Origin of the sequence: Micromonospora luteifusca, from assembly GCF_016907275.1 — a bacterium.
Classification (GTDB): Bacteria; Actinomycetota; Actinomycetes; order Mycobacteriales; family Micromonosporaceae; genus Micromonospora; species Micromonospora luteifusca.
Genome location: NZ_JAFBBP010000001.1, coordinates 1,850,001 through 1,960,292 on the forward strand (window position 1 = coordinate 1,850,001; position 110,292 = coordinate 1,960,292).

The 110,292-nt window shown below is 71.3% G+C and carries 114 protein-coding genes, 3 tRNA genes and 2 pseudogenes; 45 read left to right on the forward strand and 74 right to left on the reverse strand.

The genetic code is table 11. The features are described 5' to 3' along the window. Nucleotides 1-118: 118 nt before the first annotated feature. On the forward strand, nucleotides 119-343 hold the full coding sequence (locus JOD64_RS07930) for a hypothetical protein (protein WP_204941643.1): 225 nt from the start codon (nucleotides 119-121) through the stop codon (nucleotides 341-343). 213 nt (nucleotides 344-556) lie between these two features. On the opposite strand, the gene JOD64_RS07935 is transcribed toward JOD64_RS07930, so the two are convergent. Together JOD64_RS07935 and JOD64_RS07940 are read right to left on the reverse strand one after the other, a co-directional pair. Next, nucleotides 557-1,354 carry a carbon-nitrogen hydrolase family protein gene (locus JOD64_RS07935; protein ID WP_204941644.1) on the reverse strand — a complete coding sequence of 266 codons (798 nt, stop codon included), beginning with the start codon at nucleotides 1,352-1,354 and terminating at the stop codon, nucleotides 557-559. 55 nt (nucleotides 1,355-1,409) lie between these two features. Continuing rightward, complete coding sequence (locus JOD64_RS07940; RefSeq protein WP_204941645.1) at nucleotides 1,410-2,243, reverse strand: EamA family transporter; 834 nt, start codon at nucleotides 2,241-2,243, stop codon at nucleotides 1,410-1,412. 41 nt (nucleotides 2,244-2,284) lie between these two features. Between JOD64_RS07940 and JOD64_RS07945 the strand changes: the two genes are divergently transcribed. Continuing rightward, nucleotides 2,285-2,911 carry a helix-turn-helix domain-containing protein gene (locus tag JOD64_RS07945; RefSeq protein WP_204941646.1) on the forward strand — a complete coding sequence of 209 codons (627 nt, stop codon included), beginning with the start codon at nucleotides 2,285-2,287 and terminating at the stop codon, nucleotides 2,909-2,911. 24 nt (nucleotides 2,912-2,935) lie between these two features. Here JOD64_RS07945 and clpX read toward each other — a convergent pair whose 3' ends face one another. From clpX to JOD64_RS07970, 5 genes are all read right to left on the reverse strand, one after another. Next, the gene (gene clpX, locus JOD64_RS07950; RefSeq protein ID WP_204941647.1) at nucleotides 2,936-4,231 is read right to left on the reverse strand and encodes an ATP-dependent Clp protease ATP-binding subunit ClpX; all 1,296 of its coding nucleotides are present in this window, start codon (nucleotides 4,229-4,231) and stop codon (nucleotides 2,936-2,938) included. Between the two features lie 209 nt (nucleotides 4,232-4,440). Then, entirely contained in the window at nucleotides 4,441-5,103 is a 663-nt protein-coding gene (locus tag JOD64_RS07955; RefSeq protein WP_007464109.1) for an ATP-dependent Clp protease proteolytic subunit, read from the reverse strand. Nucleotides 5,104-5,113: 10 nt separating this feature from the next. After that, nucleotides 5,114-5,755: an ATP-dependent Clp protease proteolytic subunit gene (locus JOD64_RS07960; RefSeq protein WP_088988027.1), complete on the reverse strand. Its 642-nt coding sequence runs from the start codon at nucleotides 5,753-5,755 to the stop codon at nucleotides 5,114-5,116. A gap of 194 nt (nucleotides 5,756-5,949) precedes the next feature. Further along, a complete protein-coding gene (gene tig, locus JOD64_RS07965; RefSeq protein WP_204941648.1) occupies nucleotides 5,950-7,296 on the reverse strand; it encodes a trigger factor in 1,347 nt (448 codons plus the stop codon). Nucleotides 7,297-7,434: 138 nt separating this feature from the next. Next, a tRNA-Pro gene (locus JOD64_RS07970) sits at nucleotides 7,435-7,508 on the reverse strand. A gap of 349 nt (nucleotides 7,509-7,857) precedes the next feature. On the opposite strand from JOD64_RS07970, the gene JOD64_RS07975 reads away from it, so the two are divergent. Together JOD64_RS07975 and JOD64_RS07980 are read left to right on the forward strand one after the other, a co-directional pair. After that, a tRNA-Gly gene (locus JOD64_RS07975) sits at nucleotides 7,858-7,931 on the forward strand. A 135-nt stretch (nucleotides 7,932-8,066) separates the two neighbouring features. Beyond that, entirely contained in the window at nucleotides 8,067-8,402 is a 336-nt protein-coding gene (locus JOD64_RS07980) for a hypothetical protein (protein WP_204941649.1), read from the forward strand. 96 nt (nucleotides 8,403-8,498) lie between these two features. Here JOD64_RS07980 and JOD64_RS07985 read toward each other — a convergent pair whose 3' ends face one another. The 3 genes from JOD64_RS07985 to JOD64_RS07995 form a co-directional block, all read right to left on the reverse strand. Next, nucleotides 8,499-8,996: a GNAT family N-acetyltransferase gene (locus JOD64_RS07985; protein ID WP_204941650.1), complete on the reverse strand. Its 498-nt coding sequence runs from the start codon at nucleotides 8,994-8,996 to the stop codon at nucleotides 8,499-8,501. Nucleotides 8,997-9,177: 181 nt separating this feature from the next. After that, entirely contained in the window at nucleotides 9,178-10,017 is an 840-nt protein-coding gene (locus tag JOD64_RS07990) for a hypothetical protein (RefSeq protein WP_204941651.1), read from the reverse strand. Further along, nucleotides 10,014-10,523: a SigE family RNA polymerase sigma factor gene (locus JOD64_RS07995; protein ID WP_204941652.1), complete on the reverse strand. Its 510-nt coding sequence runs from the start codon at nucleotides 10,521-10,523 to the stop codon at nucleotides 10,014-10,016. Before JOD64_RS07995 ends, JOD64_RS07990 begins: the two co-directional genes overlap by 4 nt. Nucleotides 10,524-10,699: 176 nt before the next feature. Here JOD64_RS07995 and JOD64_RS08000 point away from each other — a divergent pair, with 176 nt between their 5' ends. Both JOD64_RS08000 and JOD64_RS08005 read left to right on the forward strand, forming a co-directional pair. Continuing rightward, on the forward strand, nucleotides 10,700-12,844 hold the full coding sequence (locus JOD64_RS08000) for a M14 family zinc carboxypeptidase (RefSeq protein ID WP_204941653.1): 2,145 nt from the start codon (nucleotides 10,700-10,702) through the stop codon (nucleotides 12,842-12,844). Between the two features lie 92 nt (nucleotides 12,845-12,936). Then, nucleotides 12,937-13,203 carry a hypothetical protein gene (locus JOD64_RS08005; protein ID WP_091405397.1) on the forward strand — a complete coding sequence of 89 codons (267 nt, stop codon included), beginning with the start codon at nucleotides 12,937-12,939 and terminating at the stop codon, nucleotides 13,201-13,203. Nucleotides 13,204-13,377: 174 nt separating this feature from the next. Here JOD64_RS08005 and JOD64_RS08010 read toward each other — a convergent pair whose 3' ends face one another. Continuing rightward, complete coding sequence (locus JOD64_RS08010; RefSeq protein ID WP_204941654.1) at nucleotides 13,378-13,923, reverse strand: hypothetical protein; 546 nt, start codon at nucleotides 13,921-13,923, stop codon at nucleotides 13,378-13,380. A 136-nt stretch (nucleotides 13,924-14,059) separates the two neighbouring features. On the opposite strand from JOD64_RS08010, the gene JOD64_RS08015 reads away from it, so the two are divergent. After that, the gene (locus JOD64_RS08015; RefSeq protein ID WP_204941655.1) at nucleotides 14,060-14,404 is read left to right on the forward strand and encodes a hypothetical protein; all 345 of its coding nucleotides are present in this window, start codon (nucleotides 14,060-14,062) and stop codon (nucleotides 14,402-14,404) included. Nucleotides 14,405-14,416: 12 nt separating this feature from the next. Here the strand turns inward: JOD64_RS08015 and JOD64_RS08020 are convergent, their stop codons facing one another. The 4 genes from JOD64_RS08020 to JOD64_RS08035 all read right to left on the reverse strand — a co-directional run bounded on the left by JOD64_RS08020 (nucleotide 14,417) and on the right by JOD64_RS08035 (nucleotide 17,649). Continuing rightward, entirely contained in the window at nucleotides 14,417-14,884 is a 468-nt protein-coding gene (locus tag JOD64_RS08020) for a ribose-5-phosphate isomerase (RefSeq protein ID WP_204941656.1), read from the reverse strand. Between the two features lie 88 nt (nucleotides 14,885-14,972). Further along, nucleotides 14,973-16,172, reverse strand: coding sequence for a DUF1015 family protein (locus JOD64_RS08025; RefSeq protein WP_204941657.1), 1,200 nt, complete (start codon nucleotides 16,170-16,172; stop codon nucleotides 14,973-14,975). A 79-nt stretch (nucleotides 16,173-16,251) separates the two neighbouring features. Beyond that, nucleotides 16,252-16,830: a hypothetical protein gene (locus JOD64_RS08030; RefSeq protein ID WP_204941658.1), complete on the reverse strand. Its 579-nt coding sequence runs from the start codon at nucleotides 16,828-16,830 to the stop codon at nucleotides 16,252-16,254. A gap of 192 nt (nucleotides 16,831-17,022) precedes the next feature. After that, nucleotides 17,023-17,649: a mycothiol-dependent nitroreductase Rv2466c family protein gene (locus JOD64_RS08035; protein ID WP_204941659.1), complete on the reverse strand. Its 627-nt coding sequence runs from the start codon at nucleotides 17,647-17,649 to the stop codon at nucleotides 17,023-17,025. Between the two features lie 222 nt (nucleotides 17,650-17,871). On the opposite strand from JOD64_RS08035, the gene pepN reads away from it, so the two are divergent. Continuing rightward, nucleotides 17,872-20,421, forward strand: coding sequence for an aminopeptidase N (gene pepN / locus JOD64_RS08040; protein ID WP_204941660.1), 2,550 nt, complete (start codon nucleotides 17,872-17,874; stop codon nucleotides 20,419-20,421). 529 nt (nucleotides 20,422-20,950) lie between these two features. Here the strand turns inward: pepN and JOD64_RS08045 are convergent. The 14 genes from JOD64_RS08045 to JOD64_RS08110 are packed head-to-tail and all read right to left on the reverse strand — an operon-like array spanning nucleotide 20,951 to nucleotide 33,925. Further along, complete coding sequence (locus JOD64_RS08045) at nucleotides 20,951-21,358, reverse strand: DUF5130 family protein (protein WP_204941661.1); 408 nt, start codon at nucleotides 21,356-21,358, stop codon at nucleotides 20,951-20,953. After that, the gene (gene ctaJ / locus JOD64_RS08050) at nucleotides 21,345-21,665 is read right to left on the reverse strand and encodes an aa3-type cytochrome oxidase subunit CtaJ (RefSeq protein ID WP_435795513.1); all 321 of its coding nucleotides are present in this window, start codon (nucleotides 21,663-21,665) and stop codon (nucleotides 21,345-21,347) included. Before ctaJ ends, JOD64_RS08045 begins: the two co-directional genes overlap by 14 nt. A gap of 51 nt (nucleotides 21,666-21,716) precedes the next feature. Continuing rightward, the gene (locus tag JOD64_RS08055) at nucleotides 21,717-23,180 is read right to left on the reverse strand and encodes an amidase (protein ID WP_204941662.1); all 1,464 of its coding nucleotides are present in this window, start codon (nucleotides 23,178-23,180) and stop codon (nucleotides 21,717-21,719) included. A gap of 55 nt (nucleotides 23,181-23,235) precedes the next feature. Then, nucleotides 23,236-24,249 carry an amidohydrolase family protein gene (locus JOD64_RS08060; RefSeq protein ID WP_204941663.1) on the reverse strand — a complete coding sequence of 338 codons (1,014 nt, stop codon included), beginning with the start codon at nucleotides 24,247-24,249 and terminating at the stop codon, nucleotides 23,236-23,238. Then, nucleotides 24,249-24,773, reverse strand: coding sequence for a 3-hydroxyanthranilate 3,4-dioxygenase (locus JOD64_RS08065; RefSeq protein ID WP_204941664.1), 525 nt, complete (start codon nucleotides 24,771-24,773; stop codon nucleotides 24,249-24,251). Before JOD64_RS08065 ends, JOD64_RS08060 begins: the two co-directional genes overlap by 1 nt. Continuing rightward, on the reverse strand, nucleotides 24,770-25,201 hold the full coding sequence (locus JOD64_RS08070; protein WP_372434235.1) for a RidA family protein: 432 nt from the start codon (nucleotides 25,199-25,201) through the stop codon (nucleotides 24,770-24,772). Before JOD64_RS08070 ends, JOD64_RS08065 begins: the two co-directional genes overlap by 4 nt. Further along, complete coding sequence (locus JOD64_RS08075) at nucleotides 25,195-25,968, reverse strand: 2-keto-4-pentenoate hydratase (protein WP_204941666.1); 774 nt, start codon at nucleotides 25,966-25,968, stop codon at nucleotides 25,195-25,197. The genes JOD64_RS08070 and JOD64_RS08075 overlap by 7 nt, the downstream gene beginning before the upstream one ends. Next, on the reverse strand, nucleotides 25,965-27,086 hold the full coding sequence (gene dmpG, locus JOD64_RS08080; RefSeq protein ID WP_204941667.1) for a 4-hydroxy-2-oxovalerate aldolase: 1,122 nt from the start codon (nucleotides 27,084-27,086) through the stop codon (nucleotides 25,965-25,967). Before dmpG ends, JOD64_RS08075 begins: the two co-directional genes overlap by 4 nt. Beyond that, complete coding sequence (locus JOD64_RS08085; protein ID WP_204941668.1) at nucleotides 27,083-28,012, reverse strand: acetaldehyde dehydrogenase (acetylating); 930 nt, start codon at nucleotides 28,010-28,012, stop codon at nucleotides 27,083-27,085. The genes dmpG and JOD64_RS08085 overlap by 4 nt, the downstream gene beginning before the upstream one ends. 58 nt (nucleotides 28,013-28,070) lie before the next feature. After that, nucleotides 28,071-28,868 (reverse strand): 2-keto-4-pentenoate hydratase, encoded by a 798-nt coding sequence (locus JOD64_RS08090; RefSeq protein WP_204941669.1) that lies wholly within the window; start codon nucleotides 28,866-28,868, stop codon nucleotides 28,071-28,073. Nucleotides 28,869-28,891: 23 nt separating this feature from the next. Further along, on the reverse strand, nucleotides 28,892-30,373 hold the full coding sequence (locus tag JOD64_RS08095; RefSeq protein WP_204945959.1) for a 2-hydroxymuconic semialdehyde dehydrogenase: 1,482 nt from the start codon (nucleotides 30,371-30,373) through the stop codon (nucleotides 28,892-28,894). 23 nt (nucleotides 30,374-30,396) lie between these two features. After that, nucleotides 30,397-31,734 (reverse strand): FAD-dependent oxidoreductase, encoded by a 1,338-nt coding sequence (locus JOD64_RS08100; protein WP_204941670.1) that lies wholly within the window; start codon nucleotides 31,732-31,734, stop codon nucleotides 30,397-30,399. Beyond that, nucleotides 31,731-33,008 carry a kynureninase gene (gene kynU / locus JOD64_RS08105; protein ID WP_204941671.1) on the reverse strand — a complete coding sequence of 426 codons (1,278 nt, stop codon included), beginning with the start codon at nucleotides 33,006-33,008 and terminating at the stop codon, nucleotides 31,731-31,733. Before kynU ends, JOD64_RS08100 begins: the two co-directional genes overlap by 4 nt. A gap of 14 nt (nucleotides 33,009-33,022) precedes the next feature. After that, a complete protein-coding gene (locus tag JOD64_RS08110) occupies nucleotides 33,023-33,925 on the reverse strand; it encodes a tryptophan 2,3-dioxygenase (RefSeq protein WP_204945960.1) in 903 nt (300 codons plus the stop codon). Nucleotides 33,926-34,072: 147 nt separating this feature from the next. Here JOD64_RS08110 and JOD64_RS08115 point away from each other — a divergent pair, with 147 nt between their 5' ends. The 3 genes from JOD64_RS08115 to JOD64_RS08125 all read left to right on the forward strand — a co-directional run bounded on the left by JOD64_RS08115 (nucleotide 34,073) and on the right by JOD64_RS08125 (nucleotide 36,044). Then, nucleotides 34,073-34,516: an Lrp/AsnC family transcriptional regulator gene (locus JOD64_RS08115; protein WP_204941672.1), complete on the forward strand. Its 444-nt coding sequence runs from the start codon at nucleotides 34,073-34,075 to the stop codon at nucleotides 34,514-34,516. Nucleotides 34,517-34,640: 124 nt separating this feature from the next. Continuing rightward, nucleotides 34,641-35,165, forward strand: coding sequence for a hypothetical protein (locus JOD64_RS08120; RefSeq protein ID WP_204941673.1), 525 nt, complete (start codon nucleotides 34,641-34,643; stop codon nucleotides 35,163-35,165). A gap of 12 nt (nucleotides 35,166-35,177) precedes the next feature. Continuing rightward, on the forward strand, nucleotides 35,178-36,044 hold the full coding sequence (locus tag JOD64_RS08125; protein WP_504740331.1) for a class F sortase: 867 nt from the start codon (nucleotides 35,178-35,180) through the stop codon (nucleotides 36,042-36,044). On the opposite strand, the gene JOD64_RS33445 is transcribed toward JOD64_RS08125, so the two are convergent. Beyond that, nucleotides 36,041-36,163, reverse strand: coding sequence for a hypothetical protein (locus tag JOD64_RS33445; RefSeq protein ID WP_275581417.1), 123 nt, complete (start codon nucleotides 36,161-36,163; stop codon nucleotides 36,041-36,043). The genes JOD64_RS08125 and JOD64_RS33445 overlap by 4 nt on opposite strands. A 316-nt stretch (nucleotides 36,164-36,479) precedes the next feature. Between JOD64_RS33445 and JOD64_RS08130 the strand changes: the two genes are divergently transcribed. Continuing rightward, nucleotides 36,480-38,066: a DUF6194 family protein gene (locus JOD64_RS08130; RefSeq protein WP_204941674.1), complete on the forward strand. Its 1,587-nt coding sequence runs from the start codon at nucleotides 36,480-36,482 to the stop codon at nucleotides 38,064-38,066. 80 nt (nucleotides 38,067-38,146) lie between these two features. Here JOD64_RS08130 and JOD64_RS08135 read toward each other — a convergent pair whose 3' ends face one another. Next, on the reverse strand, nucleotides 38,147-38,683 hold the full coding sequence (locus JOD64_RS08135; RefSeq protein WP_204941675.1) for an HNH endonuclease: 537 nt from the start codon (nucleotides 38,681-38,683) through the stop codon (nucleotides 38,147-38,149). Here JOD64_RS08135 and JOD64_RS33450 point away from each other — a divergent pair. The 4 genes from JOD64_RS33450 (at nucleotide 38,673) to JOD64_RS08150 (ending at nucleotide 42,198) form a co-directional block, all read left to right on the forward strand. Next, nucleotides 38,673-38,804, forward strand: a complete 132-nt coding sequence (locus tag JOD64_RS33450; protein WP_275581418.1) for a hypothetical protein — start codon at nucleotides 38,673-38,675, stop codon at nucleotides 38,802-38,804. The genes JOD64_RS08135 and JOD64_RS33450 overlap by 11 nt on opposite strands. A 146-nt stretch (nucleotides 38,805-38,950) precedes the next feature. Further along, nucleotides 38,951-40,009: a mechanosensitive ion channel family protein gene (locus JOD64_RS08140; RefSeq protein WP_204945962.1), complete on the forward strand. Its 1,059-nt coding sequence runs from the start codon at nucleotides 38,951-38,953 to the stop codon at nucleotides 40,007-40,009. A 234-nt stretch (nucleotides 40,010-40,243) separates the two neighbouring features. Next, entirely contained in the window at nucleotides 40,244-41,626 is a 1,383-nt protein-coding gene (locus JOD64_RS08145) for an MFS transporter (RefSeq protein ID WP_204941676.1), read from the forward strand. A 143-nt stretch (nucleotides 41,627-41,769) separates the two neighbouring features. Continuing rightward, nucleotides 41,770-42,198, forward strand: a complete 429-nt coding sequence (locus JOD64_RS08150) for a globin (RefSeq protein WP_204941677.1) — start codon at nucleotides 41,770-41,772, stop codon at nucleotides 42,196-42,198. A gap of 22 nt (nucleotides 42,199-42,220) precedes the next feature. Here JOD64_RS08150 and JOD64_RS08155 read toward each other — a convergent pair whose 3' ends face one another. The 4 genes from JOD64_RS08155 to ettA form a co-directional block, all read right to left on the reverse strand. Further along, nucleotides 42,221-42,805 (reverse strand): type III secretion system chaperone family protein, encoded by a 585-nt coding sequence (locus JOD64_RS08155; protein WP_204941678.1) that lies wholly within the window; start codon nucleotides 42,803-42,805, stop codon nucleotides 42,221-42,223. Nucleotides 42,806-42,936: 131 nt separating this feature from the next. Further along, nucleotides 42,937-43,680, reverse strand: a complete 744-nt coding sequence (locus JOD64_RS08160) for a DUF8185 domain-containing protein (protein ID WP_204941679.1) — start codon at nucleotides 43,678-43,680, stop codon at nucleotides 42,937-42,939. Then, nucleotides 43,677-44,123, reverse strand: coding sequence for an acyl-CoA thioesterase (locus JOD64_RS08165; protein WP_204941680.1), 447 nt, complete (start codon nucleotides 44,121-44,123; stop codon nucleotides 43,677-43,679). The genes JOD64_RS08160 and JOD64_RS08165 overlap by 4 nt, the downstream gene beginning before the upstream one ends. Before the next feature lie 12 nt (nucleotides 44,124-44,135). Continuing rightward, nucleotides 44,136-45,812 carry an energy-dependent translational throttle protein EttA gene (ettA, locus tag JOD64_RS08170; RefSeq protein WP_204945963.1) on the reverse strand — a complete coding sequence of 559 codons (1,677 nt, stop codon included), beginning with the start codon at nucleotides 45,810-45,812 and terminating at the stop codon, nucleotides 44,136-44,138. Between the two features lie 210 nt (nucleotides 45,813-46,022). On the opposite strand from ettA, the gene JOD64_RS08175 reads away from it, so the two are divergent. From JOD64_RS08175 to otsB, 3 genes are all read left to right on the forward strand, one after another. Further along, on the forward strand, nucleotides 46,023-46,685 hold the full coding sequence (locus tag JOD64_RS08175; protein WP_204941681.1) for a hypothetical protein: 663 nt from the start codon (nucleotides 46,023-46,025) through the stop codon (nucleotides 46,683-46,685). Nucleotides 46,686-46,826: 141 nt separating this feature from the next. After that, nucleotides 46,827-48,227, forward strand: coding sequence for an alpha,alpha-trehalose-phosphate synthase (UDP-forming) (locus tag JOD64_RS08180; RefSeq protein ID WP_110567725.1), 1,401 nt, complete (start codon nucleotides 46,827-46,829; stop codon nucleotides 48,225-48,227). 41 nt (nucleotides 48,228-48,268) lie between these two features. Further along, nucleotides 48,269-50,830: a trehalose-phosphatase gene (gene otsB / locus JOD64_RS08185; RefSeq protein WP_204945964.1), complete on the forward strand. Its 2,562-nt coding sequence runs from the start codon at nucleotides 48,269-48,271 to the stop codon at nucleotides 50,828-50,830. Nucleotides 50,831-50,980: 150 nt separating this feature from the next. Here the strand turns inward: otsB and cobA are convergent, their stop codons facing one another. The 3 genes from cobA to cobC are packed head-to-tail and all read right to left on the reverse strand — an operon-like array spanning nucleotide 50,981 to nucleotide 54,460. Next, nucleotides 50,981-52,249 (reverse strand): uroporphyrinogen-III C-methyltransferase, encoded by a 1,269-nt coding sequence (gene cobA / locus JOD64_RS08190; protein WP_204941682.1) that lies wholly within the window; start codon nucleotides 52,247-52,249, stop codon nucleotides 50,981-50,983. A gap of 40 nt (nucleotides 52,250-52,289) precedes the next feature. Beyond that, nucleotides 52,290-53,375 carry a nicotinate-nucleotide--dimethylbenzimidazole phosphoribosyltransferase gene (gene cobT / locus JOD64_RS08195; protein WP_204945965.1) on the reverse strand — a complete coding sequence of 362 codons (1,086 nt, stop codon included), beginning with the start codon at nucleotides 53,373-53,375 and terminating at the stop codon, nucleotides 52,290-52,292. After that, nucleotides 53,375-54,460: an Rv2231c family histidinol phosphate aminotransferase CobC gene (gene cobC, locus JOD64_RS08200; protein ID WP_204941683.1), complete on the reverse strand. Its 1,086-nt coding sequence runs from the start codon at nucleotides 54,458-54,460 to the stop codon at nucleotides 53,375-53,377. The genes cobT and cobC overlap by 1 nt, the downstream gene beginning before the upstream one ends. Before the next feature lie 121 nt (nucleotides 54,461-54,581). Here cobC and JOD64_RS08205 point away from each other — a divergent pair, with 121 nt between their 5' ends. Further along, a complete protein-coding gene (locus JOD64_RS08205; RefSeq protein ID WP_204941684.1) occupies nucleotides 54,582-56,714 on the forward strand; it encodes a transglycosylase domain-containing protein in 2,133 nt (710 codons plus the stop codon). A gap of 19 nt (nucleotides 56,715-56,733) precedes the next feature. Here JOD64_RS08205 and JOD64_RS08210 read toward each other — a convergent pair whose 3' ends face one another. Further along, a complete protein-coding gene (locus JOD64_RS08210) occupies nucleotides 56,734-58,137 on the reverse strand; it encodes a cobyrinic acid a,c-diamide synthase CobB (RefSeq protein ID WP_204941685.1) in 1,404 nt (467 codons plus the stop codon). Between the two features lie 184 nt (nucleotides 58,138-58,321). Here JOD64_RS08210 and JOD64_RS08215 point away from each other — a divergent pair, with 184 nt between their 5' ends. Beyond that, complete coding sequence (locus JOD64_RS08215) at nucleotides 58,322-59,143, forward strand: SURF1 family cytochrome oxidase biogenesis protein (protein ID WP_204941686.1); 822 nt, start codon at nucleotides 58,322-58,324, stop codon at nucleotides 59,141-59,143. A 101-nt stretch (nucleotides 59,144-59,244) separates the two neighbouring features. Beyond that, the gene (locus JOD64_RS33455; RefSeq protein ID WP_307813295.1) at nucleotides 59,245-59,808 is read left to right on the forward strand and encodes a hypothetical protein; all 564 of its coding nucleotides are present in this window, start codon (nucleotides 59,245-59,247) and stop codon (nucleotides 59,806-59,808) included. 20 nt (nucleotides 59,809-59,828) lie between these two features. On the opposite strand, the gene JOD64_RS08225 is transcribed toward JOD64_RS33455, so the two are convergent. From JOD64_RS08225 to JOD64_RS08245, 5 genes are all read right to left on the reverse strand, one after another. Beyond that, complete coding sequence (locus JOD64_RS08225) at nucleotides 59,829-61,421, reverse strand: ATP-dependent DNA ligase (RefSeq protein WP_239559453.1); 1,593 nt, start codon at nucleotides 61,419-61,421, stop codon at nucleotides 59,829-59,831. Between the two features lie 250 nt (nucleotides 61,422-61,671). Then, nucleotides 61,672-61,878, reverse strand: coding sequence for a hypothetical protein (locus JOD64_RS08230; RefSeq protein WP_204941687.1), 207 nt, complete (start codon nucleotides 61,876-61,878; stop codon nucleotides 61,672-61,674). 78 nt (nucleotides 61,879-61,956) lie between these two features. Further along, nucleotides 61,957-63,300: a dipeptidase gene (locus JOD64_RS08235; RefSeq protein ID WP_204945968.1), complete on the reverse strand. Its 1,344-nt coding sequence runs from the start codon at nucleotides 63,298-63,300 to the stop codon at nucleotides 61,957-61,959. Between the two features lie 36 nt (nucleotides 63,301-63,336). Beyond that, nucleotides 63,337-64,482 carry a M48 family metallopeptidase gene (locus JOD64_RS08240; RefSeq protein WP_204941688.1) on the reverse strand — a complete coding sequence of 382 codons (1,146 nt, stop codon included), beginning with the start codon at nucleotides 64,480-64,482 and terminating at the stop codon, nucleotides 63,337-63,339. A gap of 133 nt (nucleotides 64,483-64,615) precedes the next feature. Further along, nucleotides 64,616-65,230 carry a uridine kinase family protein gene (locus tag JOD64_RS08245; RefSeq protein ID WP_204945969.1) on the reverse strand — a complete coding sequence of 205 codons (615 nt, stop codon included), beginning with the start codon at nucleotides 65,228-65,230 and terminating at the stop codon, nucleotides 64,616-64,618. Nucleotides 65,231-65,851: 621 nt separating this feature from the next. On the opposite strand from JOD64_RS08245, the gene JOD64_RS08250 reads away from it, so the two are divergent. Continuing rightward, nucleotides 65,852-66,253: a rhodanese-like domain-containing protein gene (locus JOD64_RS08250; protein WP_204945970.1), complete on the forward strand. Its 402-nt coding sequence runs from the start codon at nucleotides 65,852-65,854 to the stop codon at nucleotides 66,251-66,253. 100 nt (nucleotides 66,254-66,353) lie between these two features. On the opposite strand, the gene JOD64_RS08255 is transcribed toward JOD64_RS08250, so the two are convergent. The 3 genes from JOD64_RS08255 to JOD64_RS08265 form a co-directional block, all read right to left on the reverse strand. Beyond that, complete coding sequence (locus JOD64_RS08255; protein WP_204941689.1) at nucleotides 66,354-67,898, reverse strand: cobyric acid synthase; 1,545 nt, start codon at nucleotides 67,896-67,898, stop codon at nucleotides 66,354-66,356. After that, a complete protein-coding gene (locus JOD64_RS08260; RefSeq protein ID WP_204941690.1) occupies nucleotides 67,895-68,944 on the reverse strand; it encodes a cobalamin biosynthesis protein in 1,050 nt (349 codons plus the stop codon). The genes JOD64_RS08255 and JOD64_RS08260 overlap by 4 nt, the downstream gene beginning before the upstream one ends. A gap of 308 nt (nucleotides 68,945-69,252) precedes the next feature. After that, nucleotides 69,253-70,017: a single-stranded DNA-binding protein gene (locus JOD64_RS08265; RefSeq protein WP_204941691.1), complete on the reverse strand. Its 765-nt coding sequence runs from the start codon at nucleotides 70,015-70,017 to the stop codon at nucleotides 69,253-69,255. Between the two features lie 303 nt (nucleotides 70,018-70,320). Between JOD64_RS08265 and JOD64_RS08270 the strand changes: the two genes are divergently transcribed. After that, nucleotides 70,321-70,761 (forward strand): HPF/RaiA family ribosome-associated protein, encoded by a 441-nt coding sequence (locus tag JOD64_RS08270; RefSeq protein ID WP_239559455.1) that lies wholly within the window; start codon nucleotides 70,321-70,323, stop codon nucleotides 70,759-70,761. Between the two features lie 127 nt (nucleotides 70,762-70,888). Further along, nucleotides 70,889-71,884 (forward strand): alpha/beta hydrolase, encoded by a 996-nt coding sequence (locus JOD64_RS08275; protein ID WP_204941692.1) that lies wholly within the window; start codon nucleotides 70,889-70,891, stop codon nucleotides 71,882-71,884. A 36-nt stretch (nucleotides 71,885-71,920) separates the two neighbouring features. Here JOD64_RS08275 and JOD64_RS08280 read toward each other — a convergent pair whose 3' ends face one another. Beyond that, nucleotides 71,921-72,628 carry a hypothetical protein gene (locus JOD64_RS08280; protein ID WP_204941693.1) on the reverse strand — a complete coding sequence of 236 codons (708 nt, stop codon included), beginning with the start codon at nucleotides 72,626-72,628 and terminating at the stop codon, nucleotides 71,921-71,923. Nucleotides 72,629-72,788: 160 nt separating this feature from the next. Here JOD64_RS08280 and JOD64_RS08285 point away from each other — a divergent pair. Then, nucleotides 72,789-72,864 (forward strand) — tRNA-Arg (locus JOD64_RS08285). A 266-nt stretch (nucleotides 72,865-73,130) separates the two neighbouring features. Here JOD64_RS08285 and JOD64_RS34080 read toward each other — a convergent pair. From JOD64_RS34080 to JOD64_RS08305, 5 genes and pseudogenes are all read right to left on the reverse strand, one after another. Next, nucleotides 73,131-73,298: pseudogene (locus JOD64_RS34080) on the reverse strand (hypothetical protein); the annotation flags it as partial. A gap of 463 nt (nucleotides 73,299-73,761) precedes the next feature. Beyond that, nucleotides 73,762-74,064, reverse strand: a complete 303-nt coding sequence (locus tag JOD64_RS08290; RefSeq protein ID WP_204941694.1) for a MerR family transcriptional regulator — start codon at nucleotides 74,062-74,064, stop codon at nucleotides 73,762-73,764. Between the two features lie 677 nt (nucleotides 74,065-74,741). Next, nucleotides 74,742-75,629, reverse strand: a complete 888-nt coding sequence (locus tag JOD64_RS08295; protein WP_204941695.1) for a discoidin domain-containing protein — start codon at nucleotides 75,627-75,629, stop codon at nucleotides 74,742-74,744. An 11-nt stretch (nucleotides 75,630-75,640) separates the two neighbouring features. After that, nucleotides 75,641-77,242 carry an alkaline phosphatase D family protein gene (locus JOD64_RS08300; RefSeq protein WP_204941696.1) on the reverse strand — a complete coding sequence of 534 codons (1,602 nt, stop codon included), beginning with the start codon at nucleotides 77,240-77,242 and terminating at the stop codon, nucleotides 75,641-75,643. A 216-nt stretch (nucleotides 77,243-77,458) separates the two neighbouring features. After that, nucleotides 77,459-78,457 carry a hypothetical protein gene (locus JOD64_RS08305; protein WP_204941697.1) on the reverse strand — a complete coding sequence of 333 codons (999 nt, stop codon included), beginning with the start codon at nucleotides 78,455-78,457 and terminating at the stop codon, nucleotides 77,459-77,461. Nucleotides 78,458-78,589: 132 nt separating this feature from the next. On the opposite strand from JOD64_RS08305, the gene JOD64_RS08310 reads away from it, so the two are divergent. From JOD64_RS08310 to JOD64_RS08335, 6 genes are all read left to right on the forward strand, one after another. Then, nucleotides 78,590-79,045: a DUF3558 domain-containing protein gene (locus tag JOD64_RS08310; protein WP_204941698.1), complete on the forward strand. Its 456-nt coding sequence runs from the start codon at nucleotides 78,590-78,592 to the stop codon at nucleotides 79,043-79,045. A gap of 78 nt (nucleotides 79,046-79,123) precedes the next feature. Then, nucleotides 79,124-79,513 carry a VOC family protein gene (locus JOD64_RS08315; RefSeq protein WP_204941699.1) on the forward strand — a complete coding sequence of 130 codons (390 nt, stop codon included), beginning with the start codon at nucleotides 79,124-79,126 and terminating at the stop codon, nucleotides 79,511-79,513. 123 nt (nucleotides 79,514-79,636) lie between these two features. Then, entirely contained in the window at nucleotides 79,637-80,818 is a 1,182-nt protein-coding gene (locus JOD64_RS08320; protein ID WP_204941700.1) for a sensor histidine kinase, read from the forward strand. 55 nt (nucleotides 80,819-80,873) lie between these two features. After that, entirely contained in the window at nucleotides 80,874-82,016 is a 1,143-nt protein-coding gene (locus tag JOD64_RS08325) for a hypothetical protein (RefSeq protein ID WP_307813914.1), read from the forward strand. Next, a complete protein-coding gene (locus JOD64_RS08330; RefSeq protein WP_204941702.1) occupies nucleotides 81,989-82,702 on the forward strand; it encodes a response regulator transcription factor in 714 nt (237 codons plus the stop codon). The genes JOD64_RS08325 and JOD64_RS08330 overlap by 28 nt, the downstream gene beginning before the upstream one ends. 72 nt (nucleotides 82,703-82,774) lie before the next feature. Then, nucleotides 82,775-83,497 (forward strand): hypothetical protein, encoded by a 723-nt coding sequence (locus JOD64_RS08335; RefSeq protein WP_204941703.1) that lies wholly within the window; start codon nucleotides 82,775-82,777, stop codon nucleotides 83,495-83,497. Here JOD64_RS08335 and JOD64_RS08340 read toward each other — a convergent pair. The 11 genes from JOD64_RS08340 to JOD64_RS08390 form a co-directional block, all read right to left on the reverse strand. Next, nucleotides 83,379-84,359: a GlxA family transcriptional regulator gene (locus JOD64_RS08340; protein WP_204941704.1), complete on the reverse strand. Its 981-nt coding sequence runs from the start codon at nucleotides 84,357-84,359 to the stop codon at nucleotides 83,379-83,381. The genes JOD64_RS08335 and JOD64_RS08340 overlap by 119 nt on opposite strands. 4 nt (nucleotides 84,360-84,363) lie before the next feature. Further along, entirely contained in the window at nucleotides 84,364-84,972 is a 609-nt protein-coding gene (locus tag JOD64_RS08345) for an isochorismatase family protein (RefSeq protein WP_204941705.1), read from the reverse strand. Between the two features lie 81 nt (nucleotides 84,973-85,053). Continuing rightward, complete coding sequence (locus JOD64_RS08350; RefSeq protein ID WP_204941706.1) at nucleotides 85,054-85,806, reverse strand: lysophospholipid acyltransferase family protein; 753 nt, start codon at nucleotides 85,804-85,806, stop codon at nucleotides 85,054-85,056. Between the two features lie 95 nt (nucleotides 85,807-85,901). After that, nucleotides 85,902-87,962 (reverse strand): amylo-alpha-1,6-glucosidase, encoded by a 2,061-nt coding sequence (locus JOD64_RS08355; protein WP_204941707.1) that lies wholly within the window; start codon nucleotides 87,960-87,962, stop codon nucleotides 85,902-85,904. After that, entirely contained in the window at nucleotides 87,962-88,333 is a 372-nt protein-coding gene (locus tag JOD64_RS08360; RefSeq protein ID WP_204941708.1) for an SCP2 sterol-binding domain-containing protein, read from the reverse strand. Before JOD64_RS08360 ends, JOD64_RS08355 begins: the two co-directional genes overlap by 1 nt. Before the next feature lie 211 nt (nucleotides 88,334-88,544). Further along, nucleotides 88,545-88,961, reverse strand: a complete 417-nt coding sequence (locus JOD64_RS08365; protein ID WP_204941709.1) for a CBS domain-containing protein — start codon at nucleotides 88,959-88,961, stop codon at nucleotides 88,545-88,547. Nucleotides 88,962-89,034: 73 nt separating this feature from the next. Beyond that, nucleotides 89,035-89,718 (reverse strand): TMEM175 family protein, encoded by a 684-nt coding sequence (locus JOD64_RS08370; protein WP_204941710.1) that lies wholly within the window; start codon nucleotides 89,716-89,718, stop codon nucleotides 89,035-89,037. A 139-nt stretch (nucleotides 89,719-89,857) separates the two neighbouring features. Then, complete coding sequence (locus JOD64_RS08375) at nucleotides 89,858-90,334, reverse strand: PPOX class F420-dependent oxidoreductase (RefSeq protein ID WP_204941711.1); 477 nt, start codon at nucleotides 90,332-90,334, stop codon at nucleotides 89,858-89,860. A gap of 99 nt (nucleotides 90,335-90,433) precedes the next feature. Then, nucleotides 90,434-91,459 (reverse strand): aspartate-semialdehyde dehydrogenase, encoded by a 1,026-nt coding sequence (locus JOD64_RS08380; protein ID WP_204941712.1) that lies wholly within the window; start codon nucleotides 91,457-91,459, stop codon nucleotides 90,434-90,436. A 222-nt stretch (nucleotides 91,460-91,681) separates the two neighbouring features. Next, nucleotides 91,682-93,019 carry a M16 family metallopeptidase gene (locus JOD64_RS08385; RefSeq protein WP_204941713.1) on the reverse strand — a complete coding sequence of 446 codons (1,338 nt, stop codon included), beginning with the start codon at nucleotides 93,017-93,019 and terminating at the stop codon, nucleotides 91,682-91,684. Then, a complete protein-coding gene (locus tag JOD64_RS08390; RefSeq protein WP_204941714.1) occupies nucleotides 93,016-94,305 on the reverse strand; it encodes a M16 family metallopeptidase in 1,290 nt (429 codons plus the stop codon). Before JOD64_RS08390 ends, JOD64_RS08385 begins: the two co-directional genes overlap by 4 nt. A 101-nt stretch (nucleotides 94,306-94,406) precedes the next feature. Between JOD64_RS08390 and JOD64_RS08395 the strand changes: the two genes are divergently transcribed. After that, a complete protein-coding gene (locus JOD64_RS08395; protein WP_204941715.1) occupies nucleotides 94,407-95,144 on the forward strand; it encodes a phosphodiesterase in 738 nt (245 codons plus the stop codon). Here JOD64_RS08395 and JOD64_RS08400 read toward each other — a convergent pair. Beyond that, nucleotides 95,111-95,326 (reverse strand): hypothetical protein, encoded by a 216-nt coding sequence (locus JOD64_RS08400; protein ID WP_204941716.1) that lies wholly within the window; start codon nucleotides 95,324-95,326, stop codon nucleotides 95,111-95,113. The two genes, JOD64_RS08395 and JOD64_RS08400, sit on opposite strands and share 34 nt — an antisense overlap. 301 nt (nucleotides 95,327-95,627) lie before the next feature. On the opposite strand from JOD64_RS08400, the gene JOD64_RS08405 reads away from it, so the two are divergent. The 3 genes from JOD64_RS08405 (at nucleotide 95,628) to JOD64_RS08415 (ending at nucleotide 97,515) form a co-directional block, all read left to right on the forward strand. Next, on the forward strand, nucleotides 95,628-96,722 hold the full coding sequence (locus JOD64_RS08405; protein ID WP_204941717.1) for a 3-deoxy-7-phosphoheptulonate synthase: 1,095 nt from the start codon (nucleotides 95,628-95,630) through the stop codon (nucleotides 96,720-96,722). A gap of 316 nt (nucleotides 96,723-97,038) precedes the next feature. Next, nucleotides 97,039-97,272, forward strand: a complete 234-nt coding sequence (locus JOD64_RS08410; protein WP_239560293.1) for a hypothetical protein — start codon at nucleotides 97,039-97,041, stop codon at nucleotides 97,270-97,272. 48 nt (nucleotides 97,273-97,320) lie between these two features. Then, entirely contained in the window at nucleotides 97,321-97,515 is a 195-nt protein-coding gene (locus JOD64_RS08415) for a hypothetical protein (RefSeq protein WP_204941719.1), read from the forward strand. 55 nt (nucleotides 97,516-97,570) lie between these two features. Here JOD64_RS08415 and JOD64_RS08420 read toward each other — a convergent pair whose 3' ends face one another. The 3 genes from JOD64_RS08420 to JOD64_RS08430 are packed head-to-tail and all read right to left on the reverse strand — an operon-like array spanning nucleotide 97,571 to nucleotide 98,842. Next, nucleotides 97,571-98,110, reverse strand: coding sequence for a DUF1360 domain-containing protein (locus tag JOD64_RS08420; RefSeq protein WP_204941720.1), 540 nt, complete (start codon nucleotides 98,108-98,110; stop codon nucleotides 97,571-97,573). Nucleotides 98,111-98,162: 52 nt separating this feature from the next. Continuing rightward, nucleotides 98,163-98,501 (reverse strand): SRPBCC family protein, encoded by a 339-nt coding sequence (locus tag JOD64_RS08425; protein ID WP_204941721.1) that lies wholly within the window; start codon nucleotides 98,499-98,501, stop codon nucleotides 98,163-98,165. Further along, complete coding sequence (locus JOD64_RS08430; protein WP_204941722.1) at nucleotides 98,501-98,842, reverse strand: DUF6158 family protein; 342 nt, start codon at nucleotides 98,840-98,842, stop codon at nucleotides 98,501-98,503. Before JOD64_RS08430 ends, JOD64_RS08425 begins: the two co-directional genes overlap by 1 nt. 131 nt (nucleotides 98,843-98,973) lie before the next feature. Between JOD64_RS08430 and JOD64_RS08435 the strand changes: the two genes are divergently transcribed. Together JOD64_RS08435 and JOD64_RS08440 are read left to right on the forward strand one after the other, a co-directional pair. Next, nucleotides 98,974-99,396 carry a hypothetical protein gene (locus tag JOD64_RS08435; protein WP_204941723.1) on the forward strand — a complete coding sequence of 141 codons (423 nt, stop codon included), beginning with the start codon at nucleotides 98,974-98,976 and terminating at the stop codon, nucleotides 99,394-99,396. A 25-nt stretch (nucleotides 99,397-99,421) separates the two neighbouring features. Then, the gene (locus tag JOD64_RS08440) at nucleotides 99,422-99,751 is read left to right on the forward strand and encodes a DUF3817 domain-containing protein (protein WP_204941724.1); all 330 of its coding nucleotides are present in this window, start codon (nucleotides 99,422-99,424) and stop codon (nucleotides 99,749-99,751) included. A 45-nt stretch (nucleotides 99,752-99,796) separates the two neighbouring features. Here JOD64_RS08440 and JOD64_RS08445 read toward each other — a convergent pair whose 3' ends face one another. Further along, on the reverse strand, nucleotides 99,797-100,297 hold the full coding sequence (locus JOD64_RS08445; RefSeq protein WP_307813296.1) for a DUF6232 family protein: 501 nt from the start codon (nucleotides 100,295-100,297) through the stop codon (nucleotides 99,797-99,799). Between the two features lie 512 nt (nucleotides 100,298-100,809). On the opposite strand from JOD64_RS08445, the gene JOD64_RS08450 reads away from it, so the two are divergent. Continuing rightward, nucleotides 100,810-101,787 (forward strand): C40 family peptidase, encoded by a 978-nt coding sequence (locus JOD64_RS08450; RefSeq protein ID WP_204941726.1) that lies wholly within the window; start codon nucleotides 100,810-100,812, stop codon nucleotides 101,785-101,787. Nucleotides 101,788-101,860: 73 nt separating this feature from the next. Here JOD64_RS08450 and JOD64_RS08455 read toward each other — a convergent pair whose 3' ends face one another. The 4 genes from JOD64_RS08455 to JOD64_RS08470 all read right to left on the reverse strand — a co-directional run bounded on the left by JOD64_RS08455 (nucleotide 101,861) and on the right by JOD64_RS08470 (nucleotide 106,186). After that, nucleotides 101,861-102,850, reverse strand: coding sequence for a sigma-70 family RNA polymerase sigma factor (locus JOD64_RS08455; protein ID WP_204941727.1), 990 nt, complete (start codon nucleotides 102,848-102,850; stop codon nucleotides 101,861-101,863). 377 nt (nucleotides 102,851-103,227) lie between these two features. Beyond that, complete coding sequence (murQ, locus tag JOD64_RS08460) at nucleotides 103,228-104,184, reverse strand: N-acetylmuramic acid 6-phosphate etherase (RefSeq protein WP_204941728.1); 957 nt, start codon at nucleotides 104,182-104,184, stop codon at nucleotides 103,228-103,230. After that, the gene (locus tag JOD64_RS08465; RefSeq protein ID WP_204941729.1) at nucleotides 104,181-105,095 is read right to left on the reverse strand and encodes a MurR/RpiR family transcriptional regulator; all 915 of its coding nucleotides are present in this window, start codon (nucleotides 105,093-105,095) and stop codon (nucleotides 104,181-104,183) included. Before JOD64_RS08465 ends, murQ begins: the two co-directional genes overlap by 4 nt. Before the next feature lie 74 nt (nucleotides 105,096-105,169). After that, nucleotides 105,170-106,186, reverse strand: coding sequence for an NAD-dependent epimerase/dehydratase family protein (locus JOD64_RS08470; RefSeq protein ID WP_204941730.1), 1,017 nt, complete (start codon nucleotides 106,184-106,186; stop codon nucleotides 105,170-105,172). 113 nt (nucleotides 106,187-106,299) lie between these two features. On the opposite strand from JOD64_RS08470, the gene JOD64_RS08475 reads away from it, so the two are divergent. Beyond that, a complete protein-coding gene (locus tag JOD64_RS08475) occupies nucleotides 106,300-106,992 on the forward strand; it encodes an SDR family NAD(P)-dependent oxidoreductase (RefSeq protein WP_204941731.1) in 693 nt (230 codons plus the stop codon). Here JOD64_RS08475 and JOD64_RS08480 read toward each other — a convergent pair. Further along, nucleotides 106,977-107,648 carry a nucleoside/nucleotide kinase family protein gene (locus JOD64_RS08480; protein WP_204945971.1) on the reverse strand — a complete coding sequence of 224 codons (672 nt, stop codon included), beginning with the start codon at nucleotides 107,646-107,648 and terminating at the stop codon, nucleotides 106,977-106,979. The two genes, JOD64_RS08475 and JOD64_RS08480, sit on opposite strands and share 16 nt — an antisense overlap. 191 nt (nucleotides 107,649-107,839) lie before the next feature. On the opposite strand from JOD64_RS08480, the pseudogene JOD64_RS08485 reads away from it, so the two are divergent. From JOD64_RS08485 to JOD64_RS08505, 5 genes and pseudogenes are all read left to right on the forward strand, one after another. Further along, nucleotides 107,840-108,427 (forward strand): annotated as a pseudogene (locus JOD64_RS08485) (nucleotidyltransferase); the annotation flags it as partial. Then, nucleotides 108,424-108,699 (forward strand): hypothetical protein, encoded by a 276-nt coding sequence (locus JOD64_RS08490; protein WP_204941733.1) that lies wholly within the window; start codon nucleotides 108,424-108,426, stop codon nucleotides 108,697-108,699. The pseudogene JOD64_RS08485 and the gene JOD64_RS08490, both read left to right, overlap by 4 nt. 10 nt (nucleotides 108,700-108,709) lie before the next feature. Beyond that, nucleotides 108,710-109,486: a metallophosphoesterase family protein gene (locus JOD64_RS08495; protein ID WP_204941734.1), complete on the forward strand. Its 777-nt coding sequence runs from the start codon at nucleotides 108,710-108,712 to the stop codon at nucleotides 109,484-109,486. Next, nucleotides 109,477-109,623, forward strand: coding sequence for a GPGG-motif small membrane protein (locus JOD64_RS08500; RefSeq protein WP_204941735.1), 147 nt, complete (start codon nucleotides 109,477-109,479; stop codon nucleotides 109,621-109,623). The genes JOD64_RS08495 and JOD64_RS08500 overlap by 10 nt, the downstream gene beginning before the upstream one ends. A gap of 157 nt (nucleotides 109,624-109,780) precedes the next feature. Next, the gene (locus JOD64_RS08505; protein WP_204941736.1) at nucleotides 109,781-110,275 is read left to right on the forward strand and encodes a TspO/MBR family protein; all 495 of its coding nucleotides are present in this window, start codon (nucleotides 109,781-109,783) and stop codon (nucleotides 110,273-110,275) included. Nucleotides 110,276-110,292 lie beyond the last annotated feature (17 nt).

Consider the following 110,292-nt stretch of genomic DNA (forward strand, 5'->3'; position numbering starts at 1 on the left):
CCCTGCCGCGCGGACCACCCCCGTCCCTTCCGTCGGGATGACCGACACCAGATCGGCGACACGGGGGCATCCAGGCAGCGCGACACGCAGTCCGTCCCGACGTGCCAGAGTGTCAGACATGGATGAGTCCGGGCCCGGCACGACGGTGTTCGCCGAGGAGTCGCTGCTCGGCCTTCTTCTGCCGTTCTGGCGGGTGGTGATCGGTGCGGTCGTGCTGGTCGTCCTGGTGCTCTCGGTGGGACGACTCGCCCGCCGGGGCAGGTCCCGGATGACCACCGCTCTGCTGGTCACCGCCGCGGCCATCGCCGGGTTCGCAGTGATCGGCGTCCTGCTTGAGGGCTGAGGCTCAGAGCCGGGGCGGTGTGGCCTGGGTGGCAGTCGAGGTCGGCGCAGGTATGCGGCGTGGCGGTTGAGGTGGGTGGGATCGTCACCAGGTCGCCGATGTGGGGGTGTCGCTCTGCCTGGATGCCCCCAACGTCGCCGATCTGGTGTCGATCATGGCCCCCGGGCCGGGCCGGGCCGGGCCGGCCGAGCCGAGCACCTCCGTAGCTGAGGCTCAGAGCCGCCGGTTGGCCAGGCTGGGCAATTCGGCCCGGATGGTGGAGAGTCGGTCGAGGTCCAGGTCGACGATGGACACACCCGGGCCGTCCGGCAACTGGGTGAGGACCGTCCCCCACGGGTCGACCACCATGCTGCGTCCGAAGCAGGTACGGCCCGGATCGTGGTCACCGGTCTGGCCAGCTGCCGCCACGAAGCACTGGTTCTCGATCGCCCGGGCCCGGAGCAGGACCTCCCAGTGGTCCCGGCCGGTGTGCATCATGAATGCCGCTGGCACCACCAGCAGTTGTGCGCCACCATCGGTGGCGAGCAGTCGGTACAGCTCCGGGAAGCGCAGGTCGTAGCAGATCGACAGGCCGACCCGCAGACCCTCGATGTCCACCACCACCGGTTGCACCCCGGGGGCGACACTCGCCGACTCCCGGTAGGAGACCCGGCCGGGGATCTCCACGTCGTACAGATGGATCTTGCGGTAGCTCGCGGCCAGACTGCCGGAGCGGTCGAAGACCAGCGACGTGTTCCAGGTGTGCTCCGGGTCCGGGCCGGCCTCGTGGAAGGAGCCGGCCACCAGCCAGATCCCGAGCCGTCGGGCGATCCCGGCGAAGAAACTGCCGACGTCCCCATCCACCGGCTCCGGCTCCGGCAAGCCGGCGGCGGGGCCGAGGTAGTCGACGTACTCCGGCAAAACCGCCAGGTCCGCGCCGCCGGCGGCGGCGCGTTCCAGCAGGACCTCCGCGGCGGCCAGATTGGCCTTGCGGTCGTCTCGGGCGTTCAGCTGGCAGACGGCGACGCGCATGAGGACAGGGTACGACCGCAGCGGCAGCTCGGACAGCGTCAGACGCTGGCCTGAATCACAGGCTGGCCAGCACCAGGGCCCCGGCGGCGAAGCCGAGCCCGGCGACCTGAACCGCGCGCAGCCGCTCCCGGTCGACCGCCAACGCCAGCAGTACGGTGCTGCCCGGGTAGAGCGCGGCGACTGCCGCGACGATGCTGAGGTGGCCGCGGGCGGCAGCGGCCAGGAAGAGCGCGTTGGCGGCGCTGTCGAGCAGGCCGGCGACCGCCGCCCAGCCGATCACCCGTCGCCCCAGGCGCAACCGCACACCGGTGCCGACGGCCAGCGCGAGGCCGAACGCGATCGAGCTGGCCCGCACCGCCGCCACGGGCCACATTCCGGCGCTCTCGTCGGCCTGGCCGAGGAGGGTGTAGAAGACGCCGAACAGTGCCCCGGCGGCGAGGGCGAGCCCGACCAGTTGTGCCGGGACGACCCGGCGGCCGCCGCCCTCCCCCAGGCTGACCAGGGCGATCGCCAGCACGGCGAGGCCGGCGCCGGTGAGCGCCAGGGCACCCGGGAAGGAGGCGGTGAACAGGCCGGCGATGATCGGCACCACTGCGGCGGTGATCGCGGTGACCGGCGCCACCACGGCCATCATCCCGGTGGCGAGGGCGCGGTAGAGCAGCATGACACCGCCCGCGCCGGCCACCCCGGCGAGCAGTCCCCAGCCGATGTCACCGGCGTTCGGGGTGCCGGGCACAACCAGCACCAGGACGACCAGCAGCGGGACGCTCAGCAGCTGGGAGATCACGGTTACGGCGATCGGGTCGGCGTGCCGGGACGCCTTGCCGCCGGAGAAGTCGGCGGTGCCGAACGCGACGGCGGCCAGTGCAGCCAGGACAATGGGTAGCATGAATCAGTCGTACCATAATAGTGACCGTGAAGGATAGTTTGATGACCGAGTTCGGGGCCGATCGGGCCAGCGCGGTAACCGCCGCGGTGGCCCAGCAGGTACGTGACCTACGGGCCGCCCGAGGCTGGTCCTTCGAGGAGTTGGCCGGCCGGTCCGGGGTGAGCAAGGGGTCGCTCGTGCAGATCGAGGGCGCGCGCACCAACCCGAGCGTCGGCACGCTGTGCCGGGTCGCCGACGCGTTCGGCGTCAACATCGCCCAACTGCTGGAGCCGGCCGAGGCGCGAGCCGTGAAGATCACCTCAGCCGCCGAGGCGCCCGTGCTCTGGCAGGGCGAGCACGGCGGTACGGCCCAACTGCTGAGTGGATTGGCCGAGCCGGACCTCGTCGAGCTCTGGGACTGGCGGCTCGCGCCCGGAGAGGTGCACCGGTCCCTCGACCATCCGCGCGGCACCCGCGAGGTGCTGCACATCCTCGCCGGCACGGTGATTGTCCGGGTCGACGGGCAGGACCACCCCGTCCACGCCGGCGAGACCATCGAGATCCACGCCGACCGAGAGCACGGCTACCGCAACGACAGCGACGAGCCGGCCCGACTGATGATGGTGGTCGTCACCCCGTCGGGCGAATGGGACCGCCGAACGCGATCACGCCGGCCGCGTCAGGAGTGAGCGGCCGGCGTGACGTGGGGAGGATCAGGCCGACTTCTCCTCGCGGTCCCGCCGGGCCCGACGCCCGGTGAACTCGCGCGGAACGATCGTCGGATTGACGTTTTCCAGGACCACCTCACGGGTGATCAACACCCGGGCGGCGTCGGGGTTGCTCGGCACCTCGAACATCGCGGAGAGCAGGACCTCCTCGATGATGGCCCGCAGGCCACGCGCACCCGTGCCCCGCAGCATCGCCTGGTCGGCAATCGCCTCCAGCGCCGGCTCGTCGAACTCGAGCTCGACCCCGTCCAGCTCGAACAGACGCTGATATTGACGGACCAGGGCGTTGCGCGGCTCGGTGAGGATCCGCACCAGGGCGCTGCGGTCCAGGCTGCGCACGTTGGTGATCACCGGCAGCCGGCCCACGAACTCGGGGATCAGCCCGAACTTGAGCATGTCTTCCGGCATGACCTGACTGAAGATGTCATCGGTCGACCGCTCGGAAACCGACCGGAGTCGGGCACCGAAGCCAGTGCCGCCCTGCCCGGTGCGGGACTCGATGATCTGATCGAGACCGGCGAAGGCGCCACCACAGATGAACAGCACGTTGGTGGTGTCGATCTGGATGAACTCCTGGTGCGGGTGCTTGCGACCGCCCTGCGGGGGCACGTTGGCGACCGTGCCCTCGAGCATCTTGAGCAGAGCCTGCTGCACGCCCTCACCGGAGACGTCCCGCGTGATCGACGGATTCTCCGACTTACGGGCGATCTTGTCGACCTCGTCGATGTAGATGATGCCGGTCTCGGCGCGCTTGATGTCGTAGTCGGCGGCCTGGATCAGCTTGAGGAGGATGTTTTCCACGTCCTCGCCGACGTAGCCCGCCTCGGTCAGTGCCGTGGCGTCGGCGATGGCGAACGGGACGTTCAACATCCGGGCGAGGGTCTGCGCCAGGTGGGTCTTGCCGCACCCCGTCGGACCGAGCAGCAGGATGTTGGACTTGGCCAGCTCGACGGCATCACTGCCGGAGCCGGGCGCGTTGGCCGCCTCGGCCTGGATCCGCTTGTAGTGGTTGTAGACCGCGACCGCGAGCGCCTTCTTGGCCTGGTCCTGACCCACCACGTAGTTGTCGAGGAACTGGCAGATCTCCATCGGCTTGGGAAGCTCTTCCCACTTCACCTCGCCGGACTCGGCCAACTCCTCCTCGATGATCTCGTTACAGAGATCGATGCACTCGTCGCAGATATAGACCCCTGGGCCCGCGATGAGCTTCTTGACCTGCTTCTGCGACTTGCCGCAGAAGGAGCATTTCAGTAGGTCGCCGCCGTCACCGATCCGTGCCACCTACGTTCTCCCTGCACTCATCGGCCGGAGACCCGGCCCTGACCTGCGGACGCTGCGCGCCGCCCGGCTTGGTTCACCCCGCCGGCCCAACCGGCGAAGCGGTACGGACCCGACGTTACCCGCTGGCGGGGCATTCTCCGACCCCCAAAACGGGTGTGTCAGAGGTCGGCCGGGAACGATGCCCCGGCCAACCTCTGACCCGGTACTGCTCAGCTGGCGGAGTGGGTCGCCAGCAAACCCTTCTTGCGGCTGGTCAGGATCGTGTCGACCAGCCCGTACTCCTTGGACTCCTCGGCCGTCATGATCTTGTCACGGTCGATGTCCTTGCGAACCTGCTCGATCGGGCGGTTGCAGTGGCGGGACAGCATGTCCTCCAGCTGCGTACGCATCCGCAGGATCTCCCGGGCCTGGATCTCGATGTCCGAGCCCTGCCCGTAGCCGCCCTCGGTGGCCGGCTGGTGGATGATGATCCGCGAGTTCGGAAGAGCCATCCGCTTACCCGCGGTGCCCGCCGACAGCAGCACCGCCGCCGCGCTGGCGGCCTGCCCGAGGCAGACGGTCTGGATGTCCGGACGGACGTACTGCATGGTGTCGTAGATCGCCGTCATCGCGGTGAACGAGCCACCCGGCGAGTTGATGTACATGATGATGTCGCGGTCCGGATCGGTGCCCTCGAGCGTCAGCAGCTGGGCCATCACGTCGTTGGCCGACGCGTCGTCCACCTGGACGCCGAGGAAGATGATCCGGTCCTCGAAGAGCTTGTTGTACGGGTTCGACTCCTTGACCCCGTACGACGTGCGCTCGACGAACGACGGCAGCACGTAACGGTTGTGCACGGCCGCGAACTGGGGCGGCAGGCTCAGATCGGTCATCGTCAGCTCCTCAGCTCAGGGTCCCGGCGCCATCCGGAACCTGAGCGGCCCCGATGATCACCTTGTCGATGAAGCCGTAGTCCATGGCCTCCTGGGCGGTGAACCAACGGTCCCGGTCCGAGTCCGCCTCGATCTGCGACTGGTCTTGGCCGGTGTGGTGCGCGACCCGCTCCTGGAACATCCGCTTCGTGTAGAGCATCTGCTCCGCCTGGATGGCGATGTCGGACGCCGTGCCGCCCAGACCACCGGACGGCTGGTGCATCATGATCCGGGCGTGGGGCAGGGCGTACCGCTTGCCCTTGGTGCCCGCGCAAAGCAGCAGCTGGCCCATCGAGGCCGCCATGCCCATCGCCACGGTCGACACGTCGTTGTCGATGAACTGCATGGTGTCGTAGATCGCCATGCCGGAGTAGACCGAGCCACCCGGCGAGTTGATCCACAGGTTGATGTCGCGGTCCGGGTCCTCCGCGGCGAGCAGCAGCAGCTGCGCGCAGATGCGGTTGGCGACCTGGTCGGTCACCTCACTGCCCAGGAAGATGATGCGTTCCTTGAGCAACCGGTTGTAGACCGAGTCGTCGAGGTTGCCAATGGAGTCGCCACCGCGCGCGTCAATCGCCCGGAGCGACTTCTTGGGGATGTGCATGTCGGTCATGGCAGCCCTTCGCTCTCCGTACCGTCTTTCCCGACACTAACCGCTGTGCGGGGCGGCAGAGTCCCGGTCGGGGCACTGTTCGCTCTCAGCGCAGCTGTGTCGGGGGCACCCGCGGCGCGGGCTTCCGGGCGTACCCCGGAAAGGATTCGGCCGCCGCCCACCGCACAGCGGCGGACGGCGGCCGCACCCGACGATCAGTGGTCGTGGTTGTGCTCCGCCTCGTTGGCGGCGCGCAGCGCGTCGAGGGTGACCTCGTTGCCGGCCGAGTCCTTGATCGTGATGCGCTCCATGACGGCTGCGAGCGCCTTGCCCCGCCGCACGTCGCCGAAGACCGCAGCGGCTGCGCCGGAGCGCACCAGCTGGTCGTAGTACTGCTGAGGGGCCATCCCGGCGCGCTGCGCCCGGTGCACGATCTCGTGCCCGAACTCGTCGTCGGAGACCTGCACGTCCTCCGCGTCGGCCAGAGTGTCCAGCAGGAGCTGAACCTTGACACCCTCGGTCGCCGCCTCGGTCAGCTCGGCGTCGATCTGCTCCTCGGTCTTCTCCTCGGCCGCGAGGTATTCCTCCATCGAAGCGCCGATGCGCTCCAACTGGTCGACCATCGCCTGCTTACGGCTGGCGACCTCCTCGCGGACAACACCCTCCGGCGCCGGGATCTCGGCGGCCTCGACGAGCTGGGAGAGCGCCTTGTCGCGGGCGGCGTAGATCTGCTCGACCTGCTTGCCCTGGGTGACCCGCGCCCGCAGGTCGCCGCGCAGCTCTTCGATCGTGTCGAACTCACTCGCCATCTGGGCGAACTCGTCGTTCAGCTCCGGCAGCTCCTTCTCCTTGACCGTGCGCACGGTCACCGCCACCTCGGCGTCCCGACCGGCGAAGTCGCCGCCGACCAGCTGGGTGGTGAAGGTGGTGTCCTCGCCGGCGGCGAGACCGACCACGGCCTCGTCGAGGCCCGGCAGCAGCTGCTTGCTGCCCACCTCGTGGGAGATGTTGCTCGCCTGGCCGCCCGGCACGTCCTCGCCGTCGACGGTGGCGTTCAGGTCGATCTGGACGTAGTCACCCTCGGCGGCGGCCCGCTCGACGGTCTTCAGAGTCGCGAAACGCTCCCGCAGGTTCTTCACCTGCTCGTCGATCTCGCTCTCGTCGATCTGCAGCTCGTCGACGGTCACCTCGATGGTGGACGCGTCCGGGATGGTGATCTCCGGACGAACGTCGACCTCAGCGGTGAAGTTCAGCGAGTCACCGTCGTTGAACTCGGTGATCTCGACCTCGGGACGCCCCAGCGTCTTCAGGTCGTGCTCGCGCACCGCGGCGAGGATGTTCTCCGGGATAGCCTCCTGGACCGCCTCGTTGAGGACGGTGCCGCGGCCCACCCGCTGGTCGATCACCGCGGTCGGCACCTTGCCCCGGCGGAAGCCCGGAACCTGGACCTGCGAACCGATCTCCCGGTACGCCTTCTTGAGGCTCGGCTCGAGCTCGACGAACGGCACCTCGATGGCGAGCCGCACGCGCGTCGGGCTCAGAGTCTCGACGGTGCTCTTCACAGGCGTACTCCTTGACGGATCTCAGTTGAGTCTGGGCGTGATTCAGCCCATCGAGTGTAGGTGAGCCGGCCTGACGCACCGGCAGCGCCCGGGGACCGCACTGGGCGGCACCCGGGGCGGATCGGCCGCGGACGACAGTCGGGGTGGCGGGATTTGAACCCACGGCCCCTCGCTCCCAAAGCGAGTGCGCTACCAAGCTGCGCCACACCCCGTGGCGACGAGCAGTCTATGCCGTCGGCGCGACTCAGGCGGGGCCGGGGCACCCCCCACCCGGACATATACCCCTGAAAGCATTCTTACCGCCCACCTGGGCTCGCCGCCGCCGTACCGCCCGCCGCCCGCGCCTCAGCCGGGGCCCGCCCCCGGCCCGGCTCGGCCACCGGCCCGGCGCGGCCACCCCCAAGATCCCCGCAACATCGGGGAAAGTGCTGCTTCCCGGCGGGTCGAGGCCGCAACATCCCCGATGCTGTGCGGATCCTGGGGCCGCGACGGTGGTGCGGCTGCGCGGTCGGCATCGCGATTGGGTACGCTGTTAGCGCGTCCCGCAGCGGCGGGGTGCACGCGGGCGTAGCTCAATGGTAGAGCTTCAGTCTTCCAAACTGACTACGCGAGTTCGATTCTCGTCGCCCGCTCCAACGGCTCCGGCCCAGGTCAGAGGCCACGTCCCCAGATCCCGGGCCGGTCGACCACTTCCCCCGCTCTGATCTTGGCGGCCCTCCATGGGTCACAGCTCACGCCTGCGGTTGCCCGGCTGGACGATCATCACGGCTGTGGCAGACGACGAGTTCAGTAGCCGTGGTGGCGTGGCCTACGTCGACCCGGGAGTGAAGGCGTGGGGTCAGGGCTTCGCGAGCCACAAGAACGCGACGTGGCCATTCGCCCGGCTCCGCGTCGACGCAGAGCGCATCCTGATCACCTCGCCGTTCGGGACGGTCACGGTGACGCGAACCAACCTGGTCGCCATCACGCACTTTCGCGGGATGCCTGTGCTGGCCGACGGCGGGCGATTCGCGACGAACGATCACGAGGACGCGGTGATCTTCTGGGCGTTGCGCGGGAAGAAGGTCCGCAACGAGCTGCTGCGACGGGGCTGGAAGGTCCGGTAGGCGCATTCGGCCCGTCCGTGCAGGAAGCTGCCGGCGTGGGCTCGGCGCCACCGCCGAGCAGCTTCGCGGTCGCCTACGGCGAGCACCTCGAACGTGTCACGAGGCGCGCGGCAGCGCGAGCCAGTCCTGCCAGGTGATGTCGCGGCCCAGAAAACGGGGCTGCTGGAAGGGCCAGTCAGCGGCGATCCACTGCGGCACCAGCGCGTCGAGCGCGCGCTCCACGTCGCCGCCGACCAGGTCGTCCACCACCCACCAGGAGACCTCACCGTCGGAGCCGGTGCGCTCGGGTGGGTCGATGTAGACGCAGCCGAGAAGCGCGGTCTCCTCCTCGTCCAGCAGCGCGTAGTTGAACGACTCGTGTGCGGCGATCTCCTTCTCGTGCCGCAGCAGGTCGGCGCGGTCCTCCTCATAGGTCATCGTCTCCGGGGGCCATCTCCAGGCCGGGCCGAAGATCTCCCACAGGCGCTCCCGGGAACCCATCACGGCGGGGTAGTCGAGCGCGGTGTCCGCCTCCCGGATCGGCCGCAGGTGAAGCGCGGTGTGCGGCACGGGCACGTGGACAGGGTGGACGAAGTCGTCAGGCAGCCAGTTCATAAGCGCCGAGGCTACCGCCGGGGGGAACACGGGAAGATCCAGGCGGCGTGGGAGCCCGGGCGAACGACCACCCGGCTCCGACAGGACCGCTCGACGGTACGGTCCGTTACCCGCACGGAAACCCAGGTGGACCGCGCGACCGCGGCACCTGGGCCCACCCCGGCGAGGCCGGGTCACCGTGTCACTTCAGGTGGAACCGCTCGTCGACCGCGAGGGCCGCCAACTGCGGTACGGAGAACGGCAACTGCTTCAACGCCGGCCGGCTCTCGTCGAGCCTCGCGCCCTGCGCCACGAAGACCACCACGCCATCCGGGTGCCGGTACGCCGACCACTGGTCGAGCCGCTCGTCGCTGCCCGGTCGGACCACCACGCCGACCTGCGCCGCTCCGACCGTCTCGACCTGGCACTCGCCCTGCATGCCCCAGAAATTCTGGGCCAGCGCGCACGGCTCGGTCGGGAGCGGGTTGCCGGCGTCGTGCACCTCGACGATCACGCGCCCGGTGCCGGTCCCCTGGGCCACGGCGACCGAGGACATGTAACTCCACAGGTCGACCCCGTTCACCTTGGCCTCGAACTGCGCCTGGTGGGTCCGCAGCGTCCTCTGCTCGGCGGGTTGGTTCGCGGAGTCGTCCGGCTTGGTGTAGCCGTCGGGCACGACGGAGACGACCTCGTTGAGCAGGTGAACTCCCTGATCGTGCTTGGTCCCGGCCCGCGCGGTCCGGTCCTCCTGCGGGCGGCCGTCCGGCCCGGTCGGCCACGCCTCCTTGGTGTCCCCGGACTGATCCGACGGCGCCGGTAGACCACCCGCCGGTTGGTAGACCCGGCCACCCGGGTCGCCGACCGCCGCGAAGCCGGTGACCGCCAACACCACCGCCACCGATCCGAGCGACGCCCACACCGCCCGGCGGCGGAAATGCGCGCGCCGCGCCGCGCCGAGCGCGGCTCCCGTACTCAATGGTGGTGGCGGGGTGCTGCTCGCCATCTCGCTGCGCAACGCGTCGCGCAACTCTTCTCCGTTCATCGCTTCCCCATCTCGATCCCGCTGTCGGTGGGGGCCAGGAGGCCGCGCAGAGTGTCGAGCCCGCGTGCCGCCTGGCTCTTCACCGTCCCTGGAGAGCACTCCAGCAGCGCCGCGACGTCCTCGATCGAAAGGTCCTCCCAGTAGCGGAGAACCAGTACGGCCCGCTGGCGCGGTGCGACGGAGGCCAGGGCCTGGAGCAGCACCAACCGGCTCTCCGGCGAGTCTGGTCCGGCCATCTGCTCGGCGTTGCCGACCCCCACCCGCTCGCGCCGCCACCAGCCGCGGCGCCGCTCGTCGAGGAATGTCCGGATGAGGATCTGGCGCACGTAGCTGTCGAGCACCTCATGCCGCGAGATCCGATTCCAGACCCGGTAGAGCTTGACGAACGCGGTCTGGACCAGGTCCTCGGCCCGGTGCCAGTCGCCGCACAGCAGGTACGCCGTGCCGCGCATGGCATCGGACCGTGCGGCGAAGTACTCGGCGAACGCCTCGTCGCGATCGCTCATTCAGGCCTCCGATCCCCGTTTCGAGATAGTCACGCGGGGTCTGGCCCAGCGGGTTGCTCCGGAACTCGAGCTTTCCTGAGATCAACGAGGAACGGTGGCCGGAGGCTGCGACCTTGACAGAAATCGATCTATGCACTGGTGTGAGAGCAAGACATCGATGTCCGTCAGGAGGGCACATGATCGTCCGACGACGGTGGACAGCTGCCGCCACAACAGCGATCCTGTTCAGCGCAGTACTGTCCCACCCTGGTCCGGGGAGCGCGGCACCCGCCGATCCGGCCACACCAATCACCCTGAGCACCACCGAAACCGCCCTGGTCCGCGTACAGCTCCGCGATCAGGCACAGCTCGACCGGCTGGTCGCCGCCGGCACGGACCTGGCCAACCGGCCCCGAACCCGGGACGGGCGGATCCTCGCCGACCTGGTGCTGACCGGCGCGCAGCTCGCCGAGCTGACCTCGCAGGGCGCAACCGCAGTCCAGGTCGTGCAGCGTGCCGAGGACGGCAGCCGGCACTACGCCGACAGCGTCCGCGCGGCTCAGGCCCGCACCGCCGCCGGGCTGCGCGCTCCGGCGTCCGGCCAACGGAGCACCGCCGCCGCGGCCGTGGACACCCTCCAGGTGCAGCAGGCGTACTGGTGGACCACGGGTGGGCAGACGTTCCTGCAGGCCCAGGTCGCCACCACCGCCACCGACGACCCGGATGTGGAGATCACGGTCAGCTGGCGGACGTCCGACGGCGCCACCGGATCGTTCCCGCTGTTCCGGTTCGAGGATTCCGGCGAATACCAGTACCACTACGCGCTCCCCCAGCCGGTGCCGAACCGGCCGGTTCAGTTGACCGCCACCTCCAGCCTCGGCGGGGTCAGCCGGGTGGTCACGCCGACGCTCTGGCCGAACGCCACCCCGCCGCCGCTGCCGGCCGGCTACCAGAAGGACTTCATCGACGCGTACCTGACGCCGACTGACATCCAGGCGCGGATCAAGCGGCTGGCCCGCCAGTACCGGGATCTGGTCGACGTGATCGACCTGCCGAACAAGACCCAGGGATACCGACGCAACGCTGCCGCCTATCTGGGCGACCCGACGGTGGCCGCCGTGGTGGTCGAGTCGGTCCGCTTCGGCGACCAGGGCATGAACGGCGTCCAGGTGCGGACGGTCGACCCGGGCCGGCGAAACCGCCCACTGACCGTCGGCTACCGCGACCGTGTCCTCACGGTCTCGCTGGCCACCGACACCGCGGGCAAGACGGTGAGCACCACCGACGAGGTCGCGGCGGCGATCAACGCCCGCCAACCGAACCGGTTCCGGGCCACCGTCGAGGACGGTTCGGCCGGGCTGCCCATGCCGGTCGCCGGCCCCGCCCGGCTCGACGACGGCCTCCAGGGCACCGAGGTGCCGGCACAGCCGTGGACGGTGCAGGCCCTGCGCCTCGGCGTGCACCGGGACGGCTCCCGGGTCGGAGTGCTCGCGTACTCCCAGGAACATGCCCGGGAGTGGGCCACGCCGTTGGTGACGCTGGAGTTCGCCGAGCGGATGCTCGCCAACGCCCGGACCGACCCGGCCACCCGTGAACTGCTGGAGCAGGTCGACATCTTCGTCATCCCGATGGTCAACCCGGATGGCGCGAACTACTCGTTCAACGATTTCAACTTCCAGCGCAAGAACCTGGTCAACCACTGCACCGGGCCGGCTCGCGACCCGAAGAACCGCACGTCGTGGGGCGTCGACATCAACCGCAACTACACCGTCGGGTCCTACTTCGACGGGTACGTGGGCGGCAGCGCCAACTGCCTGTCCGGAACCTACTCGGGCACCGCCGAGCTGTCCGAGGCGGAGAGCAGCAACGTCATCGCGCTCGCCCAGGCCCACCAGAACATCAAGTTCGCGATGAACGTGCACTCCTACGGCGGGTATTTCATGTGGCCGCCGGGGGCGTACCGGGCCGACGGGCGGATCACCCTGCCCCGGCCGTCGATCGACGAGTCCACGCTGTTCCTCAACAGCGCCCGGCGGATCGTCGGCGCCATCGCCCAGGAGCGCGGCACCGTCACCTGGCCGTCGCAGACCGGGCCGGTCGCCGACGTGCTCTACTCCGCCGCCGGCAACTCGGCCGACCAGCTCTACTACGAGCTGGGCATCTTCGCCTGGGACTTCGAGGTCGGAAACGACAGGTGGAATGCGGCCACCAACGAGTGGGAGGGCGTCGGCTTCCAGCCGCCGTTCGACGAGGCGCACGGCGAGTCCCAGGAGTACGCCGGCGGGCTGGTGGAAATGGTCCGGGTGGCCCGCGACTACGCGGCCGCCGAATCCGCCGGCTGACCCTCAGCGGTGCCGCGTCCACTCGTTGGGGCGCGGCACCGCTGGCCGGTTTCACCCGTTTCCGTCAGGTGCCTGGCGGGTAGGGCCCGTCCATGGATACGAACACCACGGCCCACCTGGTAGGCGGCCCCCGAGACGGCAGCACCCACGAAACCGGCAACGAGGCACTCGTCGAGGTGGAGATCGACGGCCTGATGCACCGCTACATCAAGACCACCAAGCAGCACGACGATGGTCGACCGCTCTACAACTACGACGGCGCGGTCGCCCCGGACGGCGGCGAGCCCGGCGTCGAGGACCCGGCCGCCCGGGTCGCGTCGCCCCGAGCCGACGCGGAGGGGCACGGCGGCACCCACTGACCGCCGCGCCATCGGGATCACCCAAGCCCTCGAAGGAGGTACCGGTCGCTGCTTACCCGGCCAGCCACGGATGAACTGCGGTCGGCCGGGTAAGCAGCGGCCTTGCCTGGTGGGGAGACGACCGGGTGCACGGGTGGGCGGTCATGGACCGGCCCGCCCGTGCACGCACCGGGATCAGTTCGAGGAGATCCAGTTCCAGGCCGAGACGACCCACTCGGTCTGCTGGAGCCACGCCACACCCAGGCCGGCGAGGAACACCGCCGTCGCCAGGTGGGCGCCTCGGGCGCTGCGACGGACCCGTCCGAGCTGCCGCTCCAGCACCACCCGGCCGACCAGCCGGGACAGGGCGAACAGGCCGACCGCCACCAACAGGCTGAGCACCAGCACCAGCAGCGGGCCGCTCAGATCACCCTGGCCGGAGAGCGCCCAGATCCCCCAGCAGACGAACGCGAAGAGCCCGGCGGCCGCACTCCACTCACCACCACGACGCAGCTGCGCCATCCGCCAGCTCAGCGACCGACGCGGAACCGGCTCGCCGGGCCAGCCGGTGCCGGTCGGCTCCTGCTCGACCACCGGGAACGGTTCGGTCCGCGGGGTGCGCGGCTGACCCACCGGCGCCACGCCCCGGCGAAACCCGTCACGCTGCGGCGGCACCCCGACGCCGGCCTGCGGTGGCACCTCCACGGTCCGCTCCGCCCACGGCTGCGTCTGGTCTGCCATCTCGTCCTCCCCCTGACCGACGACATCACCGCCGCCTGGAATCGAGGGTAGCCAGCCGGCAAACAGGTCACCGAACCCGCCCGAGACGCGGGCCGGCACGACAGCGCCGAATCGCCCGGCGGGGTACGGTCGGCTGATGGGTGACCAGGACCGACGACGGCGACGGCTGCGCCACCACCCCGAAGCCGAGGCGGCCGGTCGGGGTGACGACGGCCCCAGGAGCAGCACCACGGCCGTGCCCGACAGTGACAACCCGCCGCCGCCGCGCCGCAGGAGCCCGGGCGGCGACGACCGTGACGGCGAGCGAGGGCTGCGCGGGCTGGTCGGTTCCGGCTCGTCCCAGGTGGGGCTGAGCGCCGCGCTGCGGGCCCGGGACGCCGCCCGACCCACCGACGACGACCTGACCGAGGCGGAGGCCCGGGTGGTGGTCGTCCGACGTAACTGGGTGCCCCGCGAGGAGCTGCCCCGCTCGCCGCGCTGACCGCCGGCCGGATCAGGGCAGGTCGGGCAGCTGCCGGGTCCGCTCGTACTCGGCCACCTGTGCGATCCGACGGGCATGGCGCTCGTTGCCGGAGAACGGCGTGTTCAAGAACGCCTCGACGATGCCGGTGGCCTCGTCCAACGTGTGCTGGCGGGCACCGACCGCGACCACGTTCGCGTCGTTGTGCTGGCGGGCCAGCTGAGCGGTCTCCACGCTCCAGGCCAGCGCGGCGCGGACCCCGGCGACCTTGTTCGCGGCGATCTGCTCACCGTTGCCGGACCCGCCGATGACCACCCCGAGGCCCGTCTCGTCGGCCACCACCTGGTCGCCGGTATGCAGACAGAACGTCGGGTAGTCGTCGTCCGGGTCGTAGCCGTGCGGACCGACGTCGACCACGTCGTACCCCTGCTTGGCCAGGTGGTTGGCCAGGTGCACCTTCAACTCGAAACCGGCGTGATCGGATCCCAGGTAGACGCGCATACCGGGCAGTCTGTCAGGCCGCGCTCTCCGACGTCGCACGGGCGGCGTCGGAGAGCCGGGTTCGTCACACGGTCGGGCGTGCCGCCGCTCAGCGCGGCAGCTCGGCGAGGACCAGACCGCCGCGCGCCTTCGGGGTGAACCAGGTGCTCTTGCGAGGCATCTTCTCCCGAGCCAGGTTGACCGCGACGAAGTCGGCAACGGTCACCGGCGCGATCAGGACGGCCAACTCGGCCCGCCCGGCGTCGACCTCACCGGTGAGCCAGCTCGCCGGATAGTCACCGCCGACGTAGGTGATCCGCTTGTCGCCCGGATCCAGCCCGAGCGCGTCGCGCAGCAGCAGCCGCTCGACCAGGGCGTGGTCCAGGTTCTCCAGGTCACCTGCGGCCGTGGCGGGCAGGCGCACCGCGTACCCCTGGCCGTCGAGGCGAAGGTGCACGGTGCCGCCGGCCGCCGGAACCTCGACCGGGCCGTTGATCGGCTCGACCTCGGCGCCCGCGGCCCGCAGCCGGGCGAGCAGCTCGGCCGGTGTGGTGGTCAGCTCGCTGACCAGCCGGTTGTACGGCTGGATGGCGACCGACGCGGGGGTGGTGACCACGGCCAGGAAGCGCGGCAGCCCGCCGGTCTGGGCGGCCAGGCTGCGGTGGTTACCGTCGGCGACGACCAGCTCCCCGCCACCGGCGAGGGCGGTCAGCGTGGCCTGCTCCGGGCCAGGGCCGAGCAGCCAGATGGCATGCGTGCGCCCCGCCTGGTCGGTGTCCGTCGCGGCGGGCACGCCGGCCGCGTCGGTCGCCGCCGCGAGGGCGGCGTGCAGCTCGTCGCCACGCCCGGTCTGCAGCAGGAGCACCGGGGAGAGCAGGTGGCCCAGCGCGTCGGCCAGCGCCACCCGCTCGCGGACCTTGGCGATGAAGACGTCCTCGTTGCGGATGACCAGGCCCGGCTCGTCGGCCCGGGTGGAGATCTGGTCGGTGTCCACCATCGCGAACAGCCCGTACGCCGGCGTTTCGCCGGGCGCGCTGATCCGGTAGAGCACCACCACCTGCTCGGCGGGGGTGTAGCTGCCGTCGGCCTTGGCCTCGGCGAGGCGGGCCACCGCGTCCGGCAGTGCGTCGAGGAACGACTTGCCCAGGCTCTGCGGGGCGCGATGCGGCATCTCGATGCCGAGAGCACTGTGCGGGTTCGCCTCGATGATCGCGGTGATCTCCGCGTCATCGGCGAACTCGTCGTAGTTTTGCGCACCGGTGCCACCAGTGGTGACCCAGGCCCGGGAGATCGGATGCACGACCGTCATGCCCACTGACGCTACCGGCGACGGTGTCGGCACCGACGGGGACCCGCGCGGCGTCCACCAGATGAAAGTGCCGGGTCGGTCAGCTGGCGCGGTCGGACGCGCCCCGGCGGTGCCGGCCCGTCGTCGCCGGCCCGCCGTTGCCCCGTCGGCCGGTCACGGCCGGCCCGATGTTCATCGCACGGCGGGGCGACGCGGGCGGCGACGGCACCGGGCGCTCGGGAGGCGGCGACGGGACGGGACGCGGGCTCAGCGGCGGCGTCGGCACCGGACGCGGGGCGGTGGGCGCCGGCGGAGGCGGCGCCGGTTCGGCCGGCGCGACCGCCGACGGAAGGACCGGAGCCGACGGTACGACAGCAGTCACGGCCGGGACCGACGGCAGAGACCCGAGAACCGGCGCCACCGACGACGCGGAATCGGCGAACGGTGCCGGAGGACCGGCCGAAGCATCGTCGGCGGGCGGGGTCAGGCGGGACGTCACCGGAACCCGGGCCACGCCGACCACGATGGGCGGGGCGAGCAGGTCCGCCACATCGGCGGGCAGGTCGGGGCGGATCGTCGGCCAGCGGGAGTCGTCGACCGACCAGTAGGCCGCGCCGGGAGTCTCGATCACCCCCTGCCGGGTCAGCTGATCGTCACCGGACGCACGGTGCTTGGCCATCGGGAAAGCCTCCACGAGCTGCGGGGTGCGGCCCTGCGGGTCGCTGCGGCGGACATGCAGGCCAACGAGCCCAGCGGGCTCCCGGTGACGGGGCGGGCGCCGCCGTGCCGCGACACGCCGAGCGAGGCACCGTGCGGTACGCGGACGGAAGGGTCCCCCGTCGAATCACGACAGGGGACCCTTCCCGACGCCTCAGTCGAAGATCGGGCCCTGCTCACGGGTGCGCTTGAGCTCGTAGAAGCCCGGGGTGCCGGCGACCAGCAGTACGCCGTCCCAGAGTCGGCCGGCGGCCTCCCCCTTCGGCGCCGGGGTGATAACCGGGCCGAAGAAGGCGACCGGGGTGCCGTCCGGGCCGGGCGCGTGCACGACCGGGGTGCCGACGTCCTGCCCGACCGGGCGCATGCCGGCCTCGTGGCTGGCCCGCAGCGCCTCGTCGTAGTCGGTGCTGTCGGCGGCCGCAGCCAGCGCCGGGTCCAGGCCGGCATCGGCCAACGCGGCGACGTAGAGCTCCTGCCCCCGCTCCTCCTTGCCGAGGTGGATCCGGGTGCCGAGCGCGGTGTAGAGCGGGCGCAGGACGTCGCCGCCGTACCGCTGCTCGGCGGCGATGCAGATCCGCACCGGGCCCCAGGCGGTCTTCAGGAACGTCTTGTACTCCTCGGGCAACTCGTCCCGGCCATCGTTGAGCACGGCCAGGCTCATCACGTGGAAGCGAATGTCCACGTCCCGGACCTTCTCGACCTCAAGCAGCCAGCGGGACGTGATCCACGCCCACGGGCAGGCCGGATCGAACCACATGTCGGCGGTGACACGATCGCTCACGGTGAGGTCCCTTCGCGGCGGGGTGACGCCGGAAGCCCGACGTCTCAAGAGAATCTTCACCCCGGAGTGCATCGACCGGCACCCGAATGAGAGCGTGACCTCGGCCACCGCGGGCTGCCCGTACGTGGAAGACTCGGATCGGGCTGGCCGCCACGAGCGGTTGGCGGACGGGCGCCGCCGGGCGTACGGCGAATTGTGGGATGGAGACGAACAGTGCCGGGAGTGCGCAACCTGACGCAGGTCGAGGCGACCGAGCGGGCACGCCTGCTCAACGTGACGGGGTACGACATCAGTCTGGACCTGTCGAGCGCCGTGCTGGCGGCCGACGGCCGCACTTTCCGGTCGACGACCGAGGTCCGGTTCCGCTGCGCCGAGCCGGGCGCGAGCACGTTCATCGAGTTGGCCGCCGATTCGGTGCGCTCCGCGACTCTGAACGGCGTGGCCGTCGACCTCTCCGACTGGTCGGCCGAGAAGGGTCTCGTGCTGACCGGGTTGGCAAGCGACAACACCCTGGTGGTCGACGCCGACTTCGGGTACTCCAACAGCGGCCAGGGACTGCACCGCACGGTCGACCCCGTGGACGGCGAAACGTACCTCTACAGCCAGTTCGAGACGGCCGACGCGCAGCGGGTGTTCGCCTGCTTCGACCAGCCCGACCTGAAGAGCGTCTACACCTGGCACGCCACCGTGCCGGCGCACTGGCGCGCGGTGTCCAACATGCCCGTGCAGCGCGAGGAGCCCGCAGGTGAGGGGCTCAAGACGCTGCACTTCGCCGAGTCGCCCCGGATGAGCACCTACATCACAGCGATGTGCGCCGGGCCGTACCACGAGGTGCGCGACAGTCACGACGGCATCGACCTGGGAGTGTTCTGCCGGGCGTCGATGGCGCAGTACCTCGACTCCGACGATCTGTTCCTGATCACCAAGCAGGGCTTCGACTTCTTCCACGAGAAGTTCGGCGTGCGCTACCCGCTGCCGAAGTACGACCAGCTCTGGGTGCCCGACTTCAACGCCGGCGCGATGGAGAACTTCGGCTGCGTGACGCACGCCGAATCGCACTACCTGTTCCGTTCGCAGGTCACCAACTTCGAGTACGAGCAGCGGGCCAACACGATCCTGCACGAGCTGGCCCACATGTGGTTCGGCGACCTGGTCACCATGCGCTGGTGGAACGACCTGTGGCTGAACGAGTCGTTCGCCGAGTGGGCCAGCCACTGGTGCAACACCCACGCGACCCGGTTCAACGAGGCGTGGACGACCTTCCTGTCCATCCGGAAGAACTGGGGCTACCGGCAGGACCAGCTCTCCTCCACCCACCCGGTCTACACCGAGATGCCGGACATGGAGGCCGTCGAGGTCAACTTCGACGGCATCACCTACGCCAAGGGCGCGAGCGTGCTCAAGCAGCTCGTCGCGTACGTGGGCGAGGAGCCGTTCGTCGCCGGTCTGCGGGCCTACTTCGGCAAGCACGCCTGGGGCAACGCCACCTTCGACGACCTGCTCACCGAACTGGAGGCCGCATCCGGCCGGGAACTGCGCAAGTTCGCCGCGCAGTGGCTGGAGACCGCACAGGTCAACACGCTGCGGCCGGAGGTGACGATCGGCGCGGACGGGACGTACGAGCAGGTGGCGGTTCTGCAGGAGGCGCCGACCGCGTACCCGACGCTGCGGACGCACCGCATCGGCGTGGGCCTGTACGACCTGACCGACGGGCGGCTGGTGCGTCGCGAGCGCTACGAGGTGGACGTGGCCGGCGAGCGGACCGACCTCGCCGAGCTGCGTGGTGTCCGGGCCGCTGACGTGCTGCTGCTCAACGACGACGACCTGAGCTACACCAAGCTGCGCCTCGACGACCGGTCGATGGCCAACGTGGTGCAGCACATCGGTGGCTTCGAGTCGTCGCTGGCCCGGGCATTGTGCTGGACCGCCGCGTGGGACATGACCCGCGACGCGGAGCTGTCTGCCCGTGACTACGTGGCGCTCACGCTGAGCGGGCTGCCCGCCGAGACCGACATCAACCTGGTCACCGCCACCCTGCGGCAGGCGACCACCACGCTCACCGTGTACGCCGACCCGGCCTGGGCGCCGACCGGTTGGGCCGACCTGGCCCGTACCGCGCGTGACTCGCTCGCCAGCGCCGAGCCCGGCAGCGGGTTCCAGCTCGCCTGGGCTCGCGCGTTCACCTCGGCGGCCCGCTCCGACGAGGACCTGGCGACCCTGCGCGGCTGGCTGGACGGCACCGGCATGCCGGCCGGTCTGACCGTGGACACCGAACTGCGCTGGTCGGTCCTCGCCGCGCTGGTGGCCAACGGCGCGGCCGGTGCCGCCGAGATCGAGGCGGAGCTGGCCGGCGACCGCACCGCCAGCGGTGAGCGGGAGGCGGCGTACGCCCACGCGCTGGTGCCGACGGCCGAGAACAAGGCGGCCGTCTGGGCGCTGCTGACCGGCCCGGACTCGCTGCCCAACTGGCGCCACCGGGCACTCCTGCAGGGCCTCACCCACCCGGCGCAGGTGGAGCTGGTCGCCCCGTACCGCGAGCGGTACTTCGCGGCGGTCGGCCAGGTGTGGGCCACCCGGGACAGCGAGCCGGCACAGGAGTTCGCCCAGCTGGCCTACCCGACCTACCTGGTGGAAGACGACACGGTGGCGGCCACCGACGCGTGGCTGGCCGGCGACGGGCACCCCGCCCCGCTGCGGCGGCTGGTCGCCGAGGGCCGCGACGGCGTGGTACGCGCGCTCAAGGCCCGCGCGAAGGACGCCCAGCAGGGCTGACCAGAAAGTACGCGGCCCGGGGCTGGCGTGGGTGCAAACCCGCGCCAGCCCCGGCTGGCGTTGGTGCAAGTCCACGCCGGTCGCGGCTGACGTTGGTGCAAAGCCCACGCGGTCCAGGCCAAATCGCCGCAAGCCCACGCCGACCCGGGGCCGATGAGGTTGGCTCGATCGACTGGCCGCGCTCCAACAGCCCAGCCAACCCGCAGCCCTGCCCGCTGCAAGGGCCGCCCGGACGGGCTGCTCGTTTGATCCACTCCATGTCGCCGATGTGGGGGTATCCGTCCGCCGGGATGCCCCCACATCGCCGATATGGAGTGGATCATCGCCCGATGGTGCTCACCCGCGCACGCTTGGCCGTGATCGCACGACGCGGAGACGCTCGACGGCGACGCTCGGGTAAAAGACGCGCGGCATGGCGCGGGGTGGAGACGCGCGGCATGGCGCGGGGTGGAGACGCGCGGCGTGGCGCCGCGCGGCGTGGCGACGGGTGGGGTGGGGCGGGCGGGGCTTCGCCGTACGAGTGGAGGGCTCAGCCCTTGCCGGCGTGGCTGGCGAGCTGGTCGAGGCCGTTGATGATGCCGCCGGCCAGGTCGCCGCCGCTGAATGCGCCGACCATGGAGAGCGCGGCCAGCTTCGCGTACGTGTCGGGGATGCGCTTGCGGGCGTAGCGCCCGGTGACGACCTCCAGCTGACGCTGGTTGGGTGACACGGCGATCAGCACCGACTTGTCGGGCTCGGCGAGCTGGTGGTGCAGTCGCTGGGCGTGCTCGCGGATGGGCTCGTCGAGACCGCCGACGAATACCGAGAAGACCAGCCCGGTGCCCTGGTCGGCCAGGCGCAGGGCCTCGTCGATGCGCAGCAGCTGGCGGGTTGAGAACGGCCCGTCGAGCACCTCGGGCGGATTTTCCGACCCGACCTGCTTCTCACCAACGGTCACTTGCGCCTCCGGTTCCACCGGCCGGCGCCTCGACGCTGGCCTTCTCAAGCTTGTGGCTGGTCAGCGCGGGCGCCTGCGCCCCCGCCGTCAGCGCGGTGCCGGCCGAGTCGGCCAGCTGCTCCGGGCGGCCCAGGAACCAGACCGGAGTGAAGTCGAAGGGCCGGCCCGGCCGGTAGCGCTTGGCACCGCCGCCACCGCCGGTGGCACCACCACGGCTACCGACGTACGACAGGCCGGCGATGACCAGCACCGCGGCCAGCGGGATGCCGACGAAGACCAGCAACGTCTCGGTAACAGACAATCCCAACGCCCCCAGGCGGAAGAAGGACGACCTCGAACAACCGGGTCGAATGGACGATCACGATGCCGACCACCCGACTCCGTCGCCATTCACGTTAGCGGAGTCGACGGCCCGCCAGATTGCGGGGTGCCGATCCCATCCGTCACAGCAGTTCTCCAGTTGCGCAGCGGTAGCGATCAGCCGCGCGTCGTCGCCGTACCGGCCGGTGAGCAGCACCCCGACGGGCAGGCCGTCGGTGGTGGTGCCGAGCGGCAGGGAGACGGAAGGATCGCCGGTGACGTTGAAAATGGCGCAGTAGGGCGAGAAGCGGCGTTGCCGTTCGAAGTCCGCCGCCGGGTCGCCGTCGGCGGTGAACCAGCCGACGGGTGCCTGCGGGGCAGCCAGGGTGGGGCAGAGCAGGAGGTCGCAGCCGGCGGTGCGACGGGCACCGAGGCGTACCTGCGCCTGCAACTCACCGAGAGTGGTGGCCAGGGTGCCGGCGGAGACCTCGGCGCCCCGGGCCCGCAGCAGCCGGGTCAGCGGCAGCAGTTCCGCTTCGCGCTGCGGGGGCACCGGGGCGAGCGCCAGCACGTACCAGAGGATTTCGAACAGCGGCCACACCGCCGGCCCGAGCGGCGGCGGCACCTCGACCACCTCGTGGCCGGCCGCGGTGAGCAGCGCGGCGGCCCGGTCCACGGCGGCCACACAGTCGGGGTGCACCGGCTCGTCGGCGAGCATCGGCGTGGTGAACCGGCCGATCCGCAGCGGGCCGGGCTCGGCCCGGCGCGCGACGGTCAGGTAGCCGCCGGGCGGCGCGGGCGGTGGCAGGTAGGGCTCGCCGGGGACCGGGACGGCCATGACGTCGAGCAACGCGGCGACGTCGGTGACGGTCCGCCCGAGCGGGCCGCTGGTGGGCAGGCCGAACGCGCCGGAGCCGAGCGGCCCACCGGAGACGAGGCCGCGGCTGGGTTTGTAGCCGACCAGGCCGCAGAGCGACGCCGGGATGCGCAACGAGCCGCCGCCGTCGGACCCCTGGGCCACCGGGACCAACCCGGCCGCCACCGCCGCCGCGGCGCCGCCACTGGAACCACCCGCGGTGTACGCCAGCTGCCACGGATTGCGGGCCGGGGGCGCGACGCGACCCTCCGAGTAGAGCGAGCAGCCCAACTCGGAGGTGGTCGTCTTGCCCAGGCTGACCAGACCGGCGGCCTTGATGAACCGGACCACGTCGGCGTCGACCGGTGGGACGAAGTCGATGAAGGCGGCCGAGCCGAAGGTGGTCCGGACGCCGGCGGTGAGCGTCAGGTCCTTGATCGCGGTCGGTACGCCGTGCAGTGGACCCCGGGCCTCGACGGGCACGGCGTCGGCTGCCCGTGCGGCCGCCCGGGCGAGATCCGGTGTGACGGTCACGAACGCGCCCACGGTGTCGCCGACGGCCGCCACCCGGCGCAGGTGGTGCTCGACCAGGTCGACGCTGGACAGCTCGCCGCGGGCCATCGCGGCGGCCTGCTCCAACGCGGTCAGGTCGTGCGGCTCGGACATGCCCTCATCCTGCCCGCTGGGCACCGCCGTCGACGGCCGACACGACGTCCACCGATCAGGTCGTGTCCGACCGGCCGAGGAAGCGTAGGGCGTTGGTGGCCAGGACCTTGTCCCGCTGGGCGTCGGTGAGGAAGTCGGCCGCACGCACCACCGCGCCGGCAGGGCGTTCGCCCAGCGGGTACGGGTAGTCGCTGCCGACCAGCACCCGGTCCTCCCCCATCGTGTCGACCAGCAGCCGCAGCGCGGGTGCCGCGAAGACCACCGAGTCGACGCTGAACCGGTCGACGTAGCTGCTGGGCGGGCCGGCGGACGCGCCACGGACCAGGTCGCCGCGGCGGTGCCAGGCGTTGTCGGCGCGGCCGAGCCAGAACGGGAAGCTGCCACCGCCGTGCGCGAAGCAGATCCGCAGCGTCTCCGGCACCCGGTCGAAGACGCCGCCCAGGATCATCGCCAGCACCGACAGGTGCGTCTCGGCGGGCATTCCGGTGAGCCAACGGGCCATCCACCGGTCCAGCCGGGGACCGCCCGGCATGTCCCACGGATGAACGAAGACGGGGGCGCCCACCTCGGCACAGTGCTGGAGGAAGGTGACCACACCGGCGTCGTCGAGGTCCCGGTCGCCGACGTGGTTGCCGATCTCCACCCCCACGTGCCCGGCGGCCAGGCTGCGGTCCAGTTCGGCGCAGGCGGCGTCCGGGTCCTGCAGGGGCACCTGGCAGAACGGCACCAGTCGGTCACCCCCGGCCGCGGTGACCTCCAGGGTCAGGTCGTTGAAGATCCGGGCGACCTTCACCGCCTGGTCGACCGGGCGGTCATAGCTGAAGAAGACCGGCGTCGGTGAGACCACCTGCACGTCCACGCCGTCGGCGTCCATGTCGGCCAGTCGGCGCGACGCGTCCCAGCACTCGGCGCCGACCGGGCGGAACTCGGTCTCCCCCACCATGATCATGGCGGCCCGCTCGGAGTCGACCCGCAACCAGGGCCAACCGGACCCGCCGCACGCTGCGCCGAGGTCCGGCCAACCCTTCGGTACGACGTGCGTGTGCACGTCCACCACACCTGTGGGCATCAGCCCTTGCCCGGGTGCAGGGTGCCGCAGTTGGCGCAGGTGCGCGCCTGCTCGTCGGCGTAGAACGCCTGGAAAACCGGCGGCAGGTCGGCGGCGATGTCGCGAACCTGCAACTCCACCTCGTGCACCTTGTTGCCGCACCCGGGGCAGTACCACTGGAACGTCTCCAGCGTGCCCTCCTCACGGACCCGCTCGACGACCACACCGATCGAGCCGGCCTCGGGCCGCTGCGGCGAGTGTGGGGTGTTGCGCGGCAGCATCCACATCTGGCCCTCGCGCACGTGCACCGTACGCGGCCCCTCCGGGGTCATCAGGTTGATGTGCATGTTGCCCTTGACCTGGTAGAAGAACTCCTCGTACGGGTCCACGTGGAAGTCGGTGCGCTGGTTGGGCCCACCCACCACCATCACGATGAAGTCGTCCCCGCCGGGGAACATCTCCTTGTTGCCCACTGGCGGCTTCAACAGGTGCTGGTTGTCCGCGATCCATCCTGGAAAGCTGAACGGCTCGGCAATCTCGCTCACGACTGACCTCCGGAGGGAAGAAGGGCCACGGCCTGGATCTCGATGAGCAGGTGCGGGTGCGGCAACTGGTGCACCGCCACCGTCGTGCGGGTCGGGCCGGACGCGTCGAAGAACTCCGCCCACACCTCGTTGTAACCACCGAAGTCGTTCATGTTGACCAGGTAGGACGTCACCTGGACGAGGTCGGTGAGGTCCGCGCCGACCGAGCGCAGCAGATCCCGCACGTTTTCGATGACCGCCCGCGTCTGCAGCCGGATGTCGAGGTTCGTGGTCCCGAACCCGTCCACCGACACACCGGCGAAGCTGTTGTCGGCTCGCCGCGACGACGTACCGGAGACGAAGACGAACCCACCCGCCACCTTGACGTGCGGAAAAGCCCCCCGAGGCACAGCCTTCCCCACAACGACCCGCGCACCGTCGATCACGATGAGGCCCGCAGCGACGCCGTGCCGAGCTTCTCGACGACAGCACGGACATGGGCACCGGGACGCAGCGGCACGGCGGCCGTAGCGGCACCGGCCAGGAAGACCCACCCGGACTGCAACCGCACCCCGTGCCGACCGGCCAGCCGGATGCCCTCGTCGAGGGCCCGGCGCGGATCGCCGAGGATCGCCGCCGTCGAGCCGACCTGGGCCACCCGCCCGTCGACCTCCAGCAGCACGCCGAGGTTGTCCAGCCCCGCGGGCACCGGCGACCACGGCCCGATCACGAACGCGGCGGCCGAGGTGTTGTCGGCGATCACGTCCGGCAGCGAGAAACGGAAGTCGGCGTACCGGGAGTCGATCAGCTCGATGGCCGGGGCGACCGCGCGGACCGCGCTGGTGAAGTCGCCGACCGGCTCGCCCGGCTCGGGCAGCCGGTCCAGCAGGAACGCCACCTCCGGCTCGACCCGGGGATGGATGTACGCGGCCGGGTCCACGGAACCGCCGTCGGGCACCCGCATCGCGTCGGTGAGTCGCCCCCAGATCACCTCGTCGACGCCGACCTGGGCCATCTTCGCCTTGCTGGTGAGCCCCATCTTCAACCCGACCAGCCGTTGACCGGCGTCGAGGCGGCGCTGGAGCAGGGCGGCCTGCACGGCGTACGCGGCGTCCACGTCGAGGCCGGTCTCGGCGGCGAGCTGCGGGATGGGGGTGGCCGCGTCCGCTGCCGCGCCCAACTTCTCGGCGATCCCCGCGACGTCCGGTCCGATCATGCTGCGCCACCCTTCGTTCGCGACTGCGGGGCTCGCAAACCCGGCTCACTCCTCGCGCTCACAGCCTCCGTGCCGGCCAGGTCGAGTGCCACGTCCACGATCATGTCCTCCTGGCCGCCGACCATCCGGCGCCGACCCAGCTCGACCAGGATCGAGCGGACGTCCACGCCGTAACGCGTCGAGGCCCGCTCGGCGTGCCGCAGGAAGCTGGAGTAGACCCCGGCGTACCCGAGAGAGAGCGTCTCCCGATCCACCTGGACCGGCCGATCCTGCAACGGGCGGACGATGTCGTCGGCCGCGTCCATCAGCGCGAACACGTCGCAGCCGTGCTTCCAGCCGTGCAGCTCGGCGACCGCCACGAAGACCTCCAGCGGCGCGTTGCCGGCGCCCGCGCCCATGCCGGCGAGGGAGGCATCGACGCGGACGGTCCGGCCGTGCGGTGCGTCGGGGCCGACCGGCGCGGACCCGGTGACCCGGCCGTGCTCGACGGCGAGCACGCTGTTGGCGACCCCGAGGGACAGGTTGTGGTGGGCATGGATGCCGATCTGCGTCTCCGGTGCCAGGACCTGCCGGTACGCGTCGACCCGCTGCGCCACGTCGGACATCAGCAGCCGACCGCCGGAGTCGGTGACGTAGACGCAGTGCGCCCCGTACGACTCCATCAGCTTGGCCTGTCCGGCGAGCCCGGCCGGGTCGGACATGTGCGACATCATCAGGAACCCGGCCACGTCCATGCCGTTCTCCCTGGCCCAGGAGATGTGCTGGGCGGAGATGTCCGCCTCGGTGCAGTGGGTGGCGATCCGGACGCTTGTCACCCCGAGCGCCTTCGCGGCCTTCAGATCGGCGATCGTGCCGATGCCCGGCAGCAGCAGGGTGGTCAGTTTCGCCGTGGTCAGCACCTCGGCGGCGGCGGAGATCCACTCGGCGTCGGTGGCCGCGCCGTGGCCGTAGTTCACGCTGGAACCGGCGAGCCCGTCACCGTGTGCCACCTCGATGGCGGCGACACCGGCGGCGTCCAGCGCGGCGGCGATGGTGCGTACCTGCTCGACGGTGTACTGGTGCGCGATGGCGTGCATACCGTCGCGCAGCGTCACGTCCTGGATGTACAGATCCGTCATGCCACCGCTCCCTTCACCCGCAACGCCACCAGCCGCTCGGCGGTGCGCAACGCGGCCGAGGTCATGATGTCCAGGTTCCCGGCGTACGCCGGCAGGTAGTGCCCGGCACCGGAGACCTCCAGGAACACCGACACCTGCAGCGCGGTGAGCTGCCGCCCGAGCGCCGGCAGGTAGGCCTCGACCCGGTCGAACTGCACGTCCTGCTTGAGTTGGTAGCCGGGGACGTACTCCTGCACCGACGCCACCATGTCCGCCACCGAGGCCGCGATGGCGTCGGTGTCGGCGTCGGCGTCCGGGCAGAGGCAGTAGACGGTGTCGCGCATCAGCAGTGGTGGGTCCGCCGGGTTCAGCACGATGATCGCCTTGCCCCGGTCGGCACCACCGACGACCTCGATGGCCCGGGCGGTGGTCTCGGTGAACTCGTCGATGTTGGCCCGGGTGCCCGGTCCGGCAGAGCGGGACGCAATCGACGCGACGATCTCCCCGTACGCCACCGGGGTGACCCGGCCGACGGCGGCGACGATCGGCACGGTCGCCTGACCACCGCAGGTCACCATGTTGACATTCGGCTCGTGCAGGTGCTCGTCGAGGTTGACCGGCGGCACCACGTACGGGCCGAGCGCGGCCGGGGTCAGGTCGACAATCGTGCGGCCGTGCGCTCGCAGCACCTCGTCGTGGCGTCGGTGCGCCCCGGCCGAGGTGGCGTCGAAGACCAGCTCGACGTCGGCGAACTCGGGCATCGCCACGAGCCCGTCCACGCCGTCGGCGGTGGTGGCCACGCCGAGCCGACGGGCCCTGGCGAGACCGTCGGACGCCGGGTCGATGCCGGCCATCGCCACCATCCGCAGGCTGTCACTCAGCCGGAGAACTTTGATCATCAGGTCGGTGCCGATGTTGCCGGAACCGAGCACCGCCACACCGGTCATGCTGATCTGCCTTTCGTTCGCGACTGCGGGGCTCGCAAACCCGGCTCACTCCTCGCGCTCACTGGTTACCTCCAGCACTGAAGCAGGTGCGCACCGAACCGAGCCCGGAGATCCGCGCCTCGTACGCGGCACCCGGCGTGACCGGCACCATCGGGCCGAGCGCACCGGAGAGCACCACGTCGCCGGCACGCAGCGGGTCACCGGCGCGTGCGAGGGTGCCGGCCAGCCACTGCACGGCGTGCAGCGGGTTACCCAGGCAGGCCGCGCCCGCGCCCACCGAAACCGGTTCACCGGCGTGCTCCAGCACCATCCCGCAGAGCCGCAAATCGATGTCGGCGAGTCGGCGCGGCGTCGTGCCGAGCACGAAGAGCCCGCTGGAGGCGTTGTCGGCGACGGTGTCCACGATGGAGATGTCCCAGGCGGCGATGCGCGAGTCGACGATCTCGATGGCCGGCAGCACGTAATCGACCGCGCGGATCAGGTCGACCAGCGTGATCTGTGGGTCCGGGAGGTCCTTGTCGAGCACGAACGCGATCTCCGCCTCGACCCGCGGCTGGAGCAGCCGGTCGATGGCCACCTCGACCCCGTCGCCGACCGCCATGGCGTCGGTCAGCATCCCGAAGTCGGGCTGGAACACCCCGAAGGTCTCCTGCACTGCCCGGGAGGTCAGCCCGATCTTCGCGCCGACCCGGCGTTCGCCGCGGCCCTGCCAGGCCCGCGCCTGAAGCTGCTGCACACGGTACGCGGACTCGACGTCCCCCTCCGGCAGCAAGCGACCGCGTAGCGGTGGGCACGGCTTGCCGGTGTTGCGGGCGTCGGCCAACTCCCGGTTGGCGGCCTCGATGTCAGGTTCCATGCCCGCTCCTCGCTGCGGTGCGCTCATGACAGGTCCACGCAGACGTTCGTGAGTTCGGAGTAGAAGTTCAACGAGTGCACGCCGCCCTCGCGGCCGATGCCGGACGCCTTCACCCCGCCGAACGGGGTACGCAGGTCGCGCAGGAACCACGTGTTGACCCAGACGATGCCGGCGTCGAGCCGCGCTCCGGCTCGGTGGGCGACACCCACGTCCCGGGTCCACACGGTCGCCGCCAGGCCGTACTCGGTGCCGTTCGCGAGCGCGTACGCCTCGTCCTCGGTGTCGAACGGCGCCACGTGCACCACCGGGCCGAAGATCTCCTCCCGGTTGGTACGAGCGTCGGGGCCGAGCCCGGTGAGCACGGTCGGTTGCACGTACGACCCGCCGTCGCGGGCGTCACCGAAGGTGGGCGTGCCGCCGCCGGTCAGCACCTCGGCGCCCTCGGCGCGGGCCAACTCGTACGCGCCGAGCACCTTCGCCCGGTGCTGGTGGGAGATCAGCGGCATGGTGGCGGTGGCCTCGTCGGTCGGCCAGCCGTACGCCAGTTCGCCGGCACGCTTGGCGAGCCGGGCGGTGAACTCCTCGAAGACCGGGCGCTGCACGTAGAGGCGTTCGGTGCAGAGGCACACCTGCCCGCCGTTGGTGAAGCTGGACCGCATCGAGCCGGCCACCGCGGCGTCCAGGTCGGCGTCGGCGAAGACCAGGCCGGCGTTCTTGCCGCCCAGTTCGAAGCTCACCGCCTTCACCCCGTCGGCGGCGGCCCGCATGATCGCGCCGCCGGTGGCCGACTCACCGGTGAAGGTGATCGCGTCGACCCCCGGGTGGCGGGTGAGGAACTCGCCGGCGGAGTCCGGCCCGAACCCGTGCACCAGGTTGAACACCCCGGCCGGTACGCCGGCGGCGGCCATCACCTCGGCGAGCAGCGTCGCCGAGGCGGGCGTCTCCTCGCTGGGCTTGACCACGACGGCGTTGCCGCAGGCCAGCGCCGGGGCCACCTTCCAGGTGAGCAGCAGCAGTGGCAGGTTCCACGGCACGATGACGGCGACCACACCGACCGGTTTGCGGAGCGCGTAGTTGAGCGCCCGGCCGCCGGTCGGGGTGACGGTGGTGAACGACTCGGTGGGCGCGGTCGCCACGATCTCCGCGAACGCCCGGAAGTTCGCCGCGCCACGCGGGATGTCCAGCGTGCGGGCCTGGGCGATGGACTTGCCGGTGTCGGCGACCTCGGCGGCGACCAGGTCGTCGAAGCGGCGTTCCAGTTCGTCGGCGACCCGGCGCAGCACCTCGGCACGTTCCCGTTCGCCCATCCGGCCCCACGGCCCGTGCAGGGCGGCCCGGGCGGCGGCCACCGCGTCGTCCACGGTGGACTTCGACGCCTCGACGACCTCGAACACCTGCTCCCCGGTGACCGGGCTCGCCTTGGCGAACGTCGGCCCACCGTCGACGAACTCGCCGCCGACGAAGTTACGCAGCCGCAGTGGCCCGGCCGGCGCGTGACCGGCCATCAACCGCGGATCCCAGTTGCCGGTCATCCGCGCCTCCCTCGGCTCAGTGCCGCGCCGACCGCGCCGACCAGCAGCAACGCCGCCCCGCCGGCGACCGCGCCGAGCACCCGGTGCTGCCGTCGGACCCGGCGGCGCACCTCCGCGTACCCGGTAGTGGAGAAGGACACCAGCTCGTACTGGGAAACGTACCGGCCGGGCAGGGCCCGTTCCAGTGCGTGCTCCACCCGCCGCCTCAACTGGAAGACCGGGGAGGCGACCTTGTCCCGCATCTCCACGAAGTTGGTCAGCGCCATCGTCGCGATGGCCTCGGCGTTCTCCTGCCGGCGTCGCTGGAACAGCGGCAGCGCCGCCAACCAGTCGTCAGCGCACTCGTCCAGACAGCGGTCCAGCTCGACCACGTCCTCGAACGCACAGTTGGCGCCCTGGCCGTAGAACGGCACGATCGCGTGCGCCGCGTCGCCGAGCAGGCCGACCTTCCCGTAGACCTGCCAGGGGGTGCAGCGAACCGTGCCGAGCACGCCCACCGGGTTGTGCTGGTAGTCGTCGACCAGGTTCGGTGCCAGCGGGATGACGTCCGGGTAGTGCTGGGCGAAGTGCTCTTCGATCGCCGCCGGGCTGTCCAGTGCCGCGAAGCTCCCGGCGCCCTCGTTGGGCCAGAACAGGGTGCAGGTGAAGGAGCGGTCCGGGTTGGGCAGCGCGATCATCATCGAGGTGCCACGCGGCCAGATGTGCAGGGCATCCGGGTCCAGGGCGAAGTCCCCGCCCAGCGCCGGGATCGTCAGCTCCTTGTAGCCGTAGTCGAGAAAGTCCACGCTCTCGTCCAGCAGCCCGTACGCGAGCAGTTGCCCGCGCACCGCGGAGCCGGCGCCGTCGGCACCCAGCACGACCGACGCCTTGGCGGCGACCGGGCCCTGCGGGGTCTCGAAGCTCAGGGTGCCATCGATCGGGTCGAGCCCGACCAGCCGGTGGTCGAAGACGATCCGCACCCCGGGCAGCGCGGCGGCCTCGTCCAGCAGGGCGTTGTTCAGCGCACCCCGGCTGATCGAGTTGATCGCCCGGTCACCGGCCGCGCTGTACGACTGGAACTGCTGCTCCCCCTCGACCGGGTGGATCATCCGGCCGCGCATCGGCAGGGCGTCGGTCATCACCTGCTCGGCCAGCCCGATCCGGCGCAGCGCGTCCAGCCCGCGCTCGGAGAGCGCCAGGTTGATCGAGCGACCGCGCTCGGCCGTGCCGGTGCGCGGGTCGGAGCGGCGCTCGTAGAGGGCCACCGGGTAGCCGCGCCGAGCCAGGAAACATGCGGCCAGACAGCCGGCCAGCCCCGCACCGATGATCGCGATCTCGTCACGCCGGGCGGTCATGAGGTCGCCCCGACCGTCGTGGCCAGCGCGGCCGCCGCCCGCCAGCAGTCAAGGTACGTGGAGTAGAGCGGCACCGGGGCGAACCGGACGACGTCCGGTTCACGGGCGTCGGCGATCACGCCGTGTTCGTACCGCAGGCGTTTGGTCAGCTCGGCGGCACTGCCGGCGGCGATGCGCACCGAGAGTTGGCAGCCCCGCCGGGCGGGGTCGCGCGGGGTGACCACGCGCAGCGGCCGGTCGGCGGTGACCTCGTCGAGCAGCGACTCCAGCCAGCCGGTGAGTCGCAGGCTGCGCGCGCGCAGCGCCGCCATGCCGACCGTGTCGAACAACTCCAGCGAGGTACGTACCGGGCCCATCGCGAAGATCGGCGGGTTGGAGATCTGCCAGGCCTCCACAGTGGTGGGTGGTCGGGACACCGGGGTCATCTCGAAGCGGGTGGCCGCCGCGGTGCTCCACCACCCCTCGAAGCGGGGCAGGTCGGGATCGCCGAGGTGCCGCTCGTGCACGAAGACGCCCGCCAGGGCGCCCGGCCCCGAGTTCAGGTATTTGTAGGAGCACCAGGCGGCGAAGTCGACGTCCCAGTCGTGCAGGGCCAGCGGCACGTTGCCGACCGCGTGGGCCAGGTCCCAGCCCACCACGGCTCCGGCCGCGCGACCGGCGGCCGTGATCGCCGGAATGTCGAGCAGCTCGCCGGTCAGGTAGTTGACCCCGCCGAGCAGCACCAGCGCCACCCGATCGCCCTCGGTGGCCAGGTAGTCGGTCACGTCCTCGGTACGCAGGGCGTCCTCGCCGGCGCGTGGGCGCAGCCGGACCACCGTGTCGTCCGGGTCCAGGCCGTGGAACCGGGCCTGACTGCGCACGGCGTAACTGTCCGAGGGGAACGCGGCGTCCTCGATGACGATCCGGGTGCGGGTGCCGGCCGGGCGGTAGAAACTCACCATCAGCAGGTGCAGGTTGACCGTGAGCGAGTTCATCACCACGGTCTCCGCGGGCCGGCCGCCGACCAGTCGGGCAGCCGGCGCGGTCAACAGCTCGTGGTACGGCAGCCAGGCGCGCTCCGCCTCCAGGTGCCCCTCGACGCCGAGCCGCCCCCAGGCGTCCAGGTCGGCGAGGAGTTCGTCGCGGGTGGCCCGGGGTTGCAGGCCGAGCGAGTTGCCGGCGAGGTACGCCGACTCGGGGTGGTCGCCGCCGTCGGCCGGCGGCACGTGGAACAGGTGCCGGTGCCCGGGGTCGGCCTCGTCGAGGCGGTGCGCCTCTTGTTCTGGGGTGTGCATGTCTTCTTCTCCGGTCACATCGCGGTACGGGCCGACCACAGCTCCGGGAAGACCACCCGGGACATGCTGCGCTGCAACCATGCCAGGCCGGCGGAGCCGCCACTGCCGACCTTGGCGCCCATCGTCCGCTGCACCGCCTTCACGTGGTTCCAGCGCCAGTCGCCGAACTCCTCGGCGACACCGCTCAGCGCCTCGCCGAGCAGTCGCAGGTGGTTGTCCGGGCCGGTGTCACCGTAGATCTGCACCCAGGCCGCCTCGACCGACGGCTGCGGGTCGTGCTCGACGGCCACGTCCCGGTCGAGCAGGTCGGCGGGGAGGTCGAAGCCGCGCCGGGCGAGCAGTGCGAGCACGTCGTCCCACAGGCTCGGGGTGGCCAGCGCGGCGCTCAGCGCCGCGTGCACCTCGGTCTGCCGGCGGAACGGCCTGATCAGCGCCGGGTCCCGCAGCCCGAGGAGGAACTCCAACTGCCGGTACATCGCCGACTGGAAGCCCGAGCCCTCGCCGAGCAGGTTGCGGAACCGGTTGAAGTCGGCCGGGGTCATCCAGCGCAGACCCTGCCAGGCGGCGTTGAGCCCTTCCAGGTGCAGGGCGGCGCGGCGCAGCGGCGCCAGCGCGTCCCAGACCTGGTCGGCGCGGAGCAGACGCTGGGTCTCCCGCAGCTCGTGGCAGGTCAACCCGAAGTACAGCTCCATGATCTGGCTGACCATCAGGAAGGACATCTCACCCGGGTCGCTGCTCAGTGGCTGCTGCAGCTGGTGCAGGGCACTGGCCTGCACGTACGCGTCGTACGGCACCCTCTCGGCGAACTCCAGCGTCGGCTCGCCACCGTTACGTGCGGCGCGGGCGGCCCGCTGGCGCGGGGTCACCGGTCGCACCGAGGCGGGGCGGTTCGGCGCCCGCCGCTCCGTCTGATCCACCATCTGTCTCCCTCCCCCGGACTAGCCGACGTCATGATCCCGCGGTCGGATCGGCCTACGGAATGCCGGATCAACGGCTCTCGGCGCTTTCTCCTGGCGAAACAACGGCAACTAGGCGAAGTCGGTTCACGAAAGTAAGGTCTGAGCGTGGACGACATGGACTGGGCCCTGCTGCGCGAGTTGCAGGCCGACGCGCGGCTCTCCTTCAGTGAGCTGTCCCGGCGGGTGCACCTGTCCCCGCCAGCGGTTGCGGAGCGGGTTCGCCGGCTGGAGGAGGCCGGCGTCATCACCGGCTACCACGCCCATGTCGACCTGACCCGGGCCGGCCGTACCGTGGTCGCGCTGATCCGGATGTCCTGCTACGGCGCGCGATGCATCCTGCACGATCCGGCGGTGGCCGGCTGGCCGGAGATCCTGGAGATCCACCGGATCACCGGCGACGCGTGCAGCATGCTGAAGGTGGCCGCCGGCTCGATCGGTGCCTTCGAGGGGGTCATCGACCGACTCGCCCCGTACGGCCAGCCGTCGAGCACGATGGTCCTCTCCTCCCCCCTCGACTGGCAGCCCATCACCCCCCTCCCCCGCCCCTGACCCTGACCGCGGCGAATCGGGGACGCGGGCCCTCGGGGTGGGTCGGTTTGGGCTTGGGCCAGGGGGAAAGCAGCGGCGTGCCCAGGGGAGGGTTCCGGCGGTCGTCGCCGGTTGGGGGGAAATCATGCAGGGAATCCGCACGATCAACCGCGCGCTCTCGTCCGCACTGACACTGGTGGGGCTGATCGGGGCGTTCGTCCTGATGTCTGTCGCGCCGGCGCGGGCCGGTGAGAACATCTTCGTCGAGGTGACGCCGAACAGCGCCCAGGCCGGTAGCCGGGTCAGCATCCGGGCGAGCTGCGACAACGACAACAACAACCGGAAGTCCAACGTGCACTCCGACGCGTTCGGGCACGTGATGCTCAAGCCGGACAAGGGCTTCCTGACCGCGCAGGTCACCATCCCGGCCGACAAACAGGCCGGTGACTACCCGGTCGACCTGCGCTGTGAGAACGGCCAGACCGCCTCGACCACGCTGACCGTGCTGAACATGGCGTCACCCAGCAAGGGACCGGCGACCGGGGGCGGCGGAACGGCCAGCGGTCGCGGTACCGGCTCGCTGTTGGTGCTCGGCGGCGTGGCACTGGTCGCCACCGCGGTCGCACTTGGGATGGTGGGCGGCCGGCGCCGGACCGGAGCCGGCTCCTGAGCCGGATCACCCATGACCCGCAGATCCGCGCGTGCGCGGCCGGACCGCACTGCCGCGCGCGCGCGGCCGGAGGGCCGCGCCCGCTTCCGGGCCGGGCCGGTGCTGCGCGCCTCCGGCCGGCTGGTGGCCCGCGCCTCCGGCCGGCTGCGTCGGGTCGCCGGGCAGGCCGGGTCGGCCAGTGTCAGCACCAGCGATCCGGCCGCCCGCCCACTGCCACCGCGCCGCCCTGCCGGGTCGAGGTTGGCCCGACCCCGTTTCGGTACGGGACCGGGGCTGCCGGTGCTGGCCATCGCCGCGCTGATGGTGGTGATCGTGGCGATGCTCGGCGTCGAGCAGGTGACCGGCATGAGCCTGCTGCCGGACCGGCTCAGCGCCGGCCTGCGACCGCCACCGAAGAAGTTCCCCGTGCTGCCGGCCAGCCCCCCAACCAGCCTCGCCATCGAAAAGATCGACCTGCGGGCACCCGTGCACGATGTGGGCATCGCCCCGGACGGCACCATCGCGGTGCCGGACGCGGCCCGCGCCCAGGAGGCCGGATGGTACGACCAGGGACCGACCCCCGGCCAGTACGGCCCGGCGGTGATCGTCGGGCACGTCGACACCACCAGCGGGCCGGCGGTCTTCCATCAACTCCGCGAGCTGCGTGACGGTGACCAGATCGAGGTCACCCGCACCGATCACAGCGTGGCGGTCTTCGAGGTGAATTCGGTGGAGAAGTTCGACAAGGGGCGCCTGCCGGTGAATGAGGTGTACGGCGACTTCAGCCGCCCGAGCCTTCGACTGATCACCTGCGGCGGCCAATGGGTCGGCGGCGAGACCGGCTACTCGGACAACGTCGTTGTCTTCGCCTCACTGGTCAAGGCTCGTGGAGGTGGTTAGCGCGCCTCGTCCCGCATCTCGGCGAGCGTCGCCGCCACGTCCACATTCTCGTCACCGAGCTTCGGCGGAAGCGGGACAGGGCCGCCGCTGGTCGGAGCGACGGCCCGCCCCGCAGCCACGAGTCCTAACCCTGGCTCGGGCTGGGGGCGCAGCCGGCGGCCGACGGTGACCGTCGGTCGCCTCCGGTAGGGCGGATGCGGTGTTGAGCGATATACCTCAGAGTCATATTCATACCTCTGAGGTATATCGCTCAACAGCACATCGACACGACATGCAGCCAAAGCAGATGGCGGGCGCCCTTCGCTGCGCCCGCAGGCGGGGCTATGGCACGAGGATGACCTTGCCGATTGCGCGACGGTTTGAGGGTTTTGGGGCTGTGACCGCGCTCAAGCGCTCGTAAGCCTCAACCGCTGGTTCAACGATACGGTTGATGGAATGACTTCCCTTCTCGACCTGCTTGCGGTATCGCCGACCCTGCTCGCGCTCGGCGAGCCGACGCATGGTGAATCCGCCTTCCTGCAGATCCGCAACGAGACCTTCATGTCGCTGACCGAGCATGGCTACCGGTCGATCGCGCTGGAGAGCGACCGGGCGGCGGGGCTGATCGCCGACGAGTTCGTGCGCGGTGACGATGCCGTATCGCTCGACCGTGCGCTGGCCGAAGGGTTCAGCCACGGGTTCGGCGCCGCCCCGGCCAACCGCGACCTGCTGCTGCGGATGCTCGAGTGGAATGCCGGACGGCCAACCGCCGAGCGTCTGACCTTCCACGGCTTCGACGCTCCACTGGAGATGGAGAGCGCTCCGAGCCCACGGCGCTACCTCGCCCGGGTTTGTGACTTCCTCGGCCTCGACCGGTCAGCGGAGATCGACGACCTGATCGGGGACGAGGATCGGTGGAGCGATACGGCCGCGATCTGGGAGCCGGGCAGATCGATCGGGCGCTCGACCGACGCCCAACGTCTGCGGGTGATCGCCGACGACCTCCTGACGGAGTTGTACCTTCAGGCACCCCGACGGCCCGAGGGCTGGCAGGCGGCGTTCGTACACGCCACCTCCGCGGTCGCGTTGCTGCGCTACCACGCCGCTGCCGCCGCACCACTGACGCAGGAGGAACGCTTCGCCCACCTGGCCGGGGTCCGGGACGCGCTGATGGCCGAGAACCTGCTCGCGATCCGGGCGACCGAGGCACACCGCGGGCCCACCCTGGTCTTCGCGCACAACACGCACCTCCAACGCCACCAGAGCACGATGACGATGGCCGGAACCGAGGTGGCGTGGGCTGGCGCCGGCGCGATCGTCGCCTCGCTGCTGAAGGACCAGTACGCGCTGGTCGTCGGCAGCCTCGGCGTGAGTCCCGCGCTCGGCATCGGGGCACCCGCCACGTCGACCTACGAAGGCAGGCTCCAACAGAAGGCCAACCATCCCGGGTACGTCCGTGCGTCCGAGATAGGACCGGCCGAACGGAGAGCCCACGACTACCGCTACTTCCCGCTGGATCAGACCACCATCGAACACGCCGATGCGGTGCTGCACATCCCGACCGGCGTCGACGCGGCCGTGCTCGCCGATCGGATCCTCGCGCTGCCCGGCGTCGAACAGGTCGTGGCGAACGAGGAGAACGGAGCGCCCGAGGATGCCTGGGGCGACCGGTTCTTCCATGTCGGCCCGGACCGCCGCCAGCCGTTCGCCACCATCGTCGAGCACGACGTGCCCGGCTTCGACGAGGCCGCACAGCTTGATCGTCCCGGTGTCTTCCGGCTCAACCTGGACCTGGGTCGTGCCGAGTTCGAGAGGCTGTTCGGCTTCCCGCCCAAGGCGTTCGAGGACCACCGGCACACCTTCGACTTCGCCCGGCTGGACACCCTCATGCCGCACCCGGGCTACGCGCTGTACGGCTTCGGCAGCATCGTCATGCCCGGTCCGCAACTGCTGCCCGAGATCGACCGGCTACTCGCGATCGCTCACGGCCGAGCAGCCGACCGTCACGAGCGCGCAGCCCGTCGCGCCGAACAGCAGGACTGAGCCAGCGACCAGCGCGGCAGCGCGATCGATGCCACCGTCGCTCCCGCCTGCGGCGCGATCGACGCCGCAGGCGGCGGCGGTCAGGCGGCGACTTCGGGCTCTCGCAGGTCGAGCCAGTCCGCCCAGCGGGGGTCGGGTGCGCGGTGCCCGAGCACCCGCCAGGCGGTGCCCTTCGGCGCGGCCGGCAGCGCGTGCAGCCGCCAGCCCATCTCGGCCGGGGTCTTGTCGCCCTTGGTGTGGTTGCACCGGGCGCACGCGGCGACCACGTTCTCCCAGGCGTGCCGGCCACCCCGGCTGCGCGGAAAGACGTGGTCGATGGTCTCGGCCGGGCCCCGGCAGTAGGCGCACCGCCACCCGTCCCGGGCGAAGATCGCCCGCCGGGACAATCCGACGTGTGTTCGGTACGGCACGCGGACGAAGCGGGTCAGCCGAACCACGGATGGCACCGGGAGGGCGTTCCGAGCGCTGTGCAGAATGCCGTCACCATCGGCGACGCAGACCGCCTTTGCGGAGAGGACGAGGATCGCGGCGCGACGCACCGACACGACACACAGCGGCTCGTAGGTGGCGTTGAGGACCAACGCGCCGGAGCCCACCGTGGGTCGTATGTCAGGCATCGCGATCACCCTCCCGGTTCAGCGGCTGCTGCGGACCGTCGCCGACCGGGGCCGGGGCACGGCGGCCCGCACGGTCGACGCCAGGCCGATCACCGACGTCCGTTGCGCCAATAGTCCCTGATCGGACCCCGGATTGCACGCACTAATCCGGGGTCGGTCATGAAGCTCTTTCCCGCACCTGTCACGATGGCCGGTTCGCCCCGTTCCGGCCATGCCCTCGGCGGCAGGTCACCCGGCCGGTGGGTCGGCGGCGGGCGCTCGGGCTCCTTGCGGTACGAAGACAGGGTGAGTGCCGTCAGCGTGATACCCCTTGCCCTGTCCACCGCCGGGTCGGTGAACTGCCAGGGCAGTTCCTCCTGCGAATTCCTGTACAGAATGACCAGGTCGGCCTGGTTCGCCGAGGGCAGTTACTGGATCCTGCTCAAGCCGCTGCGGGTGCTGTTGATCGTGGCACTGGCGATGGTGGCCCGCTGGGCGGTGCATCGCACGATCGACCGGTTGGTCCGGACGACCACCGACGGTGCGGTGCCGACGATGCTGCGGCCGCTGCGCGAGCGGGTGCCCAGCGCCGCGGTGGACCCGACCGAGTTCGTGCCGGAGCGGCGGCGGCAGCGGGCCGAGGCGATCGGCTCCGTGTTGCGCAGTCTGACCACGGCGTTCGTCTTCGGCATCGCACTGCTGATGATCCTGCGGGAGTTCAGCTTCGACCTGGCGCCGCTGTTGGCCAGCGCGGGTATCGCCGGCGTCGCGCTGGGCTTCGGCGCGCAGAGCCTGGTCAAGGACCTGATCGCCGGTCTCTTCATGCTGATCGAGGACCAGTACGGCGTGGGCGACAACGTCGACCTGGGCGAGGCGATGGGCGTGGTCGAGGCGGTCGGGCTCCGGGTCACCACCGTGCGCGACGGTCGCGGGGTGCTCTGGTACATCCGCAACGGCGAGATCATCCGGGTGGGCAACAAGAGCCAGGGCTGGGCTCTCGTGGTGGTGGACCTGCCGATCGGTTTCAGCAGCACCGAGGAGGCCACCGCCGTCCTGCGGACCGCGGCCGCCTCGATCGCGATGGACCCCGAACTGTCACCGGAGATCGTCGAGGCGCCGGACGTGCTGGGCGTCGAGCAGGTGACAGTGGACGGCGCGGTCATCCGGACGGTGGTGAAGACGACCGCCGACGGGCAGTTCGCGGTGGGTCGGGAGCTGCGTCGGCGGCTCGCGGAGGCTCTGGAGAACTCGGGGATCACCGCGCAGATCGCCGCGGCCCGCATCTATCCCGGGTTGCCGACCCGGCCGTTGCCGGACGGCGAGACTGGTCAGGGCGGCGCTACCTGACCCAGGTGCCGCCGTCCTCGAATTCAGGGGTCGCGGGCCAGCCGGCCCCTCAGGTATCGTCCGTTCGTTCAGTCGGGGAAGCGACGAATGACCCGTTCGGCCTAGATAGTTGTCAGACGATCGGGCAGAATCCGGGGCACGCGTTCCCGCCAATGCGTGATCACATCCTCGCTGATCCGTAGATCTGACGAGCGCTTCCGGCCGGGCTGCCACGAGCGGCCGACCCGGAGGCCGATGGAGGCGACGGTGCCCGACGAGCGACCTTCCGCGGAAGGCCCAGCCACTTTTCGCGAGGTGTTCGCCCAGCACGAGTTCCGCGCCGTTTTCGTGGCGGGTGCTCTCTCCTGGGTCGGCGACTACGTCGCGAAGGCTGCCGTCACCCTTCTCGTCTATCAGAAGACCGAGTCGGTTGGGCTCTCCGCGGTTGCCTTCGCGGTCAGTTTCCTGCCCTGGCTGCTCGGCGGTCCCGTGCTCGCCGCACTCGCGGAGCGGTACCCGTACCGGCGGGTGATGGTGGCGTGTGACCTCATCCGGATGGCGCTGATGCTGCTCATCGCCATCCCGCAGCTGCCGTACCAGGCGGTGCTGGTGCTCATCTTCGCCTCGACGCTGGCCAACCCGCCGAGCCAGGCGGCGAAGTCGGCGTTGATGCCACAGATGCTCGCCGGGGACCGGCTGGTGCTCGGGCTGTCGCTGAACGGCAGCGTCGGGCAGGCGGCCCAGATCATCGGGTACGTGCTCGGCACCGCCGTCGCCTCGATCGACCCGAAGGTCGCGCTGCTGTTCAACGCGGCCACGTTCGGCGTCTCGGCGCTGCTGGTCCGCCTCGGGGTGCGAGATCGCCCGGCGATGGCGAACCCGGCGCACCGCAGCCACCTGCTGCGGGAGACTCGCGAGGGCTTCACCATCGTGTTCGGAACACCGGTGCTGCGGGCGATCGCGGTGCTGGTGTTCAGCGCGATGCTCTTCTCGATCCTCCCTGAGGGGTTGGCCGTTGGCTGGGCCCACGAGGAGAGCAACGGCGCCATGAGCGCGGGCACGGCCCAAGCAGTGATCATGGTGGCCAGCCCGGTCGGTTTCATCCTCGGCGGGTTGCTGGTGAGCCGCCTGTTCGGGCCGGCACGCCGACTGAAGCTGATGCGGCCGCTCGCGGTGCTCGCCCCACTGGTACTGGTGCCTGCGATGCTCAACCCGCCACCGCTGGCGGTGGCGTTGCTGGCCGCTCTCTGTGGTTTCGCGGTCGCTGGCATGTTGCCGATGGCCAACGGGCTCTTCGTCCAGGCTCTGCCCAACGGCTTCCGGGCCCGCGCCTTCGGGGTGATGGCTACCGGTGTCCAGGTCATCCAGGGCTTCGCGGTGCTGGTCACCGGGTTGATCGCCGATCACTTCGACAACGTCCCCTTCGTGGTCGGGCTGTGGAGCGCGGCCGGCGTGCTGCTGATGGCGGTAGCCGCGCTGCGCTGGCCGAGTCAGCAGACGTTGGACGAAACGATCGCCGCGGCGTCGGCGGCCAATGCCAAACCGCCCGCCGACCCGGGCGATCCCGCCACCGGCACGGCGGCAGGCCCTCCCGAGCCGCGTACGGGCGACGAGCACCGCCGGCACGCGGTCACCTGACCCGGCACGCGCTCACCTGCCCCGGTGCGCCCACGCGGACACGGGTGGGCCGGGCAGCGGAGCCCCTGCCCGTCGGCCGGGCGTGATCCGACGCACGGTGAGCGGGTCGGGTTGACAGGCGACGCGCCTGGCAGGATGGAACGGTGAACCCCGCAGGCGAATCCGACCGTCCCGGCGCATCGACGACCCTCTTCGAAGCGGTCGGCGGCGAGCCCACCTTCCGCAAGCTGGTCGACGAGTTCTACGTCGGCGTCGCCACCGATCCTCTGCTGCGGCCCATGTACCCGGAGGAGGACCTGGGCCCGGCGGCGGACCGGATGACCCTGTTCCTCATGCAGTACTGGGGAGGGCCGAACACGTACTCCGCACAGCGCGGCCACCCTCGGCTGCGGATGCGGCACGCGCCCTTCCGGATCGGCGCGGCCGAGCGGGACGCCTGGCTGCGGAACATGCGCCGCGCCGTGGACCGGCTCGACCTGGAGCCGGGGATCGCCCGCACGCTCTGGGACTACCTGGAGCGGGCCGCGTACTTCATGGTCAACGCCGAGGATGATCCGGCCGACGGCGCCTGACCCACCCGTTCGAGGGGTTGCGTCAGAGCAGCGCGCCCTCGTCGTGCAGCCAGTCCACGAAGCTGGTGGCCACCGCCGCGCCGCAGTCGAGCATCTCGACCAACAGCGCGTCGTGAGTGCCGGCGCCGAGCGGCACCTGGAGCTCGGCGTAGATCGGCAACTGCCCGCGCTCGGTCGGGTCACCGATGTACGCCTTGCAGAACCGGCGGGTGTGGTTCCACTCGTTGACCACCCGGTAGGCCCGGTCAGCCCAGTCCGGCGGGACCGTGGCGTGCGGACGTGCCCGCATGACCAGGATCTCGTCCTCCGGCCCTTCGAGGGTGACCAGCACCGCGTGCCGCTCCCACATGGCCAGCAGGTTGCCGTCGCCGTCGGCCAGGTAGCGCACGTCGAGTAGATCGAGTGCGTCGCAGACCCGGCGCAGACTCACCGGCTCGACGGTGGCGAGCATCTCGGTCAGCACGGGCCGTTCGTTGGCCGGGCAGTCGTCCCCCGGCTTTCGAGGGCTGGGCGGTCCGACCCGGACCGCGCTCTCCACTGTGATCCCGCTTCGGGTTTCCGGATCGCCGCCGTCGGCGGGACCGGGGCGCCATGACCACCACGGCATCGCTCGCGCACCTCACTCCCCAGCGGATCCAGTCGCCTACGGTGCGTTGGATCCGAGGATGGACGGTACCCGGACAGCCGAGCTGAAGCACCCCCCCAACGACCGCCCCTGCCCAGAAGAATGAGCTGGGGTCATCCGTTCGGACGAGTAATGAGGGGTGTCACGGCAAGATCCGTGGCCTTCTGCAACCATGCGGCTCCGTATGGTCCCACCAGGCCAACCCAACGACCGGCCACCCGCACCTGAACGGCGGCCTCCTCGTTGCCGGCGGTCGGGCCATCGGCGGCGCCGAGGAAGCCCATCCGGACCACCCCCTGCACCAGCCGCTGCGACACCTCGACCGGCGCGGCGGCCGATCCGTCCGGCGTGACCAGCACCGCCACGTGGTCGAGCAGGGCGTCACGCAGCACCCGCTGGCCCACCGCACGGCCGGCCACACCCTGCTCGCTCGCCGTACGCAGGGTGCCCGCCGCCGCGTCCGCGATCCGCCGCAGCTCGGCGACGGGCAGTGCCTCCACCTGCCGGCTCCGCACCGGCGGCAGCGGCCATCGCCACTGCGCGTCCCGGCGTGGCGGCAGGGTCGCGCCACCGCGCTCCAGTTCGGCCAGCAGCTCCGCGGCGGTCACCGTGACGTCCTCGGCGATGCCGTCGGCCGGCCCACCGGCCACCGTGCGGCCCACCAGGACCTGCCACGGCAGCCGGGCCCAGAGGGTGATCCGGCCCGGCCCACCGGCGGGCCGCAGCCGGACCGGTGCGATCGGGTCCAGCCGGACCAGCCGGGCCAGGAAGGCGCCCGCGTCCGCCACCCCGGCGACGCCGTGCGTCGGAGTCGACGCCGCCGCCTGCCCAGGCCCGGCCGCGCCCGGCCGGGTCATGCCACGCCGCCCTGCGGTGCGTACGTGAGCAGGAAGTCCCGTTCCTCCGGAGTGATCCGGCGGGGCACCTGACGGGTCAGGTCGAACGGCACCAGCACCGAGCGGGCTCGGCTGGCCAGCACCTCGCCGTCGTACAACTCGTAGGCGACGGTGAACCGGGAGGCCCGGATCTCCTCCACCCACAGCTCGATCCGAACGGTGGGCGCCGCCTCCGCGGTGGCCCGGCCCAGCGCGTAGTCGACCGGGCGCAGGTAGTCGACCTCGTGCCGGCGGATCACCACCCCGTCGGCGAACGAGCCGACCCCCCAGGCCCGGCCGCCGGCGAACATCAACGCCACCCGCGCCTCCTCGTACAGGGTGAGGAAGCGCGAGTTGTTGATGTGGCCGTACGCGTCCAGGTCGGACCAGCGCAGCGTGCAGTGGTAGACGAACCGGTCAGACACCTTCTCGGCCGGTCAGTCGCGGGTCAGCTTGCGGTAGGTCACCCGGTGTGGCCGGGCGGCCTCCGCGCCGAGGCGGTCGATCTTGTTCTTCTCGTACGCCTCGAAGTTGCCCTCGAACCAGAACCACTTGGACGGGTCCTGATCGTCGCCCTCCCAGGCCAGGATGTGCGTGGCGACGCGGTCCAGGAACATCCGGTCGTGCGAGATGACCACGGCGCAACCGGGGAACTCCAGCAGCGCGTTCTCCAGGCTGGAGAGCGTCTCCACGTCCAGGTCGTTCGTCGGCTCGTCCAGCAGGATGACGTTGCCGCCGATCTTCAGGGTCAGCGCCAGGTTGAGCCGGTTGCGCTCACCGCCGGAGAGCACCTTGGTCGGCTTCTGCTGGTCCGGTCCCTTGAAGCCGAACGCGGCGATGTACGCCCGCGACGGCATCTCGACCTTGCCGACCATCAGGTAGTCCAGGCCGTCGGAGACGACCTCCCAGACGGTCTTGTCGCCGTCGAGGCCCTGCCGGTTCTGGTCGACGTACGACAGGTTGACGGTGGGGCCGACGCGGACCTCGCCCTTGGTCGGCTCCTCGAGCCCGACGATGGTCTTGAACAGCGTGGTCTTTCCCACGCCGTTGGGGCCGATGATGCCGACGATGCCGTTGCGCGGCAGCGAGAACGACAGGTTGTCGATCAGCAGCCGGTCGCCGAAGCCCTTGCTGAGGCTGTTCGCCTCGATCACCGTGCTGCCCAGGCGCGGGCCCGGCGGGATCTGGATCTCTTCGAAGTCCAGTTTGCGGGTCTTCTCCGCCTCGCTGGCCATCTCGTCGTACCGGTCCAGGCGGGCCTTGGACTTGGTCTGCCGGGCCTTGGCGTTGGAGCGAACCCACTCCAGCTCCTCGGTGAGGCGCTTCTTCATCTTGGCGTCGCGGCGACCCTCGACGGCCAGCCGGGCGGCCTTCTTCTCCAGGTAGGTGGAGTAGTTGCCCTCGTAGCCGATGGCCCGGCCGCGGTCCAGCTCCAGGATCCAGCCGGCCACGTTGTCGAGGAAGTACCGGTCGTGGGTGATCGCCATGACGGTGCCGGCGTACTTGGCCAGGTGCTGCTCCAGCCAGGAGACGCTCTCCGCGTCCAGGTGGTTGGTGGGCTCGTCGAGCAGCAGCAGGTCGGGCGCCTCCAACAGCAGCTTGCAGAGCGCGACCCGGCGGCGCTCACCACCGGAGAGCTGGGTCACGTCGGCGTCCGGCGGCGGGCAGCGCAGCGCGTCCATGGCCAGTTCGAGCTTGGAGTCGATGTCCCAGGCGTCGAGGTGGTCCAGCTCCTCCTGGAGCTTGCCCATCTCCTCCATCAACTCGTCGGAGTAGTCGGTCGCCATTTGCTCGGCGATCTTGTTGAACCGCTCCAGCTTGGCCTTGGTCTCGGCGACCGCCTCCTCGACGTTGCCGAGCACGGTCTTGGCGTCGTTGAGCGGGGGCTCCTGGGCGAGCATGCCGACGGTGTAACCGGGCATGAGCCGGGCCTCGCCGTTGCTCGGCTTGTCCAGCCCTGCCATGATCTTGAGGAGGCTGGACTTGCCGGCGCCATTCGGACCGAGCACACCGATCTTGGCTCCCGGCAGGAAGCTCAACGTCACGTTGTCGAGCACGACCTTGTCGCCGTGCGCCTTGCGGGCCTTTTCCAGGACGTAGATGTACTGGGCCACGGTGCGGGCTACCTCCGTCGGTTGCTGTCGCTGATCGGCGGCGCGGGCGCGGGCTGCGAGGACCGCCCGCCGCCGCCGGCCGGTGACCGGCCGCGCGCACGCCATCGTCAATCCTGACAGGTACGACGCGGTTCGCCCACATCACCCCGCCCCAGGAGTACGCGGGCGAGCCTCCTTGCCGCGCGGCAGTCCGCTTTTTATCGTGACTCGATGTCCACCGAGTTCGTCATCGAGCTGCCGGACGAGCTGGCCGACCGACTGTCCGAGGAAACGGATGTTTCGGCCTTTGTGACGGAGTGCGTACGAAAATACGTGGCCGACGAGCCCACCCTGCACACACTCCGGCAGGCGGGTTTCGCGCTCTCTCCAGCTCGCCTGGAGCAGGCCGGGCGGGTCTTGGACACGGCACTGGAGCTGACCACACCGGAGCTGGGTGCTCTCGTCGCAGGAACCAGGGCGGGATTGTCGGATAAACCGGCGTCGACTCCCGACGGGTCAGCATTCGTGCTGGATACGCCGGCGCTGCTGGCCTTTGCCCGCGGCGATGAGGATGTCGCCGCCAGAATCTCGGTGGCCTCTGATCGCCACCTGACGGTGGTCATCCCGGCGGGCTGCCTGGCCAGCGCCTATCGGCAAACCCCTCAGGAGGGGTGGTGGCCGCTGGGCCTCCTCGCCGGTCTACGTCCGACGCAGGTCAGGGCCCTGACCGCAGACTGCTCGGCCGCGCTGGGCCTGTGGTTGCGGAGTGTGCCGACCATGGATCTCGCGCAGGCTGCGATGGAGGCGGCGCGGGCGATCACGCCGATCATGACGGATCGGCGGGAGCTGCTCGGCGAGGTGCTGCCCAAGGAATGGCCGATCATCGACCTGTGAGCACGGACTGTCGACAAGATCACCTTTAGGATTCGGCGCATCCGAGGCGGGTAGGAGACTCCGGCACGGGGGCCCAGAGGCCGCAGCTACGCTCAGTACGCTCAGCGCGGTGGACCCGTCAGTACCCGGAGGTGGCCGATCGTGACCGTCCGTAGCTCCTTTGTCGTAGTGGCGAATCGTCTGCCGGTCGACGAGGTGAGCACACCCGAGGGACGGCAGTGGCGACGCAGCCCCGGCGGGCTGGTCACCGCGCTGCATCCCGTACTCGCCGAACACCAGGGCACCTGGGTCGGCTGGGCCGGTGGCACCGGTGCCGCCCCCGAGCCGTTCGACCTCGAGGGGATCCGCCTGCACCCGGTCCCGCTCAGCGCCGAGGAGTTGGAGCGCTACTACGAGGGCCAGTCCAACGCGACGATCTGGCCGCTCTACCACGACGCGGTGGAGACGCCGGCCTACAAGCGTCGCTGGCGGGAGGCGTACCGCCTGGTCAACGCGCGGTTCGCGGAGGCCGCAGCCGACGTCGCGGCCGAGGGCGCGACGGTCTGGGTGCAGGACTACCAGCTGCAGTTGGTCCCGGCGATGCTTCGTGAGCTGCGCCCGGACCTCCGGATCGGGTTCTTCCTGCACATCCCGTTCCCGCCGATCGAGCTGTTCATGCAGATGCCCTTCCGCACCGAGATCCTGCGCGGTCTCCTCGGTGCCGACCTGGTCGGTTTCCAGCAGCGGCTGGCCGCCCAGAATTTCGTCCGGCTGGCCCGGCACCTGCTCGGGCTGCGCTACGAGGGGCAGATGATCCAGGTCGACGGTCGGCAGGTGAAGGCGGGCGCCTTCCCCATCTCGATCGACACCCAGGAGATGGAGCGGATGGCCGCCGACCCGGCGATCCAGGCCCGGGCCAAGCAGATCCGCGCCGAACTGGGCGACCCGAAGACGATAATCCTGGGCGTGGACCGGCTGGATTACACCAAGGGCATCGAGTTGCGGCTGAAGGCCTTCCGCGAGCTGCTGGCTGACGGAAAGTTGACAGTCCCCGACGCGGTCATGGTGCAGGTGGCCACACCCAGCCGAGAGCGCGTGGAGCATTACCAGGCGCTTCGGGTCAAGGTCGAACGCGAGGTCGGCCGGATCAACGGCGAGTTCGGCAGGGTCGGCGTGCCGGCGGTGCATTACCTGCATCAGTCGTACAGTCGCAGTGAGCTGGCCGCGATGTACGTTGCTGCCGACGTGATGATGGTGACCCCGTTGCGAGACGGAATGAACCTGGTGGCGAAGGAATACGTAGCATCACGTGCCGACCAGGGCGGCGCACTCGTGCTCAGTGAGTTCGCCGGCGCCGCCACCGAGCTTCGTCAGGCCTTTTTGTGTAACCCGCACGACCCGGACGCGGTCAAGGACGCCCTACTCCGGGCAGTGCACGTGGAGAAAACCGAGGCACGCCGCCGGATGCGGACAATGCAACGTCACCTGCGTACCCACGACGTGGGCCACTGGGCCAAGTCTTTCCTCTCGGAGCTTGGAGTTTCCGAGGCGGAGGCCGAGTGAACACGACCGTCAACGATGGAGCGGCAATCGCCACCGGGGTCATGGACCCTGAGCTGCGTTCCGCCATCGGCCGGATCGCCCGGGTCCCCCAGCTCCTGATCGCCTGCGACTATGACGGCACCTTGGCGCCGATCGTGGAGGACCCGAGCACGGCCATCCCGCTGCCCGAGTCGGTGGCCGCGGTCCGCGCCCTCGCCGCGCTGCCGCAGACCACCGTGGCGGTCGTCTCCGGCCGGGCGCTGCGCGACCTGGCCGCACTCTCCCGGCTGCCCAGCGAGGTGCATCTCGTCGGCAGCCACGGCTCCGAGTTCGACATCGGCTTCGTCGAGCGGCTCTCCCCCGAGCTGGTCGCGGTCCGCACCCGGGTCCGGGACGCGCTGCGCGAGATCGCCGCCCAGCACCCGGGCATCCGGCTGGAGCGCAAGCCGGCCAGCGTCGCGATGCACACCCGCGGGGTCGACCCGCAGGTCGCCGCCTCAGCCATCGAAGCGGTCCGCAACGGCCCGGCCACCTTCGACGGCGTCACGGTGACCCAGGGTAAGGAGGTCATCGAGCTTTCCGTCGTGGCCACCCACAAGGGCACCGCGCTCGACCAACTGCGGACCCAGCTCGCCTCCAGCGCGGTGCTCTTCATCGGCGACGACATCACCGACGAGAACGCGTTCGGCCACCTGCACGGCCCCGACCTCGGCATCAAGATCGGCCCCGGGGACACCCAGGCCGGTTACCGGGTGGCCGACCCCCTGGAGGCGGCGCGCGCACTGGCGCTGCTGCTGGAGACCCGTCGGCACTGGCTGTTCGGCGAGCGGGCGGTGCCGATCGAGCGGCACTCCATGCTCGCCAACGGTCGTACGGTCGCTCTGCTCACCCCAGAGGCCAAGGTGAGCTGGCTCTGCCACCCCAAACCGGACTCGGCGGCGATCTTCGCCGACCTGGTCGGTGGCAGCCCGGCCGGTCACTTCAGTGTCGCCCCGGAACGCGGCGGCATCCCGCTGGGTCAGCGCTACCGCTCCGGCACGATGACCGTGGAGACCCGCTGGTCCGGGCTCACCGTCACCGACTGGTTGGACAAACCAGCCCGGGAGACAACCCCGGACGGCCCCGCGATCGTCACCGGCGACTCGACCCTCGTCCGGGTGCTCACCGGCAGTGGCAAGGCCCGGGTGGAGTTCGCGCCGAGGCCCGAGTTCGGTCAGGTCGCCGTGCAGTTGCAGCCGCTCGGCGACGGCCTGCTGGTGCTCGGCTCCAACGAGCCGGTCGCGCTCTACGCCCCCGGCGTGCAGTGGGAGGTCGTCAACGACGGCGGGTACGAAACCGCCAAGGCGGTCGTCGACCTCTCCGCCGCCGGCGGGCAGGTCGTGCTGGAGCTGCGCTTCGCCACCCACAGCCTGGAGCACCACCGGGTGCCGATCCACGAGCGGCAGGCCGCCGCCGAGCAGCCGTGGAAGGACTGGGTGGCCTCGCTGAAGCTGCCGTCCACCGCCCGGGACCTGGTGGCCCGCAGTGCACTCACCCTGCGCGGGCTCTGCCACGAGGCCACCGGCTCGATCCTGGCCGCGGCGACCACCTCACTCCCCGAGGAGTTGGGCGGCGTCCGCAACTGGGACTACCGCTACTGCTGGCTGCGCGACGCCGCGCTGACCGCGCGTGCGCTTGTCGACCTGGGCTCCGTCGAGGAAGCCGAGGCGCTGCTGCGCTGGGTGGATGGTTGCATCGAGCGCACCGGCGGCCACCCGGAGCGACTGCACCCGCTCTACACCATCGACGGCTACGAGCTGGGTGCCGAAGCGGTCATCGACACGCTGCCCGGGTACGCGGGCTCCCGACCCGTCCGGGTCGGCAACCTCGCCAACCACCAGCTGCAGCTGGACGTCTTCGGCCCCATCGCCGACCTGATCGCGGCCGTCGCCGACGCGCGCGGTTCGGTCCGCGACGACGAGTGGCGGGTCCTGGAGAACATGGTCGAGGCGGTCCGCCGGCGTTGGCACGAGCCGGACCACGGCATCTGGGAGGCCCGGCTGCCACCTCGGCACCACGTCTTCTCCAAGGTGATGTGCTGGATGACCGTCGACCGGGCGCTGCACGTGATGCGCGAGCACGGTGGCGAGGACCGGCCCGAGTGGAAGGACCTGCGCGACCGGATCGGCGCCAACGTGCTGGAGCACGGCTGGCACTCCGACGTCGAGGCGTACAGCGTCGCGTACGGGGACGAGGACATGGACGCCTCGTCGCTCTGGATCGGGCTCTCCGGCCTGCTCCCGGGTGACGACCCGCGCTTCCTGTCCACCGTCCTGCGGATCGAGGCGGACCTGCGCAGCGGCCCGGTCGTCTACCGCTACCACTGGGACGACGGCCTGCCCGGGCGCGAGGGCGGTTTCCACATCTGCACGGCGTGGCTGATCGAGGCGTACCTGCGCACCGGTCGCCGCACCGACGCCGAGGAGCTGTTCGCGCAGATGGTGCTCACCGCCGGCCCGACCGGGCTGCTCCCCGAGCAGTACGACCCGCTCGCCGAGCGCGGCCTGGGTAACCACCCGCAGGCGTACAGCCACCTCGGTCTGATCCGCTGCGCCCTGCTGCTGGACAACATGCTCAAGCAGTAGTCGACAGCTCGTACGACGATGGGGCCGGAGCGCTTGCGCTCCGGCCCCATCTTTGATCGACACCACCTCGGCGATGTTGGGGTATCACGTCGACGGGATGCCCCCAGGTCGGCGATCTGGAGTGGATCTCGCCTCCGGGGGCCCGCTCCCTCACCCGTCGAGCGCACCCACCACGTCGCCCACCACGACGACCGCGGGTGGGCGGATGTCCGCGGTGAGCGCGTCGGCGGCCACCGTGCCAAGGGTGGACCGCAGGGCCCGCTGGGTGCCGGTCGTGCCCTCCTGGACGACGGCGGCCAGCGTCTCCGGTGACCGACCGTGGGCGATCAGGGTGTCGGTGATGGCCGCGAGGTTCTTCAACCCCATCAGGATCACCAGGGTGCCGCGCAGACCGGCGAGGGCCTCCCAGCGCACCAGCGAGGCCGGCGAGTCGGGTGCCACGTGCCCGGAGACCACTGTGAACTCGTGCGCCACCCCCCGGTGGGTGACCGGAATCCCGGCAGCGGCCGGCGCGGCGATCGAGCTGGTCACCCCCGGCACGACGGTCACCGGCACGCCGGCCTTCGCGCACGCCAGCAACTCCTCGCCGCCCCGGCCGAAGACGTACGGGTCGCCGCCCTTGAGTCGCACCACGAAGGCACCGGACAGGGCCCGGTCGACCAGGATCTGGTTGATCTCCTCCTGCGCCCGGGACGGGCCGTAGGGGATCTTCGAGGCGTCCACCAGCTCGACGTCGGGGCGCAACTCGTCCAGGAGCAGCCCCGGCACCAGGCGGTCGGCGACCACCACGTCGGCCTCGGTGAGCAGCCGCCAACCCCGCACGGTGATCAGCTCCGGGTCACCCGGCCCCGCCCCGACCAACGCCACCCGCCCGATCTGCGGCCCACCGGTCGTCCCGGCCGCACCGGTCGCACTGGTCGCAGCGTCGGGCCGGCTCGGCGTCGGAGCGACCCCGTCCGACGCCAGGTGGACAGCGAGGAGGTTGCGGATCGCGTCACGGACGGTCATCGCACGGCGGGGATCGCCACCGCCGAACACCGCCACGGTGACCGGGCCGTGCCGGGTCACCGCCGGGGTCCAGGCGGTGGCGGCCGTCCGGTCGTCGGCCCGGACGCAGAAGATCCGCCGCTCGGCGGCGATGGCGCTCACCGAAGCCGCCGCTACCGGGTCGTCGATCGCCACCTGCACCAGCCACGCGCCGTCCAGGTCCTCGGGGGCGAACCGGCGCGGCACCCAGTGCAGCCGACCCGCGTCGACCCGGGCACGCAGCGCCGGGGTCAGCTCCGGTGCCACCAGCAGGACGTCCGCGCCCGCGTCCAGCAGCGCGGGCACGCGCCGGGTGGCGACGGCACCACCGCCCACCACGACCACCCGCCGCCCGTCGAGCCGCAGACCGAGGGGGTACGGACTGGTGGTCACGCCGTACCACCGAACCGGACGACTCGCTCACTGCCCGTGGTCACTTCTCGGCCACCCCGGCGGAGTCGAACGTGGCCACCTCGTGCAGCACCCGGACCGCGCCGGTGACGACGGGCAACGCCAGCAGCGCGCCGGTGCCCTCACCGAGGCGCAGCCCCAGGTCGATCAGCGGGTCGAGCCCGAGGTGGCGCAGTGCCAGCGTCGCGCCCGGCTCGGCCGAACGGTGTCCGGCGACCATGGCGCTCACCGCGTCCGGGGCGAACGCGGCGGCGGCGAGCGCGGCCGAAACCGCGATCACGCCGTCCAGCAGCACCGGGGTGCGACGGGCCGCGGCACCCAGGATCAGCCCGGCGAGCGCGGCGTGCTCCAGGCCACCGACGGCGGCCAGGACGCCGAGCGGGTCGGCCGGGTCGGGTGCGTGCCGGGCCAGCGCGGCCCGCACCACGCCGACCTTGTGCGCGTACGTCGGGTCGTCGACCCCGGTGCCCCGACCGGTGGTGTCGAGTGCGTCGGCACCGGTGAACGCGGCGATCAGCGCGGCTGCCGGGGTGGTGTTGCCGATGCCCATGTCCCCGGTGAGCAGGATGCCGGCTCCGGCGTCGATCAGCTCGTCGGCGATCTGGATGCCCGTCCGCACAGCCGCCAGCGCCTCGTCCCGGGTGAGTGCCTCGGTCACCGCCAGGTCGCGGGTGCCCCGGCGCACGCACGCGACGACCAGTCGGGGAACGGACGGGTCGAGGACGGCCGCCTCGGCGGCGGGCTGGACGGGCAGCGGGGTGGCCACCCCGACGTCGACCACGGTGACCGAGGCGCCGGCCTGCCGGGCGAACGCGTTGACCACCGCCCCGCCGGCCAGGAAGTTGCCGATCATCTGCCCGGTGACCTCCTGCGGCCACGGGCTGACCCCCTGGGCGTGCACCCCGTGGTCACCCGCGAAGATCGCCACTGCGGCCGGCTCGGGCAGCGGTGGCGGGCAGGCCCCGGCCAGACCGGCGAGGCGTACCGAAAGCTCCTCCAGCGCGCCCAACGAGCCCGCCGGCTTGGTCAGTCGGCCGTGCAGCTCACGGGCCGCCGCCATGGCCGTCTCGTCCGCCGGACGGATCGCCGCGATCGTGGTCTCCAGCATCATGCCTCCATGGTCTCGCGCAACACCTCAATGAAAGCGTCGGTGGTGTTTCGATCGCGCACCGCCACCCGCAGCCAGTCCGGGCCGAGGCCGGGGAACGTGTCGCCTCGGCGCACCGCCCAGCCCCGCTCGCGCAGGGCGGCCCGGATCAGGTTCGCGCCCGGCAGGTGCAGCAGGACGAACGCGCTGGCGGGACGGCCGACGACGCGTACACCGGGCAGGTCGGCGAGGCGGGCGACCAGGTGGTCGCGGTCGGCGGCGAGGTCGGCGGCGATCGCGCGTTCGGCCTGGACCGCGACGTCGGTGGCGCAGGCCGACGCGGCGGCGAGCGCGGGTGTGGAGACGGCCCAGAGCGGCTGGACGGCGGCCAGCCGGGTCAGCAGTTCCGCAGCGCCGAGCAGGTAGCCGATCCGCAGGCCGGCCAGGCCCCACGTCTTGGTGAGGCTGCGCAGCACGAGCAGACCGGGTAGGTCGCGCCGCTCGGCCAGCGACTCCGGTTCGCCGGAGTGCCCGGGGGCGAGGGTGGTGTCGGCGAACGCCTCGTCGACCACCAGCACCCGGCCGGGTCGGGCCAGCGCGGCCACCGTCTGCGCCGGGTGCAGCACCGAGGTCGGGTTGGTGGGGTTGCCGATCATCACCAGGTCGGCGTCGGCGGGCACCCGGGACGGGTCGAGCCGAAAGTCGTCGGCGGGGTCCAGCAGCACCCGTTCGACCGGGTGCCCGGCGGCCCGCAGCGCCGCCTCCGGTTCGGTGAACTGGGGGTGCACCACCACCGGCCGGCGCACGCCGCGAAGCGCCTGGGCGATCAGCACGAAACCCTCGGCGGCACCGGCGGTGAGCAGCACCTCGTTCGGGTGACGGCGGTGTCGGGCGGCGACCGCCGCCCGGGCCGACGTCGCATCCGGATAGCGGGCCAGGTCGGTCAGGGTCGCGGCGATCGGGCCGGTCAGCCAGTCGGGCGGTCGTGCCTGACGGACGTTGACGGCGAGGTCGATCAGCCCGTCGCCGACCTCCGCGTCACCGTGGTGCGCGAGGTCCGGCTCGGCCCCGGTGGGCGGGGCGATCGCGCTCGGCTGATCAGACATGTCCGCGATCCTGCCGGGAAGGCGGCCGGTGGGACAGCCGATCTCGGCGTAAGCCATGTCACCAACCGGCGGTTTAAGAGTTCTTCTCATGTACGAATCGGAAATGTCATAACTTTTAACCGTGAGCAACCGACCCCTTGCTGCCGCTGGTCGACTCGTCCCTCTTCTCCGCGCCGGGCTGATCGCCGGAATCGTGATCGCCGCCGCCGCGTACCCGCTGGTCGCCCTCACCGGGCTCGGCGCGAAGGCCACCGCGCACGCGGTGGAGCAGAAGACCAGACTGCTGACCACCGCCCTGCCCGCCGAGACCTCCTACGTCTACGCCCCGGACGGCAAGACCGTGCTGACCATGTTCTACGAGGAGTACCGGCAGTACACCAAGCTGTCGGACATGTCGCCGAACATCCAGCAGGCGATCGTCGCCGCCGAGGACTCCCGCTTCTACCAGCACCACGGCGTCGACCCGAAGGGCGTGGCCCGTGCCTTCGTGGCCAACGCCCGGTCCAGCGGCGTCTCCCAGGGTGCGTCGACCCTGACCATGCAGTACGTCCGGATGGCCCTGCGGGACAGCGCGAGCACCCCCAAGGAGATCCAGGAAGCCACCCAGCAGACCAGCCTGCGCAAGGTCAAGGAAATGCGGATGGCGCTGGACCTGGAGAAGGAGATGAGCAAGGAGCAGATCCTGGAGCGCTACCTCAACTCGGCGTACTTCGGGCACCGGGCGTACGGCATCTACGCGGCCAGCGAGATCTTCTTCTCCAAGACCCCGAAGGACCTCACCCCGGTCGAGGCCGCCACCCTCGCCGGGCTGGTCAAGTCCCCATCGGAGTACGACCCGGCCGACTCCGACCAGAAGGACGCCACCGCGCGGCGCAACTACGTGCTGGACCGGATGGGCCAGCTCGGCTACCTCTCCCCCGACTCGGCCGCCGCCGCCAAGGCCGAGCCGATCCGGCTGAAGCTGACGACCCCGCCGCACGACTGCGCCGCGGTGGCGGACAAGTACAACAGCTGGGGCTTCGCCTGCGACTACCTGAAGAACTGGTGGAGTGCGCAGCCCGCGTTCGGGGCGGACCGGCTGGAACGGATGGACAAGCTGCGCCGGGGCGGCTACCGGATCGTGCTCAGCCTCGACCCGAAGATCCAGGAGGCGGCGGAGAAGAACGTCGGCAGCAAGGAGTCCACCGGGAGCCCGTTCGCCAACGGGATCGTGGTCTCCGAGCCGGGTACCGGCCGGGTGAAGGCGATGGCGGTGAACCGGACGTACTCCCTGGACCTGGCCGAGAACCCGCAGAGCTCCAATCCCGAGGCCGGGCCGAAGGTGAAGGCCAACTACCCGAACACGGTGGCACCACTGCTCGGTGGCGGTGACCTGGCTGGCTACCAGGCCGGGTCGACGTTCAAGATGTTCCCGATGCTCGCCGCGCTGGACGCGGGGATGACGCTCTCCACCTCGTTCAACGCCCCGTACCGCTACAAGTCCTCCGTCTACGACGGTTGGGCGCCCTCCAACGCCAGCGGCGCGATGACCGGCCAACAGACCATGTGGTCCGGCTTCGGCAAATCGGTCAACACGTACTTCGTGTGGCTGGAGGAGAAGGTCGGCGCGGACCGGGCGGTCCGGCTGGCCGAGCAGCTCGGGCTGCGCTGGCGCACCGACGTCGACCGGGAACAGGCGTCCCCGGCCAAGGTGAAGAAGTGGGGAGCGTTCACGCTCGGCGTCTCCGACGCCACCCCGCTGGAGATGGCGAACGCCTACGCCGCCATCGCGGCCGACGGCCGCTACTGCGAGGCGATCCCGGTGCAGGCGATCATGAACCGGGACGGCACGCCGGCCACGTACACCACCCCCGGTGGCATCCAACGTGAGGTGGCCAAGCCGCGCTGCCGGCAGGTGGTCAGCGCGGACGCCGCCCGGGCAGCCACCGACGCCGCCCGCTGCCCGACCGGGGACACCCCGGCGCGCGGAAGCTGCGGCGGCTGGTCCACCGCCGACAGCGTGCGCGGCACGGTCGGACGCCCGGTGGCCGGCAAGACCGGTACCACCGACAGCACCCGGTCCGCCTGGTTCGTCGGCTACACCCCGGAGTTGGCCGCGGCGAGCTTCATCTCCGACCCGGACAACCCGTTCAACGCAGTCGGTGACGGACAGTCCCAGATCCCGATCCAAGCGGTCGCGGAGACCCTCCGCGACGGCCTGAAGGGCACACCGACCCGCCAGTTCACCCCGCCGTCGGACGCGATCGTCGGCTGACGCCTCGCCACCGGCCCGATCACACCGGCACCTCGCCGGACTCCGCCGGCACCACCTCGGCCGCCGGGTCGGCCGCCGCCGCGGCGACCAACCGGGCGGCCGTGGCCGGATGACCGGCCCAGTGCAGGGTGAGCTGCGAGGCGTGCACGTTGCGCCAGACGAAACCCTCCGGCGCGCCACCATCCCAGCTCCACGCCGGGCGCTGACCAGCGCGGGGGGTGAGCACCGCACGGTGCGCCTTGTGGCCGACCAGCACCGTGCCATGGGCGGCGACCACGCTGTCGGTCTGGGCGGTCGCCTCCCGGTAGCCGGCCACCAGGCCGTCCCGGCTGACACCTACCGCGTCGAGGACACCGCACATCGGCAGCCCGTCCAGCTCCCGGGCCAGCCAGAGCAGCCCGGCGCCCTCGGCGATCACCGGACGCCCGGTCCGCGCCAACTCGGCCACCGCGATGCACAGCCGCCGATTGGCCGACAACTGCTCGGCGTACGCCTCCGGCAGCGCGCCCCCGACGACCAGCGCGCGGGTGCCGACCGGCAGTGCCTCGTCACGCAGCGGATCGACGGTGACGACCTCGGCGCCGGCCGCCCGCAGCAGCTCCGCGGTCTCCGGGTGGCTGAAGCTGCCACCCGGCCCACCGGCCAGTGCCACCAGCGGGCGGTCCGCCGGGGCGGTGAACGCGCCAAGGGCCTCCTCGGGAGACCAGGCCGAGGCTGGCAGCGGTGGAGCCGAGCGGGCCAGCCCGAGCAGCCGTTCCAGGTCGACCGTGGCGGCGACGGCCTCACCCAACCGGCGGACCGCTCGGACGGCGTCGGCGGACCCGTCGACCACCGGCGCCACACCGTGCCGCCGCGACGGCAGCACCGCCGGCAGGTCGTGGCGACGCAGCGCACCGTAGACCGGCACACCCACGTCGTCCAACGCCTCGCGCAGCATGGCCTCGTGCCGAGACGACGCCACCCGGTTGAGGATCACCCCGCCGAGCCACAACTGCTCGTCGTACGAGCGGAACCCGTGCACCAGGGCCGCCACCGACTGACCCATCGCGGCCACGTCGACAACGAGCACCACCGGGCTGCGCAGCGCGGCCGCGGCAGCCGCCGTGGACTCCTGCTCGGGGCGGCCGCCGACCGAGTCGTACAGGCCCATGCTGCCCTGCACCACGGCGAGCCCGGCACCGGCAGCGCCGTGCGCCACCAGCGGGGCGAGCCGGTCGACGCCGACCAGCCGGGGATCGATCACCCGGCCCGGTCGACCGGAGGCGAGGCCGAGGTAGGCGGCGTCGACGTGATCCGGCCCCAGCTTGAACCCGGCGACGTCGACCCCTCGCTCGGCCAGGGCGGCGAGCAGCCCGATCGCCAGCGCGTTCTTACCGTGCCCGGAGGACGGCGCGCTGAGCACCAGGCGCGGCACGACGGTCATCATCGACTCCTCGCGAGCGGCGGCGGGTACGCGACGGGGACGACCGGGGCCGATCCGTCGGCGTGACGATACCTGTCCGCCTGGAGACGCGAGCACCGCCAACCGGGGCCGACAGCGGGGCCGACAGCACGGTGCCGACCCGGTCCAGCTCAGTGGCGCCGGTCATACGGGTAGCCTCGGTGCCGTGTACCGGTTCCTGCTGAGCCCACGATGGCTGGGCGCCCTCGCGCTGACCCTGGTCGCCGCCGCCGTCATGGTGTTCCTCGGCAACTGGCAGCTGGACCGCTACCGGGGGCGTACCGAGGTCAACGAACGAATCGACGCGGGCCTGCGGATGGCCCCGGCGCCGCTGGCCGATGCGCTGCGCGCTCCCACCGGTGGCACGGGGACGACGGGCCCGGCCCCCGCCGAGGACAAGGTCTGGACCCGGATCACCGTCACCGGCCGGTACGACCCGACGAACACCGTGCTGGTCCGTGGCCGGACGGTGGACAGCCGGGTCGGCTTCGAGGTGCTCACCCCGCTGGTGCTCGCCGACGGCACGGCCCTGCTGGTGGACCGCGGCTGGATCCCACCGGCGCCGGGTGGGGCGACCGCCCAGCCGGCGGTGCCGGCCGCGCCGACCGGCGACGTGACGGTGGTCGGACGGGTGCACGAGACCGAGAGCGGCGCCGGCGCGGTGGCACGGCGCGACGGTCGGCTGGAGATCCGGCGGATCGGGGTGTCGCGGCTGGCCAGCGAACTGCCCTACCCGGTCTACGGCGCCTACCTGCTGTTGGACGAGCAGACCCCGTCGGCCGACCCGGTGTTCAAGGCGGTGCCGGTCGGGCACACCAACAACTGGCAGAACTTCGGCTACGTCGTGCAGTGGTGGCTCTTCGCGGTGATGTCCCTGTTCGGCTACGGGTGGGTGGCCCGCCGAGAGGCCCGCCGCGCCGCCGGCATCGGCGTCGACCCCGGTCCGATGGACCGGGCGGCCGAGCCGACGCCGAGCCCGTCCGCCTGACCGAAGCGCGGCCCCGGTCTCAGACGGACAGTCGGGGGCACGCGGGACGACAGGGCAGCCGGTAGTCTCCGCCGCGTGACGATCTCGCGTTGGAGGTCTCGGTGAGCCCGGATCCAACCGCCCCGCTGCCCGAATCGGAGCCGGTGACCCAGCCGCAACCGCCGATCGATCCGTGGACCGCCCAGTCGTCCACCGCGCCGCTGCCGCCGACGACGCCGTTCCCGACCGTGCCGCCGCAGGCCACACCGCCGCAGCCCGCACCGCCACCGGCATCGTTCTCGGCACCGCCGGCACCGCCCGGTTTCGCCGGGCCGGACGTGGTCGCGGTGCAGATCGCCGAGATCGCGGTAAGTCCGCCGGTCATCCGCACGCCCGCGGGATCGCTGCCGTTGGCCGGTGCCACCTGGCACGTGGCCGACTACTGGCAACGCGAGGAGAAGGTGGCGACCTGGGCGCTGGTCTGCGCGATCGTCGGCTTCTTCTGCCTGGCCTTCTTCAGCCTGCTCTTCCTGCTGGTCAAGGAGACCCGGCACCACGGCACCGTGCAGGTGACGGTCACCAACGGCAATCAGCAGTACGTGGCCCGGATCCCGGTCAGCGACCAGGGCCAGGTGCAGTACATCAACAACCAGGTCAACTACGCCCGGTCGCTGTCCAGCAGGTGACCGGGGCTGGCGCGGGCCGGTCAGCCGGTGACGCGGCCGGCGTGGATGGCACGGACGGCGTCGATCGTGTCCGCCTCGGCGGCGGACTTGTCGTCGCGATACCGCACCACCCGGGCGAAGCGCAGCGCCATCCCGCCGGGATAGCGCGAGCTCGTCTGCACGCCGTCGAAGGCGATCTCCACCACCTGTTCGGGGCGGACCCGGACCACCCAGTCGCCGCGCTCCACGGCGAGGTCGAGGAATCGCTCGGTCTGCCAGCGCAGCAACTCGTCGGTGAGGCCCTTGAACGTCTTGCCGAGCATGACGAAGTCACCGCTGTGCGGGTCGCGCGCACCCAGGTGCAGGTTGGACAGCCAGCCCTGCCGTCGGCCACTGCCCCACTCGACGGCGAGCACGACCAGGTCGAGGGTGTGCCGGGGTTTGACCTTGACCCAGGCGGCACCGCGCCGGCCGGCGTCGTAGGGCGCGTCCGGTGCCTTGACCACCACGCCCTCCTGCCCCGCGTCGAGCGCGGCGGCAAACGCCGCAGCGGCCTGTTCCGGGCCGTCGACCTCCATGCGCCCGACCAGCAGCGACGAGTCGACCGCACCGCTCAGGGCCGCCCACCGCTCCCGGCCGGGCAGGTCGATCAGGTCTTCACCGTCGAGGTGCAGCAGGTCGAAGAAGTACGGGGTGAGCACGGTCGCGCCGGTGCTGGCCGCCGCGGCGAGCACCGCCGGGGCGACGGGTGTGCGCCCGGTGGTGCTGGGGGTGGTGCGTCGGGCGGCCCGGCTCGAGGTCTGCTGGAACGGCAGCGGGCGACCCGTCGCGTCGAGGCCGATGGCCTCGCCGTCGAGCACCAACTCCCGGCCTGGCAGGGCACGGACCGCGGCGACCACCTCGGGCACCCGGGCGGTGATCTCGTCGAGGCTGCGGGTGAAGACGGCGATGTCGGCGCCAGAGCGGTGCACCTGGATGCGGATGCCATCGAGCTTCACGTCGACCACCGCCGGTGTGCCGGTCGCGGCGAGGGCCTCGTCGACTGAGGGGGCGCTCTGCGCGAGCATCGGCGCCAGCGGCCGGCCGACCTGCAGGCCGAACCCGGCCAACTCGGCGGCCCCACCGGCCAGCGCGGCCACCGCCACGGCCCGCAGGTCACCGGCGAGCAGCAGGGCCCGTCGGACCGCCGCCACCGGCACCTCGGCCGCCCGGGCCACCGCGTCGGCGAGCAGCCCGGCCTGGGCACCCTGGCGCAGCTCGCCACTGAACAGGCCGGTGAGCAGGCGCTGCTCATCGGCCGTCGCCGCCGCGTAGAGAGCGCCGAGCAACGCCCGACGCCGACCCTGCGAGCCCGTGCCACGCACGGCGGCGATCTGCTCGATGGCGGCGTCGACGGCGGCCACGGTCAACGTCGGCTCGGCGGCCGGTGGCGGCAGGTCACGAAGGCTGGCGTAGCCGACCCCGGTCTGCCGTTGGCGCAGCTCACCGGCGAGATAGCCGGCGCCGGGCTCGACCTCGCCCGGGTCGAGTCGGCGCAGCGCATCAGCGAGCAACTCCACCTTGGCCCGCCGGCCGCTGGTGGCGCCGACGGCGGCGGAGGTGGCGGCCAGGTCGAGGAAACGCACGTCGTTCATCCTGCCAGTCACCTCCGACACCGCCCGGGCATTGCCGTGCCCGGGCGGTGTCGGCAGGGTGCCGCCCGCTCACGCGGACGACGGGTCAGGGCCTGTTTCATGAGGGCGGTCGAGCCGAGGCGGAGTCCGGGCGGCGATCCGGCAAGGCGCGGTTTCGTCTGGATACCGGTGTCGTATCCGGACGAAACCGCAACGCCGCCGGTCGTCGCCCGGGCCCGCCGCAGGCCGGCCAGTCCTCATGAAACAGGCCCTAAGCGGAGACGGGCTCCTCGATGCGCAGCCCCCGGGCACGGACCTCGCCGGCCACCCGGGAGAGCACCGAGTCGAGGGCGACCAGGGCTGCGGAGAGCTCAGCAAGCTGTTCGTTGAGCGTGTCCTCGGACCACGCGGAGACATCGACATCTCCCAGTGCGCTGACAGCGGCCCCCAACCGGGCCATCACCTCGTTCGTACTCATGTTCGAAAGGCTATAACAGCCAGCCGCCCGACACGCCGTAAACTGCCAGGATCAGGCCCGAAATCGCCGTTCCGACAGCTAACTGCCTGCTGCCGCCACATTACGCAGCAGCAACGCCTCGGCGAGGCAGACGCGGGCGAACTCTCCCAGGTGCAGACTCTCGTTCGGGCCGTGCGCCCGGGCGTGCGGGTCCTCCACGCCGGTCACCAGGATCGCCGCCTTCGGGAACATCTCCTGGAAGGTGGCGATGAACGGGATCGAGCCGCCGACACCGATGTCGACCGGGGCGGTGCCGTCCCAGGCAGTCCGGAAGGCCGAACGGGCCGCGTCGAACATCGGCCCGGACGCGTCGATCACGCACGGGTTGCCGTCGTGCTCGAAACTGACAGTCACCTGGGCGCCCCACGGCGCGTGCTCCTCCAGGTGCGCGCGCACGGCCGCGTACGCCCGCTTGGGGTCGTCGCCGGGGGCGAGACGGATGCTGAGCTTTGCCTTCGCGGCCGGGACCAGGGCGTTCGGCGCCTCACCGGTGGCCGGCGCGTCGATGCCGAGAACCGCCAGCGCGGGCTTGGTCCAGAGCCGATCGGTGATCCGGCCGGTGCCGATGAACTGCACGCCCTCGGCCAGCCCGGCCTCGGCCCGGATCCGGTCCTCCGGGTAGTCGACGGTGGCGCCCTCCCGGCCGACCAGCCCGTCCACGGCCACGTCACCGGCATCGTCGTGCAGCGTCGCCAGCAGCCGGACCAGTGCGGTGAGCGCATCCGGCACGGCACCGCCGAACATGCCGCTGTGCACGGCGTGGTCCAGGGTGCGGACCTCGACGAAGCAGTTGACGATGCCCCGCAGCGAGGTGGTCAGCGCCGGTACGCCGATGTCCCAGTTGCCGGAGTCGGCGATCACGATGACGTCGGAGGTGATCTTGTCGCGGTGGTCGACCAGCAGTTGCTCCAGCGAATCGGAGCCGTACTCCTCCTCGCCCTCGATGAAGAGGACCACGCCGACCGGCAGCGCGTCACCGTACGCGCGCAGCGCCGCGACGTGCGCCATGATGCCGGCCTTGTCGTCGGCCGCACCCCGGGCGTAGAGCCGGCCGTCGCGCTCCACCGGCTCGAACGGGTCGGACTCCCAGAGCGACCGGTCGCCGACCGGCTGGACGTCGTGGTGGGCGTAGAGCAGCACGGTGGGCGCGCCGGGCGGGGCGGCCCGACGGCCGATCACCGCCGGCTGGCCGCCGGAACGCACGATCTCGACGTCCAGGCCACAGCCGCGCAGCAATTCGGCGACCGCCTCGGCGGAGCGTTCCACGTGCGAGTGGTCGAAGCCCTCGAAGGCGATGCCGGGGATGCGGACGAGGCGCTCCAGGTCGGCGCGTACGCCGGGCATCTCCCGCTCGACGGCGGCCCGCACCTCGGACTCGGACATGATCGGTGAGGTCATGACCGGCATCGTATGCCGGCCTTACCGAGGCGTGTTGGCGGAGCCCGTACCGTCACCGCCTCCCGCGGGGCCGGCACCCGCGGTCGCGCCGGGTGCAGCCCGGCCGGCGCGGTGTGCGCGACCGGCGGCCTCGGTGGCGGCATCCATCCAGGAGCGGGCGCGACCGGCGGTGCCGCCCACCCACTCGCCGACGTCGCTCGCGCCGTCGCCGAGCCGGCGTAGCAACCCGACCAGCGGGTCGGTGGACCGGCTGAACTCCTCCCGGTACGACTCGGCAGCCGCCCTGATCTCCTCCGAGACACTGGTCGAGCTGTCCTCGTCGCGGCGCGGATAGTCCCCGGCCAGCACCCGCCCGTACGCCCCGGAGTCGATCCACTGGCGCAGCTGGGCCGCCCGCGCCACCGGCGTCGGGTGGGTGCTCCACGCGGTCATCCGAATCTTGTGCAGGCTGTCGCGCAGGTCCCCGCCGCCGGCGTACTCGGCGGCCTGCTCCAGGAAGGCGGTGGTGTCGATCTGGGACAGGTCACCGCCGCCGGCGAGCTTCATCAACAGCCGCAGCGCGGCGGCCGGGTCCTGCCCGGCGAGCAGACCGGCCCGGTCGGCGGAGAGCTCCGCCTTGCGCCACCACTCCAGCATCGCCGCGATGATGGCCCGTAGGGCGATCGCGCCGACCGGCAACCAGCTCAGATTGGCCGCCCACCGGGTGAGGATCATGAGCATGGTCTTGTAGACCGCGTGCCCACTGCCCACGTGCCCCAGCTCGTGACCGAGCAGGCAGCGCAGCTCGTCCTCGTCGAGCTGCTGCACACAGGCCGAGTTGAGCACGATGAACGGCCGGTCCAGACCGACCGCCTCGGCACTCAACCAGGGCGACTGGGTCACATACAGCTCCGGCAGCTCGGCCACGTCCAGCACCGCCGCCGCCTCGGTGTAGCGCTGCCACACCGCCGGATACTGCCGGTGATCGACCCGGATGCCGGAAGCCAGCACGGACAGTCGGAAACCACGCTCGTTCCACATGCCGAAGAACGCCCGCACCACGTCGTCGAACCCGCGCAACTCCCGCAGCGCGACCAGGGCACCCCGGTCGGCCGGATGCTCCCAGGCCCGCGAACTGATGCCGGTGAGGGTGATCCGGCGCCGCGCGGGCGTGTCTGTTGCCGACATGATGAGTCCCCTGTTCGCCGCGGCCCTGAGCCGTCTCGCTTCGGCCTTCTCGCTTCGTGGCCGATGGCGGCCTTCTCGCACGTGCTTCTTCTTCGCATCGTGCCGTAGCCGGTGACGGACGTCCATGCCCCACTCAGCGGATGCGCACGTAGTACCGGTCCGTGTCGTGCGGCAGCGCCGGTGCACCGTCCACCAGCAGGTCCGCGCCGGACGCGGTGTCGTCGGCGGCGAAGTGCGCCCGCTCCCCGACGTGCCAGCGACGCAGCTCGGGCAGGATCTCCGGCCCGTCCCGGGCCACCGCACGGGCCAGCCGCAACGACGCGGGCGCGGTGACGAACACGGCCAGGGTCAGCTCCGGCCGGACGACGGCACGGGCGGCGCTGACCCCCTCCAGCACCAGCACCGGCGTCACCGGCACCGGCACCGGCCGGGACAGAAAGCGTTGCCGCACCCAGCTGTAACGCCGATAGGCGCCGGGCTTCCCTTCCCGCAACGGGGCCAGCACCCACTCGTCGAGCCGGGGCCAGAAGGTGACCTGATCGTCCCAACCGTCGAGCAGGTCGTCGGTGTGCACCACCGGCGGCCGGCCACCGGGCAGCGCCGCCAGGGCATCCGCGAGACGCGCGGCGAACCGGCTCTTACCCGCGCCGCTCGGCCCGTCGACCGCGACCAGCCGGGTTCGCCCCAATCGCGCCGGGCCCGCGAGCACCCGACGAGCCAATTCGGCGTACGCCTCGACGACCACCACGGGAAGCCTGCCGGACCGCTCCTCGACGCCCGAGCCCCCACCGGCCCCCTTCCCGACACCGAAGGTCCCACCGGTCGGTCCGCCGACGTCCCCGCCTTCATCGTCCCGCTCTCCGACGTCCCCGGCCTCACGGCTTCGCGCCGCCCGGCCGCCGTCCGGGGTCACCGCAGCCACCCCGGCCTCACGGAATGGCGCCGCCCGGCCGCTGTCGGAGGTCACCGCAGCCACCCGGCCTCACCGCATCGCGCCGCCCGGCCGCCGTCCGGGATCACCGCAGCCACCCCGGCCTCACAGCATCGCGCCGCCCGGCCGGTGTCGGAGGTCAGCGCAGCCTCGCGTGGCACATGGCTGAAGTATGCCGTCGCCACCGCCGGCCAGGCTGATCGACTCCAGATCGCCGATGTGGCGCTATCCCGATGGCGGGATACCACCACATCGGCGAAGCGGAGTGGATCACGTGGATCAGCGGCCAACGGGGGCCGGACTGACCCGTCCGGCTGACCACCCTGACCGGGCACCGTCACGTCCGGGGGAATTGGGGCGGCGACGGGTGACGAGCGGCCAGTTCGCCGCCCGGGGGTGCTGCCGAATCGGCATGATCGGGTGGTGCTCCGAGACGTGATGAGCCCCGGTATCGACGCCCTGCTCGAACAGGCCCGCGCCGGGCTGCACCGACTAACTCCGCAGCAGACCGTCGAGGCGGTCCGCGGCGGCGCGCTGCTGGTCGACACCCGTAGCGAACCGCAGCGCCGCGAACAGGGCGACCTGCCAGGGGCGGTCGTCATCGACCGGACCGTGCTGGAATGGCGACTTGATCCGGCCAGCGCCTGGCGGATCCCCGAGGCCACCGGGTACGACCGGGAGATCGTGCTGGTGTGCAGGCAGGGCTACAGCTCCAGCTTGGCCGCCGCCAGCCTGCAGACCCTCGGGCTGCGTCGAGCCACCGACATGATCGGCGGTGTCGATGCCTGGCTGGCCGCTGGACTTCCCACCACCGACCGCCCCGCCGATATTCGCCCGTAAGTCCCAACGCCCCGCCCGAACGCCCGCATGCATCCGCCCCTGAATCCCCACCACCCAACCGTCGAAGCCCACCGCACTGCCGCCAGCGTGGGCAGTTGGGTTACTGGGACGGTGGCGGGCCGGGTGGGATGAACGGGAGGCCGGGCGGTGGTCCGGTTTCGATGAGTCGCCAGAGGGCATCGGTGTCCAGGTGTTCCTCGACCAGGTCGCCGAGCAGGTCAAGCGAGCGTTCCCGAGCGGCGTCGAAGCTGGTGGCCGGTGCGACCCGGAATCCGGTGCGGCCGGCCAGGCGAGCCGCCTCAGTGAGGAACCAGCGGCGGAACTCGTCGGACTCGAATGCCCCGTGCCAGTGCGTGCCGTGCACCGCGCCGAGCACGGCTCCCTCGCCGGCACCGTCGTCGCTGGTCAGTAGCGGGGTCAGGGTGGGGTCGGCGTGTGAGACGTACCCGTGGTGGATCTCGTAGCCGCGCACTGGAAGGCTGCCGTGGGCGGTGCCCACCGACTGCCTGACGGTCTTGCGAGGATCGAAGGTGATCTCGATGGGCAGCAGGCCAAGCCCTGGCACGCTGCCCCGTCGGCTCTCCACCGTGTCGTGGATGGCGCGGCCGAGCATCTGGAAGCCGCCGCAGAGGCCGAGCAACGGTTTGCCGGCCGCAACGTGTGCGGCCACCGCGTCGGCGAGACCGGTTTCGCGCAGCCAGGCGAGGTCGGCGACGGTGGACTTGGAGCCGGGCAGTACGACCAGGTCGGCGGCGGCCAGTTCGGCCGGTTCGATGGTGAGGCGTACGCGGACGCCCGGCTCGGTGGCGAGCGCCTCCACGTCGGTGGCGTTGCTGATCCGGGGTAGGCGGACGACGGCCACGTCCAGCCACTCGGTGCCGTGCGGGGCTGCGGGGCGGCCGAGCACACGGCCGTAGGCGAGTGAGTCCTCCGCGTCGAGCCACAGGTCCAGTGCCCAGGGCAGCACCCCGTACGTGGGGCGACCGGTGACGTGACGCAGCATGTCCAGCCCCGGTTGGAGCAGCCCGAGGTCGCCCCGGAACTTGTTGATCACGAAGCCGGCGATCAGCGCCTGGTCGGCTGGGTCCAGCAGGGCCACGGTGCCGAACATCGAGGCGAAGACACCGCCCCGGTCGATGTCACCGACCACGATGGTGGGCAGGTTGGCGTGCCGGGCCAGCCCCATGTTGACGTAGTCGCCGGCCCGCAGGTTGATCTCCGCGGGGCTGCCGGCGCCCTCGCAGATCACCACGTCGTACGTGTCACGCAACTCGGCGAGCGCCGCGTACGCGGTCTCAGCGAGTCGGGGACGCAGGTGCCGGAAGGTGCCGGCGGTGATCGTGTCGACCGCCTCGCCGAGCAGCACCACCTGGCTGGCCAGGTCGCTGCCCGGCTTGAGCAGCACCGGGTTGAATCGCAGGTCGGGTGCCAGCCCACAGGCTGCGGCCTGCATGGCCTGGGCCCGCCCGATCTCGCCGCCGCGTCCGTCCGACCCGACGACCACCGCCGAGTTGTTCGACATGTTCTGTGCCTTGTACGGCGCCACCTTCACGCCTTGGCGGTGCAGCCAACGGCAGATGCCGGCGGTGAGCACGCTCTTGCCGGCATCGGAGGTCGTGCCGGCGACCAGCAGCCCGCCGCTCACCGCCCAGTCCCCCGCCCCGTCGCGCCGGCCCCGCCCGTCCCGAGCAGCCCATTCGGGCCCGTGACGGCATTGAGGCAGCGGCGGCCCACGGCGCCGACCAGGCGGCCGAGGGTCACCGGGTACGCGGCGGCCAGCCCAACCGCGGCCAGCCCGACCGCGCCGGAGATCCGGGCGGCCCGCTTCAGGTGGCGCGCCTCCGGGCGGGGGCCGTCGCCGAGGAACGGCCGCACCTCGGAGCGCCCGAAGTAGACGTTGCGGCCACCGAGGCGGACGCCGAGCGCGCCGGCCATTGCCGCCTCGCACTGGCCGGCGTTGGGGCTGGGGTGGTCGTTGCGGTCACGCCGCCACACCTGCCAGGCCCGCTGCCGATCCCCGTTGGCGACCGGTGCCACGGCGATGGTGAGCAGCCCGGTCAGCCGGGACGGCACCAGGTTGAGCACGTCGTCCAGGCGCGCGGCCGGAGTGCCGAACCGCGCGTAGCGCGCCGACCGGTGTCCGACCATCGCGTCGAGGGTGTTCGCCGCGCGGTAGCCCAACAGGCCGGGCAGGCCGGCGATCGCACCCCAGACCAGCGGCGCCACGACGGCGTCGGAGGTGTTTTCCGCGACCGACTCGACGGTGGCGCGAGCCAGCTCGGACTCGCCCAGTGTCGACGGGTCCCGTCCGCAGAGGTGGCCGAGGCGTCGCCGGGCGGCGGGCAGGTCACCGTCGCGCAGCGTCCGCCCCATGACGGTGGCTTCGTGCCGCAGTGTCCGGCCGCCGAGCACGGTCCACGTGCCGGCGGCGACGAGCGCCGCCCGGGTCACCGGCCGGTGCCGGGTGGCCGCTGCGGCGACCGCGCCGAGCAGCACCGGCCCGCCCACGGCCAGGGCGGTGAATGCCGCACCCGCCGTCCGGTCCGGCCGGTAGAGGCGGCGCTCCAGCGCACTCGCGGCCTGCCCGAAGCCGGCCACCGGGTGCAGCCGGCGTGGATCACCGAGCAGCCTGTCCAGCGCGTACCCGGCAAGCAGCCCCACCGCATTCGCCACCGGCGCTGTCCGTCGCACCCGCACCACCTCCGGCCGGCCAGCCTAGACGAGCGCCCCGTGAGCCAGCCCGACCCACGGTGCTCCAGCGACCAGCGTCTCGGGAGAAGCCGCAACCGCCGCCTCCAGCCCGGTCTCCGCCGGCAAGTGGGGTGACCGCACTGGTCCTGTCCGCACCCCACCCCGTCGTCACGTGGGGTGACGGCGCTGGTCGCGTCGCCACCCCACCCCCGTCGTGCCGTGTTGTCGTGCTGCCCGCGCGCCCGCGACGTGCACGGGACCTCAGACAGCTCGGCCGCCGCCCGACCCGCGATGGACGAACCGATCGGTCACGCCGGCTGGGGAACCCGGCCCCGGCCCCGCCGCCCCCGACCAGACGGCGCGGGCTCCGGCTGACTCTCGTCCGGCGCAGGCCCCAACTCGTCGTCCAGGTCCTCGTCGGTGTTGTCGTCGAGGTCTTCCTCGGTGGGAAGGGTCAGCTCGTCGTCGAGGCCTGGTGGCAGGTTGGCCGGCCCGCTCGGCCCGCCGCTCGGGGTGCCGTCGTCGTCCAGGGGGCCGTCGGCGAACGGGCTGGTTCGCAGCGCCGCGTAGTCGGGCAGCTCGAAGTCGTCGTCCAGCGGGCGGTCCTCGGGCAACACGGGCGCGTGCCCGGCCGGCACCGGCTCGGTGGGCTCGCCGTGCACCCGACTCTCGGCTTCCGCGTCCTCCACCGCGCTGGTCGTCATGCTCGGCCGATTGCGCAGGAACCGGGCCCGTCCCCGCGACAGGTCGTGACCGACGGCGACCGCCTCCAGCTCGTAGAGGGTGCGGTGGTTGCCGGCGTCGTCGGTCCAGTCGCGGGTGTAGAGCCGGCCGCAGACGACCACCGGATCGCCGACCATCACCGAGGCCGCCACGCCTTCGGCGAGCTTGCGCCAGCAGTTGACGCGGACGCGGAGCGAGTTGCCGTCGACCCACCGGCCGCTGTCCCGGTCGAGCCGTCGGGCGGTCGAGGCGACCTTGAAGTTGGCCACCAGGGTGTTGCTCTGGGTGGTACGTCGCCATTCGGGCGTCGTCAGCACATTGCCGACAATTGTTACGTAGGTGTCGAACATCGTCCCTCCAGGGGGATCGGGGCCTGCCAGCGCGAGTCGACTCGACACCGAGCCTGTGCGTTGAGCGCGGTCATCGCCAGCACCCAGCCCCGGCCTGTGGACGACGAACCCACCTGTGGACAACGCCCTGATCACGCCCGGGTGTGGTACGGCGCACCACCCGGCTGAGCGTCGCCGGTTTCCGGGGCCGACCAATGTGGGTATGCATTTGATCAACGCACCACCGACAGCTCCACGTCGACGAGAGGTCAGCGCCATGATGATCACCAAAATCGGCTCCGCGGTCGCTTCCGAGGCACGGCGATGAGCGCCGTGGCGAACCCGGCCACCGTTGCTGAGTGCCTACGGGTGGGCGCCGGGTTCTCGCAGGGCGACCGCAACTGGATCGCCGAGCAGTTCGTCACCCTCGACGCCCGGCTGGCCAGCTTCCACGCCGACGCCACCGAGCTGGAGGTGTCGGTGAAGGACCGGGAGGCGCGGGGCCAGAAGGTCACCCTGGAGTGCTGGATCGCCGGCCGGCAGAAGATCGTCACGACCTCCACGGAGGAGGACCTGCACGCCGCGCTCAACGACGTCCGCGACGACCTGCGCCGCCGCCTCAACGACGCCAAGACCCGCCAGGAACCGCGGCACAACAAGCACCTGCGCGACCTCCCACAACCCCAGAGCGAGCTCGACGCAGACGAGGACCAGGAGAACCTCCCCGCCGCCGACCCGACGCGCGTCGAAGCAGAGACGGTCTGACCCACGCCCCGTCCCCGTGATCTTGCACTTCGAACAGCGAAAGGCGAGACGAGGGCAGGATCGCGGGACGGGCGGGGGCGAGAGCGAGGGCTACCGCTGGGTAGGTTGGCGGCGTAGCGTCGCGTTCGTGGAACCGGACGTGTTGGGACCGCCGTACGAGCGGCAGACGATCGACCTGGGCACCGATGACGAAGGGCCTGTCGTCGCGACCCTGGTCCGGCGCCGGGCCGAGCGCCCCACCGGACGGGCCGTCCTTTACGTGCACGGCTTCGTCGACTATTTCTTCCAGACCCACCTAGCCGACTTCTACGTCGAGCGGGGCTGGGATTTCTACGCACTCGACCTGCGCAAATATGGTCGCAGCCTGCTCCCGGGCCAGACGCCGAACTTCTGCCGTGACATCAGCGACTACTTCCCCGAGCTGGACGCCGCCGCCGAGATCATTCGCACCGACGACGGGCACGACACCCTGCTGGCGATGGGCCACTCCACCGGCGGCCTGATCCTCTCGCTCTGGGCGGACGCCCGCCGCGACACCGGCACCATCGACGGTCTGGTGCTCAACAGCCCGTTCTTCGACCTCAACGCCCCCTGGGCGGTGCGCCGACCCCTCGCGGCCGCCGCGTCCCGGCTGGGCCGCAGGGCGCCGCACCGCATCCTGCCGTTCGGGCTGGGCACGGTGTACGGCGAGAGCATCCACACCGACCACCGCGGCGAGTGGACCTACGACCTGGAGTGGAAGCCGCTGGCCGGGTTCCCGGTCCGGGCCGGCTGGCTGAACGCGATCCGCACCGGTCAACGCCGGCTACGCGCTGGTCTGGACATCCGGGTGCCGGTGCTGCTGGCCTGCTCGACCCGCTCCTACCGGGGCACCAAATGGCACGACAACGCCACCCTGGCCGACGCCGTCCTGGACGTGGAGCACATGGTCCGGTACGCGCCCCGCCTTGGCCGCCACGTCACCCTGGCCCGCTTCGACGGTGGGATGCACGACCTAACGCTCTCCGGCCCCGCCGTACGGAAGAAGGTCTTCGACGAGGTCGGCCGCTGGGCCGAGGCGTTCCTCGCCGCCGGTCCCACCGCCCCGGCCGACACGGCAGGGGCGACGACGCTCGGCGGCTGACCGTCGACCAGGCCGGGCGGCGGTGCGGGTCGCGGCTCAGACGTCGCCGGGCGTCGCCGGAAGGACGGCTCGGATTCGGTCGAAGGTCGCCACCGGGTGACCACCGACGCCGGGCAGCACCAGCCCCAGGCAGTACAGCGACACCTCCCCGGTGGTGTCCGGCTGGACGACGAAGACCGGCGCGCCGACGTACCCCGTTGGCAGCTCCGTCGTGATCCGCACGTCGTCCCCGTCACGGACCACTCGTTCGATCGCCACCTCCAGGGGGCGTGACCTGTCTTCGCGTACCCCATGGGCCAGCACGAAAGCGGAACCGGCGTCGGCGCCGAGGCGGGCGACCACCTCGGGCCCGGCGGCGATCCTCGCGGGCACCGGCTGGACCCGCCACCGCCAGCCGCCGTCCCCGGCATAGCGGTGCAGGCCGGCGGTCGGCAGCACCGCGACCCCGTCGCCCGGGAAACGGGCCCAGCCGGGCACGATCTCGGCCCCGGAGACGGCAGCCGGGGCAACCCCGGCCGGCTCGGTGACGCTCGCCCGCAAGCCCAGCTCACCACCCGCCGCGCCGACCAGGTCGGCCGCCGTCAGCAGCGACTCCCCCACCGGGTCGTCGCCGCCCTGAAAGAAGAACGCGGTGCCGTGGACCTGGTCATCGTCGACCGACGACCGGTACGGCAGGATGGCGCGACCGACGATCTGGCACAGCTCGTAGGCGACGTCGTTCTCGGCGTCGGGATCCAACAGCACCAGCCAAAGGTACGGTCCGTGGTCGGGCTGGTCCGTGGGAACCCAGATGCTCGCCACGCGGTCGCCGTGAGACCCTGCTCGGCAACGTGGACGCGGGCACCCTTTTCGCCGCCGGGCAGCGGGACGGCGGTACCCTCTGGGCGCAACATGCACGCCACACGCGCCCGTAGCTCAGCGGATAGAGCAGGGGACTTCTAATCCCAAGGCCGCAGGTTCGAATCCTGCCGGGCGCACCACCGTCACCGCAGGTCAGCGGCTTTCCGCTCCCGGTCGAGACGACCACCACGGCCTCCGTACAGCCATTCGTACAGCCAAGTCAGCCGAAGAGGTGCTTCGCGGCCTCGTCCGCGGCGACCCGCTCGATCTCCGGCAGGACGTGGGCCTAGACGAGTAATTCCTAACCCTGGTTCGGGCGGTGGGCGCAGCCGGCGGCCGGCGGTGACCGTCGGTCACCTCCGTGGGGGGCGGATGCGGTAGCGAGCGGTATACCTCAGAGTCATATTCATACCTCTGAGGTATACCGCTCAACAGCAGATCGACATGGCGGGCAGCCAAAGCGGATGGCGAGGGCCCTTCGCTGCAACCCCAGCCCCATCGGCACCACCCCGTAAATTCCTGGGCTGCCATCGGAGTGCCGGATGGCATCCTCTCGCACCGTCATCCACGGGTTGCGATAGACGACTCACCTGCTCATTTGCTCCATCAGGCCATGATCGCAACTCCGATGCCTGCCCGCAGTCCTCCGGAACATGCCGTCCGCATCTAGTCCGCAAGAGGTCAACCGACAGTGGGGCAGTGGTGTGAGGTGTCGAGAGATGTTTGCGCTGCTAGACCGCCACGTGCGCAGGTCGGCGGGACGGGCAGTTTGATCTAGTAATTCGTAGATCGCTGCAATTCGCCCAGCAGTGCCCCGCGCCAGGCCGTAGGTCAGGCCAGCCCGCAACAACGGCGGTCGGGTGGTAGAGCCACCCGCCCATACCCACACAGCATTCGAGGCCGCTTACCTTGCCGGTAGGCGGCCTCGGTCGCTGCGGTTCGTGGTCAGTAGGACTGGACCTTGACGCGCCACCTTCCATGGACGTCGTGGTCGCTGTCCGGCCTCCGCGGCGAGGACTCCGGCCCGGAGGGTGTGCTCAGCCCTGCTGGTATCTCTCATTGCGTCGGAGGGCCTCTTCGAGTTGGTCCTCAAGAATGATGATCCGGCAGGCCGAGGCCATATCGGTGCCCTGGTCGCACATCTCCCGGGCTCGCGCGGCGAGGCGCAGTTGGTAGCGGGAGTAGCGGCGGTGTCCGCCGCTGGAGCGCTGCGGGTCGATCAGTTTCGCGTCGCCGAGCCGGCGCAGGAAGTCCTGCGAGCAGCCGAGGATTTCGGCGGCGCGGCCCATCGTGTAGGCGGGGTAGTCCTCGTCGTCGAGCATGTCGCCGGATTGGGTCATCAAACCTCCGTCACGAGGGCCCCGGTGCTCGAAAGCACCGGGGCCCAAGGGTTGTGGGTCAGGAACACCATCTACCGACAGAACGTCGGCTTCTCTTGTCCACACCGGCCGTCAATGACGGCATCGGGTGCGAGGATCGCATATGCGTGACCGGAGACCACCTCTCGTTCGATGGAAACTGCGGTGTCCGCGTCCAGCCCACGAATGCGGCTGACGGCGGGCGATCCAACGGTGTAGTGCCCTCCCTTGCCTCTGATTTCCTCTGCCTTACTTTCGTGCCGTTCGTCGGTGTCCGAGCCCCACGCGACTTCATGGCCCTGACACGTACGACGAACTCTCCTTGCCTCGGGTGCAGCCCTGAACCAGCCTTGGCCCCACCCGCTGCCACTGCGGCAAGTTTCTGCCGCCGAACCGAGTGGGCCCACAAGTTCCCTGGCCCTACTCCTTCGCCCCCGGGGCGGGACGGTCACGTCAGCGTCTTTGTTTGCTCCGTTTTCGACCTCAGGAACGTTAGCCGGAGACGGCAAGGATGTCTAGCGCTTCGCACATAGATTTTCTCTGAGTACGCGGGTAGTCCCGCCGATACAGCCACCTGTGCAGCACCGCACCGCACCGCGTCCGGACCGAGACACCTCGGCCCGGACGCGGCGTACGACGGGAGGTAGCGGCGGCCTCTCTCAGGAGGCGTACGCCTCGAGTTCCACCACCCGCGAGTAACCGGCGGTCTCGTTGCTGGCCAGCGTGACGACCCGGAACGCGGTCCCGGTCAGCGGTGTGAAATGCGAGCTGACCTGACCGGCGACGTTGCCGCGCACCTGGGCAACGGTCTGCCAGTCCTCGCCGACCCGCACCTGGACGTCCCAGTCGCGCAGGCCGTACTTCGCAACCGGGTACTTGGTGGAGTCGAGCGTGTAGACGTCGACCCGACCGATCGTCTCGGGCTTGTCGAACGTCACCTGGAGCCAGTCGGGGAAGGCGCCCTTGTTTGCGTCGTTCCAGCCGGTGGTAGTTGCCCAGTGGTTCGAGTCGCGGTCGCCGTCCACCGCACCGCAGGCCGGGTAGCTGGGCAGGTTCTCCGAGGATGCCGTCACCGGCACATACCTGGCGAGGTTGCCGGTGGTGTCGACCGGTCCCGGTGCGACCTCCACCGGCACGGCGAGCCGGCGTTCACCGGACCGGACGGTGATCGTGTATCGGCCGGGGGCGGTGCCCCGGGGTGCGGTGACCGTGATCGGCACCTTGAGTGTGTAACCGGCGGGCAGGTAGCTGGAGACCAGGTTCCTGGACAGCGTCAGCGGCGCCTTCACCTCAAGGAACGCGTCGGCGTAGACGTCGGCGCGTCCGGTGTTGCCGAACTGGAGCTGGAAGCCCTGGTTCGCGCAGGGGATCGGGTTGACCTGCACCAGGCTGACGTCGGAGGCGAGGCTCAACCGGGTCGGGTCGGGTCGGCCGGCGACCGCGGGGGCCGTGCCGCCGATCGCCACCAGGGCGATGACGGCGCCGGCGACCGCGGCCTTTCGGCCACGGGACAGGCCGATGAGCCGGCGCCAGAGAGTACGGGTCATGGCTTTACCCCTCATGCCGGGTGCAGGCCGGGGTTACCGGCCTCGACGGTGAACGAACTGACGGTCTGGACGGGGGCGTCGTTCCGGTCGACGTACGGCACCGCCCGGTAGTCGGCCCGCAGCTCACGCTCGGTGAGCCGGACCCTGAGGTAGCCGCGCCGCTCGTTGACGAGCTTCAGGTGCGGGTTGCTGTCGAGGAACTTCTGCCCGGTCGCGGAGATCTCGCTGCCGTTGCCGCCGCTGCTGATCGACGTCGCCACCAGTTCCACGCCGTACGTCTGCGAGGCCGGGTCGGTGAAGTCGCGTTTCATGTCCAGCGCGTACGCGGCGTGCACATCGCCGGTGAGTACGACCGGGTTGCGTCCCCGCAGCATGGCGAGCCCGTCGAGGGTGACCTTCTGCTCGGCGGCGTAGCCGTCCCAGGCATCCATGTTGTACAGGTCGCCGACCGTCGGGTCCTGGTCCATCCGGCTCATGATCACCTGATTGGCGAGCAGGTTCCAGGTCGCGTGGGAGGTGCGAACGCCGTCCAGCAGCCAGCGTTGCTGCTGGGCGCCGGCGAGGGCACGGGCGGGGTCCCGCCGCTCCTCGGAGTCGACCTTCCAGCCGTCGCTCGAAGCCTGGTCGGCGCGGTACTGGCGGGTGTCCAGCACGTTCAGCTCGGCCAGCCGCCCGAAGGTGAATCGGCGGTAGAGCATGTAGTTGGGTCCCTGCGGGGCCGGTGAGCGCAGCGGCATGTGCTCCCAGTAGGCCCGGTAGGCGCTGGCCCTTCTGACCAGGAAGTCCTCGACCGGGGCGTTGCTCTTGGAGGTCAGGCCCGCGTAGTTGTCCTGCACCTCGTGGTCGTCCCAGGTGGGGATCCACGGCGCTGCCTGGTGCGCGGCGCGCAGGTCGGGGTCGGACTTGTAGAGCGCGTACTGGAGGCGGTACCGGTCGAGTGTGTCGGCCTCGGTGCGGAACTGGCTCGGCACCGGATCGGCGAGATTACGCAGCCCGCCGGAGGCGGAGACGCCGTACTCGTAGATGTAGTCGCCGAGGAACACCACCGCGTCGACGTCCTCGGCGGCGATGTGCTGGTGCGCCGTGTAGAAACCGTCCGGGAAGGACTGGCAGGAGGCGACGGCGAAGGTGAGGTGGTCGACCCGTTGCCCGGGTGCCGGGGTGGTGCGGGTACGACCGACCGGGCTGAGGTACCGACCGACCTTGAAGCGGTACCAGTACTGCCGGCTCGGCTGTAGGCCGCGCACGTCCACGTGCACGCTGTAGCTGTACTCGGGTCGCGCGGTCGCGCGTCCGGAGCGGACGATCCGCCGGAACCGCTCGTCGCTGGCGACCTGCCACTCCACCTCGACGGCGTGGTACGGCATACCGCCCAACGGCTCGTACGGTCGCGGTGCCAGCCGGGTCCAGATCACCACCGCTTCGGGAAGCGGGTCACCGGAGGCGATGCCGAGGGTGAACGGGTCGTCGGGCAGCGTGTCGGTGGCGGCGGCGGCGCTCGACCCGCCGGGCAGGTTGGTGGCGAAGGCGAGCGCCGTGGCGGCGCCGGTCACGGTCAGGAACCGCCGCCGCGCCAGACGGGCGGCCGGTCTGGGGTCTTCCACTGGGATCACGCGCAGGGTTCCTCTCGGAGGGACACGATTTGTCCTGCAGTCGTTGATCATTAAGTGGTAGCCAGATGACGGGCGGATGGCGGTCCGTTGAGCACGGTGTGGACCGAGGCCGACATCCACCCACCAGGGCGCGGCAGCGCCGGGCCACCAGGTCGCCGAGGTGGTTGTGGACTCCGCCTGCGGGAGTGCGGTCGAGCACGAAGCCGTTCAGCCGGCTCAGAGCGGCCCCAGCAGGGTGGCCAGAGTGTCGTCGCCCTGACCGAGCTGAGCCCCGCCGGTCGGTGGCACGATCAGGAAACGTCGGCAGCCGTCGAGTTCGACGTACCGGTCCGGACCGGTGCCGTCCAGCGGGCGCAGCACCGCGAAGCGGGACGCCGGGGTGGCGCAGTCGGCCACCGCTCGACGGTTGGCCAATGCCCGGAGCACGCCCGCCTGGCGCTCGGCCGGGAGCGGCCCGCCGTACACGAAATCACCCGCTGGTTTGCCGCCGCCCTGCTCGGATGCGGGCACCTGGTAGACGCAGAGGCGCATCGGCCCGGCGGCCGGCGACGTGGCCGCTCCGGGCGGCGCGGTGCGTCCGTTGGTGGTTTCCACCCACACCATGTCCGCCCACCGTTGCGCGCATCCGGCGGCGTCGGCCGCGGGGGATCCGACCTGCCCGACGGTACGGGTGTCCACCGTGGTCCATTTCGCACCGTCCAGTGCGGCGGTGACCTCGGGGCGGGGTTTGCCGCAGGAGGTTGTCGGCAGGTACGGGCGCAGCCAGCGCCCCCGGTCGTCGAGCAGGGCCAGCCAGGGCGGGACGACCATGTCGAGGGTGCAGATGTTCTCGCCGTGCGCCCGTTGGTTTGGCAGGCGCAGCGCGGCGAGCAGCGGTGCGATCTCCTCGGCGCGTCGCTCGGTGGCGACCTGCTCCCGACCTCCGTTTGGGGCCGGCCGGATCTGTCGACCACAGATCACGGCGGCGACCGGGGTGAACGCGGGGTCGATGCGCCCGATCCTGGGCTCGGGCACGGCCGGTGTCGGCGTCTGCGTGTTCGGCAGCGACAGGATGCCTCCGGCTTGTGGTGCCGCTGTGGCGCAGGAGGTCCACGTCTCGGCAATCTCGGCCGGGCCGGGCTCGTTCTCCCCACCCGGCCCGATGTTCGTGCCACCGCAGCCGCTCAGCGCCACGCCGAGCAGAGCCACCGCCAGTGCCGATCGGCCCGCGCGCATCCGGCTCACCACCTCTCCACCCGAAGATGGGACGGACGGCGAACACTCCCGGTTCCGGCGAGGCAGACGGAACCGAGGCCCGCTGTTCGGCGTCAGAGCGGGGTGGACAGACGACGTGCCGCGGTCCTCAGCGTGATTGCCTTGCTTGCCGCGACGGGATGCACCGGGCCGAGCGGCGGGACGAACTCCCCGTCATCGAGCGCGGCGGCGACTCCCCCGTCGACAGGCGCAGCCGCGCCCGCCGTCCGCCTCGTCGAGGAACACCTGGCGGACCTGCACCTCTGGGTGAGCAACCAGTCGTTCCGGGACGACCCGGTCGTCCTCACAATCAGCATCGACGGCATCGCGATCGTCGATCAACGCTTCACGGTCGAGGGCCAGCACACCTTCGTCCTGTTCCCGGTGCGGGTGCCGCCGGGCGGCCACGTGGTGCGCGTCGTCTCGGCCACGGGAGTCGACTTCCAGGAGAGGTTCACGATGCCCGAGCGCGGGCGCCGGTACGCGGCGGTCGGCTATGTGAACGCCGTCGATGACAGTGGCCGGGCAATCGACTGGCTCATCCGGTCCACCCCGATCGCGTTCGCCTGAGTGAACGGCGGCGTGACCCGGGTGACCAGCGGGGACGCCGCCGGGAAGGTGCCGAGCCCCCGCCGGCAGAATGACCGGATGGCACATCTGGGACTTGTCGCGCTGCTGGTCGGGGAGTACGACGAGGCGATCGACTTCTACGTCGGCGGCCTCGGCTTCGAGTTGGTGGAGGACACGGCCCGACCGGACGGTTCGCGCTGGGTGGTGGTCCGCCCGACGGGTGCCCGGGAGACGGCGTTGCTGCTGGCGCGACCGAGCACCGCCGAGCAGCGGGCCCGGGTCGGCGACCAGACCGGTGGCCGGGTCGGGCTGTTCCTCTACACCGAGGATTTCGCCCGGGACCACGCCCGGATGGTGGCCGCCGGGGTGCGTTTCCTTGAGGAGCCGCGGCACGAGTCGTACGGCTCGGTGGCGGTATTCGTCGATCTCTACGGCAACCGGTGGGACCTGCTCCAGCCCGCGGCCTGACATGGCGGTTTTGCGACACATCGCGCACAATGGGTGATCGTTGGCGTTCAGTCGTGTTATTCTCCGACGTCGATCTCTGCCGTGCGGACCCGGACCGGGTCGTTGTCGGAAGGACACTTCCCGATGCCGGCCGCTGCCACCCAGACCGTGCCGCCGCCGCCCACCCTGGACAATCCGGCTGGTGGCGCGCTCAGCCTCATCTTCACCACGATGCCGGCGTTGCTGCGGCTGACCTGCGGTGTGGTCGGCGCGGCGGTGGCCCTGTCGGTGCACACCCCGCCGGTCGAGTCAGTCGTGTTGCTGCCCGCTGTTGCCGGGTTGACCGCCTGGTCGCTCTGGTACGCGCACCGCGCGTGGCGTCATGGCATCAATCCCGCCCTGGTCGCCGCTGACGTCGCGATAACCGCGGTGACCTGCCTGCTCATCCCCGTGCTGGTGGCACCGGGGGTGCTGCCCGGCGAGGGCAGTTGGATCGCCGTGCTGGCCAGCACCACGGTGATCAACGCGCAGGCCACCGCCCCGGCGCGCTGGTCGATCCCGGCCGGGTTGCTCGTCGTCGCCGCCTACGCGACGGGCGCGCAGGCGGCCGGCAATTCCACCGAGGCTCGGGCGCACGCGGCCACTCTGCTGGTGCAGACCGCCTGCACGGCCATGATGGCGACGGTGATGCGCCGACGGATCGGCCGCGCGGACCGCGTGTTCGTCGAGCATCAGCGGCTCACCCGGGAGGCGTTGGTCGCACGGGCCGCCCGCGACGCCGAACGCCAGCAGAATCGCGACCTGCACGACACGGTGCTCGGCACGCTCACCATGGTGGGGCTCGGCGCGGTGGCCGGCCCCACGGCCGCCTTTCGCGAGCGGTGTGCCGCCGACCTGCGTACTCTCGTCGCGCTCACCGACGTCGGCCCGGTGGCCGGCGACGGCCCGGTGCCGCTGGACGGGCGGTTGCGGGCGGTGACGGGCCGGCTGCCCGAGCTTCCGGCGCACCTGGACCTGGCGTCGTGCGCGGTCCCGGCCGGTGTGGCCGACGCGATCAGCGAGAGCACCTACGCGGCGCTGTCCAACGTGGTCCGCCACGCACCGGGCGCGCGGGTCACGCTGCGGCTGAGCCGGGACGCGGTCGGCGTCGTGGTCGAGGTCGCCGACGACGGCCCCGGCTTCGACCCGACCACCGTCCCACCCCACCGGTACGGGTTGCGCGAGTCGATCCTCGGCCGGATGGCGGCGGTCGGTGGCCGGGCCGACGTGCAATCGGCACCCGGCGCGGGCACCCGAATCCGACTGGAGTGGCCCGGTGTCGGCTGACCTCGGCGCCCCGGCGCACCCCCTCAGCGGACCGGAGGTTCCGGAGCGGACCAGCGTGCCCACACCCCGGGAGCCGACGTCCGCGGCGGGGCTCGCCGCGCCGGCTGCCGTGGCACACGCCTCCGACCGGGGTGCCCGGATCGCCGCCGTCGCCATCGCGCTGGCCTGGCACATCGCGATCGGGTTGCCGGCGGTGCTGGCCGCCCGCGCGGAGTTCGCCGCACCGGCGGTGGTGCTCGGCGGCTGGGCACTGGTCGCGGTGGCCGGCGCCGTGGCCGGGGTACGACTCCTGCGCAACTCGCCGCTGCCGCCGTGGCCGCTGGCCGGGCTGCTGCTCGCCGTCGACGTGGCCGTCTTCGTCGCCGCCGGTGACCGGCAGTTGTTCACCGCCGCCAACTGGGTGTGGAGCACGCTCGGTTGGTTCTTCGTGCTGGCGCTGTGGGGTCGCCGGGTGGTGGGGCTGATCGCGCTGCTGACCACGCACGCGGTGATCGCGCTGCTCGCCGTGCTCGTGCACGGCCCCGACCCGGCCGACGTGGCCCGCTACGTGATGTACGTCTACGGCACGTTCTCGCTGCCGGTGGCGGTGTTCGTGGGCAGCGCGGTGATCGTCAGCCTGGCTCGGGAACGGGCCGCGGTCTCCGCCGCCGGCCATGCGATGGCCGCGGAGCGGGATGCCGCCGAGCGGGCCCTCCGGGAACGCCGCGATCGGCTCGCCCTGGTCGGCTCGGCAGCCGGGCGAGTGCTCGGGGAGTTGGCAGCCGGCCAGGTCGATCCGGGCGACCCGGAGGTGCAGCGCAGGTGTGTGCTCGCCGCCGCCCGGCTGCGCCGACTGATCGCGGAGTCCGACGACGTGCCCGACCCGCTGCTGCACGAGTTGCGGGCCGCCGCCGACCTGGCCGAACGCAACGGCCTGCCGATCGACCTGGTCACCATCGGCACCCCGCCGCCGCTGCCGGTGGAGATCCGACGCCGGCTGGCCGACCCGCTCAACGGCATCCTCGCCGACGCCCGGGGTTGGGCCCGACTGACCGTGGTCTCCGGTCCGAACGAGGTGGTGGTCAGCCTGGTCACACCGGACCGGGAGGGGCCGGAGGCCACCGGCCCGCCCCATGGGGAGCACGACGACGGGCAGGTTGAGCACCTCTACGAACGGGACGGAAGCATCAGATGGGCGCAGACCCAGTGGCGGCGGTGACCGGCGACCGGCCGATCGGGGTGGCGATCGTCGACGACCACCCGGTCGTGGTCGACGGTGTACGCGCCTGGCTCGCCACCGAGCCGCGGCTGACGGTACTGGCCACCGGGGACGACCCGGACGAGGTGCTGCGGGCGGCGCCGGACGCCGACGTCGTCCTGCTCGACCTGCGGCTGCACGGGCGGATGGCGTTGGACAAGTTGGCCGAGCTGAGCGCCGCCGGGCGGCGGGTGGTGGTCTACTCGGAGCACACCGACCCCGCGACCATGCTCGCCGCACTCGACGCCGGGGCGGTGGCGTTCCTGGCCAAGCACGAAGGCCGGGAGCACTGCGTGGCGACCGTGCTGGCCGCCGCGAGCGATCGACCGTACGTGCCGCCCACGCTGGCCGGGGCGATGGTCGGCGATCCACGGCCGGACCGGCCGATGCTGTCCGACAAGGAACGTGAGGCCCTGCTGCTCTGGTTCCAGTCGATGTCCAAGGCGTCGGTGGCCCGTCGGATGCAGATCAGCGAGCACACGGTGAAGCAGTACGTCGACCGTGCGCGGATCAAGTACACCCGGGCGGGGCGGCCAGCCGCCACGAAGGCGGCATTGCTCGCCCGCGCGATCGAGGACGGCCTCGTCCGCCCGGAGGAGATTGGCATCTACCGGTCACAGGCGACGCACGACCGGCCGACCCCCTAACGGGCGTCATGACAGCCGCCTTCCGATCCGCCACGCTTCACAGCACAGCCATCTGACCGGGAGGTCGTGACGATGCGCGCCGACGCGTCCCCCTTTTTCATAGCTCCCCATCGGTTCGACGCCCCGGACGACGATGTGGGGCCGACCCTGGACTACCGCTACAACCTGCGTCCCGCCCCCGGCGAGCGGGTGCTCGGGCGGCACCGGCTGCTGGTCGCGGGCTACCTGCTCGGGCCGACGGAGACGCGGCGCGGCTGGCGGCTGCCCGAGCCGGTCTCGGTGACCGTCACCGACCAGCGGATCTGCTGGGTGGGCAGCGGCGCGCAACTGTCGCTGGTCGTCGACCACACGCCACGGTCCCGGCCCCCCGCCCGCCTCAACGGCCTGATGAGCGGGCAGATCCGCTGGCAGTGGCCGTCCCGATTGGAGCTGCCGGCAGCCGAGCAGGACGCGGCGGCACAGTTGCTGATCGTCTGCGACGCGTTACGCACCATTCAGCAGCCGGCGTTGGCCCTGGGCGGGCCGGTCGGTGAGGTCGCCGCGCTGGCCCGGCAGATCCGCCGGGCGGTGGCCATGTTCCGGCTCACCCGCCCCGAACTGGTCGACCTGTCGGCACAGGAGCGCGACGTGCTGCTGCTGCGGGCCGGCCCCGGCCTGCTCGCCGGGGACACCCGGGTCACGCTGCCCGGCTCGCTGCCGGTGGAGTTCCACTCCCGGGACGACTACTACCGCTCGGGGCCGGAGCCGACCCCGTGGAGCGGGATCGCAGGCGGCGCAGCATCCGGGCATCGGTGAAGCCGACGGTCCGCGCGGCGGCTTCCACGGTCGTGCCGTGCCCGATCAGGTGCTCGGCACGCTCCACCCGCAGCAGTTGCTGGTAGCCGAGCGGGGTGAGCCCGGTCGCCGCGCGGAACAGCCGGGTCAGCGTCCGTTCGGCCACGCCGCCGGCGGCGGCCAGCTCGGCCAGTGGCAGCGGCTCCGCGTACCGACTGTCGATCAGATCCTGCACCCGGTGCACCGAATCAGACAGGTGGGAGCGGTGCCGCATCATCGCGCTGGCCTGCTGCTCGTGCCCGTTGCGGCGGGCGTAGACGACCAGGGTGTGGGCGATCTTTGCGGCGATCGCCGGGCCGTGCCGGGTAGCCACCAGGTGCAGCGCCACGTCGATGCCACTGGCGATGCCGGCCGAGGTGACCACCCGGTCGTCGACCACGTACAGCACATCCCGGGTGACCCGCGCCGCCGGGTGACGGCGGGCCAGGTCGTCCTGCACCTCGTGGTGGGTGGTGCAGCGTCGGCCGTCGAGCAGCCCGGCCCGCCCGAGGGCGTACGCCCCGGCGCAGACACTGGCCACCGTGCCGCCGGCCGCGTGGTGCTCGGCAAGCCGCCGCAGGTCGCCGGGTGACACCGGCCCCTCCGGCCCGTGCGCCGCCGGCCGCCAACCGGGCACGAGCACCAGGTCGTCCGGGGTCAACTCGGGCCACCGGACGTCGGCGACCAGCGGTACGCCCTGCACGGTGGGCACCTGCTCCCGCTCGGCGACGTAGTGCAGCCGATAGTCGTACCCCAGGTCGGCGGCGCTGGAGAAGACCTGGGCCGGCCCGGCGAGGTCCAGCAGGTGCAACTGCGGGACCAGCAGGAAGACGACCCGGGTCATCCCGTCAGCTCCGGGTGCCGGCGAGGGACGCGCCGGTCACCTCGTCCACGGTGCGGATGGTCGCGAAGCGGCCGGACAACGCGTACTCGGTGCGGGTGACGATCTCCTCGTTGGTCAGGGTGCGGGGGTCGGCGAGGATCTCCTCGACCGCCGCGGTCTCCGGCAGATCCCAGTGCGGGATGGGGAAGGTCAGTGTGGCGTCGGTGACGAAGGTCATCCGGTAGCCGAGGTCCGAGCCGACCCGGGTGGTGGTCTCCACGCACTGCTCGGTGCGGATGCCGCAGACGGTGATGTCGTGCACGCCGGCCTGGGTGAGCAACTGCTGGAGATTCGTGGTGGTGAACGCGTTGTGCGCGGTCTTGACCAGCGTCGGCTCCCCCGCGGCCGGCACCAGCCCCTCGATCAGCCGCACGTGCCCGAGTGCGGGGTCGAACAATCCGCCCGTGCCCGGCTCGGAGTGCAGGACCCAGACCACCAGGTCGCCGCGCTCCCGGGCAGCGGCGACCAGTCGATCGACCTGACGGACCAGGTCGGGGTTGGAACCGTACGCCCAGATCGGGCGCTGACGGAAGGACTCCTGAACGTCGATCACGACGAGTGCTGCTCTGTTCATGACTGAAGATCCTGACCGGGTGGCGGTCGCGTCGGCAGACACCATCGTGCCCGGGTGCGGAACGATCCGGCCAACTCGTCGTCAGGCGTTGGTCGCGCGGCGCTCGTCGGCGGCGTCCAGAGCGGCGGCCTCCTCCGGGGTGGGCGCGCTGCCGCCCAGGTGCGCGGGTAGCCACCAGGTGTCGTCCGGGCCGGCCGGTGCGTCCGGGTACTCCCGCTGGGCCCGATCGACGAGGGCGCTGAGCCGGGTTTTCAGCTCGGCGTCGAGCATGTTCGGGTCGGAGAAATCCGCCGGGTTGATCGGCTCGCCGATCAGAACGGTGATCGGAGTGTGCCGGCGGGTGAGCGTGCGCGGGCGGCCCTTGGTCCAGAGCCGCTGGGTGCCCCACAGTGCGACCGGCAACACCGGCACCTTGGCCGAGCGGGCCATCCGGACCGTGCCGCTCTTGAGCTCCTTGACGGTGAACGACTGGCTGATCGTCGCCTCGGGGAAGACGCCGACGACCTCGCCGCGCTTGAGCGCGGCCACGGCGGCGCGGAACGAGGCCGCGCCGGCCTGCCGGTCCACCGGAATGTGCCGCATCCCCCGCATCAGCGGCCCGCCGATTTTGTGGGTGAAGACCGACTGCTTGGCCATGAACCGAACCAGCCGACCCGACGCGTTGGCACCCAGGCCGGCGAAGATGAAGTCGAGGTAGCTGACATGGTTGCTGGCGAGCACCGCCCCGCCGGTGCGCGGTACGTGGTGGGCGCCCTCGATAGTGATCTTCAGGTCGAGAAGACGGAACAACGTCTTGGCGGTGGCGATAACGGGCGGGTACACGAGCTCCGGCATCCGCAGAATCTACCCTGCCCGGCTGGAGTTCGGCTGGGCGGCGACCGGCGGCGGCGCAGGCTGCGCGCCACCGCCGGGTTCTGCGGTCGGGTCGGTCAGTCGGCGAGGTTGTCCAGGTCCAGTCGACCCCGGGCGAAGGCGTCCATCCGACCCCAGCGACCCGGGATGTCCAGCACCTCGATGCGGCCCATCCCGACCGGCAGCCGTGGCTCGACCGCCAGGTGACCCTCGTGCGGTTCCAGACCGAGCATGGTGCGAAGCAGCAGCAGCGGCGTACCGGTCGACCAGGCCTGCGGGCTGCACGCCGTCGGGTACTCCACCGGGAACTTGGTGAGCTCCCGCGGGTAGCCGCCGAACGCCTCCGGCAACCGGCCGTCGAAGTACGTGGCCGCGTCCAGGATGCCGTTGGCGATGGTTGCGGCCTCCTCCGGGAAACCGTAGCGGCGCAGGCCCCAGGCGATGAACGAGTTGTCGAACGGCCAGATCGTGCCGTTGTGGTAGCCGATCGGGTTGTAGCGGGCCTCCCCCTCGGCGAGCGTCCGCACCCCCCAGCCGGAGAAGAGCCGCGGCCCCACCAGGTGTCGGGCGATCTTCTCCGCCCGCTCGGGTTCGACGATCCCGCTCCACAGCAGGTGACCGATGTTGGAGCTGAGGATGTCGCACTGGCGGCCGTCCGGGTCGAGGGCCAGGGCGTAGTACTCGCCGTCCTCCACCCACCAGTCCCGGTTGAACCGCGCCCGCAGCTCTGCCGCTTCCCGCTCCAACTGGTCGGCGAACTCCGGGTCGTCCCAGAACTCGCGAGCCATCCGGGCCGCGCGGATCTTCGCGTCGTACGCGTACCCCTGCACCTCGCAGGTGGCCCGCGGAAACGGCGGCAGCGTGCCGTCGGAGTAGGAGATCGAGTCCCAGGAGTCCTTCCAGCACTGGTTTTCCAGGCCGGTGTCGGTGTTGCGCCGCTCGTACCAGATGTAGCCGTTGCCGACCAGGTCGGCGTAGTTGTCGATCCACCTCAGCGCCGCCCGTGACTCCTGCTCCAACTCCTTGACCAGCGCCACGTCCCCGGTCCACCGCTCGTACTCGTCGAGCAGCACGACGAACAGCGGCGTCGCGTCCACCGAGCCGTAGTACGGCGAGTGCGGCTGCTCCTCGAAGGCCGCGGTTTCGCCGTAGCGCATCTCGTGCAGGATCCGCCCCGGGTCCTCGTCCCGGAAGTCGTCGAACCGGCTGCCCTGCAGGGACGCGAGGATACGTAGCGTCGTCTTCGACAACTGCGGGGTGAACGGCAGCGTCTGCAGGCAGGTGAGGATGCTGTCCCGACCGAACATGGTCATGAACCAGGGCAGGCCGGCGGCCGGCAGGGTCGCGCCGCCCAGCGACAGGGGCGAGAAGCGCAGCGCCGCCAGGTCGATCAGGCTGCGCCGGTAGGTGCTGGCCACCCGGCCATGTTCACTGTTGACCTTCGGAGCGTCGGCGATCCAACGCTCCAGGTCGTGTTGCAGGGCAAGCCGCTCGGTGCCGTGCACGCGCACTCCGAAACGCAGATCCCGACCGCCGGGCCCGAGCGCCTGGGTCTGGACGTCGATCACGGCTTCCCACTGCTCGTTGGGTTCCAGGTGGACGGTGTACGTGAAGCCCCTGTTGTCGTAACGGGGCGCCATCGACGAGGAGATGACCGTTTCCCGCTGGAAGTTGCCCCGGCGATAGCCCAACCGCAGCCGGTCCGATTCGACCTCGGTGTAGATCTCGCCCTTCTTGTTGAGGATCTCGTCCTTGACCTGGAACAGGTCGGCGAAATCCGAGGCCGCGTCCATCCGGACTTCCAGATCGACCGGCTTCTCGTCGTGGTTGAGAATGGTGAGCTGCTCTCGGAAGCTGCCGCCGACCGCGCGCTCCCGGATGATCGACAACTTCGCGTCCACGTAGTGGGTGGCCATCCCCGGGACGAGGAAGAACCGCGACTCGAAGTACTGCAGGTCGTCGTAGGAGAGCGAGTTCAGCCGGTCGCCGTTGACGGTCAGCACCCAGGTGGACAGGAACCGGGTGTCGATGGAGAACAGCCCGGTCGGCTCGCTCGGAGTCGCCTCGATGTCACCGGTGTCCTCGCAGACGACGAACGTGTTGCCGTCCAGGATCCGGACCGTGTTGCTCTGCCCCATCAGTGCACCCCCCCGGCGAAGCGCCGACGGGGCCCACGGGCGTCCGGGGAACTCGGGAAGATCCGCTCCACCTGCACCACCAGCCGGGCGTCGCCGGTCACGGTCATGTCCCCGCGCAACAGCGCAGCCAGGCCGTGCTCACGGCCCGCGGCGATGTCGTCGAAGAGGACCGGGCTCGCGCCGATCACGGTGTCGGCCTCCTGGTCCTCCTGACTCACGTTCAGCCGGCCGCGGTCGATCCTCAGCAGCCAGTGCCGGGTCTGCGCCCCCTCGTGCAGGTCGATACGCAGTGTCCCGGAGGTCTTCGCCAGCAGGGGCTCGTACCCCCGCCGGTCCAGATCCTCGAAGAACCTCGTGGTCGCGTCCACCATCGGGTCCACTCCTCCCAGTTGCCGGGCCCGGGATCCCAGTTCCGCGCTCAGTCGCGCGGACGGCCGGCGTTGCACGTCCCCGCACGGGTCCCCACCGCCTCCCCGGTCAACCTCGCCCGGATCGGGTGAACGACTCCGGCACCGACCTGGCCCGGACACCGCAGCGCCGGCTCTCCCGCATCGGGAGAGCCGGCGCGCCCGCGGCGGACGGTCAGTTGTTCGGGTCGTCGGCGCTGATGTCCGCGAGCACCGACTGTGGTTCGCGCTCGACGGCGAGGTCACCCATCGACACCAGGCCGACAAGGCGCCCGTCGTCGATCACCGGGAGCCGGCGTACGGCATACGTACGCATCAGGTCCGCGGCGGCCACCACGTCGTCGTACTGACTCACGGTGATCACGTCGCGGGTGGTGACCTGGCTCAGCCGGGTCGAGCCCGGGTCCATGTTCTCCGCGACACCTCGGACCGTGATATCCCGGTCCGTGACGATGCCGACCACGCTGTCGCCGTCGGTCACCACCACATCGCCAATCGCACTGTCACGCATTTCCTGCGCGGCTGCGATGAGCGTCTCGTTGCCGTCCATCGTCACCAACCGGGTCGTCATGAACTCTCCGACCGTTGTCATGGTGCTCCCCTCTCGGTGTCGGCACGGCCCGTCTACCCGCCACGCGGGAGGGGGTAACGCCGACCGCCGATGACTATCCGTGGGGGTGCCGCAGGCGCCGCAGCTCGTACAGGCCACTGCTGGTCAGGGAGTAGAAGATCGGCAACAGCAGGAAGATCGCCAGTGCGAACAGCGGGTTGACCAGGTATCCGACGAGGATCGCCAGCGCGTACCCCAGGAGGCCGATCGCGGCCCGTGCCCGTTCGGCCGGGAAGAAGCGACGCGGCACCGTCTGGTCCAGCAGGTCGTGATGCCGGGTGAGGTAGTGGTACAGCCCCAGCCAGCTCACCGAGACCAGCACGCCGACCAGACCGTAGACGACCACGCCGGTCCGCTGGTCCGCCTGGTCGCCGTCCCGCATGGCCTGCGAGACGACCGAGGTCGCGAACGGTAGCAGCGCGGTGCTGAACAGCACTCCGAGGTTGTACCACTGGAGGGCCTTTCCGCTGTTCTCCACCCGGTTGAAGGCCGCTCGGTGGTTCAGCCAGTTCACCGCCACGTACAGGTACGACGAGACATAGGCGAGGTACGCCGGCCACTGCTCGATCAGTGCGTGCAGCAGCTGACCGCGTTCGACCCGAGGTGGCTGCAGGTCGAGCACCAGCAGCGTGATGATGATGGCGAAGACACCGTCGCTGAACGACAGCAGACGGGAGGTTTCCCGTCGCAGCGGCGGGCCGCCGGGTGGGGTCTCGTCGCTGGTCCCGTCGACGCCCATCCACCCCTCCCCCGACGTTCCGTGGCGGCCGAGTCGGCACGGGAGGGCGGTATACCCGTCGGCGGGCGAGACACCCGCCTGCGGGCACCGCGCCCCGGCTACGCTGCCTACCACGGACGCACGATGACGGGCGAGCGGGTCAGCTCCGGGGCGGCATGCCGTAGATCCGTTCCACGTGCAGGCGCAGCACCAGCCGCCCCTCGTCGACCATGGCCTGGCGGTACTCGTCCCAGTCGGGGTGTTCGCCGCGCAGTGCCCGGTAGAGCACCACGAGTTCCTCGACGGTCTCGTCGCCGGGTTCGGCGGCCGGGGTGGTCAGCTCGGCGCGACCCTCGACCACCGCGTACGCCCAGCCGTCGTCGCTGGCGACGTGGAAGCTGGCCCGCGGGTCGCGGCGCAGGTTGGCCGTCTTGGCCCGGCCGTCGGTGACCGACACGCGGATCAGACCCGCGTCCCGATCGAAGCAGTGGACCACGGTGGAGAGCTGTGGCCGCCCGTCCCGCTTGATGGTCGCGAGAACGCCCATCGAACGCGCGGCGACCAGGTCGGTCAACGCCTGCTGGGTACGGTCATCCGGCACGTTTGCCTCCAGGTGGGACGGTCGACTTCGTCCCATCCAAGCACGACCGGTCGGCCGCCGCGCCCGGTCGTCAGCGGCCCCTCAAACGGGCCCGGGCCTTCGCCGACGTCGGCGAAGGCCCGGTGACGGCGACGATCAGCGGCGCTCGGCGGCGACCAACTCGGCGATCTGCACCGCGTTCAGCGCGGCACCCTTGCGCAGGTTGTCGTTCGAGCAGAACAGGGCCAGCCCGTACTCGGCGGTTTCGTCGGCGCGGATCCGTCCCACGTAGGTCGGGTCCTGCCCGGCGGCCTGCAACGGCGTCGGCACGTTGGTCAGTGCCACCCCGGGTGCGTCGGCCAGCAGCTCGTGGGCACGCTGCGGGGTGAGCGGCCGGGCGAACCGGGCGTTGATCTGCAGCGAGTGGCCGGTGAAGACCGGCACCCGGACGCAGGTGCCGGAGACCAACAGGTCGGGGATCTCGAGGATCTTGCGGCTCTCGTTGCGCAGCTTCTGTTCCTCGTCGGTCTCGAACGAGCCGTCGTCGACGATCGAACCCGCCAGCGGGAGGACGTTGAAGGCGATCGGTTCGGCGAACGAGCGCGGCGCGGGGAACTCCACGGCCGACCCGTCGAAGGCCAGCCCGGCGGCGTGCTCGGCAACCTTGCGGACCTGCTCGTCCAGCTCGGCGACGCCGGCCAGCCCGGCACCGGAGACCGCCTGGTACGTGGAGACGACCAGGCCGACCAGGCCCGCCTCGGCGTGCAGCGGGCGCAGCACCGGCATCGCGGCCATCGTGGTGCAGTTGGGGTTGGCGATGATGCCCTTCGGGCGGTCGAGGGCAGCCTGCGGGTTGACCTCGGCGACGACCAGCGGCACCAGCGGGTCCATCCGGAACGCGGAGGAGTTGTCGATCACCACGGCGCCGGACTCGGCGACCCGGGGGGCCAGCTCCTGCGCGGTGCCCTTACCGGCCGAGAAGAGCACGATGTCCAGCTCGGAGTAGTCAGCGGTTGCGGCGTCCTCGACGATCACCTCACCGTCGCGCCACGGCAGTGTGCGCCCGGCGGACCGCGCCGAGGCGAACAAACGCACCTGCTCCGCCGGGAACTCCCGATCCGCCAGCACCTGCCGCATCACGCCACCGACCTGGCCGGTGGCCCCCACAATGCCGATCCTCATGCCCGCGAGGCTACCCAGCCCACCCCGGAAACCGGGAGCCCTTCCCACCCCCCGGGTCCCGCATCACACCCCACCCCGCCCCCACACCCCCGCCCACCCCTGTCCACCCCCTCCCCCGTTGATCATGAAGTTATTGCCGTGACACGCCGTCGCAGGTGACAACAACTTCATGATCAACAGCGAAGGGCGGGACCGGGAGGACTCCCTCGTACATCCTCACTGTCAGGGGAGGAGGTCGCCTAGGGCGGCTGCTGTTAGTTCGTCGCGGATGATGGCGGCGTCGCCCTCCACGACCAGGGTCAGCGCGTCCGGATGCAGGTGGGTGGCCGCCGCCGCGGAGACCTGGTCCACGTCGGCGGCGAGCAGCGACTCACGCAACCGGGCGTGGTAGTCGTCCGGCAGGTCGTGCACCACCAGCGTGGTCAGCGCGGAGGCGATCGCCCGAGGGCTCTGCAACTCGACCGAGAGCTGCCCGGCCCGCCAGGAGCGGGCCACCGCCAGCTCGTCCTCGGTCACCCCACTGGCCTGGGTACGGTTGATCTCCCCCACCGCCTCGACCAGGGCCGGCACGGTGACCGCGGTCTGTACGCCGGAGCTGACCCCGAACCGGCCGAACCGCCGGGACGAGGCAAAATCACCCCGAATGCCGTAGGTGTAGCCGTGCACCTCGCGGAGCAGGTGGTTGAGCCGGGAGGTGAACGCCCCGCCGAGCACCGTGCCGGCGAGCGTCATCGGCACGTGGTCGGGGTGCGCCCGGTACGGCGACGGGTGGCCCAGCCGCAGCGTGGACTGCACCGAGCCGGGCCGGTCCACCAGGATAATCCGCCGACCGGTGTGCAACGGCACCTCGATCGGGCCGCCCCGCTCCGCCGGGCCGCCACCGGTGCCGGCGAACGCCGCGGCGCCCAGCGCGTCCAGGTCGATCCGGTCCAGGTCGCCGGCGACGATCAGGGTGCCGGGGCGCAGGAACCACTCGGAGTGGAAGACCGTCACGTCCTCCACGTCCAGCCCGGCGACCGACTCCGGGTCGCCGTGCATCGGGCGCCCCCAGCGGTTCTGGGCACCGAACAGGTCCGCGCGCAACGCGGCGTCGGCGCGCGGGCCCGGGTTGGCCCAGTCCATCCGCAGCGCGGTCGCCTCGTCGTCACGGACCCGGCGCACGTCGGCAGGGTCCAGCCGGGGCGTCCGGACAGCCTCGGCGAGCAGCTCCACGGCCGCGCTGAGCCGGTCCACCGGGACCACCACGCTGGCCTGGAACGAGTCCCAGTCCAACCCGGTCGACAACGCGGTGCCGAGCCCTTCGACGGCGAGCGCGTAAGCGGCGGCGTCCCGCTGTGCGGTCCCCTCCTCCAACGCCTTGGCCAGCACCCCGGACAGGCCCTCCTTGCCGAGCGGCTCCTGGCCCGCGCCCACGTCGAGCAGCAGCAGAGCAACGGCGAGGTTCTGCCCGGGCAGGTGTGCGGCGACGACCTGACCGCCGGCCACGGCGCGGCGCACCACCGGCGGGAACCGGTACGGGCGGGCGGCACCCGGGCCGGGACGGTCGGCGATCAACGTCATGAGGTCTCCTCGGGCAGGTAGGTCAGGATCACCCGGTCGGTGGCGAGCACATCGGCGGCGGCCTCGGCGATCTGCTCGGCGGTGACCGCGAGCAGGGCCGGCAACTGGTCCACGACACGGGCCGGGTCGCCGAACTGCGTGGCGTACCGGCCGAGCAGATCGGCACGGCCGTCCACCGTGGACAGCTGACGCCACCACCCGGTGCTGAGCATGGCCTTGGCCCGGTCCAGCTCGGCGGCGGTGACCGGCACGGTGGCCAGCTCGTCGACGACCTCGGCCAGCCCTTCGGCCAGCCGCTCGGCGCTCACTCCGGCGCGGGCGGTGGCGGTGGCGATCAGCGGTGCCGGGGCGTGCGCGAGGTCCACCCCGTACGCCCCGACCAGGTCCGGCTGGGCGATCCGTTCACCGTCGGCGAGCCGCTGGTAGAGCCGGCTGCCCCGGCCGCTGCCGAGGACGGTGGCGAGAACGGTGGCCACGTTGTAGCCCGGGCTGCCGTACGGGTAGGTGCGGTGGGCGACGTACACCCGCGGTGCCGGCACGTCGGCGCTGACCGACTCGACGGCCGTCTGCCCGGTCGCCGGCACGCTGCGGCCGTCCGGGGCGGAGGAAATGTCATCGCGTGCGGGCAGCGCGCCGAAGTACTTGTCGGCCAGCGCGAACACGTCGGAGGCGGTGGCATCGCCGACAACGGTGAGCACCGCGTTGTTGGGCGCGTAGTAGGTCTGGTGGAACGACTGGAAGGTGGCGAGGTCGGCGGCGTTCAGGTCAGCCATCGAGCCGATCGTCGGGTGATGGTACGGATGTCCCTGCGGGTAGAGCAGCGGCAACAGGCGCAGCCAGGCGTCCCCGTACGGGACGTTCTCGTAGCGTTGCCGGCGCTCGTTCTTGACCACGTCCCGTTGGTTGTCCAGCGTCTCCTGCGTGAGCGCGGGGACCAGGCCGCCCATCCGGTCGGCCTCCAACCAGAGCGCCAACTCCAGGTGCTCGGCCGGGACCGTCTCGAAGTAGTTGGTCCGGTCCGGGTTGGTCGTGGCGTTCAGCGAGCCGCCGGAGCCCTGGATCAGTTTCATGTGCTCGGTCTTCGCCACGTTCACCGAGCCCTCGAACATCAGGTGTTCGAAGAGGTGGGCGAAGCCGGTCTGCCCGGCCGGTTCGTGCCGGGAACCAACGTCGTACCAGAGGTTGACGGCCACGGCCGGCGCGGTGCGGTCTTCACTCACCACCACGCGCAGGCCGTTGTCCAGTCGGGACGTCTCGATGGGCCAGGGGTAACCGCTTTCGGGCATCCCCCGACGCTATCCGATCTCGTGGGCGGAAAGGTGACGTGCGGGCGGTCGGCGAGCCGACCGCCGGGCATCGAGGCCGCCGGTCGGGGTACCGGAGGGGCATGACCGTCAACCCGCCCCCGTCCCGGGCCGCCACCGCCGTCGAACGTGCCAGCGCCGCGCTCAGCCGGCGGCGCCGCGGCCGGTTGCTGCATCCGGCCGGTCGCTCGTTCGTCGGCGAGACGGTGATCTGGGGTACGCCCGGACCACCCACCGGGGTCGGTCTGCTGGACGACCCCGGTCGGTACCGGGCCACCGTCCGCCTCTCCAAGGGCACGCCCACGCCCGGCAGTTGGCCAGACGTGCTGGGCCTCGCGGTGCGCCTGCACCGTGACGCCGACCGACCGTTCGACCTGCTGGTCAGCTCCAGCGGCGCGGCCCCGGTGCTGCGGAACCTGCCGCTGCCCCGGCGCTGCTTCACCGGGACGTACAGCACGATCATGTGCTACCGCGCGGGCCCGCGCCGACTGTGGTTGGCCGCGCTGGCCGACCCCGACTCGGTCGACCTCGGTTGCAGCCTGGCCACGGTGGCCGCCGCGACCCGGACGGACACGCCGCGCCTGGTGCTCGCGATCGCGTCCGCCGTGGGGCCGTGGCGGCCGGTCGGGCAGGTCAGCATCGGCGCCCAGCTCGGTGCGGCGGAGGACGCCGCGCTCGCCTTCGACCCGGTGCGCAACCTGCCACCCGAGCTACGGCTGGCAGGTCCGCTGGCCTGGCTGCGGGAGCAGACCTACCGGGGGTCCCGCCGGGCACGCCGGTCGACCGCTCAGTCCGGCGGCTCGACCGCGGCCACCGTCTGATCCGAAGTACGGCGTTCCAGCACCGTGTCGGGCGCCGCGTTCTGGTCCGCCTCACGGATGTCCGATTCGGTGAGGATGGCCTCCGCCTGCGCCTCCGGGTCGTCGCTGCCCACCGTGGCCTCCTCGGGCAGGAGGTGCGCCCGGGACTCCACCCGGTCCTGATCGCTCTGCTCGTCCGTCATGGCACCCCTGTTACCCCGACCTCGCCCTCGGCACGCGGTGTTCGCTGGGCGGCCTTCGGCACGCGGTGTTCGCTGCGCGCATCTTGGGACGACTGCGGATCAGCCCGCCCGGTCGGGTAGGCTGGCCCGGTGACGCGTTCCTATCGATGGTTTAGACAGCCGGCTCGCAAGCCGGTGACTTCACCATGAACTGACGTCACCACGGACCGAGCCGGCTGGGCAGGAGCTGTCGTTCCTGCCCTTTTGCGTACGAGCAGCCGGCTCGTCCCGGGCACCGGCCCCGGGCACGGTCGGCGGAAGGATGCCCACCGTGACGACCCCGGAGACCGATCGGGTCAGTGATCAGCGGATCGACCGTGTCGTGCCGCTGACCACGCCCGCCCTCCTGCACCACGAGTTGCCCCTGGACGCCCCGCTCGCCTCGTCCGTGCTCAGCGGCCGCCGCGAGGTGGGTCGCGTGCTGGACCGCGAGGACGACCGCCTGCTGGTGGTTGTCGGCCCCTGCTCGGTCCATGATCCGGCCGCCGCACTCGACTACGCCCAGCGGCTGCGCTCCACCGCGGACCGGCTCGCCGATGACCTGCTGATCGTCATGCGGGTCTACTTCGAGAAGCCGCGCTCCACTGTCGGCTGGAAGGGTCTGATCAACGACCCGGGCCTGGACGGCAGCGGGGACGTCAACACCGGCCTGCGGCTGGCCCGGGCGCTGCTGCTCGACGTGCTCCGCGTCGGCCTGCCGGTGGGCTGTGAGTTCCTCGACCCGATCACCCCGCAGTACATCGCGGACACGGTGGCCTGGGGCGCGATCGGCGCCCGCACCGTGGAGAGCCAGGTGCACCGCCAGCTCGCCTCCGGCCTGTCCATGCCGATCGGCATGAAGAACCGCCCGGACGGCAGCATCGGCACGGCGGTGGACGCGATCCGCGCCGCCGGGGTGCCGCACGTCTTCCCCGGCATCGACTTCTCCGGCACCCCGGCGATCATGCACACCCGGGGCAACACGGACGGTCACCTGGTGCTGCGCGGCGGGGGCGGTCGGCCCAATTACGACGCGCAGTCGGTTGGCGGTGCACTCGACCTGCTCCGCGCGGCCGGGTTGCCGGAGCGGCTGGTGATCGACGCCAGTCACGCCAACAGCGGCAAGGACCACCGCAACCAGCCGCTGGTCGCCGCCGACGTGGCCGCCCAGCTGGCTGCCGGCCAGCGCGGGATCACCGGCGTGATGCTGGAGTCGTTCCTGCTGCCCGGTCGGCAGGACCTCGACCCGACCCGGGAGCTGGAGTACGGCCGGTCGGTCACCGACGCCTGCCTCGGCTGGGACGACACCGCCGAGGTGCTCGACCACCTGGCGTCCGCGGTGAAGGCTCGCCGGGCCACCCTGCCAACGACGGTGTGACGGCCGACACCTCGGTGCGTGGAACACCGGCGGGGGTCGACTCGTTGACCGGAGTGTCGGTGTGTCCAGTGTCCCCGGGCCTCACCTAAATAGCCTTCGCGGAATACCGTCCGGCTGGAGCCGCGTAGTGCCACTCGCCGAGAGGCGACCTGCACACCGACACCAGCGCCGCCCCCGGCCCACAAGGCCGGGGGCGGCGCTGTCTGTACGCCCACTTCCCCGGCTGGCTCCGCGTGAGGTCCCCCCAACGCAGATGGGCCAGCCGCTCAGCGTGAGGTTTCCCGGCGCGACGTTTGACCGATTCCGGCCCGGGTAGCTGATCGGCGTGACCGACGACGCATCCGTGGCCGGCGAGCCGGACACCCAGGCCCTCGACGACCTGCTCGACGACATCTACCGGGCGCAGGAGCGGGTCACCCAGGCACAGATCTACCGCCGGGCGGTGGCCGCCGAGCTCCCGCCGGACCTGCTCGCCCGCATCGACGCGCTCCCCGAGGGCGAGTACTCGGTGGACGAGGCGAGCGACCTGCTGGGCGGCTCCGTCGCGTGAGCGACCTTGGCGGTTCCACCGCCTGAGCGATGCAGAAGGGACACCGACATGACGCACCACGAGGACCACGACGAGAAGGTGTCGGCGCTGGGTCAACCGCCGAAGGGCAGGGACACCACGCCGGAGCCGGACTTCGCCAACGAACACGACCGCACCGCCGTGGATCGGGACATCATCACCGGGGCGGACGAGGATGAGCGGGAACCGGAGTCGCCGCACGGGTGGTCCGGCATGCAGCGCTGAGGCGTACGCGCAGCGGGGGCCGGCATCCGCCGGCCCCCGCTGCCGTTCACTTCCGTCAGTCGTCGCCGTGCCCACCCTCGGCGGCCTGCTGCGCCGTCGCGTATGCCATCTGCAGGAAGTCGGACGCGGCGACCGCCGTCAGCGCGGTGGCCACCAGCCGGGTCAGTCGGGGCGCGAGCACCAGGCCACCGGTCAGCCCGGTGGCCACCCAGACCGCCAGGCAGAACGGGCAGCTCAGCAACTCGCCGATGGCGTGCCGGGTGGAGCTGCCCGAGTCGCGGACCTGCTCCATCACCTCACCGCTGCCGATCGGGCGGTCGTAGCGGGTGAACGGCGCCCGCAACGGGCTGGTCACCGCGTCCTTGGACAGCAGCCGGCTCAGTTTGTGCGTGGCGATGGAGAGCAGCACCACGTCGGACGGGGCGGGACGCTCCGGCACCGGCCGACCGGTCACCTTGACCAGGCCGGCGAGCGCCCCGGTCACCCCGGCGTAGGCGCCCATCGCCGCCAGGTAGCCGCCGAGCGGCCGGTGTTCGTGCGGCGCGTACGCCCGACGCAGCCGCGTCGCCTTATGTCGCAGGCCAGTGTCGCTCACCCGGTCTCCTCGTTTCGTGTGGTGGTGCGGGCGCGCGTCCCGCGCGGCCGGCTCAGCCAGCCTGGAGGTTGTCGGCGACCTCGCGTGCCAGGTTGGTGAGCGCCTCGTCGGCCAACTGGTCCGGGCCCGGCCCGCCCGACCCGTCGGCCAGGTCGAGCTGGATCCGGGCGCCGCCGGAATCCGCCGGCTCGACCCGGATCTCGGCAGACCAGTCATCGGCGTCGCCGTCACCCCATCGAGCCCGCAACTCCTCGCCGCTGATCTCAGCGGCGGGGCTGCCGTCGCCGCGCAGCGGCTCCGGCAGCCAGGCCGAGGCTCGGTCGGGGTCGGTGGCCGTGTTGAAGACCACCTCGGGTGGCGCGGACATGCCGCGCACCGCGCGCGCCCCCATCAGGAGTCCCGCAGGCGGCTGGGGTCCACCTCCCGGCCCGGGTGGCGGGCCAGGTACTCGGTCTCCAGCTCCGCGGTGCGCCGTAGGTGGTTGGCGAGTGCGGAGTCCGCCGCGTGCCGCAGGGTATCCAGGCGGGTGCGGTGCAGGCTGTGCATCTCGCGGATCAGGTCCTCGTCGGTCAACTCCGTCGGGTCGATGCCGAGCAGGTCGCCGTCGAGACCCGTGGCACCCGCCGGGTCGTCCAGGTGATCGCCGCCCCACTCGGGCACCCGCTGCTCCGGGCTCATGTCCGTGCTGCCGCTGGACGCAAAGCCGTCCTCACGTACCGATCCGGTCATCATCGCCCCCCTTGATCTCGTTTGGGCTGGCGTCTAGACGAATGCCCAGGCGCGGTGACGCCAAACCCTCTCGGCGGTGCGACAGCTACGACACGGTGTCGGAGACCGGCACCGTGCCCGGTACCCTCGATGCCATGAGGCGGCTCTGGACCCCGACGTGGATCGCACGTCACGTGGCCATGGTCGTGCTGGCCCTGGGCTTCCTCGGGCTGGGCTGGTGGCAGGTCAGCCGGGCCGCCGCGGGCAACAGCCTGAGCTGGGGGTACGCGGTCGAGTGGCCGATCTTCGCCGGCTTCGTGGTCTACGTCTGGTGGCGCGAGGTGAAGCTGGCCCGCCGCAGCGCGGACGAGGCCGACGCGCCGCCGGCGGATCCGGCCGACGCGCCGGCACCGGTCGTCACCGCAGGGTCCCGACCGGCGGTACGCCGACCGGTGCGGGTGTCCCGCGTGTCGGCCGACGCCGACGCCGTCGAGGACACGGACCTGGCCGCTTACAACCACTACCTGTCATGGTTGAGCGCCAATCCGGGCGCCCGGCCCGGCGACTATCCCGGCTGAGCCGGACTCGGAAGGACGGACGAAGGTGGGCGCTGCCCTTACCCGGTACCGCGTGATCGCCTGGATCGTGGGCGTGGTGCTGATCCTGCTGGTCGTGATCGGCATGCCGCTGAAGTACGTGTTCGACAACGCCGTAGTGGTGGAGACGGTGGGGCCGGCGCACGGCTTCCTCTACATGATCTACCTGGTGGCCGCGTTCGACCTCAGTCGCCGAGCCGACTGGCCGCTCAAGCGGATGCTGCTGGTGATGTTGGCCGGCACCGTGCCGTTCGTCTCGTTCTTCGCCGAGCGTCGGGTCAGCGCCTGGCTGGCCGCGCCTCAGGCGACACGGGCTCCGGAGCCGGTCGCCCGCTGAGCGGCCGGTGGGTCGACGCCGCCTGGGCGCCGGCCCACCGTCGTGTCAGCGACTGGGCCGCCACGGGTCGGCCGACGCGAGCGGGTCGACCCAGCCGCCGTACCGGTTGACTTCCCGGGCCCGTAACAGCGCCCGGGTGACCTGGCCGAACTGCCGCTCGTCGTCGGCGCTGAACAGCAGCATCTCCGCTCCCCGGTGCCACCCCCACAACTCGTGGGGCGGCGGGCGCCAGCGATCGCCGACCAGGGCCAGCGCAGCGGGGAGCAGCAGCACCGCGCCGAGGATGAGGTACGCCCCGGCGGTCAGGCGTTGCAGCCCGCCGGTGAAGCCGAGCAGCAGCGCGACACCGCCGAGCATGCTGGCGGTGATGACGACGGCCCGGACGGCGATCCGGTCGTGCGGGCCTCGGGTGGTACGCAGATGGGTCAGGTCGGCGATTCGGTAACTGGTTCGGCCGACGGTGAACCGGTCGACGGTCACGATGATGCCGGGCCGCGCGTACAGCAGGGTCGACCGGGCGCCCGGCACCGTTCGCGGCGGTCGCACACTTGCGCCTTCACGATCCACGGTTCCTCCCGCGGGGGACGGTTGGCCGGGTTGACCCGCTGGTGACGGACGTCGCTCTCCGCGGACGGGATTCCCGGCTCCGCCTTCATTGTGTTGTGGCCCCGCCAGTCGGCCCGGGCATTTACGAACTCTCGACAGCTCCCCCAAACCGGTGACATCGTCGAGAAACAGCATCCATTTCAACTTTTATCGGTTATGGACGGCAGGATTCCGGCGGCATACGCCCGGAACGACGAAGGTCACATATCAGTCAAAAGCCTCTTGAACGGGTGCGCGAACGCACCGCAGCAGGTGTCATCAACGCCACCCAACGCAGGAACCCGACCTGTATCTCCGCCAACTTTCGCCCCTGCTTCAACTGCGAGCGACATCCGTCCCGGGTTAGGTTGGGCAAGCCGGTCCGGCCCAGTGCCGTCCGCCCGGATGGCTCCGGCCGGTGTCGCCGAGGGCGTCAGCAGCCCCGGCGGCCGTGGGAGAGGGGCCTTTCGCTCTTGTCATCCCTGAGAAACCTGCTGCGCACCGTGGCGCTGGTCGGCATGTCGGCCGCGCTGATCGCCCCGACGGCGGCGGCCCACGCCGAGCCGTCCCCGGCCGACCTGACCCGCCGGATCGAGACGTCCTCCACCGAGTTGGAACGGGTCGTCGAGTCGTACAACAAGCTGCGTGAGGAGATCAAGACAAACGAGGCCGCGGTGGCCCGATTACACGCCCGCATCGGTCCACTGGAGCAACAGGCCCAGCAGAGCCGGGCCGATGTGGCCGAGTTGGCCAACACCGCGTACAAGAGCGGCGCCCTACGTACCGCGGACGCCCTGCTGCATCCCGGCGGCGCCTCCGGGCTGCTGGACCGGCTTGGCACGATCGACCAACTGACCCGCCAGCGGCAGGAGCGCATCTCCGGCTTCACCGCCGACCAACGGCGGCTGCTCGACGAGAAAGCCGGCCTGGACGCCACCCTGGTCCGACAGGCCGCGCAGGCCCGCCAGCTCGCGGCCGGCAAGAAGCAGATCGAACGGGACCTGGCCAAGCTGTACGAGCTGCGCCGGCAGGCGTACGGGGCGGCCACCGAGCGACCCGAACCCAAGGCCGCGGCGGCCGAGGCCAAGAACGTGCCCGCGGTGGCCGGTGATGCCGGTGCCGCCGTGCGCTACGCATTCGGAGCGGTGGGCAAGCCGTACGTCTGGGCAGCCGACGGGCCGAACGGCTACGACTGTTCCGGGCTGACCTTGGCGGCCTGGCGGGCGGCCGGGAAGTCCCTGCCACACAACACCCGCATGCAGTGGAGCGCGGTCGCCCACATCGGCCGGGGTGATTTACGCCCGGGTGACCTGGTCTTCTACAGCGGGCTCGGGCACGTCGCCCTCTACGTGGGTGACGGCCAGGTGATCGACGCGCCGAGCGCCGGTCGCAACGTGCTCAAACGGGGGATGAACATGATGTCCATCCAGGGCTACGGCCGGGTTCGCTAGTAACGACCGGCTGACGGCGAACGGCCGGCGTCCCCCTATCGGACGCCGGCCGTTCGCCGTCGTTGCTACCAGGTCAGGCTGCCTGCAGCCCCTCCGCCCGGGCCAGCTCACGCAGCCGACCGAGGGCCTGGATCTCCAGCTGTCGGATCCGCTCGCGGGACAGCGAGAACCGGGACGCGACCTCGGTGAGCGAGTGCTCCCGGCCGTCCTCCAGCCCGTAGCGGGCCCGCATGATGCCGGCGGACCGGTCGTCGAGGTGGTTGAGCAGCCCTTCGATGCGCTGTCGCTCCAGGCCGCTGAGGACGATGTCCTCCGGCGACGGCGCGTCACTGTCGGCGACCAGGTCGCCGAGGCTGGTGTCGCCGTCGTCGCCGACCGGCGTGTCCAGCGACACGGTGTCCTGCGACCAGCGGCGCAGCTCGTTGACCCGCTCGACGGTGACGCCGAGGGAGGCCGCGATCTGCTCCGGCTCCGGGTCGGCGCCCAGCTCACGAGTCAACTGCCGGGCCACGTTGCGCATCCGGTTGACGTCCTCCACGAGGTGCACCGGCAGACGCACGGTGCGCTCCTGCTGGGCGATCGCCCGGCTGATCGCCTGGCGAATCCACCAGGTGGCGTAGGTGGAGAACTTGTAACCACGCTCGTAGTCGAACTTCTCGACCGCCCGGACCAGGCCGGTGTTGCCCTCCTGGATCAGGTCCAGCATGGGCATGCCCGACCGCACGTAGCGGCGGGCGATCGACACGACCAGTCGGAGGTTGGCGCGGATGAAGAGGTCCTTCGCGCGCTCCCCCTCGACGACCAGCCACTCCAGGTCGGCCCGGTCGACACCAGCGCGGACGGCGTCCTCACCGAGCAGGTGCTCGGCGTAGAGGCCGGCCTCGATCGCCTTGGAGAGTTCGACCTCCCGGGCGGCGTCCAGCAGTGGCGTCCGGGAGATCTCGTGCAGGTAGACGCCGACCAGGTCGCGCTCCTCGGCCACCTGATCGGTGCGCATGCCGATGTTCTTGTCCACGTTGCCCACGGTCCCCTCGCTCGCGCCGGTTGCCCGGTTCCTTGCCATTCCCCACGTCCGTCAACCCCTGGTAACTTCTGCTGTGCCCATCGGTGCTGACACCTACACAACAGATGAGACGTGCCGGGGATTCCATGTCGTGAGTCGAAAGTGTCACGAATGCCTGAGTAGTAGCTGAGAGCACGGTCCATGTTTGCTGTCAGCATCCCGTCGGGTGGCTCGCCGCTGGGCACCACGTGCGGGTTACCGCACCATGGCAACACCGCCCGCCGTGGGGGCACAGCGACCCGGGTCACCACCACGCTGCGATCCTGGTCACTGCCAGATACGCACCGGGGGACCGGTCGGTTCATCCACGGGAGTGTTATTACCCCCCGGCCAGATGAACAATCCGAAGCCCCGTTCGCTTCCCGGGGCGCGTGCGGCTAGGTCGCGAGCAGGGCGAGGGCCCCGCGTACCTGGTCGGCGGAGCGGGCCAGCGCGGCCCTGGCGGCCTCGACCTCGGCACCGGACACCAGGGAGACGAGTGCCGTCTTCAGGTCACCGTCAGCCTCGGTGAGGGCTTGCCGGGAGACCTCCTCCGAGCAACCGGTGGCCTCGACCAGAATCGAGATCATTCGGCCACGGAGCTTCGCGTTGGTGGCCACCATATCGATCATGAGGTTCGAGTAGACCCGCCCCAGTCGCACCATGACGGCGGTCGAGAACGCGTTGAGCACCAACTTCTGCGCCGTGCCCGCCTTCATCCGGGTCGACCCGGTGACCACCTCGGGTCCGGTGTCCACCCCGATGAACACGTCCACTGACCGGGCGGCCTCCGCCTCCGGATTGGCGCAGACCAGCACCGTGGAAGCGCCCTTGGCGCGGGCCGCGGCGAGCGCCCCGAGGACGTACGGGGTGCGTCCGCTGGCCGCCAGACCAACCACCAGGTCACCGGCGCGCACACAACTGGCCGCCTCGACCGCGCCTCCCCGGTCGTCGTCCTCGGCATCCTCGACGGCCCGCAACATGGCGTCCGGGCCGCCGGCGAGGTGGGCGCAGAACCAGTGCCGGGGCGAGTTGAAGGTGGGGGCGAGCTCGGCCGCGTCGAGCACGCCCAGCCGGCCGGAGGTGCCGGCCCCGAAGTAGTGCACCCGGTGACCGCCGAGCAGCGCCGCCACCGCCAGGTCGACGGTGGTGGCGATCTCGTCGAGCACTGCGGCGACCGCCGCCGGCACCCGCCGGTCGGCCTCGTTGATGACGGTGAGCACGTCCCGGGTCGACATCAGGTCGAGGTCGACGCTGAGCGGGTTGCGCCGTTCGGTGGGTGCGCCCACCCGGACCGTCGGGCGGGCAGACGGTGCTGGCATGTCCTCGTCCGGCTCCACCGCACCGGCCGTCATGCCCGCCTCCGGTTGGCACCCACCCGGTGCGACTGGACCGCCTCGGCTGTCGCCTCGAGGGCCTTGCGGGCCCGGGACCGATTGCGGGCGGCCACCCCGACGAAGAGACAGTCGACCACGGTGAGCTGGGCCAGTCGGCTGGCCGTCGCGCCGGAGCGGTAGGTGGTCTCGCGGGCGGCCGTGGTCAACACGAAGTCCGCCACCTCGGTGATCGGCGAGCGCGGGAAATTTGTCAGCGCCACGGTGACCGCACCCCGCGTACGGGCCTGCTCCAGCACCTCGATCACGTCAGAGGTGGTGCCGGTGTGCGAGATGCCGAACGCCACGTCTCCGCGGCCGAGGAGTGCGGCCGAGGTCAGCGCGGTGTGCACGTCGGGGAAGTAGAAGGCGATCCGGCCGATGCGGTGCAGCTTCTGCTGGAAGTCGGAAGCGACGAAGCCGCTGGCGCCGGCGCCGTAGATGTCGATCCGACCGGCGCCATTGATCGCCTCGACGACCTGCTCGCAGGCGGCCGGGTCGAGTTGCTCGGCGGTCTCCTCGACCGCGCGGGCGTCGTTGAACGCGATGGTGGCGATGATCTGGGCGAGGTCGGCGCCGGGCGGGATGTCTCCGCCGACCACCCGGGCGTCCGGTGGCTCGATCCGGCGGGCGGCCTCGGCGGCGAGCCGGATGCGCAGCTGGGGATAACCGTCCATGCCCACCGAACGGCAGAACCGGATGACGGTCGCCTCGGATGTCTCCGCGGCGGTGGCGAGGTCGGTGATGGTCCGCCGTGCGGCGGCGGCCGGGTCGGACACGACCAGCCGAGCAACCCGCTGCTCGGCGGGCGACAGCGACGGCAACAGCCCGCTGATGTGGACGATCAGCCCACCGGGCTCCTGACTCGCAGAAATCTTCGGACTCTTCGCCACGGGTGAAACTTACTTTCACCAAGCGTGAGCGTCAACTATGACAGGCCGGGTGGGGATGCAGTCGTCGGCCGGAATCACCGGGCCCGCACAGCCTGCCACTGCCGCAGTACCGCCACCTCATCCGCCGGGTCGAGTCCACTCTGCCGTACGGCGGCCGGGTGTGCTCTCATCCAGGACGCGGTCGCCCGAACGGTGTCGGACAGCGGACGGACCGCCAGCCCGGCGTCCAGAGCCGGTCGGGCGTCCCGGTCCATCAGGCCGGCGGACTCCGGCAGCCGCACCCAGAGTGGCAGCGCCCGCTCCCCCGACCACTCGCGTACGTCGTGGGCCAGCAGGAACTCCTGGTCGACCCAGGTGAGGACCGGATCCGCCACACCCAGCCCGGCGGCGACCCCGTTCAGCAGATCGGCCCGGGACATCGCCGGCCCGATGCCGTCGTACGTGCCGCCGAGGCGGGTGTCGGCGGCGTGCAGCAACCAGCCGGCCAGATCGGCCACGTCCACGAACTGCACCCGGTCGCTCGGCCTGCCGGGTGCGAGGACCTCCCCACCGGCCGACAGCCGACGCACCCAGTACGGGAAGCGGTCGCTCGGGTCCTGGGCGCCGACGATCAGCCCCGCCCGGCAGATGAACGAACGGTCCACACCCATCCGATCCCGGACCAGCCGCTCGATGCTCACCTTGCACTCGCCGTACCAGCGGTGGTCCGGCCCCACCGGACCGTCCACGTCCGGCGGGGCCGGTGGCAGCGCCGGTGCGTCCGTCGCGGTCTGACCCGGGGTGGTGTTGTCCGCGTACACCGAGATCGTCGACACGAAGGACCAGTGTCCGACGTGGTCGGCGAGCACGGCGAGCGCGTACCTGGCGTGACTGATCTGGCGGGTCACATCGACCACCGCGTCGAAGCTTTCGCCGGCGAGCCGCACCAACGCCTCGGGATCGTCCCGGTCGACCGGCACGAACCGGACCCCGTCCGGCGCGACTCCGGACACTCCCCGGGCCGCGCAGGTCACGTCGTGACCCTGGTCGACGGCGAGTTGGGCCACCGCCCGGCCGAGGAACCGGGTGCCACCGAGAATGAGGATCCGCATCCGTTGATCCTGCGTTGCCGACGGGTGTTTCAGCCAGCCGCTCTGCTCTCGGCAGAGCGCCGGCAGTGGGCCGCCGAGAGGATCGCGACGCAGGAGGCGCTAGCGTGACGCGCATGGCGGAGCGCAGCGTGTTGGTGACCGGAGGTACCGGCGGGCTCGGCGGGGCGGTTGTCACCGCGTTCGTCGAGGCGGGCTGGCGGGTGGTCGTACCGGAGCGGCAGCCCCGACCCGGCTCGGACCCGGCGGCGGACGGGCTGGTCCGGCTGAGCGCGGACCTGAGCGATCCGGCGGGCGCGGCGCGTGCGGTCGAGGCCGCCGCCGGGGAGCCGGCCGCGCCACTGCGGGCGGTGGTCAACCTCGTCGGTGGGTACGCCAGCGGCGGACTGGTGCACGAGACGCCGATCGAGGAGTTCGAGCGGATGCTCACCCTCAACCTTCGGCCGACCTACCTGGTCACCCAGGCCGCGCTGCCCCACCTGGTGGCAGCCGGCGGCGGCGCGGTGGTCTGCGTCTCGGCCCGCGCGGCGGTCGCCCCCTTCCCCGGCGCGGCCGGCTACGTGACGGCCAAGGCGGCGGTGCTGGCCTTCGCCAACGCGGTCGCGGTGGAGTACCGGTCCCGCAACGTGCGCTGCAACACCGTGCTGCCCAGCGTCATCGACAGCCCGGCGAACCGGGCCGCCCAGCCGGACGCCGACCACTCCCGCTGGGTGGCCCCGGCGGAGATCGCGACGGTGATCCGATTCCTCGCGTCGACCGAGTCGGCCCCGACCAGCGGCGCCACCGTCCCGGTCTACGGTCGGGCCTGAGCCGTCAACGAGCCACCATCATCCTGCGTCGTCCCGGGGGACGGCGGCAGCCAGGTTCCCAGGTACGCCTGGATCTGCTCGGTCACCTCCTGGGCTGGCCGGTCCGCGTCCACCAGCACGAAGCTCGGGTACTCGGGCAGGGCCCGGTAGGCGGTGTCCGCCGCGGTCAGCCAGCCCATCGTCTCGTGATCGGTGCCGCGCTCCTCGATGCGCCGGTACGCCTCCGCCGGGTCGACGGTGAGGAGGAAGGTCACCTCCGGTGTCGGGAACAGCCGGTAGCCGGCCCGGGCGAGCCGCTCCCAGCGCTGCCCGCCGTTCGCCCGGATGCTCGCGTACTGGCAGGCCGAGTAGCGGTCCATCACTGCCGTCCGGCCGGTGAGCAGGCAACTGAGCAGGGCTGCGGCGATGGCGAGCCAGCGCAGCACGGACTCCACCGCCAGCACCCCGTCGCGCCCGACGAGCCGTTGTGCGTCGGGCCGCCCGAGTCGGTGGGCGAGGCGGGCGAGCCAACGACGCCCGCTGGCGTTGCGGCGGTATTTCGCGGGGCGGCCGGCGGCCGTCAGCGCGTCGGCCAGTCGGTGTGCCTGAGTGGTCTTGCCTGAACCGTCGATGCCGATCAGGGCGACGGTGCGCAAACGGGCCCTGCCGCGTCGCATCCCCGATGATCTGGCCACCCTCCACAGGTTATCCGACGCATGCATCTGGTCCGCGAGGTTTGCGGTGTTTCATCCCTGTTGACGCCCAACCGCGACAGAACCAGGTGTGGCCGACCGTAATGCCGGGTACCGGAGTCTGAAAGCCAACCGCCGTTCCACCGACAGACGACGCGACACGACGACGGGAGAACCAGATGGCTGAGCACGGAGACGAGAGTCTGGTGCACACCCTCAAGAAGGTCGCCGCCGTGCTCAAGCAGTCCGAGATCCCGTTCGCCCTGGGCGGCAGCTTCGCCGTGTACGCCCACGGGGGCCACTCCAGTGAGCACGACGTCGACTTCCTGATCCGGGAGGCCGACGTGGAACAGGCGCTGGAGGCCCTGGTGGCCGCCGGCTTCGTCGCTCAGCGCCCACCGGAGGACTGGCTGGTCAAGGTCTTCGACGACGACCGGATGGTGGACCTCATCCATCGGCCGATCGAGACACCGGTCACCGAGGAGACGTTCGCCGACACGGTCATCCGGCCGGTGGACGCGATCCACATGCCGGTCCTGTCCGCCACCCAGCTGATGGTGCACAAACTGCTCAGCTTCTCCCAGCACTACTGCGACTTCGCCCGCGGCCTGCCGCTGGCCCGGTCGCTGCGGGAGCAGATCGACTGGGAGCGGGTACGCAAGGAGACGCAGCACTCGCCGTACGCGGAGGCGTTCCTGGTGCTGCTGGACCGGCTGGAAGTGGTGCCGTCCGTCGGCACCCAGCCAGGAGAGGGGACATCGTGACCCACCATCGCGACATCGGCGCCGGGCCACCGGACGAGTACGTCGAAGCGGAGATCCAGCGGCTGCTCGCCGAGGACCCCGCCGTCGCCGAACAAGGGATCACCGTGGTCCGACGAGACCGCGCCCTCGTGCTCTACGGCGAGGTGGAGAGCCCGCACCGGCGTGCGGAGATCCTGCGCCGGGTGTCCGAGCGCTTCCCTGACGTGCCGATCGCCAGCGACATCGGGGTGATCCGCGCCCAGGCGCCCACGGAGATCGAGCAACTGCCCTGAGGGAGGTTCCATGGTGATCCGGATCGCCGCTGTGGGTGACGTGCATCTGGACGAGGACGTGGTCGGCCGGTTCCGACCCGCGTTGGAAGAGTTGCCGGAGTGCGCCGACGTGCTGCTGCTGGCCGGGGACCTGACCCGGCACGGCACCGAGGCCGAGGCGCGCTGCGTGGCAGAGGAGTTCGGTGGGTTGGCCGTGCCGGTCGTGACCGTGCTGGGCAACCACGACCACCAGTGTGACCAGGTGCCGCAGGTGGTCAAGGTGCTCGAGGACGCGGGCATCACCGTGCTGGAGGGTAACGGCGTGGTGTTGGACTGCGCGGGTGGCCGGCTCGGCATCGCCGGCGTCAAGGGCTTCGGCGGTGGGTTCGCCGGGCGGTGCGCGAGCGACTTCGGCGAGCCGGAGATGAAGGCGTTCGTGCGGACCACCACCGACAGCGCGGACCGCCTCGGCGCGGCGCTGCGCTCACTGGACTGCGACATGCTGGTCGCGCTCACCCACTACGCGCCGGTGCCGGACACGCTGGCCGGCGAACCGTTGGAGATCTACCCGTTCCTCGGGTCGTACCAGCTGGGGCAGGCGATCGACTCCGCGCCCACAGCGCTGGCCCTGCACGGGCACGCGCATGCCGGCACCGAGCGCGGCACGACCCCCGGCGGGATACGCGTCCGCAACGTCGCGCACCCGGTGATCAAGCAGGCGTACAGCGTCTTCCACGTTGGCGATCAACTCGACACCGACCAGGTTTCCCCGCTCGGCCCGTCGGGTACCCAGAGGTCATGGAGCTGATTCTTTGGATTATCGCAGTCGTACTCGTGGTCGCCGGCATCCTTGCGCTGTTCCGCCGGCAGATCCTGTGGGGCATCGTCCTCATCGTCGTCGGGCTGTTGGTCGGCCCGACTGGTGTCAGCATCTTCACCAATTGACGTCCGCACCTTGTAACACCGGGACCCGCCGGGGTCGCCGCGGCCAGAGCTTCGTCCTCCCGACAGGAGCGCCGGTCGCAGCGGCCCCGGCGCTGTTCGTCCGCATCCTCGGCCGTTCCCGAGTTTGACCCCTCCGGCAAGCGGAAATATCGCGAACATGGAGACAGCGCAGAAAACGGGAGCCAACTCCGCCCGGCGGTCCTGGTGGGCGCTCGTCGGCTTCGCTGCGGCCGTCTTCGTCGCGGCCGCGATCGGCGGGCTGGGGGTGCAGGGCACCACCGACGAGTACGCGACCCTGCGACAACCCGACTGGGCGCCGCCGTCGTGGCTTTTCGGCCCGGTCTGGTCGCTGCTCTATGTGCTGATCGCGGTGGCCGGCTGGCTGGTGTGGCGCCGGGTCGGCTTCTCTTCCGCCCTCTGGGCGTGGGCTGCCCAACTGGTGCTCAACGCGATCTGGACCCCGCTGTTCTTCGGCGCGGGGCAGTACGGGCTGGCGTTCGCCGAGATCGTGGTGATGTGGCTGGCGATCGGGCTCACCGTGGTGCTTTTCGCCCGGGTGTCCCGGGTCGCGGCCGCGCTGATGCTGCCCTACTGGGCCTGGGTCACCTTCGCCGCCGCACTGAACCTGTCGATCTGGCGGCTCAACTCCTGACCGAGGGGTCTCCGGCG

Coding starts and splice junctions, on each gene's coding strand:
- JOD64_RS07930 (WP_204941643.1), top strand. CDS start 119: ATGGATGAGTCCGGGCCCGGCACGACGGTGTTCGCCGAGGAGTCGCTG.
- JOD64_RS07935 (WP_204941644.1), bottom strand. CDS start 1,354: ATGCGCGTCGCCGTCTGCCAGCTGAACGCCCGAGACGACCGCAAGGCC.
- JOD64_RS07940 (WP_204941645.1), bottom strand. CDS start 2,243: ATGCTACCCATTGTCCTGGCTGCACTGGCCGCCGTCGCGTTCGGCACC.
- JOD64_RS07945 (WP_204941646.1), top strand. CDS start 2,285: ATGACCGAGTTCGGGGCCGATCGGGCCAGCGCGGTAACCGCCGCGGTG.
- JOD64_RS07955 (WP_007464109.1), bottom strand. CDS start 5,103: ATGACCGATCTGAGCCTGCCGCCCCAGTTCGCGGCCGTGCACAACCGT.
- JOD64_RS07960 (WP_088988027.1), bottom strand. CDS start 5,755: ATGACCGACATGCACATCCCCAAGAAGTCGCTCCGGGCGATTGACGCG.
- JOD64_RS07985 (WP_204941650.1), bottom strand. CDS start 8,996: ATGAACTGGCTGCCTGACGACTTCGTCCACCCTGTCCACGTGCCCGTG.
- JOD64_RS07990 (WP_204941651.1), bottom strand. CDS start 10,017: ATGAACGGAGAAGAGTTGCGCGACGCGTTGCGCAGCGAGATGGCGAGC.
- JOD64_RS07995 (WP_204941652.1), bottom strand. CDS start 10,523: ATGAGCGATCGCGACGAGGCGTTCGCCGAGTACTTCGCCGCACGGTCC.
- JOD64_RS08000 (WP_204941653.1), top strand. CDS start 10,700: ATGATCGTCCGACGACGGTGGACAGCTGCCGCCACAACAGCGATCCTG.
- JOD64_RS08005 (WP_091405397.1), top strand. CDS start 12,937: ATGGATACGAACACCACGGCCCACCTGGTAGGCGGCCCCCGAGACGGC.
- JOD64_RS08010 (WP_204941654.1), bottom strand. CDS start 13,923: ATGGCAGACCAGACGCAGCCGTGGGCGGAGCGGACCGTGGAGGTGCCA.
- JOD64_RS08015 (WP_204941655.1), top strand. CDS start 14,060: ATGGGTGACCAGGACCGACGACGGCGACGGCTGCGCCACCACCCCGAA.
- JOD64_RS08020 (WP_204941656.1), bottom strand. CDS start 14,884: ATGCGCGTCTACCTGGGATCCGATCACGCCGGTTTCGAGTTGAAGGTG.
- JOD64_RS08025 (WP_204941657.1), bottom strand. CDS start 16,172: ATGACGGTCGTGCATCCGATCTCCCGGGCCTGGGTCACCACTGGTGGC.
- JOD64_RS08030 (WP_204941658.1), bottom strand. CDS start 16,830: ATGGCCAAGCACCGTGCGTCCGGTGACGATCAGCTGACCCGGCAGGGG.
- JOD64_RS08055 (WP_204941662.1), bottom strand. CDS start 23,180: ATGTCCGAGCCGCACGACCTGACCGCGTTGGAGCAGGCCGCCGCGATG.
- JOD64_RS08060 (WP_204941663.1), bottom strand. CDS start 24,249: ATGCCCACAGGTGTGGTGGACGTGCACACGCACGTCGTACCGAAGGGT.
- JOD64_RS08075 (WP_204941666.1), bottom strand. CDS start 25,968: ATGATCGGACCGGACGTCGCGGGGATCGCCGAGAAGTTGGGCGCGGCA.
- dmpG (WP_204941667.1), bottom strand. CDS start 27,086: ATGACGGATCTGTACATCCAGGACGTGACGCTGCGCGACGGTATGCAC.
- JOD64_RS08085 (WP_204941668.1), bottom strand. CDS start 28,012: ATGACCGGTGTGGCGGTGCTCGGTTCCGGCAACATCGGCACCGACCTG.
- JOD64_RS08090 (WP_204941669.1), bottom strand. CDS start 28,868: ATGGAACCTGACATCGAGGCCGCCAACCGGGAGTTGGCCGACGCCCGC.
- JOD64_RS08095 (WP_204945959.1), bottom strand. CDS start 30,373: ATGGCCGGTCACGCGCCGGCCGGGCCACTGCGGCTGCGTAACTTCGTC.
- JOD64_RS08100 (WP_204941670.1), bottom strand. CDS start 31,734: ATGACCGCCCGGCGTGACGAGATCGCGATCATCGGTGCGGGGCTGGCC.
- kynU (WP_204941671.1), bottom strand. CDS start 33,008: ATGCACACCCCAGAACAAGAGGCGCACCGCCTCGACGAGGCCGACCCC.
- JOD64_RS08120 (WP_204941673.1), top strand. CDS start 34,641: ATGCAGGGAATCCGCACGATCAACCGCGCGCTCTCGTCCGCACTGACA.
- JOD64_RS08125 (WP_504740331.1), top strand. CDS start 35,178: ATGACCCGCAGATCCGCGCGTGCGCGGCCGGACCGCACTGCCGCGCGC.
- JOD64_RS08130 (WP_204941674.1), top strand. CDS start 36,480: ATGACTTCCCTTCTCGACCTGCTTGCGGTATCGCCGACCCTGCTCGCG.
- JOD64_RS33450 (WP_275581418.1), top strand. CDS start 38,673: ATGTCAGGCATCGCGATCACCCTCCCGGTTCAGCGGCTGCTGCGGACC.
- JOD64_RS08135 (WP_204941675.1), bottom strand. CDS start 38,683: ATGCCTGACATACGACCCACGGTGGGCTCCGGCGCGTTGGTCCTCAAC.
- JOD64_RS08145 (WP_204941676.1), top strand. CDS start 40,244: ATGGAGGCGACGGTGCCCGACGAGCGACCTTCCGCGGAAGGCCCAGCC.
- JOD64_RS08155 (WP_204941678.1), bottom strand. CDS start 42,805: ATGCCGTGGTGGTCATGGCGCCCCGGTCCCGCCGACGGCGGCGATCCG.
- JOD64_RS08160 (WP_204941679.1), bottom strand. CDS start 43,680: ATGACCCGGCCGGGCGCGGCCGGGCCTGGGCAGGCGGCGGCGTCGACT.
- JOD64_RS08175 (WP_204941681.1), top strand. CDS start 46,023: ATGTCCACCGAGTTCGTCATCGAGCTGCCGGACGAGCTGGCCGACCGA.
- otsB (WP_204945964.1), top strand. CDS start 48,269: ATGGACCCTGAGCTGCGTTCCGCCATCGGCCGGATCGCCCGGGTCCCC.
- cobT (WP_204945965.1), bottom strand. CDS start 53,375: ATGCTGGAGACCACGATCGCGGCGATCCGTCCGGCGGACGAGACGGCC.
- cobC (WP_204941683.1), bottom strand. CDS start 54,460: ATGTCTGATCAGCCGAGCGCGATCGCCCCGCCCACCGGGGCCGAGCCG.
- JOD64_RS08210 (WP_204941685.1), bottom strand. CDS start 58,137: ATGACCGTCGTGCCGCGCCTGGTGCTCAGCGCGCCGTCCTCCGGGCAC.
- JOD64_RS08225 (WP_239559453.1), bottom strand. CDS start 61,421: ATGAACGACGTGCGTTTCCTCGACCTGGCCGCCACCTCCGCCGCCGTC.
- JOD64_RS08230 (WP_204941687.1), bottom strand. CDS start 61,878: ATGAGTACGAACGAGGTGATGGCCCGGTTGGGGGCCGCTGTCAGCGCA.
- JOD64_RS08235 (WP_204945968.1), bottom strand. CDS start 63,300: ATGTCCGAGTCCGAGGTGCGGGCCGCCGTCGAGCGGGAGATGCCCGGC.
- JOD64_RS08240 (WP_204941688.1), bottom strand. CDS start 64,482: ATGTCGGCAACAGACACGCCCGCGCGGCGCCGGATCACCCTCACCGGC.
- JOD64_RS08250 (WP_204945970.1), top strand. CDS start 65,852: ATGAGCCCCGGTATCGACGCCCTGCTCGAACAGGCCCGCGCCGGGCTG.
- JOD64_RS08265 (WP_204941691.1), bottom strand. CDS start 70,017: ATGTTCGACACCTACGTAACAATTGTCGGCAATGTGCTGACGACGCCC.
- JOD64_RS08270 (WP_239559455.1), top strand. CDS start 70,321: ATGAGCGCCGTGGCGAACCCGGCCACCGTTGCTGAGTGCCTACGGGTG.
- JOD64_RS08290 (WP_204941694.1), bottom strand. CDS start 74,064: ATGACCCAATCCGGCGACATGCTCGACGACGAGGACTACCCCGCCTAC.
- JOD64_RS08295 (WP_204941695.1), bottom strand. CDS start 75,629: ATGACCCGTACTCTCTGGCGCCGGCTCATCGGCCTGTCCCGTGGCCGA.
- JOD64_RS08305 (WP_204941697.1), bottom strand. CDS start 78,457: ATGCGCGCGGGCCGATCGGCACTGGCGGTGGCTCTGCTCGGCGTGGCG.
- JOD64_RS08315 (WP_204941699.1), top strand. CDS start 79,124: ATGGCACATCTGGGACTTGTCGCGCTGCTGGTCGGGGAGTACGACGAG.
- JOD64_RS08320 (WP_204941700.1), top strand. CDS start 79,637: ATGCCGGCCGCTGCCACCCAGACCGTGCCGCCGCCGCCCACCCTGGAC.
- JOD64_RS08330 (WP_204941702.1), top strand. CDS start 81,989: ATGGGCGCAGACCCAGTGGCGGCGGTGACCGGCGACCGGCCGATCGGG.
- JOD64_RS08335 (WP_204941703.1), top strand. CDS start 82,775: ATGCGCGCCGACGCGTCCCCCTTTTTCATAGCTCCCCATCGGTTCGAC.
- JOD64_RS08340 (WP_204941704.1), bottom strand. CDS start 84,359: ATGACCCGGGTCGTCTTCCTGCTGGTCCCGCAGTTGCACCTGCTGGAC.
- JOD64_RS08345 (WP_204941705.1), bottom strand. CDS start 84,972: ATGAACAGAGCAGCACTCGTCGTGATCGACGTTCAGGAGTCCTTCCGT.
- JOD64_RS08350 (WP_204941706.1), bottom strand. CDS start 85,806: ATGCCGGAGCTCGTGTACCCGCCCGTTATCGCCACCGCCAAGACGTTG.
- JOD64_RS08355 (WP_204941707.1), bottom strand. CDS start 87,962: ATGGGGCAGAGCAACACGGTCCGGATCCTGGACGGCAACACGTTCGTC.
- JOD64_RS08360 (WP_204941708.1), bottom strand. CDS start 88,333: ATGGTGGACGCGACCACGAGGTTCTTCGAGGATCTGGACCGGCGGGGG.
- JOD64_RS08365 (WP_204941709.1), bottom strand. CDS start 88,961: ATGACAACGGTCGGAGAGTTCATGACGACCCGGTTGGTGACGATGGAC.
- JOD64_RS08370 (WP_204941710.1), bottom strand. CDS start 89,718: ATGGGCGTCGACGGGACCAGCGACGAGACCCCACCCGGCGGCCCGCCG.
- JOD64_RS08375 (WP_204941711.1), bottom strand. CDS start 90,334: ATGGGACGAAGTCGACCGTCCCACCTGGAGGCAAACGTGCCGGATGAC.
- JOD64_RS08380 (WP_204941712.1), bottom strand. CDS start 91,459: ATGAGGATCGGCATTGTGGGGGCCACCGGCCAGGTCGGTGGCGTGATG.
- JOD64_RS08385 (WP_204941713.1), bottom strand. CDS start 93,019: ATGACGTTGATCGCCGACCGTCCCGGCCCGGGTGCCGCCCGCCCGTAC.
- JOD64_RS08390 (WP_204941714.1), bottom strand. CDS start 94,305: ATGCCCGAAAGCGGTTACCCCTGGCCCATCGAGACGTCCCGACTGGAC.
- JOD64_RS08395 (WP_204941715.1), top strand. CDS start 94,407: ATGACCGTCAACCCGCCCCCGTCCCGGGCCGCCACCGCCGTCGAACGT.
- JOD64_RS08400 (WP_204941716.1), bottom strand. CDS start 95,326: ATGACGGACGAGCAGAGCGATCAGGACCGGGTGGAGTCCCGGGCGCAC.
- JOD64_RS08405 (WP_204941717.1), top strand. CDS start 95,628: ATGCCCACCGTGACGACCCCGGAGACCGATCGGGTCAGTGATCAGCGG.
- JOD64_RS08415 (WP_204941719.1), top strand. CDS start 97,321: ATGACGCACCACGAGGACCACGACGAGAAGGTGTCGGCGCTGGGTCAA.
- JOD64_RS08425 (WP_204941721.1), bottom strand. CDS start 98,501: ATGGGGGCGCGCGCGGTGCGCGGCATGTCCGCGCCACCCGAGGTGGTC.
- JOD64_RS08430 (WP_204941722.1), bottom strand. CDS start 98,842: ATGATGACCGGATCGGTACGTGAGGACGGCTTTGCGTCCAGCGGCAGC.
- JOD64_RS08435 (WP_204941723.1), top strand. CDS start 98,974: ATGAGGCGGCTCTGGACCCCGACGTGGATCGCACGTCACGTGGCCATG.
- JOD64_RS08455 (WP_204941727.1), bottom strand. CDS start 102,850: ATGGCAAGGAACCGGGCAACCGGCGCGAGCGAGGGGACCGTGGGCAAC.
- murQ (WP_204941728.1), bottom strand. CDS start 104,184: ATGACGGCCGGTGCGGTGGAGCCGGACGAGGACATGCCAGCACCGTCT.
- JOD64_RS08470 (WP_204941730.1), bottom strand. CDS start 106,186: ATGCGGATCCTCATTCTCGGTGGCACCCGGTTCCTCGGCCGGGCGGTG.
- JOD64_RS08475 (WP_204941731.1), top strand. CDS start 106,300: ATGGCGGAGCGCAGCGTGTTGGTGACCGGAGGTACCGGCGGGCTCGGC.
- JOD64_RS08480 (WP_204945971.1), bottom strand. CDS start 107,648: ATGCGACGCGGCAGGGCCCGTTTGCGCACCGTCGCCCTGATCGGCATC.
- JOD64_RS08495 (WP_204941734.1), top strand. CDS start 108,710: ATGGTGATCCGGATCGCCGCTGTGGGTGACGTGCATCTGGACGAGGAC.
- JOD64_RS08500 (WP_204941735.1), top strand. CDS start 109,477: ATGGAGCTGATTCTTTGGATTATCGCAGTCGTACTCGTGGTCGCCGGC.
- JOD64_RS08505 (WP_204941736.1), top strand. CDS start 109,781: ATGGAGACAGCGCAGAAAACGGGAGCCAACTCCGCCCGGCGGTCCTGG.